A 115,343-nucleotide genomic window follows, 5' to 3' on the forward strand; every position below is an offset into this window, starting at 1 on the left:
TTCTTGCCGAAATATCCCAGTCAGCGCCCACACAAATTACTTGGTCAACTTTTTAAAGAGCGGGGCGTGTAGCCCTGTTGAGAGCGCGTATTCTACAGCGATCCTCAACCTTGTCAACCACTAATTTAGAACTTTTAAATCTCTCTAAACCTTGTAGTTGCGCACTTTTGAGCGATGCTGCGTTTCCGCTTTATCCCTCAGAAGTGGGGCGCATTCTACAGCCCACGCTGAAGCTGTAAAGCCTTTTTTTGCAATGTTTCGGTTTTCCGAAACAACTTGCTCACTAAGCAAACAATCACCTGATAAACGGCGCCAGATTTGCTCACATTTCACTCAAATCCATGACTGTTAGCGAATTAAAAACTGCATGTTCAACGAATCAACTTGCTACCGAACCGGTCACCCACCCAATTATATAAAGCCGATATACAAAAAAGGGCGGCGCCGCAGCACCACCCTTTTTGAAAATCCGGACAAACAGCCTGAACTTACGCTTTCTCCGCCTCCTTTGGCGCCCTCATTTTTCTGAACAAGGCACGCAGCGGACCAGACGTGGCGTAGGCAAGGAAACCAGCAAAGAGCACCGTCCCCGGATCGAGTGCGATTACAACAAAGACCAGAACCACAACAAGAATCGCCGCAAACGGCACTTTGCCACGGAGATCGAGATCCTTAAAGCTTCTATATAGAACGTTGCTCACCATCAAAACGCCAGTGCCAGCCACAACCAACACCGTCATCAGGGTAAGCCAACCCTCCCGTTCGAAACCACTGAAGCACCACACCAATCCTGCCACAACAGCTGCCGCTGCCGGGCTCGGAAGGCCGACGAAGTACTTTTTATCTACAGAACCTATTTGGGTATTGAATCGGGCAAGCCTCAGCGCCGCGCCCGCAAGATAGATGAACGTGATAGCCCAGCCGAATTTCCCAAGCCCGTTAAGCGACCAGAAAAAAGCAACCAGCCCCGGCGCAACGCCGAACGCCACCATATCAGCAAGACTGTCATACTCCTCACCGAACTTGCTCTGGGTATTTGTCATCCGTGCAACGCGACCATCCAGACCATCGAGGATCATCGAGACGAAAATTGCGATAGCCGCTTTCTCGAACATACCGTTGGCAGCCGAAACCATCGCAAAGAAACCCGAAAACAATGATGCGGTTGTCAGCAAGTTCGGCAGAAGATAGATTCCCTTGCGGCGCACGCGAGCACCTTCAACAACCTCTTCTTCCACTACCTCGCCTTTTGCGAGCTCTTCCTCGTGCGACAATTGCGACTCGTCAGCATCTTTGTTTGAACTATTAGAAGTCATTCCATCCGTACCTCAGAAACATGCATGTGGCAGTATAGCCGATAATCCACCCTGCCCGAGAATTCGGCGGGTTGCACATTTTTCATTTTCCAAACGCAAAGCGCGGCCCCTGGAGGCCGCGCTTTGGCTAAACTAACTTAATATTAGTTCTTGTCTTTATCTACAATCTTGTTCGCAGCAATCCACGGCATCATGGAGCGAAGCTTTTCGCCCACCTGCTCGATCGGGTGCGCAGCGTTCTGACGACGACGTGCTGTCATGGACGGGTAGTTTGCCGCACCTTCCTGAATAAACATCTTCGCGTACTCGCCACTCTGGATGCGTTTCAGTGCATTGCGCATTGCGGCACGCGATTCGTCATTGATCACCTCAGGCCCGGTAACATACTCACCGTATTCCGCATTATTGGAGATCGAATAGTTCATGTTCGCGATACCACCCTCGTACATGAGGTCAACGATCAGCTTAAGCTCGTGCAAACACTCAAAGTAGGCCATCTCTGGCGCATAGCCAGCGTCAGTCAGTGTTTCGAATGCCGCTTTGACCAGCTCAACCGTGCCGCCACAAAGAACCGCTTGCTCACCGAACAGATCTGTTTCGGTTTCATCCTTGAAGGTTGTTTCGATGATACCGGTACGACCACCACCAATTGCACTGGCGTAGGACAGTGCAATGTTCTTCGCATTACCTGATGCATCCTGGTGAACTGCAACAAGATCAGGAATACCGCCGCCACGGGTAAATTCGGTACGCACGGTATGGCCTGGCGCCTTGGGTGCAATCATGACTACGTCCAGGTCTTTGCGAGCAACGATCTGGTTGTAATGAACAGCGAAGCCATGGGCAAACGCAAGAACAGCACCTTTTTTGAGGTTCGGCTCAATTTCATTCTCGTAGATGACCTTCTGGTTTTCGTCTGGCGCCAGCAGCATCACAACATCAGCTTCTTTTGCAGCCTCTACAACACTTTTAACGGTCAGTCCTGCGCCCTGTGCTTTTGCCGCTGAAGACGAACCTTCACGCAGAGCAACAACAACATCGACACCCGATTCTTTCAGGTTGTTGGCATGTGCGTGCCCCTGGGAGCCGTAGCCGACAATGGCGACCTTCTTGCTCTGGATGATAGAAAGATCGCAATCTTTGTCGTAATAAACCTGCATAACATTCCCCTGTTTCTTTTCGGCCACTCGCGGCCGCGATTCAATTAATGATGTTTTTTCAGAGACTCAAAACTTTTTCGCCACGGGCGATACCGGATACACCTGAACGAACGACTTCCAGAACGCCAGTAGAACCTACGGCCTGAATGAAGGCATCCAGCTTGTCGCTATCGCCAGTCAACTGAACGGTATAAATGGTGCTGGTGACGTCGACGATCTGCCCACGAAAGATGTCCACAGTGCGCTTGATTTCGGCGCGCTGAGAGCCACTTGCCTTGAGCTTGATCAGCATCAGCTCACGCTCAATGTGAGAACCTTCAGTAAGATCGACGAGCTTGACCACTTCAATCAGCTTGTTGAGCTGCTTGGTGATCTGCTCGATGACCCGGTCCGAGCCTGTCGTGGTGACCGTCAGTCGCGACAAGGTATCGTCTTCAGTCGGTGCAACCGTGAGCGTTTCAATGTTGTAATTGCGCTGGGAGAACAGTCCAACCACTCTCGACAACGCACCCGGCTCGTTTTCAAGCAATACAGAAATGATACGACGCATGATGATCAAACCCTCTCCGTCTTGCTCAACCACATATCCTTCATTGAGCCACGCGCTACCTGCATCGGGTAAACGTGCTCGGAAGGGTCGACATAAATATCCAGGAAAACCAACTTGTCCTTCATGGCAAAAGCTTCTTTCAGCTTCGGCTCAAGGTCTTCCTTCTTATCTATGCGGATACCCACGTGCCCATAGGCTTCTGCCAGCTTAATAAAATCAGGCAGGGATCCCATATAGGACTGAGAGTGGCGGGATTCGTAGTTCATATCCTGCCATTGCTTGACCATACCCAGCGCCTGATTATTCAGGTTAACGATCTTGACCGGCAAGTCGTACTGCTTGCAGGTCGACAATTCCTGAATATTCATCTGGATACTGCCTTCACCGGTGACGCAAACAACATCGCTATCCGGATAGTTGAGCTTGACCCCCATGGCAGCCGGCAGACCAAACCCCATCGTGCCGAGGCCACCGGAGTTGATCCAGCGGTTTGGCTTGTCGAACTTGTAATACTGCGCTGCAAACATCTGGTGCTGGCCGACGTCCGAAGTCACATAGGCATCGCCCTTGGTGATACGCCAGATGGCCTCGATCACTTCCTGCGGCTTGATGTAGGTATCACTGGTTTCATAACGCATGCCATGAAACGCGCGCCATTCATCCAGCTGCTTCCACCAGGCTTTTAGCGCCTCGGGATCCGGCTTTTCCTTGCTCTCTTTGACCAGAGAAATCATTTCCTTCAGTACCGCATCGACAGGACCGACGATCGGCACGTCTGCTTCAATGGTCTTGGAAATAGAGGCGGGGTCGATATCAATGTGAACGATACGCGCGCCGGGACAGAACTTCTCGGTCGCGTTGGTCACACGGTCATCAAAGCGGGCGCCGACGGCAAGCACCAGATCCGAATGGTGCATGGCCATGTTCGACTCATAGGTGCCGTGCATACCCAGCCAACCCAGTGACTGCTTATCGGATGCAGGAAAGCCCCCAATACCCATCAGCGTGTTGGTGACCGGATAACCGAGCATATGCGCCAACTCAGTCAGCTGCTTTGACGCCTTGCCGAGCACCACACCGCCACCGGCGTAGATGATCGGCCGCTTGGCAGCCATCAGCATCTCGACCGATTTACGGATCTGACCAGCGTGCCCCCTGATAGCCGGGTTGTAGGAACGCAGCTTCACTTTTTTCGGGAAGGCGTACTCGTAACGCTCGTTCGGCGTTGTCATATCTTTGGGAATATCCACCACAACCGGCCCGGGACGCCCGGTGGCTGCGATGTAATACGCCTTGCGAATGACTTCCGGTATTTCCGAGGGGTGACGCACGGACATGTTGTGCTTCACCACGGGGCGGGAAACACCAATCATATCCGTTTCCTGGAATGCATCTTCACCAATCAGTGTTGATGCAACCTGGCCGCACAGGATGACCATTGGAATGGAATCCATGAACGCCGTCGCAATACCGGTGATGGTATTGGTTGCACCCGGGCCGGAAGTGACCAGCACGGTGCCCGGTATCCCGGAGGCACGCGCGTAGCCATCCGCCATGTGAACGGCGGCCTGCTCGTGACGCACGAGAATATGTTTTACCTTGTCCTGCCTGAACAGGGCATCATAAATATGCAGTGCTGCGCCACCCGGATAACCATAGATGTACTCGACTCCTTCATCTTGCAAGGAACGAATCAGCATGTCTGCGCCAGACAATAACTCCACTATCTCTACCCTCTTTATAGAGTGAATGTGCCGGACATAAGCCGGTTGCCTGGGGATCCGGTACAGCGCTTCTTTTGGAAGTCGGACCGGATAATCCGCCACACTTGATGACGCAGAGGTTGTCTCTTGGCCAACCGAACCTCCTGAGGGTGCCGGAGGACGGCCAATCAACGGGCTCAAAGAGCCCATGTCGCGCGGAATGCGCGAAACGTTCAGTGTGGTATTCAACGGGGATACTGCACGGGATTGCCTGCCGTATTAACCCCTGTGTTCAGGCAATCGCCAATTGTGACAGCGGGAACCGCGCTGTCAATAGGTGCTGGCGTGTCCTGAGGCATGTCTGGCAACACGCCGGATGCACAATAAAACAAAACAGGCGTTAGCCACCGCACATTTTTCCACTAACATTGAGCATGTTGCGCTTGTACATGGCAAAATCAGATCTTTGGAAAGCGCCTGTTTATAAACTGTAAAATCAAAGGCCAGCAGAATAATAACCTGATAACCCGCTCTGGCAGATCTTACTGACAAGAGTCGTTACGATATGAGCCGTACTGATATGAAAGTTTTAGGATGGGTATTTGTCGCCTTGATGTCCGCCGCTACGCTGCAAGTGAACGCTGCGACTGTCTACAAGTGGACCGACGAGAAAGGGGTGATACATTTCGGTGACAAACAACCGGTAGGTCAGAAAAGCGAAAGCGTCGATGTTCGCTCGGGCACTTCCCGCAGCAATTCAAATGACGACCGCCCTTCTCCTCAGGAACAACTGAAAAACCTTGAAGCCAATCAGGAGAAGTCAGAGGAAGCAGCTGCTGTCACACGCAAAGAAGAAGCAGCGCAAAAGCAACGCGCCAAAAACTGCGAGATCGCAAAAAAGAATCTTGAGACGATGACCAACAATGCCCGGATCAAGGTTGAGGAAAACGGCGAGCAGCGATACCTGACGCCCCAGGAAATCGAAGAGAAGCGCAACGAATTTAATGCGATAGTGGAGAAGGACTGCGCAGAACAGAAGTAAGCAGATCCCACCAGAACAATGTTGCCAGTAACGCAAAAGGGACCTGAACGGGTCCCTTTTTTATACCACTTACCTTAAACGCGCAGTGCGCCTTTTATCCCTTGGTGAACACAAGGGTACCGTCATCGACATCCCCCCTGATCCGGTCGCCCGATGCAAACTCACCCTGCAACAATTGCTGCGCCAGAGGGTTCTCGATCAGACGCTGGATAGCGCGTTTGAGCGGCCGGGCTCCATAGACCGGGTCGTAGCCCACTTCGCCTAGCAAGGCCATCGCCGCGTCGCTCAGTTCCAAGGCAATATCCTGCTCTTTCAAACGTTTGCCAAGAGAACCGATCTGAACGCTGGCGATCCCCTGTATCTGATCTTTTGCCAAGGGGTGGAACACCACCACTTCATCGACACGGTTAATAAACTCCGGCCTGAAGTGAGTACCCACTACCTCCATAACAGCCGTTTTCATGGCCTCATACTCATCCTTACCCGCCATGGTCTGGATGACATCGGAGCCAAGGTTGGATGTCATAACAATCACGGTGTTGCGAAAATCGACCGTGCGCCCCTGACCATCAGTCAGTCGACCGTCATCCAACACCTGCAACAAAATATTGAAAACATCAGGATGCGCTTTCTCTATTTCGTCCAGTAGCAGCACCGAGTAGGGGTGCCGACGAACGGCTTCTGTGAGATAACCGCCCTCCTCGTACCCCACGTAGCCCGGAGGCGCGCCAATCAGACGGGCCACCGAATGCTTCTCCATAAATTCCGACATGTCGATGCGGACCATTGCCTCTTCGGTATCGAAAAGGAACGATGCCAACGCCTTACAGAGTTCGGTTTTACCTACGCCGGTCGGCCCAAGAAACAGAAACGACCCGTTTGGTCGGTTCGGATCGGCCAATCCGGCACGGGAACGGCGCACCGCATTGGCAACCGCCTCGACCGCTTCATTCTGGCCGATGACACGCTGATGCAACGCATCTTCCATGCGCAACAACTTGTCTCGCTCACCCTCAAGCATTTTGGAAACCGGGATCCCTGTCCACTTCGATACCGTTTCCGCGATTTCCTCTTCGGTGACGCGATTACGCAGCAGCGTCATCTCCATCATTTCGGCCTGGCTGGCCATATCCAACTGGCGCTCCAGCTCAGGAATGCGGCCGTACTGGAGCTCTGACATTTTGCCGAGATCACCTGAGCGACGTGCATTTTCCAGATCGATCCTGGCCTGCTCCAACTGACTCTTGATCTTCTGGGATCCATGTAGCGCCGCTTTCTCGGTATTCCAGATTTCTTCCAGATCCGCAAACTCGCGCTCAACACCATTGATAACCGTCTTGAGCTCATCCAGACGCTTGCGGGACGGTTCGTCAGTTTCCTTTTTCAGCGCCTCGCGTTCGATTTTCAGTTGAATCAGACGGCGCTCGAGGCGGTCCAGCGCTTCTGGCTTGGAATCCATCTCCATCCGGATCTGACTGGCCGCTTCATCGATCAGATCGATAGCCTTGTCGGGGAGTTGCCGGTCGGCGATATAGCGATGTGACAGTTTGGCCGCAGCAATAATGGCGCCGTCGGTCACCTCTACCCCGTGATGCACTTCATAACGCTCTTTCAGCCCTCGCAGAATCGCGATGGTGTCTTCTTCACCCGGCTCGGTCACCAGCACCTTCTGAAAACGGCGTTCAAGGGCAGCATCTTTCTCGATATAGGTCCGGTATTCGTCAAGCGTGGTGGCGCCTACGCAATGCAACTCCCCCCGCGCCAACGCGGGTTTGAGCATGTTGCCAGCATCCATTGAGCCTTCGGCCTTGCCTGCGCCAACCATGGTGTGCAATTCGTCGATAAACAGAATGATCTGCCCTTCCTGCTTGGACAGCTCATTGAGCACCGCCTTGAGCCTCTCTTCAAACTCACCACGGAATTTCGCGCCTGCAATCAGTGAGCCCATATCCAGCGACAGCACCTTTTTGCTTTTCAGCCCATCAGGCACTTCACCATCAACGATACGTTGCGCCAGCCCCTCAACAATGGCGGTTTTACCCACACCAGGCTCACCAATCAGTACCGGGTTGTTCTTGCGACGGCGCTGCAAAACCTGAATAGTCCTGCGTATCTCGTCATCCCTGCCGATTACAGGATCGAGTTTGCCTGCCTCTGCCCGCTCAGTCAGATCGATCGTGTATTTCGACAGCGCCTGACGGTTCTCTTCTGCCGAGGGGTCGTTCACACTTTCCCCACCTCTTGCGTCATCAATGGCCTTTTCCAGCGCTTTTCGATCAAGGTTATGCTCTCGCAAAACCCGTCCCAACGTTCCCCGGTCCTCCAGCGCCGCCAGCAGCACCAGCTCACTGGAAATAAACTGATCTTTGCGCTGCTGCGCCAGCTTGTCTGCGATATTGAAGAGGCGACCGAGATCATTGGACATCGCCACATCACCTGCAGAGCCCTGCACTTCTGGCAGGTTTTCAATTTCACGACTAATGGCCTGCCTGATTCGGGCTGGATCGGCGCCGGCCTGCTTCAGCAGCGGGACCAATGCACCGCCCTGCTGATCGAGCATGGCCTGCATCAGGTGCACAGGTTCTATAAAATTGCTGTCCTTGCCGACCGCGATTGATTGGGCATCAGACAGAGCCGTCTGCAAGCGGCTGGTTAACTTGTCAATTCGCATATTGAATCCTCGATTCCAGGTCTGCGCGCCGGAAAGGAAATACCCGATAACCCGGGAACATCGGCGCTTTGCTATGACAATAGATGTAGGGCCATGCAGACGGAGTTCAAGCGCATCGCCGAAAATTTGATCAACAAAAGATGAAGGAAACTGGCCGGCAATTACCCAAGCCAGATCAGGCTGGCCATGCGACCGGTCTGGCCGTCACGGCGGTAGGAATAGAATCGTTGTCTGTCCGAGTAGGTGCACTCGCCGCCGCCGTAGACTCCGGCGATACCCGCCGCGCTCAGCCGCATCCGGGCAAGTTGGTAAAGATCGGCAAAATAATGGTCGGGGTTCAGGGAGGACGCCACAAAAGCGGCATCAAGCCCGGGATCAATGTCAACAAACGCCTGCCGCACTTCAGGCCCCACCTCAAATGCAGCGGGGCCGATTGCAGGCCCCAACCAGGCGATGACGTCCTGTGAATTCGCGAACTGGGCGAGCGTCTGCTCCAGCACGCCACCAGCAAGCCCCCGCCAGCCCGCATGGGCTGCCGCAACCTGCTCGCCTGACAGGTCCGAGAACAGAACCGGCAGACAATCAGCAGTCAGAATACTGCATACGCTGCCTGCTTGCCGGGTAACACTGGCATCTGCCGTGATGCCCGATTGCCCGGGCAACGACGCCACGTCACATCCATGAACCTGCGATACCCAGCCGAATGCACGTGCCGGCAACGCCAGGGCTTCAGCCAGCAAGGCGCGGTTGGCACTGACAGCCGAATCGGCATCACCGACATGATCACCCAGATTGAAACTGTCATAAGGTGCAACGCTGCTGCCACCTGATCGGGTGGTGATCGCCGTTCTGACCCGCGGGTGAGCGGGCCATTCAGCCTGCAGCAGAGGCAGCATCACTGTGCGTCCATTTCCTGTGCGTGGTGACGCAGAGCGAGAATCAGATGCTGAAGGTCTTCTGGCATCGGGGCCTCCCAACTCATCTCTTCGCCGGTTGCCGGGTGCGTCAGCGTCAGACGTCGGGCGTGCAGAGCCTGACGATGGAACTGGCGCAACTCCTCCTTCAGTTCGGGTGTACAACCTGGCGGTAAACGCATACGACCACCATAAACCGGGTCGCCCACAAGTGCGTGACGGATATGCGTCATATGGACGCGAATCTGGTGAGTCCGTCCACTTTCAAGGGTGCACCGCACGTGCGTGTGGGCGGGGAAACGCTCGACCAGGCGATAGTGCGTAACAGCCGGCTTACCGTCGGATGTCACTGCCATTTTCTTGCGCTGATTGGGGTGGCGACCGATTTTCTCATCGACTACTCCGCCGCCGGTGATCGTTCCCTGGATGACCGCGTCGTATTCCCGCCCCATCGTGCGGGTCTGAAGTTGATCTACGAGGGAGGTGTGGGCAATCAAACTGCGGGCGACGACCATCAAACCGGTCGTATCCTTATCCAACCGATGGACAATCCCTCCGCGCGGCAGGTTCTCGACTTCAGGCGCGTGGTGCAGCATGGCGTTGACCAGTGTGCCCGCGGCATGGCCGGCTGCCGGGTGCACAACCAGTCCCGCCGGTTTATTGATCACCATGATGTGGTCATCTTCATAAACGATATCGAGTGAGATCGGCTCAGCTGTCCACTCGATCTGGACTTCAGGCTCGGCATCGACGGCGATACGATCTCCCAGCATGACTTTGTCACGCGGCTTTCGCTGCTCACCGTTGACCGTCAGGTTGCCCTGCTTGATCCAGTTCTGGATACGGGAGCGCGAATGCTCAGGCATGAGCTCGGCAGCAGCCTGATCCAGACGCCGGTCGCTTAGCCCTGCGGGCACTTCAAATTCACCGTGAATACGGTCTTCCGCTGTCATTCGTTCCCCTGAATTTTACGTAATGCATGAATGAGACCTGCACAATACACGACTAGGTCGTTACAATGACCATCGCTCAGTCATTATACGGGATTCAGGCATGAGATCAGTGTTTCACTTACTGCTGCTATCAGCATTATTCGTTGTGGCCGGCTGCGCCTCAAAACCCGAGGAAGTGCTTTCCGAAGAAGCCTACTACGAGCAGGCTCACAGCGCGATGGAGTCCGGCAATTTCAATGAGGCCGAAACCAACCTTGAAGCGCTGGAAACCTATTATCCGTTTGGTCGCTACGCGGAACAGGCCCAACTCGATCTGATCTACTCCCGCTACCAGAACCTTGATCTGGAAGGCGCACGGGCGGCGGCTGATCGTTTTCTGCGACTGAACCCCCAAAGCGAACACGCCGATTACGCCATGTATATGCGCGGCATCGCTTCCTACAATCTGGATATCAGTCTTGCGAGCAAGTTCTTCCCGATTGATACCACCGAGCGCGACCCGGGCGAACAGCGCCAGGCCTTCCGGGACTTTTCCGCGCTACTCGATCGCTACCCCGCCAGCGAGTATGCTCCCGACGCCCGCCAGAGAATGATCGCCATCCGCAACCGGCTTGCGGCGCTGGAACTGCACGCAGCCCGCTATTACATCAAGCGCCAGGCCTATGCTGCAGCCAACAACCGTGCCCGCCATGTGGTTGAGAACTTCCCCAACACCCCAGCGGTGGAAGAGGCGCTGATTATTCTGGCGGATACCTACAAATTTCTGGACCTGAACAAGGCCGCAAACGATGCTATTGCATTGCTGGCAATCAACTACCCGCAAAGTAAAGCCTTCGACGACAACATGAAGTACGTGCCAAGCTCGATCAAACGGGAAGAGCGCTCCATAAAAAGCGTTATTACCTTCGGCCTGATGGGGGACGAGTAACGCCCCCTCGCCCCTGCCAACGGCACTCCTGACTGGAAGCCGGGATTTATTTCCCTGGCTTCCAGCCATTCGTGATCGGATAACGACGATCCTTGCCAAAGCCCCGCTCTGAGATTCTTACACCTATCGGTGCCTGACGACGCTTGTATTCATTAATGTCCACCAGGCGAACAACCCGCTCGACATCTTCACGGACAAACCCTTCAGCGATAATCGCCTCAACGCTTAAATCGCGCTCGATATAAGCATGCAGGATCTGATCCAGCACATCGTATCCCGGCAGGCTGTCTTCATCTTTCTGATCTGGTGCCAGCTCAGCCGAGGGTGGTCGTGTAATAACCCGCTCCGGAATCACCTCCGAACGCGTGTTGCGGTGCCATGCAAGACGAAACACCAACGTTTTAGGGACATCTTTAAGCACATCAAAGCCACCCGCCATGTCGCCATACAGCGTTGAATAGCCCACCGACATCTCACTTTTGTTACCTGTCGTCAGCACCAACGAACCGAACTTGTTCGACAGTGACATGAGCAACACGCCGCGAAGCCTGGCCTGCAGATTCTCTTCGGTCGTATTAGGTTGCGTGCCTTTAAATGGCGCGCTGAGTGTTTCCATAAATGCTTCGTACATGGGCTCGATCGAGAATACGTCATATTGCACGCCCATGGCTTTGGCCTGCGCAGCGGCGTCCTCAATGCTCATTTCAGCGGTATAGCGAAACGGCATCATCACAGCGCGCACCCGGTCAGGGCCCAGCGCATCGGCCGCTACCGCAAGCGTGACGGCCGAATCGATACCACCGGACAGCCCCAGCACCACGGATTTAAATCCGTTTTTATTAACATAATCGCGCACCCCCAACACCAGGGCATCGTACACATTCTGTTCCAGCGAAGGCTCAGAAATAGCGGGTTGAGGTACCGGCTGGCAATGTTCATCGGCCAGAAACTCGACCGGGAAAAGCCCCTCGGCAAATTGCGGCACTTCAACAGAAAGGGCCCCGGACCGATCGAACACCATCGAACCGCCATCAAACACCAATTCGTCCTGCCCGCCAACGAGATTGACGTAGACGATGCTCACCTGATTATCCCGGGCACGCCGTTCCAGAAGCGCTTTCCTCCGCCCCTGCTTGCCGCTGTCATACGGCGATGCATTAAGATTGAGCACAAGTTTCGCCCCGGCCTGTGCGGCCTGCTCGACCGGACCGTCATTCCAGATGTCCTCACAGACCGTCAAGCCTACCGGCACGCCTTGAATCATGACCACGCAAGGTTCTTTACCCTCGGCAAAGTAACGTTTTTCGTCAAACACCTGGAAGTTTGGCAAATGCTGTTTGCAGTATGTGGCCAGTACCTTGCCTGCCTCGATCACAACGGCCGCGTTATACAACAGGCCCTGCTTGCGCACTGGCGCACCCACTACCAATGTTGCCGGAAGATGGGCGCTGGCGAGCAGATTGAACGCATCCTCCAGTCGCGCATCAAGACTGGGGCGAAGCAATAAATCTTCCGGCGGATAGCCGGTAAGGCACAGCTCCGGAAAAACAACGATATCAGCGCCCTGATCGGCAATCGCCTTTTTCGCGGCTGCCAGTACGCGCTCGGCATTACCCGGAAGATCGCCCACCATAAAATCGATTTGCGCCATGGTGATCGTCAGCCGCTTTTGCGACGTCGGGTCGATCTGATCCTGCATTATTTCACTCCCCTGTCCTGGCCCGGGTCTGCGAACGGGCCGTCATTCTCACGATGCAACGCGCAAATGGTCGCGCTCTGACCTGTCCAATTGCGGGCTCAAACCGCTATTATACCTACCACAGCAGTACAACGCCCGACCGTCTCCGGGCATTGGCTTCCTACTTTCGGACGGATATGAGCATTTCATGACCACCGACAGCGTTAACCGTACCAGTCCCGACAACCTCGACGACCTGCAGAGCCCCCGGGCCCGCCTTTTCAGGATCTATAACTATTATCGGGTCGTCATCAGCCTGATTCTTACTGCGTTGCTATTTGTTGATCCCGAAACACTCGACAACAAATTCCGGATGACCGAAGCCTACGAGGTCACCACACTATCCTATCTGGGGATCAATCTGTTTCTGGCGCTGGTCATGATGGCCGGCGCCAAGCCTAACCAGCGGCATATCACGCTGTCGATACTGATCGACATCATCGTGCTTCACAGCTTGCTGATTTCGAGCGTGGGTATGACAGGCGGCCTGGCAAATCTGGTCATCGTCTCCGTTGCGGCCGGCAACATTCTCACACCCAGCCGCATGGGCCTGTTTTACGCGGCGCTGGCCGCGATTGGCTCATTAGGCGTGTCCATATGGTCGGTACTGACGTTAAACGCAGATGCCGATGAGATTGTCCGCGCCGGTTCTCTCGGAATTCTCTATTTCGCGGCTGCCTTTATTCTGCAGAGCGTTACGCGCCGCATGCTGCACAGCGAAGAGCTCGCCACATCACGCGCACGCAGCCTGCTGGAGTTGGAGCAGATCAACCAACAGATTATCCAGCGGATGCGCACCGGTATTGTCGTCACCGACCGATTCGGCGACGTCAGACTTGGCAACGCCGCGGCCCATGAACTGCTGTTTGGCGAGCGGGATCAGGCATCCGCCATGCAGCAACTCCCCCCTCAACTCCGCCAGCGCCTTGATCAATGGATAGAGCGGCCCGGCATGCGAACTGAGCCTTTTCAGGCCAAGCCGGTCGCCCCAATGCTGCAGGCCAACTTCACGCGTTTGCATCAGGAGCGCGGCGATCAGATCCTGATTTTCATTGAGGACATGAGCAAGGTAACGCTGCAGGCGCAGCAGATGAAACTGGCGTCACTGGGCCGGTTAACGGCTGGCATAGCACACGAGATCCGAAACCCCCTGGGCGCTATCAGCCACGCCGCGCAACTGCTGAATGAATCGACGACCTATGATGCAGGTGATCGCAAGATGGTCGACATCATCCAACGTCACTCCCAGCGCGTGAACAGTATCATCGAAAACGTTCTCGACCTGTCCCGCCGCCGCCCTGCCGATAGTCAGTTAGTGGACGCCGGCTACTGGCTAAAAGAATTTGTCGAAGACTACGGACAGAGCGCCGAGCACCGCCCTGACAACGAGCGACCGCAGATTTCACTGGAGATAGCCGAGCAACAGGCACCCGCCCGGTTCGATACCAGCCAGATGGCTCAGGTACTTGTGAACCTCTGCGACAACGGCTTACGCTACAGCCTTGCGCAGACCGGCAAGGCGACACTGACATTACGGGTAGGAACCAGCGCTGACGGAGAACGCTGCTTTATTGATGTACAGGATCAGGGCACTGGCATTTCAGATGACCAGCAGGAGCACATATTTGAGCCGTTCTACACCACCGATCAAAGTGGAACCGGCCTTGGCCTTTACCTCGCCCGCGAGCTTTGCGAAGCCAATCAGGCTCATCTGTCACTGCTGGAAAACGACGAACCCGGTTGCTGTTTTCGAATCACATTTGCACACCACGGGCGCCTGATCTGATGCCCGACACCACAACAAGGACGAAACACCACACCATGAACACTCCAACAGCGCTCATTATCGACGATGAACCGGATATTCGGGAATTGCTCGAAATAACGCTGACGCGCATGGGCATTTCAGTGACCACCGCGGCGGACATTACATCGGCCAAAGCCCATCTCAAGGCGCAGCCTCCCCAGCTTTGCCTGACCGACATGAACCTGCCCGATGGTAACGGGATTGATCTGGTGCAGTGGATTCAACAGACCTGCCCGCAAACCCCGGTCGCCGTTATTACCGCTTACGGCAGCATGGACACCGCCATTGAAGCACTCAAGGCTGGTGCGTTTGACTTCGTTTCCAAACCCGTCGAACTCCCTCGTCTGCGGGAGCTCATACAAAGTGCTCTGAAACTGTCAGAGCCGGCCAGCCCTGACGACTCAGACGACCACCAGGGCCTGCTGCTTGGGGAATCAGAAGGTATTCGGCGACTGCGAGGCCAAACCCGAAAGTTAGCCCGGAGCCAGGCGCCGGTTTTCATCAGTGGCGAATCAGGCAGTGGTAAGGAACTGGTCGCCCGAATGATCCACATGCAAGGCCCACGCAAAGACGGACCATTCATTGCCGTAAACTGCGGTGCAATTCCCACGGAATTGATGGAAAGCGAGTTTTTTGGTCATCGCAAGGGGAGCTTTACGGGCGCAACCGATAATAAACCAGGCCTGTTTCGGGATGCTGATGGCGGTACCTTGTTTCTGGATGAAGTCGCCGACCTGCCGCTGGCAATGCAGGTCAAGCTGCTTCGCGCTATTCAGGAAAAAGCAGTGAGACCGGTTGGCGACTCCAAGGAAACGCCGGTCGATATTCGCATCCTCAGTGCCACCCATCGGGACCTGCCACAACTGGTGCAGGAAAACAGTTTTCGTCAGGACCTGTTTTATCGAATCAACGTCATAGAGCTTGCAGTACCACCGCTGCGGGAACGCCAGGACGATATTGCCTTGCTGGCCAACCACATCCTCAGGCGACTGGCAAAAGACTACGAATGCGAACCCGCCCGGCTAACACCTGCCGCAGCCGATGTCCTGCGATCACACCCATTCCCCGGCAATGTGAGGGAGCTTGAGAACATCCTGGAACGCGCGTTCACGCTATGCGACCTGGATGACATCGATGCTCATGACCTTCACCTGGGCACCATGCCATCGGATACGCCCCGACCGGCCAACAGCGATAACAGCTCGGTTCTGCCGAACGCGCCCGCACTACCAGACGATGGCGAAGTGGATCTGGAAAACTATCTCGAAAACATCGAACGACAGGCGATTGAAAAGGCGCTGGAGACAACTCGCTGGAACAAAACGGCCGCTGCAAAAAAGCTGGGGATCAGCTTTCGGGCGTTAAGGTACAAGTTGAAGAAGTTGGGGATGGAGTAAGCAAATACTCACGAAAAGCGTATGGAAAAGCTTATGGTTTGAAGAGCTATAGCAGTCTAGGGTGTGATCGGCAAACATAATGCTGGGAAGCAATAGCTCCCCCCTGCAGATACCCTCACATCTAATTACAAGGTGATTTCAAGGATGAAATCAACACCAAGGCATTCGGGCTTTACACTTGCAGAACTAATCATCACGCTTCTCATCGTTTCCATTCTGATTTTTATCGCAACGCCTTCGGTATCGGCATTGATAGATGATGCTCAACGCAAATCAGCGGTTCATGACATCCTTAACGTTATGGCTACGGCCCGACAGCAAGCGATCATGTCCCAGCAAATATTGACGCTTTGCCCTATCAATTCGTCAAATACCTGCGGCAAAGATTGGAACAGCAATCTATCCCTTTTCGTCGACCCGGACAATCAACGAAAACTAACACCCACCACCCGGATCGTCCGCACTCTTCCACCCCCAGAGACTGGCTCTTTGAGAGTCCGATCTCTATCGAAAAGCTATTTTCAGTATAGACCGAACGGACGGATACTCAGTGATCTCGGAAATATCACGTGGTGCCCCGACTCCAATGACGAACGGAAAGCTGCCCATTTGATTATTAGCCGCGGTGGGCGCATACGAATCGCCGGGGATGCCGATTCTGACGGCATCCCCGAAGGAGCAAATGGCGCAAACATAATCTGCCAGTGAACAACAGACAAGCGCCTCAACTCGTTTACCAGCAGTTTGCAGGGGTCCGCGCGCCCGCCTGGTTAACCGTTAAGGTTCCACATGCGTCATTTGCCTGATCCCCAGTGGGTACAGCCTGCAAAACATACGCTGCCTGAGTTGTCGAACCGTTTACAAGGCTCAGGTTATAGAAAGCCGTACCGCTTTGTGGCGATTGGGTAAACGGCAAAGCGGGCGGGTTCCCCCCATTCAGGTAGGAAAAGTTAGCCGAATACTGGCGCTCCATCCACTGAGCAATCTCCATCAACTCTGCCTGAGCAGTAGCACGCCGAGTCTCCCTGACATTATTCAGATATGACGGATATGCAATTGCAGCAATTATTCCAATGATAGCGACAACTATCATTAGCTCCATTAAAGAGAAGCCTTTGTTATTTCTCACTTCGCTCATTACTCCTGAGTCGTAGTTCTTATAGCGTTGTCACTTCCAATAGGTAAACAACACCTGTTTTATCATCACGCTCCGCAACGAAAGACTTCAGATGCTGCCCCTGCCGAAGGATGCTCAATGCCGCTGCGCCAGAAACTGACTGACCATTAATTTTCAGATCCATCGCAGGAACCATCTCCTGATCATTTATTACGATAGTGCCCTCAGCGGCGTGCACGTAATGGATTTCGCCCTGTCGGTCCTGCTCATCAGGGGATACCCCTGACAGATCTTGAGCCGAAACCAAAGGTACCCAGAACAAAAGTGTGAAAACCACAGCAACGTTCACAAGCGCTCTCATTGTCTTTACTCCGGTCAAGGTAACTATTATTGCAGGACTCATTCCACCAACTCGTGCCACCCGCGGCGGCCAGCGCCAGGCGCGGCTCCGCTCATCGGCGGAATTTCCTTTATATCGACTGTTCCAGCGCCACCACCGCCACCGCCACCTGACGTGAACCGGTAATTACCCAATATAGTCGACTGATTGGTCAACCCGTCTGTCTGGTAGCCACTAACCGATGTCGAAAAGTCCAGAAAAGCTTTGTCAGTAGGTGTTTTCCCGTCGAGACCAAAGGCCATTATCCAACCGCTCCCGCCTCCGGTGCAGGGGTTTTGATCAGGAATAATCGAATTGAGATAAACATAATCCCCTCTCAATTGCGGACTCACTACAGCGCGTTCGCCGGCGGTTGGGAAATTGGCATACCAGCCCTTAACACTGCTGAAATCGATCGCATCACCATTCGAGTAACGAACGTTATTGGTAACACCCTCAACGGTAAGTGTGCCCTCTGTGAGAGTTCGCTGAACGAGGTTCGCCAACACAATACCGGCGCCTCCTCTATCCCATATGCCGTATACGCTTTGCGTCGACGTATCTGTTACATCTGCCGTTTCAAAGTACTGCCCGGTACCGAAGTAAACGAGCAAATTAGGTTCATTTCCGGCCCGGGGCATCTCTTTGTTGGCGGCAACGACGGGAGCCGCTGTAATTGCTTGTCCCGATGCAGCAGAGAAAAGTGGCACAGGTGTGGAGCCCGTTTTATAGGTCGCTCCCCAGGCTCCAGCAGCGTCCACCGATGCAACCCAAACGTTTCCGTCCAAATCACCGGCATAAATTCTGTCCGTTATATAATCACCAGTGGTGTCCAAAGCCGTAAGCGGCGAGAGACCATCTCCTCCAGTTTCAAATTCGATATACCTGACGTCCCCGGCGTCCCAGCTGCCATCCATGCCGCCTTCAATGTCAAGCATGAAGAATCCGCTCGATGCAGTATCCGCGTTGTAGCCGTTGGATAAGAACGCAGTCCAACGCACATCAGTAGTTCCCCAACGGGCCTTGGAAATAATCGGCGCCTGCGTTACATAGCCGAGACGACTATCATCAGCCTCAGAAAACTCCCAGAGTGCAATGGATTGCGCATTTGCGTCAGAGAAATTGGCAGGTGAAGTCACATCCAGCGCAAATATACCCTTCGCTCCGGCCCGGCCTCCACCGACAATGATTGTGCGCCAATCAGGATCCAACGTAAGCGCTCCATTAGCTTGCTTACCTTTAGTAAAGATATCTTGTTGACGCATCTCCAAATCAACATAGAAACGGTGTTGGTAATCAGGATCAGCAAGGAAATGCAGCCCGGCATTTTGGTCCGTTGAATAGACAAACTCGGGAATGTATGCCAACACCTCATTTCCACCGGAATCAAGCGCATTGAAGCCGTGAACCATACCGTCATTGGATCCAGAGTAAACAACAGGAGTCCTGGATTTTTTGGCGGTCACAAAGTCAGAAAACCGCTTTGAATCTGTACCAAAAGGAGCTGCGTCCGGCCAAACCGCTCGAGGCGCGCCCACAAACTCCGGCGAGGAATTAACGATTGACCCAAGCCGACTGGTGCGCTTGCGGAAATTAACACCATCTTCCAGCGATCGATCACCGCGGATAAAGCCAAGACGTTGCTGTGCAACAGCATTAGTTGCGCCGCCATACTTCAGGTCATTCTTTGCAGGTGTAGAGAGATTGGCCCATTGAAAAGTGGTGCCTACGTTATTAGCCATAGTAAGAATAGTCCGCGGAGACGTCGTCAAATCCCGGCTATCCAGCAACTGCTTCGCTGACCAGCCATCGCCAGCGGCAATGGCATCATCAAAGTTCGGCACAACAGGTGAATCAGTTCCACCCAGCTTTGCTGCCTTTATATCACCGGTCCAACCGTTGGGGTCAAACTGTGCAGAAAATATCAGCCCACCTTGCTGAAAAGAGGACACGTCAAATTCAACTGCTGTGGAAGAACCCGCTTCTGCCACGATCAAATCGACTGTTTTCTTCAACTCAGTCGCAAAAGTATTCGAGTCCGAGGCACTAAAGAACCCCCCCCGACCATTAACTGCCGCGTGGAGCATGTCGTTAATTTTATCTTCATTGTTTGAACCGCCCCACCAATTAATAGCACTTTCACTCGCAATTGCATTAAATGCGGAAACCGGATCAACAGTACCGCTAACCCCTAACCCTACAGTGTACGAAACCATATGCTGCCAGAAGGCAGGATTTTTATCCGAGGTCGGCACATAATTATCTATGCCAGTCTGCAGATCACGATTCCAGTAATACATTGCCACGTCGGCCAGCGTATAACTATTGCGGTTATCTTTAAACGGATCTTTAGCGACATATTGATATGTCTTTCCATCGGGGCCGTTAATATTAGGTCCCGAGTTATCGTCAGCTTTATAAACATTCCCGCTGGGATTACTACCACCATAGTATCCATCAGACATCAGTATTGTATAAGACAGCCTGCATTCGCGCGTCGGATTTGTCGAACTGACATTTGTACCCGGGTTGTCTGACCAAGCCCGAGCACTACCTTCATAATACTTTCCCGCCCCTTCCAAAGCTCGCCTCAAAGGTGTACCACCGCTAGCCGGTGCATCATAGAGCCAATCCAGAAAATCCTCCCGCCTGGCGCTCGTATACTCCCTGACGCCCTCTTGGACCCCACGCACTCCACTTGCACCATCTATATTATTGGTACTGCCTCCATCGTAATTAATGCGCCCCCAGCCCAAACGGAAGTTTGGCGGAAGGTCATAAAAAGCCTCACTAATCCCTGCTCTCGCCGCTTTGATACGGGTATTATAAAATGAATACCAATTTGCAAAGTTCTGTTTTTCCTCATCACTTCCTAAAGTTAAAAAAACCACAGTGTAGCAAGCGTCATTCTTTGGATTTGAATCGCAAACAGGTGTTGAATTAAATTGAGTGTAAAACGCGGGATTGGTGAAATTAACCAGTGGCGTACGATAACTTAGTGTCAAATCTTCTTTAGGTGAATTACTGCTATAACCGTCCCTTGGTGCGTCAGTAAAAGAGGAATTTGGATATCGACCCGTTCCATCCTTCTTATAAGGTGGCAAATAATCAACATCCGGATTGTAATAAACTTTATTCACTTCATTTGAGTAATACCAAAGCTCATTAGTCTGAGTCCAGTGATGATTACCTATATCATCTGGCATGTATTCACGCGCCATAGAGCCCGAATCATCCAGCATAAACATAAGATTCGGCGACACGGAACTACCGATAAACAGAGGCTTTTGTGCAAAATCCGGTCTGGCCGAATAGCCGGCAGCTGGAAGCAACAAAAGCGTAGTAAGACAGCTATAAACAAAACCACGTCGGGTAAATAAAATCCCCATATCAAGCTCCTCCGCCTAGTCCGCCAGGCTGAAATACATAAAATCCTTCGATTAGTCGACGGCTCTGACCTGAAGGGCCTCTTGCCTCAACCACAATTCGCGCATAATCAAACTCTGTTGGTCCACTGCCGCCGTATTGCCCCATATCGCGGGGAAGCTGGCCTTCTGCATCCAGCGTTACAGTGCCTTTATATTCAATGAAATAACGGGGGACGATACCGTTAACAGCTGAAGCATCAGCAACGCTGACATTGTCACCATTCGTATCCTTGGTCCAAGTCACCGCGTCAGACGGAATGGGTGCGTCACCAGTCTGATAAAACCCCTTGGTGGATCCGAAATCACTAAGATCGGACATGCCATCGAGAATCGCCTCGACCTCTCCCATTGCAGTCTCTGCAACTTCTAATGCCAGCACGCCATCACGTTGTGCCGAGGCCATACGCTCCTGCATGATGGACCCCTGCATCCCGGAAACAGCTAGTAGCGTCAACACCAGGAGAATAACCAGGGACATCAGTAGAGCTGCGCCCCTTTGCCGGATTCCTATTTGCATAAATCCCCCTGATTAAATGCGATTACGCAAAGTAGTTGTGAAGGTGTAAACCCTATAAAAGCGGCGGTCTGGCGCAGTGTCCAAATTGGCCGGATCCGTGCAGTCCCGCCACCCCGGAAAACAATAGGTTTGCTGGGCATCCACGCTATCGGCTTGCCCGGCACGCACAAGGATGCTGACCTGTGCAGCAATCACATTGCTCCAGGTGACAACCGCCCCCGGCTCACGCCAATTTTGAACTCCTGAATCGAAGGTTCCATTGCCCTCACCAAGCCGAAGCTGCATATCGATAACTCCCTCAACGAGCTCCAAATCTGTACCTGTACTGTCTCTCAGAAACAATGCCGGTTCACCACTCGTCCCAGTGCCTATAAAAAACACCTCGTTATACGGCTGCACCACATGAGCTCCTGCCGAGTAAACAACACTGAAGCACGGATTTCCTGCAGTGCATGAAGGCGGGCTATTCAACGAAAAATCGTTACCAAATCCTGTCCCGGATTGAGGGGCCGCTGTAACCGTAAAATCCGTACTGGCACCGCCAACCGCAGAAACTCCGGTAACCTGGAAGATATCTGCGTTCGCGCAGTCACTGATCATGGCGACATCACCAGCCTGCATCCCACCATCATCGGATATATTGAAAGTCGTGCTGTTGGTGCTAGCGGAGGTAACTGTAATTGTTGTGCCAAAATTACGGGCACCGGTAACCATCAAATGGTCCGTAGTCGCCAGTGCCGTCGCCGGCCTGACAGCTGCATCCGCTCTTATACCCGGGTACTCTTCCATCCCGACTGGCGAGTTCTCCGATGCAGCATTATTGATACCAAATTCGTGCAAATATGTTTGAAAGCCGGCATTGCTGGCATCCAGGTTGTTTTTAATCCCGATAATGGGCATGCAACCGAAATACCCTGCATTGCGCAGTGCTCTGGAAAGAATATCTGACGCAATTCGACCGGCCTCTTGAGAGCGAGAGCTCACCTCATTGGAGCGAAACGTTTGGCTATTTGACGAAAAAATTTGTACCAAACCTGCAATCAATATCGAGCCAAGCAGCAAAGCGATCATAATCTCGATGATCGACAACCCTTTTTGTCGCGTACTGTCCAGCATCCGTTGGGCCGCCATATTAAAGCCTCGCATTCATCGTCAGAGTTTGGGTTGAGGAGTTATTCGCAGCGAACGGATCTCTTTCGGTCCATTGAACCTGTATCGTGGCGATATCATTATTTATATTCACCGACAACGAACTCCCCCCCCCCAACTGGCGACTCATTTCATTCTCAAAAGCGGTGAGATCTGCACTATCCAGCGCAGAACCACCGTTTGCCCTAACACGCTCAGCCATGTTCTGAGCGACGAGCGTTGCCTGGCTCCTGAGATCAGCGTTCGATGTCTGCTGAAGTGACAACAACTGAACTCCGGCAACACCGAGTAGCCCGATTGCGAGTACCAACAAAGCAACAAGAACTTCTATCATGGTGAACCCCCTCTGGGCGTCACCGTTGCTACGAATAAAAGGATGTGCATTCATCGCGCTATATCTCATGGGCATACCACATTGTCCGATCTCACTTGACCGCCAGCAGATACGAAGATATCAATTCCATTGCTTCCCGAAGCGCCACAAACCCTAAAATGGAACCGGCCGGCGCCAGCACTGTTGGATTGGGTAGTTAAACCATTCGGCCTGAATACGGGGGGATTTGATGAGGAATTATTTAACGGATTGAGCGTTACCGCCACATTCCCGGACGCTGCCTCTGACTGGCGCAATACAGCCCCGCCGACAACAGCCGCAACCAGGCCGTTACTATAACTACCATTTACGGGACCCACACTAACACTGGACCCTGTCCTCAGCGCTTCGGTTCTGGCTGTCGTAACTACGCCAATAATACTGTTCCCAAGTGATGTAATGCGGTTGCTTTCTATTAGCCTGCCAGTAGACGGCAGGGCAATCATTGCGATGACTGCAAGCAACGCAAGAACCACAAGGAGTTCAATAAGCGTAAATCCACGATATTTTTTATAAGACGACATAACTTAATTCCGCAATAGCCTTTAAGCAGAATATTCATGAGTTATAAAACAATCTACACAAAAACGATAAGCGGGAGTTCTAGGGGGACAAACGGCATCGCGAAGGAAGGGACGCTTGATACAGGAGACGTTAAAGCCTCCGGCACGATATATAAGCTATCGAAATCTAACGACTTTCAGTTTCTCAACTCACCTCAACAACATCAATGCGCAATTCTTTAGGCATGGAAAACACAATATTCTCTTCACGCCCGGCAATTTCTTCAGGCGCATCGCAGCCCAGCTCTCTAAGGCGCGAGATGACGTCGTTCACCAGTACTTCCGGAGCTGATGCGCCGGCGGTGACGCCTATTGCGCTCTTACCTTCAAGCCATTGCGCATTGATCTGCGCAGCCTCGTCGATAAGGTGTGCCGGGGTGCCCATGCGCTCTGCCAGCTCGCGCAGTCGGTTGGAATTGGAGCTGTTCGGTGAGCCCACCACCAGCATCAAGTCGCAGTCACCGGCCAGCTGCTTGACGGCATCCTGACGGTTCTGGGTGGCGTAGCAGATGTCATCCTTGCGCGGCCCCTGGATTTGTGGAAAGCGGGCCCGCAGCGCATCGATCACGCGGGCGGTGTCGTCCATGGACAGCGTGGTCTGGGTAACATAGGCCAGCCGGGAAGGATCACTGACAACCAGTTCTTCGACGTCGCTCTCGTCTTCAACCAGATAGATTTCTCCACCGGTAGAGCGATCATACTGGCCCATGGTGCCTTCAACTTCAGGGTGCCCCTGATGCCCTATAAGCACACATTCATGGCCATCCCGGCTATAGCGCATCACTTCCATATGCACTTTCGTAACCAGCGGACAGGTGGCATCAAATACTTTGAGACCCCGGCGGGCCGCTTCATTCTGCACTGCCTGCGACACGCCGTGGGCACTGAAGATCACCAGTTGGTCGTCTGGCACTTCGTCCAGCTCATCTACAAAAACAGCCCCACGATCCCGCAGATTGCTCACCACAAACTTGTTATGCACAACCTCGTGACGGACATAAATCGGCGCACCGAATACGTCCAGTGCGCGGTTGACGATCTCAATGGCGCGATCTACACCGGCACAAAAGCCGCGGGGATTAGCGAGACGAATCTGCATGACAAGTCCTGTATTCGATCAGTGGGCAGCGAGCGCCGGTTCAACGCTCAGAATTTCAACCTTGAACATCAGTGTACGCCCGGCAAGCGGGTGATTAAAATCCACCTCAACCTGATCTCCGGACACTGACGCAACCACGCCTGGCAACTCACCCTGCCGCGCATCGGCAAAGGAGATCATCACTCCGGGTTCGAGCACCATGTCAGCGCCAAACTCAGAGCGCTTGAACATCTGCAGGTTGCTGGGATTATGCTGGCCAAAGGCCTTTTCGGGCGGCACTTCAAATTCGTTTTTTTCTCCGGCTTTCATGCCGAACAGGCACGACTCAAAACTTTCGGGCAGGTTACCATCGCCGATTTCCAGAGTGGCCGGCGACTTGTCAAACGTCGAGTCAATTGTGCTGCCGTCTGTCAGCCTCAATTCAAAGTGCAGGCTGACCCGCGTACCTTGTTCTATAGCCTGTTCGCTCATGTCGCGATGACCTCTGTTGGACGTAATACTTTCAGGACTGCGCCGTTTCCGACGGTTTCCTGAACATGTCGACCACCATCATGATGGCGCCAATCGTGATGGCGGTATCAGCAAGGTTGAACGCTGGGAAATGGTAGCTATTCCAGTAAAAGTGCAAAAAATCCACTACATACCCATGCACCACCCGATCATAGACATTACCAATGGCGCCACCCAGAATCAGTGCAATGGCCACAGCCATCCAGGTTTCATTAGCCTTCAGCGTAGCCAGCCAACGCACCAGCACTACGCTGACCACGGCTGCAAGCCCAACGAAGAACCAGCGCTGCCAGCCCGCTTCGCCTGCCAGAAAGCTGAATGCCGCGCCGGTGTTGTGCAGCAAGGTAAAGTTGAAGAACGACAACACCGGCACCGGCTCACCATACGTCAGAATAGCGGTAAACCAGGCCTTGGTACCCAGGTCGACAACAATTACGCCCAGCGCCAACCACAACCAACGCAACTGGCCGCGTCGCTTCTGCCCGGCAGGATTCAGTTCTGCGGCCATCAAGCGAACGCCCTCGCCTCTCCGCCACCGTCGATATTCTCGATGCAACGACCACAGAGCAGCGGATGCGCCTCGTGGCGCCCCACATCGCTGCGGTGATGCCAGCAACGATCACACTTGGCGTTTTCCGTCACTTTGACACCCACCCGCAGGCCTTCATAGGCACTCGTCTCGGCATCATCGCCAGCGGCCGAAATTGAAGCGACACGCGCTTCGGAGGTAATGAGTACGAAACGCAATTCGTTGCCGAGTGATTCCAGATCAGCCTTGAGGTCACTGTCGCAGAATAGGGTGACTTCGGCACTCAGAGAGCCTTTGATATCGCCGCGATTACGGGCTTCTTCCAGGCACTTGTTTACTGCTTCCTTAACGCCGTAGATTCTGCTCCAGAACTCACGCCCCATCAGCGCATCGTCCGCCATGGGTTCAAGGCCGGTGTACCAATCTTCAAGGAATACGCTTTCACCACGCTCACCCGGTAGATGCTGCCAGATTTCATCAGCGGTAAAGCTCAGGATTGGCGCGATCCAACGCACCAGTGCTTCGGCGACATGATAGAGCGCGGTCTGACAGGAGCGACGCGCCAGGCTGTCAGCCGGCGTGGTGTACTGACGGTCCTTGATGATATCGAGATAGAAGCCACCCAGTGTCGCTTCACAGACGTGATAGAGCTTCTGGTAAACCTTGAGGAACGCGTAATTCTCGTAATCCTCATTCAATGACGCTTGCACGACCAGCGCCTGATCCACCATCCAGCGATCCAGCGCCAGCATGTCTTCGGGCGCCACCAGGTGCTCCGCCGGATCGAACCCATTGAGGTTGCTCAACAGGAACCGCGCAGTGTTGCGGATACGGCGATAGCCGTCAGCAGTCTGACGCAGGATATCCTTGGATACCGTCATCTCACCGCTGTAATCGGTAGCCGCGACCCACAGACGCAGAATATCGGCACCAAGTTCGTTCATCACCTCTTGTGGCGCAATCACATTGCCCAGTGATTTGGACATTTTGCGACCCTTGCCATCAACTGTGAAACCGTGGGTCAGCACCTGCTTGTAAGGCGCAACGCCATTGATGGCAATTGATGTCTTGAGCGATGACTGGAACCAGCCCCGATGCTGGTCAGAGCCTTCAAGATATAGATCCGCAGGGAACTGTCCCAGCTCTTCGCGCTTGCGCAGCACAGAGGCGTGGGTCACGCCGGAGTCAAACCAGACGTCAAGAGTATCGGTCACCTTGTCGTATTGATCAGCCTCACTGCCCAGCAACTCTGCAGGTTCCAGGTCAAACCAGGCATCAATGCCGCCTTTCTCCACCCGCTTGGCCACAGATTCGATCAGGCTGGACGTGCCGGGATGCAGCTCCTGGGTTTCCTTGTGAATAAACAGTGTGATCGGCACACCCCAGGTACGCTGACGCGAGATACACCAGTCCGGTGACTGCTCAAGCATCGCCTCGATTCGGTTCTGACCCCATGCCGGTACCCAACGGACGCCCTTGATGGCCTCCAGTGCGTCGGCTTTCAGACCCTTGACGTCCATGCTGATAAACCACTGCGGCGTCGCACGGTAGATCAGTGGCGTCTTGGTCCGCCAGCAGTGGGGATAGCTGTGCTGGAATTTCTCGCTGTGAACCAGTTTGCCTTCCCGGGTCAAGGCCTCACAGATCGGATCATCGGTCTTGTAAACATGAATGCCGGCAAACTCGCCCGCCGCACTGGTATAGGTGCCATCCGCCTGCACCATGTTCAGCGTGCCGATGCCGTAGGCACGCCCTACCACGAAATCTTCCATACCATGATCGGGTGCAGTATGGACTGCGCCAGTACCGGCATCGGTTGACACGTGATCACCCAGGATCAACGGCACTTGCTTGTCGTAAAGCGGGTGTTGCAGCTGCGTGTGTTCGAGCACTTGCCCCCGACACGTTCCCAGCACCGTGTAGTCAGACACGCCCCAGCGCACCATGGTCGGCTCAACCAGGTCCGTTGCCAGAATTATCCGCTCGACGCCGGCTCCAACATCTGCCTGAACCAGCGAGTAATCGAACTCGGCGTTAATCGATACCGCCTGATTGGCCGGGATCGTCCAGGGCGTCGTGGTCCAGATCACAACAGAAACAGGACCTTCACCGCCCGGGTTGGCGAACAGGTCCAGTGCGGCACCCTGATCAACCACCGTAAATCGAACATCGATCTGGGTTGAGGTTTTGTCCTGATACTCGACTTCTGCTTCCGCCAGCGCAGACTGACCGACCACGCTCCAGTAAACCGGCTTGAAACCGCGCACGAGGTGGCCATTTTCAACGATCTGACCCAGCGCCCGGATGATGTCGGCCTCAACCTGAGGATCCATTGTCAGGTAAGGCTTGTCCCATGAACCCATGATGCCCAGACGGATAAAGTCAGCCTTCTGACCCTCGATCTGTTTCGCAGCGTAATCCCGGCAGGCCTGACGGAAGGTTTTATAATCGACCTTCACGCCGGCTTTGCCGATTTCCTGCTCTACCTTGTGCTCAATCGGCAGGCCATGACAGTCCCAACCAGGCACATAAGGTGCATCAAATCCCATAAAGCTGCGGGATTTGACGATCATATCCTTGAGGATTTTGTTCACCGCGTGACCGATGTGAATGCTGCCGTTGGCATACGGAGGCCCATCGTGAAGAATAAAGCGATCACGCCCCTCACGACTCTGGCGTAATTTGCCGTAGAGGTCAGAGTCCTGCCAGTGCTTGAGCATGTCAGGCTCACGCTTGGCGAGATTGCCGCGCATCGGAAAACCGGTTTCCGGCAGGTTCAGGGTGTGCTTGTAATCGCTCATAGTGCTCTGTCGGTCAGTAGTGAATCTTGAAATAGGGTTTAGAGCCTGGCAACGATGCCCGGTATTACGAGTCGTGCCAGGTCAATGCGCCGCAAGCCATGCCTGCGCATCGGCGAAATCCTGTTTAATCTGGGCCTGAAGCGCGTCGATTGAATCGAACTTCACTTCATCTCGCAAAGGGTGGCGAAATTCGACCCGTATCCGCTGGCCGTACAGTGTGCCAGCAAAGTCAAAAAGGTGCACTTCCAGTGACGGCCGGCGACCGTCAACGGTAGGTCTGAGACCGATATTGGCGACAGCATCACATGTTCGCCCATCTTCCAGCGTCACGGCCACGACAAAAACACCACGTGGCGGCGCCAGATGTTTGAGATTGATATTCGCTGTCGGCGCACCCAGTTGCCGCCCCAGCTGTCGGCCATATACCACTCGACCCGATATTGCATACCGGCGCCCCAGCAGCCCTTCGGCATCATCCAGCCTGCCCGCCGCCAAGGAATTCCGCACCCGCGTGCTGCTGACCCGCTCTGCGCCCACTGTGACGGTCAGGGTCTTTTCTACCGTAAATCCCGCATCAGGACCTACCTGTTTCAACAACTCGAAATCACCGGCCCGATCACAGCCGAAGCGGAAATCATCGCCAATGACCAGATGACGCGCCTGCAAGCCCTTCACCAGAATATCGTCAATAAACCCCATACCCGAGTACTGGCGGAACTGCTCGTCAAACCGGATGCACAATACGATATCCACACCCTGTGCCAGCAAAGCCTCGAATTTCTGCCGGAAACCGGTCAGGCGCGGCGGCGCATCTGCTTCCTGAAAAAACTCGCGGGGCTGAGGTTCAAAAATCATGACCACGCTGGGCAAACCCCGAGCTATCGCCTGCTCGCGCACCTGATCGATAATCGTCTGGTGACCACGATGTACGCCGTCAAAATTACCGATCGTCACCACGCATCCATCACGCAGCGGCGAGTCCGCTCGTGCAGAAAGTAAACGAAGGTTTGAGAGGCCTCGAATGAGCCGCATTAACAGCATACCTTTGCGGGGTGTGGACGATGTTGGCGATAAAACCAGCGATTATAAACGATCTGCGGCAGCGCGATAAGGTGCTGCCATGACAGGATGGGCAAACCGCCCGAAGGCGAGCCTTTCCCGGTTAATTCAGACGAAAATGGCGCAACCGGATACCCGAGGCCACCAACATCACAAAGTAAACAGCGACACCGGACGCAACTAGAACAGTCATCTCCTGTGTGCGCTGGAGGCCCGTCATGGTGAACCACGCGTCAACTGGCGATTTAAGCCAGATAATAATGGCGACGAGCGCGCCGTTTGCAACGCCCAACTGCAACAAAAACCGAAGCCAGTGCTTCTGACGACGCCAGGCGCCTTCCTTCTTTAGTCCTCGCCAAAGCAGCATTGCGTTCAGCCAGGCTGACAATGACGTGGCCAGCGCAAGCCCCGCGTGAGCCAATGGAAAAATCAGCGCAAGATTAAACGCCATATTGGCCACCATCGCGATAATCCCGATGCGCACCGGCGTGCGGGTGTCCTGGCGGGCAAAAAAACCGGGCGCCAACACCTTGATCAACATGAACGCCAACAGACCGGCAGAATAGGCTCGCAAGCTTTGAGCCGACATGATCACATCTCGCTCCACAACTTCCCCGTAGTGGAACAGCGTTGCAATCAACGGTTCAGCCAGCAACGCCAGCGCAATCGCTGCCGGCGCACCTATAAGCAAGATAGCCCGAATCGCCCAGTCTACGGTTTTGGCGAAATGCTCAGGCGACTCCGCCGCATGCTTGCGAGAAAGGTTGGGCAATATAACCGTCCCGATCGCCACACCGAATACACCCAGCGGCAACTCGGAAAGCCGGTCAGAGTAATAAAGCCAGGACACACTACCGGTTTGCAGGAAAGACGCCAGCACCGTGTCTAACAGGAGATTGATCTGGCTGACCGATACACCGAACAGCGCAGGCATCATCAGCCGCAGCACCCGACGCACGCCCTCATGCTGATAGTCGACCCGGGGCCTGGGCAACAACCCCAACCGCATCAGGAACGGCAACTGGAAAAACAACTGGAGCGCACCGGCGATCAACACCCCCCAGGCCAGCGCCATAATCGGCTCCTGCATCATCGGGGAAAGGAAAATGGCGGCCGCGATCATCGCCAGATTCAGCAACACAGGCGTGAACGCCGGTATGGCAAAACGGTCGTAACTGTTCAGTATTGCACCAGCGAAGGCCGTCAGCGAAATAAGCAAAAGATAGGGAAAGGTGATCCGCAGCATATCCGTTGCCATCGCAAACTTTTCGGCATCATCGGTAAAGCCCGGAGCAAACACCGTGGTAATGGCAGGAGCGCCGAGAATGGCGATCAGCGTGATACCCAGTAACACCAGTCCCAGTGTGCCCGCCACCGCATTCACCAAACGGCGAACATCGGACAACGACTCAGTGGTCCGGTAGGACGACAGCACCGGCACAAATGCCTGTGAAAACGCACCTTCGGCAAACAGCCGGCGCAGAAAGTTGGGAATCTTGAATGCCACGAAAAAGGCGTCAGCGCCGGCTCCGGCACCAAAATACCGTGCAATCACCATATCCCTGATCAGCCCGAGAACGCGGGAAAGCATGGTCATCACACCAACCACGCCAGATGAACGCAATAAACCCGAGACTTTAGGTACCTTTTTGCCGGGTTCGTGCGAAGGGTGTTCGGTGGCCATTCAAAGACGTCCCTGTGACAGACATTTGCTAAAGTGGGTAGACCAAGTGACTGGTGGCGCCCCGAGAAACAGCGCCGCGTCGGTTAACATTCTACAACCACGCCATGAAATCCGGGCGGAAGTCTACCACACAGGGGAATTGTGCCGGGAAGCAGCCAGTGTATGGAGCTTCCGCACTTGACATCACCGGTGTTAGGCGGCATGATTCCGCGTCATTTATTTCGAGGCGCTGACTGTCTGCGCGCCGGCGATTTTTCAGAAACAAATTTCAGGAGTTATACGGTGGCAAACTCTCCCCAGGCCCGTAAGCGCGCCCGTCAAAACGAGAAAAACCGCAAGCACAACGCTAGCCTGCGCTCAATGACCCGCACTTACATCAAAAAAGTTAACAGCAAGATCGAAGCTGGCAACTATGAAGAAGCTCAAGCTGCTTTTGTGACGACTCAGCCTGTCCTCGACAGCATGGTCAACAAAGGTATCTACGAGAAGAACAAGGTTGCTCGCCTGAAGAGCCGCATGGCTACCAAAATCAAGGCACTGAAAAGCGCCTGATATTTTGCACCCATGTTTGCATAAAAAAACCGGCTTCTAGCCGGTTTTTTTATGTTTCTGATCCAAGAACACCCGAAAAAGTTGCGATCAGACAATAACCAGATTATCACGATGAATCATTTCTTCATCTGATACATAACCCAGCACTTCCGCAATACGATCGCTCGATCGGCCGGCTATCTGACGTGCCTCGTCTGCGTCGTAATTTACCAGCCCACGCGCCACCTCGCGCCCGCCTTCATCTACGCAGGACACCATTTCACCTCGTCGAAAAACCCCGACAACAGACCGTACGCCCACCGGCAAGAGACTGCGCCCTCCACGACAAAGCACCTTGACAGCACCTTCATCCAGAGTCAGCTGCCCGCGGGTCTTCAAATGACTGGCGAGCCACTGCTTACGAGCCGCTATTCGACCTTGCTCGGGCAACAAAAGCGTTCCGACTGATTCTCCATCCCGAAGCCGCGACACCACATCCTCAATGCGACCACCAACGATGACAGTAAAGGCACCCGACCGCGCAGCAAGACGTGCAGCACGCACCTTGGTCTGCATACCACCACGCCCGAGAGCACCAGCGCCTCCGCCCGCCATTTCATCCAGAGTCGGATCGCTTGCATACCGCGAATCGACCAACCGGGCATCCGAGAATTTGCGGGGATCGCGATCAAACAATCCTTCCTGATCGGTCAGAATCACCAGACCGTCCGCCTCGACCAGATTGGCCACCAAGGCACCCAGCGTATCGTTGTCACCAAACCGTATTTCATCGGTTACGACCGTATCGTTCTCATTAACGATAGGCACGACACCCAGATCCAGGAGGGTTCTCAGCGTACTGCGCGCATTCAGATAGCGCTTGCGATCGGATAAATCATCGTGGGTGAGCAAAATCTGCGCGGAATGAATACCGTGCCGCTTGAACTGCGCCTCCCAGGTTTGCACCAACCCCATTTGCCCAACCGCGGCCGCGGCCTGAAGCTCATGCAAATGCTGTGGACGCACTGACCAGCCAAGCCGACTCATCCCCTCTGCCACGGAGCCCGAAGAGACCAGCACCACTTCGACGCCAGCCCGGATCAGGTCAGTCAGCTGGTCAACCCAGCCAGCCAGAGCCGTTACATCAAGCCCTTTGCCATCATTGGTCAGCAGCGCGCTGCCAATCTTTACCACCAGGCGGCGGGCGCCTTGCATTCGTTGACGTTCAGACATCATCACCTAACTACCTGACTCCTTGAACACAAATCCGCCGACAGTTAATCGCTTAACGCGAACAACCCGCATCACTCCGGCGCGTAGACTACCTCGACATCATAATCATCGTCGTCGTCATCAAGATCACTGTCATCCAGTCGGGCAGCACGTCGCGCCTGACGAAGGGCCTCAATTTGCGCCCTGGACTCCTCGTCCATTTTCCGGCGCAGAGCTGCTTCCCGCTCGGCCACTTCGGCGTTCTCAGCTTCTTCCTCGGCGCGTTGCTCGATCCAGCGCATTACCGCCTGCGACAGGGCCTTAGTACCCTCACCGCTCAACGCAGAGACCTGGAAAACAGGGCCTTCCCAGCCCAGCTCATCCACAATGCCCTGGCAGACAGCATCACGCTCGTCTTCCGGCAACATATCCAGCTTGTTGAACACCAGCCAGCGCTCACGCCCTGCCAGGGTTTCACTGAACTTGGTCAGCTCACCGGCGATAGCGCGCACATTGTCAGCAGGCGAGGACTCATCGACCGGCGCAACATCAACCAGATGCAGCAGTAACCGGGTCCGGACCAGATGCTTCAGGAAGCGAATCCCCAGACCCGCACCCTCGGCAGCGCCTTCAATCAAGCCGGGAATATCTGCCACCACAAAACTCTGATGCGCCTGCACACTCACCACACCGAGATTCGGAACCAGCGTGGTAAACGGATAATTGGCGACCTTCGGGCGAGCAGCAGAAACCGAGCGGATAAATGTTGATTTGCCGGCATTGGGCAAACCCAGCAACCCTACATCCGCCAACACTTTCAATTCCAATCCGAGATTGCGAATTTCACCGGGCGTCCCTTTGGTCGTCTGACGGGGCGCACGATTGACTGATGACTTGAAGCGGGTGTTACCAAGCCCATGAAAACCGCCCTGCGCGACCTTCAGGCGATCACCCGCGCGGGTAAGATCGCCCAGCACCTCGTTGGTATCCACATCCAGAACAGTGGTTCCGACGGGTACTTGCAGCACCAGATCCTCACCTTTAACGCCAGAGCAGTTGCGACCGCGACCACCCTCACCGGTTTGTGCCTTGTACGAGCGCTGAAAACGATAGTCGACCAGCGTGTTGAGCGAGTTGTCAGCCTCAAGAAAAACGGAGCCACCGTCTCCGCCATCACCGCCGTCCGGGCCACCTCTGGGAACATACTTTTCACGCCGGAAACTCAGGCAGCCGTGGCCACCGTTACCTGCCTGCACGCGAATGGTAGCTTCATCTACGAACTTCATAGTTCTGCCTGCCCGGGATCTGGTGCCCGCTTATTGAAAAAGAATAAATCAAAAGAATAGACCGCTATACGAAAAAGCCCCGCAGGCTCTTGATGAGGCTGCGGGGCTTTCAGGAACTGCAGTGTCTGCAACGCGCCCCTTACTGGGCCGGGGTGATCGTCACAAACTTGCGGTTCTCAGGGCCTCGGGTCACGAAAGACACAACGCCGTCTGCCTTGGCAAACAGTGTGTGGTCACGACCCAGACCTACATTACTACCAGCGTGGAAACGGGTGCCACGCTGACGAACGATGATGCTGCCCGCTGATACGGTCTCGCCACCGAAGCGCTTCACACCAAGTCGTTTCGACTCGGAATCGCGACCGTTACGGGTACTACCTGCTGCTTTTTTATGAGCCATGACTAGCCTCCTCTGTTACAGGGTTACGAGAGCCTCAGCCCTTGATGCCCGTGATCTTGACTTCAGTAAACCACTGACGGTGGCCCTGACGCTTCATGGAATGCTTCCGACGACGGAACTTGATGATCTGGATCTTGTCACCACGACCGTGACGCACAACTTCTGCAGTCACAGCAGCACCAGCAACAACCGGATCACCAACTTTAACGTCATCACCATTCGCAACCAGCAGTACACGGTCAAACTCGACAGTACCGCCAGTTTCAACTTCAATTTTTTCCAGCTTCAGGGTTTCGCCTTCCACTACACGGTGCTGCTTACCACCGCTTACGATCACTGCGTACATGCTAATCTCCGCTTTAATAACAGGCCTCGCGCATAATCGCGGACCAGTTTTCTACCCATCCCTGCTCTTTAATCCACCTGGTTCTAAGGGAAGCGCTCTGGCAACCCTAGATAGCAGGGAGCGCAGGTTGGGATGAGTTAGGGCGCGCAATTGTACGAAAACAGCACTGGTTTAGCAAGGTCGCGGGGTGTTAATTCTTTAGCTGTCCCAGTGAGTGAATACCACCATTACCGGGCAGACCACAACATGATGGAGAGCCTGCTTTGCGATCCGCCCAAAAAACGTTATATGAGCCTAAGTTGACACACCTACACGCAATACCTAGCATTGCCGCGTCCTACCAAAAATCACCGGATCAGCCGCATGACAGCGCAGCGCATCTATAACACCGTCGCGGACGACTTCACCCGCGTCAATGAACTGATTACCCGTCGTCTTTCGTCCGACGTGCCTCTGGTCGAAAAAATCGCCCAGTACATCGTTGACAGCGGAGGCAAACGACTGCGGCCATTGCTGGTTTTGCTCACCTCTCGTGCGCTCGGCTATCAGGGTGACGACCACCTTAAACTCGCCGCCGTAATCGAGTTTCTGCATACCGCTACCCTGCTGCACGACGATGTTGTGGATACATCTGACCTGCGCCGCGGCAAAACCACCGCCAACGCCCGTTGGGGCAACGCGCCCAGCGTTCTGGTCGGCGACTTCCTCTATTCCCGCGCCTTTCAGATGATGGTCGAGCTCGACCGGATGCCGGTAATGGATGTGCTTTCCAACGCGACGGCGGTTATCGCCGAAGGCGAAGTCCTGCAGCTGATGAACATGAAGAATCCGGATGTTCCGGAAAGTCAGTATATGACCGTCATCCACAACAAGACGGCCATGCTGTTCGAGGCAGCCTCTCACGCCGGTGCACTGCTGGCCGACGCAAACCCGGACGATGTCAGCAGGCTTCAGGCATACGGAAAACATCTGGGGCTGGCATTCCAGCTGGTTGACGATGTACTCGATTACCGGGGTGACGCGGACACCATGGGCAAGAATGTTGGCGATGATCTGGCGGAAGGAAAACCAACCCTGCCACTGATCTTCGCAATGGCAAACGCCGGAGAAGACGACCGACAGCTTATCCGCAACGCGATCCGCAAAGGCGGACTGGATCATCTCGAGAGCATCCTTGCGATCGTCGAGCGATCCGGCGCCCTGGACTACACCGTTGAGCGCGCCCGCCAGGAAGCGGCTAAAGCGCGACAGTGCGTTGAATCACTTCCGGAATCAGATCATAAAACCGCACTGGTCTTGCTGACTGAAGTCGCCGTTGCCCGCACAGCCTGACACAGCTGATGTTCTGCCTGCTGCAACAGCAGGCAGAACGCCATCACACCGATAGCTGCCCCTGCCCGATCTGCTCCCGATGATGCGGAGCATCAAAATCAAGCGCCGGCCCGACTGGAACAATCTGCGTTGGATTAACCGTCCGCTGACTGACGTAGTAATGTCGCTTGATCTGACCGATATCCACTGTGCCGGCAACCCCGGGCACCTGATACAGCTCCCTGAGATAGCCCGACAGATGCGGAAAATCGGCCAAACGCTGACGATTACACTTGAAGTGCGAGTAGTAGACGGCATCGAAGCGGATCAATGTGGTAAACAGTCGCCAATCCGCTTCGGTCAGCTCACTGCTGATCAGATAGCGCGATTGCGACAGCCGCTGATCAAGCCAGTCCAGCGATTCGAACAATTCCCCGTAGGCCTTTTCATAGGCATCCTGAGCGGTGGCGAAACCTGCTTTGTATACGCCGTTATTGACGGTGTTATAGACCCGGTCGTTGACCGCATCAATATCCGCCCGCAATTGCTCCGGATAGAAATCCAGACCTGAATCCACGCCCTCCAGATCATCGAAAGCACTATTGAACATTCGGATGATCTCGGCAGACTCGTTGCTGACGATCACACCCTGCTCTTTGTCCCACAGCAGCGGCACCGTCACCCGGCCGGTATAGTCCGCCGTATCTGTGGTGTAGACCTCATGCAGATACCGCTTACCGTTTATATTGTCAGAGTGAGCGGCATTGTCCGGGCGAAATTCCCAGCCATTCTCCAGCATGTCCGGATGCACCACTGATACACTGATGTGCGCCTCCAACCCCTTGAGCACACGAAATATTAGCGTCCGGTGCGCCCAGGGACAGGCCATGGACACATACAGATGATAGCGTCCGGAAACAGCCGGGAAACTTTTGGAGCTTTGCGGACCGGGACTGCCATCCGGCGTCACCCAGTGCCGGAATCCTGCCTGCTCACGCTCGAACTTGCCGCCGGACTTACTGGTGTCGTACCACTTATCCTGCCAAACACCATCCACTAACAATCCCATAACGCCTCCTCAATTCGCTGATTCACCTGCAGCACCACTGCAAGCCGGAACAATCCAGGGCCGAACTGGCCAATGAATCCAGACTACGACTACACTAAGTAGCATTCAAACGCCTAATTCTGTCCAAATTCCTCAGATAAACTGAACATGCATAACGCCATTACCATTGACGCGCTTAAAGTACTGGATGCGATTGACCGAAAAGGGAGCTTTGCCGGCGCTGCAAACGCGCTTTTCCGGGTTCCTTCGGCTATCAGCTATACCGTTCAGAAACTCGAAGACGACCTCAAGGTCGAAATCTTTGACCGATCAGGACATCGTGCTGTTCTCACACCTGCCGGACGCTATCTGCTCGACCAGGGCCGAAATCTGCTCGACGCCACCGACGCCCTGGCCCATGCTACCCGGCAAGTCGCTCAAGGGTGGGAAACACGGTTGAAAATCGCCCTGAACACCTTGCTGCCAGCAGAATCACTGTTCCCCGCAATCCGTCAGTTTCAGAGCCTGAATATCCCGGTTGAAATCCAGTTGGTTGAAGAGGTGTTTGCCGGCGCCTGGGATGCGTTACAAAGCCGAAGAGTTGATCTCGTTTTTGGCGCAGATAACATCAGCCGCCCTGCCGGGCCGTTCACCACAACCTCCATTGGCGAAGTGCCGTTCATTTACGCCGTTGCCCCTGACCACCCTCTGGCACAAATCGAAGGCACGGTCGATGAGGACGTCATAGCCCGCTATCCCGCCGTGGTTGCTGCCGACAGCTCACGCACGCTTCAACCCTGGTCAGCCGGGATATTTTCTCGCCAACGCACACTGACCGTATCCAATATCGACCAGAAGATCAGCGCCCAGGTGGCGGGCCTCGGCGTGGGCTGGCTTCCCGAGGCCCGCGTTCGGGAACACATTGAGACCGGGCGACTGGTGGAAATCGAGATCAATTCATCACGCCAGCCCGTTATCCTGAACCTTGCCCGTCACCAGGATGATCAGGGTAAAGCACTGATGTGGTTCTGGGATACACTCAGTCAACCCGGCCAATTTGGTCGCTGGGTCAATCCACTCAACTCGCCGGCGTGACGTCAATCTGGCCTGAAAAAGCCCCATCTTGCGCTCGACGTAGCGCATTCGGCAGCGCAAAATAGCCTGCCATGTCGTCATAACAGGGAGTGATTCATGCGGCAGTTGTCCGAGCTGGACGCCTCGTTTCTGTATCTGGAATCCGATACTGCACCGATGCACATCGGCGGCATTTATATTTTTGACGGTGAGGGGCGAGAAGCGCCGCTGCCGTTCAGCACATTCGTCTCCTACCTGCGAAGCCGGCTGCATGTCGTGCCTTTATTCCGGGAAAAACTCCGCGAAGTGCCTTTGCGCCTGGGTCATCCCTACTGGATTGATGACGCGGATTTCAGCATTGAGCGCCACCTGGCCTACGTCAAAATGGGCGAGCGGAACGACGAGTCGAGCCTGATGGCACTGGCATCCCGCATCATGCAGGAGCCCCTGAAACGGGATCGCCCTTTGTGGCACATCACTTTTGTTGATGGCCTTCGCTCACCCGGAAAAAAAGCCGGCGATCCCGATGACGCCCTGGGTTTTGCCTTGATAGTGCGCCTGCATCACGCAGCCATAGACGCCTTCAGTGGCGAAGAAATCATGGGCAAACTACTGGAGTACAGCCCGACACCTGATCCGATAAAGCCGCCCCAGCCCTGGCATCCTCGCCCCGCCCCTTCCGACGAGCGAGCGCTAATGCAAGTCGGTGCTAATTTCATTCGCAAGCCGTTCAGAATGGCCTCAGTTGCCGCAACGGCAATTGAAGCGACAACACTGGGCATGATCCAGAAACAAATGCGCAAACTGCCACTGCCGTTTCCGCTATTCTCCGCGCCACACAGCCCGTTTAACCGCCAGATCACCGCCAACAGGAAGATACTCGGGAGCACTCTGCCACTCTCCCGCCTGAAAGCAGTCAAGGCGAGTCTCGGTGATGTCACACTGAACGACGTGGTGCTTGGTTTATGCGCTGAGGTATTGCGCCGCTATATGGAAGAACACGGCGCTGATCTGGAGCGGCCACTGGTTGCCATGACACCGGTGTCAGTCCGCTCCAAGAGTTTGCGGCGCCCCACTGGTAACCAGATGTCCGCCATGCTGCTCAACCTGGCGACCGATGAACCTGACCCGGCCCGACGCATTCGGTTAATCCACTGGAATGCAGTGGCATCCGAGCCCTACCAGGAAGCCATTGCGGCGGATCGCCTCACCGAAATGGTGCCGTCAACGATGCTGGCACTGTCAGCGCGACTGTACAGCGAGCTCCAACTCGCTCAGCGTTATCAACCGGTGTTCAATGTTCCGATCACCAACGTGCCTGGCCCACAGGTTCCGCTTTATCTGCAAGGCACTCGCCTGGCGCGCCAGTACAACACGGCGCCTTTATTCGACAGCATGGGCCTGGTCATCGTTGCGGTGAGTTATGAAGGTCGGCTGACCCTTAACTTTTCGATTTGCCCGGATGTAGTCCCCGATGGCGAGCGGCTGACAGCGTTGCTTGAACCCTGCCTGCTCGACATCGAAAAAGCCGCTGCAACCCTGCCGGCAGAGTCTGCGCCGGAACAAAGCAGTAACAACCGTAACCCAACGCTGGTTAATGAGGCGCTAAATCTGGCAGAAGCTATGGTCCAGAAATCACTGCGGCGGTTCAGAAAACAGGAGAGGTCGGGTGGCGGCAGATAGCCGCCACCCGGAAAGAGGCTAGCCGGCTTTACTCGAAAGCCCAGCGCAAAAAGTTTTTCTTGTCTTCGGCAGACGCCCTTTCCCACAGCACTTTGAGCCCTTCAAGCGTCGGCAATCCATTCTCGACCGGCGCTGCAGGCGCAGATGTTGCTGTAGTAGAGGAGGTTGAAGCAGGCTTTGACGCAGTCGCCGCAGCCGCTCCACCGGCTGCGGCAGCACCTGCCGTCGCTGGTGCCGAACTCAGTGTCGGAAGTTGCGGGCGCTGAGCAACATAAGGCTTGGCAACAGCAACCTGCCGCTTCTGCTCGTCAATGACTTTTGCCTCAAAATGGGCAACCTGCTGCTCCGCTTCCCGCTTGTTCTTGGGCTCCGCCACTGCAAAAGTGTACTCTTCGCCAGCTTTCACATTGATGACCACTTGCTGCGGTTCGGTCTTGACGACGTGAACCTTGGACTCGCCATTGTCCACCACCGTCTTTTTGGCCCAAATTGTTTGATGGGTAAAGACAACCGTGTTTTCTCCTGGCAGCAGTTCATAATCGAGGGCCAGATCTTCCATCAGATAGCGGCTCATTTCCTTGCCGTTTACCGAGCTCACATTGATATTGGCCGGCGCATGGAGAATGCCGATCTGATCGGAGTCAGCAGAGGGGCCATCCCAAGTCTGCACATTTTTCAACCCACCACTGCAGCCAGCCAACCCCAGCACAACCAGTGCCAGCATCAATACTTTGGAATACCCCTTTACTCTCAGCCCGCAATCACCTGACGACATGAAAACCTCTCGTATTCGTGGCAGTGGCCGGCAGCCACCCTTTAGATGTGTGAATGACTCCGCATTCTGACGACTGCTTTTATCAAGCGCAAGCTAGCCAGCGGCCTCATATCAAGGTTCACCGTTCACTCCCGTCAACTATTCGTCAATTCGCTAAGGTTTTAATTGAAATCGGTGAAATTTGAATTAAATTTGACAGAACGGCATGACAATTTACTTCCCCGAAGTCAAACCATACCTGCGGGGCAGGAGAAAGCGTATGGATACCCAGATCAGAAGCGGTGAATCAGGCCCAATCCCCTTTCGCAGCAGTCGTTTTTTTTGTGTCGGCGGAAAGTGGTACTTCACCACCCGTGAAGGTTTTGACAGCGGCCCCTTTGCCTCAAGAGAAAGAGCCGACATAGGCCTGCGGCGCTTTTTGCACGTAGCCAGCATGATTCCGATGAGCGCGGCTATGCATTAAACGCTCGGCGACTACCAGACGTTATCTCACTCGGGAAGGTCACTGGCGAAATGATCGAACCCGGCAAACGCGGATGCGCCTGCAACAGGGCCGTTCTCAACGGCTATGCCTTTGCCGGTACACGTCTCTCCGATGATCGTTACGCCATCCGGCAGCGTTTCGTGAATGGTCCCCCATGTTTGCGGCTCAATCGTGAAACAAAGCTCGTAGTCATCTCCACCTGTTAACCCATAGCTGACCGCCCTGTCTGCGGCAACACGCTTGAGCGCCCCGGACAAGGGCAGCTTCGCTGCATCCAGCTTGGCACCGCACCCCGACATCGCCAACACATGCCCGAGATCTGCAAGGAGCCCGTCCGAGATATCAATCATGGCAGTTACGTGGCGCCTCAGTTTCTGACCCAATGCCACGCGGGGAATCGGCCGGTGATATCGCTGAAGGACTGATTGCACATCCGTCGATGGGTCGGCGGCATCGAGCCAGTCCAGCGCAGCCCGCGCCTCACCGAGTGCGCCCGAGACCCCGATAAGCTGGCCCGGTGCGGCACCACTTCGGCGCACACCTTCGCCTTCAGGCACGATGCCATGAACCTGTACAGTTAACGTCAGCGGTCCACGCGTGGTGTCGCCCCCTGCCAGAGCAATACCCAAAACGCGAGCAGCATCACCCAACCCTCGCCCGAAAGCACGAAGCCAGCTGTTGTCAGTTGATGGCAGCGAGATCGCCAGGGTAAAACATACCGGAGACGCTCCCATTGCGGCGAGATCGCTGACGGCAGCAGCCAGTGCGCGGTAAGCCAGATAATCGGGAGCATAATGCGGAGGGAAATGAACACCCTCAACCAGAGTGTCCACTGAAAAAACCAGCTGATGGCCTGCGGGAATCGACTGTATTGCACAGTCATCCCCGGGGCCCAAAATAACATCCGGATGCTGAAATGCTTGAGCGGCCGGCTCGAAAACCTGACGAATCAGCTCAAACTCGCGCATCGGCCGGTCACCCATCACACTACCGCGGGCGGGTTTCAGCGAGGCGCAGGCGGCGGCTTAACTTGTCCAGCACGCTGTTAACGAACTTATGACCTTCAGTTCCACCAAACCGTTTCGCCAGCTCGATCCCTTCATTGATCACGACCCGGTAAGGCACGTCCATGCGATGCTTGAGCTCATAGGCACCAATCCGGACAATCGCCAACTCGATGGTATCCACCTCTCCCAGCGGGCGATCCAGAAACGGCTCGATCTGTTTATCGAGGTCCGCCTGCTCACGATGAACACCGCGCAACAGATCCCGGAAATAAGCCGAATCAGTGCGTGACATGTCATTATCCACCATGAACTCGGCTTCAATGTCCGTCACCGACGACTTGGAATAGTGGCGATGGTAGAGCGCCTGCATCGCGAGTATGCGCGCTCGCCTGCGTTCGCCAGCCTTGGGTGCCGATGGCTTGCCCTCAGCTGGCGCCTGGTCCTGATCGGTCATCATTCACCTATCTTCTTGAAGAGGCTGACCATTTCCAGCGCGGTAACGGCGGCTTCGGCCCCTTTGTTTCCGGCCTTGGTGCCCGAACGCTCGATCGCCTGCTCAATTGAATCCACAGTCAGCACACCGAAGGCAACTGGCACGTCAGTTTCAAGGCTCACCGCGCCCAGACCACTGGCTGCTTCGCCCGCAACGTACTCAAAGTGCGGGGTTCCGCCGCGAATAACGGCACCCAAAGCAATAATCGCATCATAGTGTCCGGTTTCAGCAACACGCTTGACCGCCAGCGGCATTTCATAGGCACCGGGCACACGCACCACGGTGATGTTCGCATCTTCGATTCCGTAACGACGCAGGGTATCAATCGCGCCACTCACCAGGCTTTCGACCACAAATGCGTTAAAGCGACCAACAACCAGCGCGTAGGAGCCGCCGCATTGTGTGAAATCGCCTTCGAGAGTTTTAATATCGGCCATGCCAGACTCCTGTGTCGGACCCCGCGATAACGCGGAGCCCTGGTTAAATTAGGGGTTGTAGGGAAGGTATTCGACAACTTCCAGATCAAAACCGGAAATGGCCGAGAATTTGATAGGCGCGCTCAGCAACCGCATCTGGCTAACCCCCAGATCCCGCAGAATCTGTGAGCCTGTCCCTACCGTAAAGTACACACCCGAACTTCCTTTGGTCGCCGGCTGCAAACCTTCATCAAAAAATTCGTGAATTCTGTCTTCAAGATTGTAGCTGTCTTCAGCACTGTTCAGGAGGACGACAACACCGCGCCCCACCTCAGCGACTTTCTCAAGTGCACGATGCAGCGGCCAGCTGTGAGAGCCGCTGCGTCTGGCTCCCAATAGATCCCGCATGGTATCGGTTATGTGCACTCGCACCAGGACAGGCTCACCTCCTTTGACATCACCCATCGTGAGCGTCAGGTGCGTACGCCCCTGAATGGTGTCCCGATAGGTCCGCAGTTGGAAAATGCCGTATTCGGTATCCAGATCATACTCTTCGACACACTCGATCGTGCGCTCGTGCAGCGTACGGTAGTGAATCAGGTCAGCGATGGTTCCGATCTTCAGATCATGCTCTTCGGCAAACGCTTCGAGGTCAGGCCGACGCGCCATGGTGCCGTCTTCGTTCATGATTTCGCAGATCACCCCGGCAGGCTCGGCGCCTGCAAGCGCCGCGAGATCACAGGACGCCTCGGTATGACCGGCACGACTCAATACGCCGCCGGGATCGCTCATCAACGGGAAGATATGCCCCGGCTGCACAATGTCCGATGCTTTGGCGCCTTTCGCGACTGCGGCCTGGACCGTGCGCGCTCTGTCAGCTGCTGAAATACCGGTGGTCACCCCTTCACGTGCCTCGATAGACAAGGTGAACTTGGTACCAAACCCAGAAGCGTTCTGGTGCACCATTAGCGGCAGAGCCAACTGTTCGCAGCGCTGACGGGTCATTGGCATGCAGATCAGACCACGACCAAAACGTGCCATGAAGTTAATGGCCTCTGCCGTGCAGAATTCGGCGGCCATAACCAGATCGCCCTCATTCTCGCGATCCTCATCATCCATCAGGATCACCATTTTGCCCTGACGAATATCTTCAATAATCTCTTCAATACTGTTCAGTGCCATAGAACGTTGCACCCTTTGGTAAATTGGCCGGCAGTTAAGCTGCCTGGCCCGCATTCATCTCCGATTATTGCGGAGTGAGAATCAAACGCTGATCCTTCCCAATCTGGCGGCGATCCGTGACCTGCCATCGTTTACTATCTGCCATGCGATCGATCGCCAGCATGACTGTCGGCATACCGCGGCTGCCGAGAAAAACCGGCGCCTGATACAACCAGAATTCATCCACTTTACCCGCAGCAACGAAAGCGCCAGCGAGCGTGGGGCCGGCTTCAACCAGCACCTCATTAATATCAGCGGCGGCCAGCATACCCAAAACGGCATCAAGACAGAGCGCGCCGTCCGTCAATGGCACGCTGCGGACATCGCCTCCCGCATCACGTAGATGCTGAGCTGCTTCTGAATCCAGCTGCTTCGGCTCACAGACAACCCACACCTTACCCGTTGCCAGTATTTTAGCGGCGGGCGGCGTTCTCAGCTGTCGATCCAGCACAACTCGCAGGGGCTGCTGGCGAGGCAAAGTTGCGGCACCCGGCGACCCCATCTGTTCGGGCCTTACGGTCAGGGACGGATCATCTGCCAAAACCGTACCAACGCCAGTTACTATCGCGGCGCTCCTGGCTCTCAGCCGCTGCACATCCGAACGCGCTTCAGCACCGGTCACCCACTGACTCTCACCCGATGCCATTGCCGTGCGGCCATCCAGGCTGGCCGCGACTTTCACCCTCACAAAAGGCTGCCCATCGCGCATTCGCCGAAAGAACCCCGGGTTGAGCTTTTCCGCTTCACCGGCCAGCACATTGTCAGTGACGTCAATACCGGCATCGCGCAATCGCTGTAGTCCACGACCGGCCACCTCGGGGTTGGGGTCTGTCATGGCGACCACAACCCGGGCAACTCCCGCCTGCACCAATGCATCGGCGCAAGGGGGGGTACGACCGAAGTGACTACAGGGCTCCAACGTCACGTAGGCAGTAGCGCCGGCAGCCTGGGCTCCGGCCTTTGCCAGCGCGTTGACTTCCGCGTGCCCCTCCCCGGCATATTGATGCCAGCCTTCGGCGATTATCTCGCCGTTTTGGGCAATCACGCAGCCGACTCGAGGGTTGGGATGCGTCGAATAGCGCCCCCGCCAAGCCAGCTCAATGGCTTTAGCCATCATCCGGATATCCAGAGCTGCCTGCGCTTCCTCAAATGCCACGCCGACCAACCTCAGCCCTTGGGCTTGTCGGGCGCAGCCAGCGCATTCGCGACGTCAACGGGGTCAGCTTTGTCCCCCATGTGCACACTCAGGCGCTCAATCTCTTCCTTGAATTCGTTAATATCCTGGAAACTGCGATAAACCGAAGCGAACCGAACGTAGGCGACCTTATCGAGTTGACGCAACTCGATCATTACCTCCTCACCCAGCTCCATAGATTTAATTTCCCGCTCGCCCTTTGCACGAAGCCGGAACTTGATCCGGTTCAGCGACGCTTCTATTTCCTCGATGCTTACCGGCCGCTTTTCCAGTGCTTTCATAATGCCTGATCGCAGCTTCTCTTCGTCGAACGGCTGACGCGTGCCATCCTGTTTGACGACTCTGGGCATCACCAGTTCAGCAGATTCGAAGGTCGTAAAACGCTCTTTGCAGGACAGACATTCACGGCGACGGCGCACCTGATCGCCCTCGGCAACCAGTCTTGAGTCGATAACCTTGGTATCCGCTTCACCGCAAAAAGGACAGTGCATCTTGAAAGCTCCGGGAGAACGGGTGCCGGGCACCCGTCTGTTCTGGCTAAGTCCGCATCAATTATTCCTGCCGACACAATAACTGTCGGCGGGAAGGATCAGGAGGTCGCGTAAACCGGGAAGCGAGCGCACAGCTCTTTGACTTGCTCACGCACCCGGGTGTTGAGCTCTTCGTTTTCCAGGTCGTCCAGAATGTCACACATCCAGGTCGCCAGATCGCGACACTCGGACTCACCGAAACCACGCGTTGTGACAGCAGGCGTGCCAACACGCAGGCCAGAGGTTACGAAAGGTGAGCGCGGGTCATTCGGAACCGCGTTCTTGTTGACCGTAATATGGGCTTTACCCAGTGCAGCGTCCGCATCTTTGCCGGTGATGTCCTGCTTGATCAGGCTGACGAGGAACAAGTGGTTCTCCGTGCCACCGGAGACTACGTCGTAGCCCCGCTCAACAAAAACACCAGCCATGGCCTTGGCGTTCTTGACGACCTGCTGCTGATAAGCGCGGAACTCATCGCTCATGGCCTCTTTGAAACAAATAGCCTTGCCAGCAATGACGTGCATCAGTGGGCCGCCCTGGCCGCCCGGGAATACGGCAGAATTCAGCTTCTTCTGAATATCTTCGTCCGCACAGGCGAGAATAAGGCCGCCGCGTGGACCGCGCAGGGTTTTATGGGTTGTGGTGGTCACCACGTGGGCATGAGGCATCGGGTCAGGATAAACACCTGCCGCCACCAAGCCTGCAACGTGTGCCATATCGACAAACAGGTAGGCACCCACTTTGTCGGCAATCTCGCGGAAGCGCGCGAAATCAAGATACTGTGAGTACGCCGAGAAGCCAGCCACAATCATCTTGGGCTTGTGCTCAACTGCCAGACGCTCGACATCGTCGTAGTCGATCAGTCCGGTTTCAGGATTGAGACCATACTGAACTGCGTTATAGATTTTGCCGGAGAAACTGACCGAGGCACCATGAGTCAGGTGGCCACCGTGGGCCAGGCTCATACCCAGCACCGTATCGCCGGGCTTGACTAGCGCCATGTAAACCGCGCTATTCGCCTGTGAACCGGAGTGCGGCTGAACGTTGGCATAAGCGGCGCCAAACAGTTCTTTCGCGCGGTCAATTGCCAGTGCTTCGACCACATCAACGTGCTCACAGCCACCGTAGTAGCGCTTGCCGGGATAGCCTTCCGCATATTTGTTGGTCAGCACAGAACCCTGTGCTTCCATGACTCGCGGGCTGGTGTAGTTTTCGGACGCAATCAGCTCAATATGAGCTTCCTGACGCTCGCTTTCGGCCTGGATGGCGTTCCAGACATCATCGTCATAGCCTGCAATTTTCATTTCGCGAGTAAACATGGATGCGCTGCCCCTGTAGTGGCTAAACAGTGTCAAATGAAGGGCCGGTATTCTAGCTTAAAACAGCGGCAAAAATCATCTTTTAAGCCGCATCGTAGGGGTTTATCGCAGCAATGCCTCCGGCCGGCAGCCAATTGCCAAAGCCCCCCTGTTTCGCTACCGTAAGAAACCCTCAGAATATGACCATTTTCGGCGCTGCCCTCTTTACTCATAGCAACGCCGTACGTCCCGAACCCAGTGAGGGTATTGCAAACCGTCGCGCGCAATGGCCAGACATGTCGAGTACACGCGGAAAGGCGCTATTTACTCATCGTAAATAAGCGTTTCAAGCGGACCGCCAGCGGTGCACGGCCAAGCACAGCCGTTTTGCAACAGCCTCCATCAACAAGGATACCGCCTGACCATGGCCCAATACGTCTATACCATGAACCGCGTTGGCAAAGTGGTACCGCCAAAACGCGAAATCCTCAAAGACATTTCCCTGAGCTTCTATCCTGGCGCCAAAATCGGCGTGCTTGGCCTGAATGGTTCCGGTAAATCATCATTGTTGCGCATCATGGCGGGCATTGACGAAGATTATCTGGGCGAAGCCCGCCCCCAACCCGGCATTAACATTGGCTATCTGCCGCAGGAACCAGAACTGGACGAAAGCAAAACCGTGCGAGAGATCGTCGAAGAGTCGGTCGCGGCTGTACACGACGCCCTGGCCGAGCTGGATCAGGTTTACGCAGCCTACGCCGAGCCGGATGCCGATTTTGATGCACTGGCCAAAAAGCAGGGTGAGCTTGAAGCCCTGATTCAGGCCACCGACGGCCACGATATCGAGCGCAAGCTGGAAGTCGCTGCTGACGCGCTGCGCCTGCCGGCCTGGGATGCTAACGTAACAACCCTGTCGGGTGGTGAGCGCCGCCGTGTGGCGCTGTGCCGCCTGCTTCTGTCCAGCCCTGACATGCTGCTGCTTGACGAGCCGACGAACCACCTGGACGCCGAATCCGTCGCCTGGCTGGAGCGCTTCCTGCACGACTACAGCGGCACGGTGGTCGCCATCACCCACGACCGCTATTTCCTCGACAATGTCGCCGGCTGGATTCTCGAACTGGACCGTGGCCAGGGCATCCCCCACGAAGGCAATTACAGCCAGTGGCTGGAAGCGAAAGAGCAACGTCTGGCGGTGGAAGCCAAACAGGAAGTGGCTCGCCAGAAATCGATCAAACAAGAGCTTGAGTGGGTTCGCAGCAATGCAAAGGGGCGTCAGTCCAAGAGCAAGTCACGCCTGGCCCGCTTTGAAGAACTGAGTTCGCAGGATTTCCAGAAGCGGAACGAAACCAACGAGCTCTACATTCCGCCCGGGCCGCGTCTCGGCGATAAGGTCATTGAAGTTGATGGCGTGAGCAAGAGCTTCGACGGCATACTGCTATACGAAAACCTGTCATTCAATGTCCCGCCGGGGTCCATTGTCGGCATTATCGGGGGGAACGGTGCCGGTAAATCTACCCTGTTCAGAATGATGGCCGGCAAGGACGAACCCGATACCGGCACAATCTCCATCGGCGAATCCGTCAAGCTGGCCTACGTGGATCAGATGCGGGATCTGGATGGCGACAAAACAGTATGGGAAGAGCTCAGTGACGGGCTCGACATCATGCAGGTTGGCAACTACCAGACCCCCTCTCGCGCCTATGTTGGTCGCTTCAACTTCAAGGGTAGCGATCAGCAAAAGCGGGTCGGCGATCTTTCCGGCGGTGAACGCAACCGACTGCACCTGGCTAAACTACTGAAAGAAGGCGGCAACGTGCTGCTGCTGGATGAGCCCACCAACGATCTGGACGTTGAAACCCTGCGTGCACTGGAAGATGCCATTCTGAACTTCCCCGGTTGTGCGATGGTCATTTCGCACGACCGCTGGTTCCTTGACCGGGTTGCGACTCATATCCTCGCGTTTGAAGGTGACAGTGAAGTCGTGTTCTTTGAAGGCAACTTCAGCGAATACGACGAAGACCATAAAAAACGCAAAGGCGACTCCGCAATGGTGCCCCAGCGTATGAAGTACAAGAAACTGGCGTAGTCTTCTGCCTTCGGGCAGCAACCAATACCGCCGGCCTCGAATTCCGAAGCCGGCGCAACCCTCTTTCTTTTTCCTACCGGGCGAACCATGGCAAAAACCAAAACGGCTTATGTCTGCACAGAATGTGGCGCCGACTACGCCAAGTGGCAGGGCCAGTGCACGGCGTGCTCCGCATGGAACACCATCAGCGAGATGCGCGGTGTTAGCGCGAACAGCAGCGGAGGAAACCAGCGCGGCTCGCGCTTTGAGGGATTTGCCGGCAGCCTTTCCGGCGTTCAATCGTTGGATTCCATCAGTTTGTCCGAGCAATCGCGAATCAGTTCGGGCATGCGTGAACTGGATCGGGTGTTGGGTGGCGGGCTGGTCGAAGGTTCGGCCATCCTGATGGGCGGACATCCAGGTGCGGGCAAAAGTACGCTCCTGCTGCAAACGGTCTGCAACCTTGCCCAGCAACTTCCCGCGCTCTATGTCACCGGCGAAGAATCACTGCAACAGGTTGCTCTTCGGGCCCAGCGTCTTGGCGTGCCAACCAAAGACCTCAAGATGCTCTCAGAAACCAGCGTCGAGCGCATTATCCAGATCGCAGAGGTCGAAAAGCCCCGCATTCTGGTGGTCGACAGTATCCAGGTCATGCACATCAGCGATGTCGAATCGGCGCCTGGCAGCGTATCCCAGGTACGCGAAAGCGCGGCTTACCTTACGCGGTTTGCCAAGCAGACCGGAACGATTCTGTTCCTCGTCGGTCACGTGACCAAAGACGGCAGCCTGGCAGGTCCCAAGGTGCTTGAGCACATGATCGATTGTTCAATTTTGCTGGAAGGCTCGAGCGACAGTCGCTACCGCACCTTGCGAGGCATCAAGAACCGCTTTGGCGCCGTCAACGAGCTCGGCGTGTTCGCAATGCTTGAACAGGGACTTAAAGAGGTCAAAAACCCCAGCGCCATCTTCCTTAACAGAGGTGACGAAGCGGCGCCCGGCAGCGTGGTAATGGTTGTCTGGGAAGGCACGCGACCGATGCTGGTCGAGATTCAGGCGCTGGTAGATGTTGCTCAGGGCAGCTACCCACGACGGGTTGCGGTGGGGCTCGATCAAAACCGCCTGGCGATGTTACTGGCAGTGCTACACCGTCACGGCAGCATGCACTGTGCCGATCAGGACGTTTTTATAAACGTGGTGGGCGGCGTCAAAGTCTACGAAACCAGTGCCGACCTGGCGCTACTCGCAGCAGTGGTGTCGTCGTTCCGGGATCGCACCCTGCCCCAGGATCTCGTGATATTCGGAGAAGTTGGCCTGTCCGGTGAAATTCGGCCGGTACCCAGCGGTCAGGAGAGAATCTACGAGGCAGCCAAACACGGCTTCACCCGGGCGCTGGTACCCAAAGCCAATGCTCCCAGAAAACCGGTTGAAGGCATGAAGGTGATTGCGGTATCGAAACTCAGCGAAGCGATTGACGCTCTGCTCGATCTGGGCGACTGATCTGACAGGCTATTGCTCGCCCAGAAAGCTCAATTCGCGGTTCAGCAAGGCCGGATCGCCAAGGTTCAATTCGACCAGACGCTTGAGGTGGGTGGCACTGTCGAGATCAATGTACTCGCACTTGAAGCCCAGATGATTGGGCTCGATATGGCAGAGGTTCACAGCCATCACAATGCCCGCGTCCAGCTCATTCAGGTGAATGGTAATTTCGAAGGGTTGGTTAAGGGGCACGCGCCAGCCCTCCGGCCGCCGCAACAGTACCCCTTTCATCGAGATATCGAGCACCTGGCTGTGCCAGGTTTCTTCGCCAGAGTGCAATTCGCAGGGCGCATCGAACAAAATCCGATGGAAGCGTCTTCGATTATCTGCTTTCGAGTGGTCTGCCATAACCTGAATCCCTGCCTGTTCTGAACGCCGGTATCGGCTCAATATAGCGCGCGATACTGGTGGTCACCACTCGGAAATCAAATAAACCCTGTCACTGCAACCCAGATTATCCCTTGTGATAAGCGCCGCTAAGTTCAACCACAGCTTCAATGAAGGCACCGGCATTGGCCGGGTCTACCTCTGGCGTAATGCCATGCCCGAGATTGAAAATGTGGCCGGGGCCGGAGCCATACCGTGACAGGATATAGGCGACTTCTTCACGAATGCGTTCAGGTGGCGCATACAGCATTGTCGGGTCCATATTGCCCTGCAAGGCAACGCGGTCGCCTACCCGTGCGCGGGCGTTGCCAATGTCCGTCGTCCAGTCCAGGCCCAGCGCATCAGCGCCGGTTTCAGCCATGGACTCCAGCCACTGACCGCCGTTTTTCGTGAACAGCACCACCGGCACTCGGCGGCCGTCATGCTCACGAATCAAACCATCGACGATTTTCTTCATATAAGCCAGAGAGAACTCGGCATAGGCCCACGAGGACAGTGCGCCACCCCAGGTATCGAAAATCTGGATCGCCTGGGCACCCGCCTTTATCTGCCCGTTAAGATAGCCCGTAACCGCGGTTGCGAGCTTGTCGAGCAAGGCATGCATCACCTGTGGCTCGGTGTACATCAGCCGCTTGGCTTCCCTGAAGTCTTTGGAAGATCCGCCCTCGACCATGTACGTAGCCAGCGTCCAGGGACTGCCCGAGAAGCCGATCAACGGTACTCGTCCACCCAGAGCGCCGCGTATGGTGGAGACTGCCGCCATCACGTAATCGAGATCGACCTCCGCGTCGAGAGCGGGCAATGCCGCCACATCTGCCGCTGAGCGTACCGTGTGCCTGAACTTCGGCCCCTCACCGGTCTCGAAATACAACCCGAGCCCCATTGCGTCCGGGATGGTGAGAATGTCCGAAAACAGAATCGCCGCATCCAGAGGGTAGCGCTCCAACGGCTGCAGCGTGACTTCACATGCCAACGGCGTGTTCTTGCAAAGGCTCAGGAAGTCGCCGGCCTTTTCCCGGGTGGCCCGGTATTCCGGCAGATAACGGCCTGCCTGGCGCATCATCCATACTGGTGTACGGTCAACGGGCTGGCGCATCAGTGCGCGCAGAAGGCGGTCATTCTTCAGTTCGGACATACCACTCTCTTTGTCAGCCGTCACAGGCGCAGAGTGCGCCGGCAACGTAGCAGTTCATGTTCTGGATCACGCGAGGCGCGAGTCAGACATCCAGATAATCCAGTATACCTTCAGCAGCCTGACGGCCTTCCCAGATAGCAGTTACGACCAGATCCGAACCACGGACCATGTCGCCACCGGCAAAAATTTTGGGATTAGACGTCTGGAACTGGAATTCGCTCTCTTCCGGGGCGGTCACCCGGCCAGAATCATCGATCGCCACATTCAGCGGCTGAAACCAGTCAGCAGGGCTTGGACGGAAACCGAAAGCCACCAGCACCGCATCAGCAGGAATGACTTCTTCGCTGCCTGGCACCACTTCCGGACGACGACGTCCGTTGTTGTCAGGTTCACCCAGACGGGTCTGAACTACTTTTACACCCTCAACCCGGTCTTCGCCGATAATGGCGATAGGCTGACGGTTGAACATGAACTTCACGCCCTCTTCCTTGGCGTTAGCCACTTCCCGGCGAGAACCGGGCATGTTGGCTTCGTCACGGCGATAGGCGCAAGTGACACTCGCCGCCTGCTGACGGATTGCAGTCCGGTTGCAATCCATCGCGGTATCGCCGCCACCCAGGACGACAACGCGCTTGTCTTTCATGTCGATGAAGCTGGCTTCGTCGGTTTCAAAACCAAGACGCCGGTCGACGTTCGAAATCAGATACGGCAAGGCATCATGAACACCACCAAGCTCTTCGCCAGGGAAGCCACCCTTCATGTATGTGTAGGTCCCCATGCCCATGAACACAGCATCATAGTCATCAATGATGTCTTCAAGCAGCACGTCTTTGCCCACTTCAGTTGCCAGGCGGAATTCAACACCCATGGATTCGAAGATTTCACGACGCCGGGCCATGACCGTCTTTTCCAGCTTGAACTCGGGAATCCCGAAGGTCAGCAGGCCACCGATTTCAGGGTAGCGATCGAATACGACCGGCTTAACCCCGTTACGTGCCAGGATATCAGCGCATCCCAGACCAGCAGGACCGGCACCAATTACAGCCACTTTTTTATCTGTCCACTTGACGTGAGACACATCAGGACGCCAGCCCAGCGCGAAAGCGGTATCCGTAATGTATTTCTCAACAGAACCGATGGTGACTGCACCAAAACCGTCATTCAGCGTACAGGCGCCTTCACACAGACGATCCTGCGGACAGACCCGACCGCAGACTTCCGGCAGTGAGTTCGTTTGATGGCACAGCTCCGCTGCTTCCAGCAGATTGCCTTCCGACACCAGCTTCAGCCAGTTCGGAATATAGTTGTGTACCGGGCACTTCCATTCACAGTACGGGTTACCGCAATGCAGGCAGCGATGTGCCTGACTCGCCGCATCATCCTGCTTGAACGGATGGTAAATTTCACCGAACTCCTTCTTGCGCTTCCGCGCAGGCACCTTCTTCGGATCAACCCGCCCCACTTCGATAAACTGGAAATCGTTATTTAATCTCTCTTTCATCACGCGACTCTCAATTATTCAATTTCGATGCACTTGCAACGCCTGTGCGCCCCACAACCTGAGCTATTTACTCAGGAGAGCCCGTTATTCCGGGCGCCCGCGGGTGCTTGCCAGCAGTGAGCGAAGATTTGCAGCCTTCGGTTTCACCAGCCAGAAGCGGCCAAGGTAGTCATCGAAATTATCAAGCAGGTGTTCAGCCCACTCGCTCTGAGTTTCTGCAACGTGCTCTCGAATAACACCGCGCAGATGATTCCGGTACGGCTCCATATCTTCACTGGAGATACGCTGAATTTCGACCAACTCGTGGTTGTACTTGTCGACAAACGTGTTCTTCTGATCCAGCACATAAGCAAAGCCACCGGTCATACCGGCACCAAAGTTATGACCTGTCGTGCCAAGAACAGTGACCAGTCCACCGGTCATGTACTCACAACAGTGATCACCAACACCCTCGACAACAGCGTGGGCGCCAGAGTTACGAACACCAAAACGCTCACCGGCAGTACCTGCAGCAAACAGCTTGCCGCCGGTTGCACCGTAAAGACAGGTGTTGCCGATAATCGAGGTTTCCTGGGTCTTGAATGTGCTCTGGCGCGGTGGACGTACCACCAGCTTGCCGCCGGTCATGCCTTTGCCGACATAGTCATTGGCATCACCTTCAAGAATCAGGTTGAGACCACCGACGTTCCAGACACCGAAGCTCTGGCCGGCCGTTCCGGTCAGCTCCAATGTGATCGGCGCTCCAGCCATCCCCTGATTGCCATGCAACTGGGCGATTTCACCGGAAATCCGGGCACCGATGGAGCGATCACAGTTCGTGACCCGATAGGACCAGGTGCCGCCCACTTTGCCAGTGACAGCATCCATAACGTCACCCACCATTTGTTCGGCCAGCGAGCCTTGGTCAAATGGCTTGTTGCGCTCAACCTGACAGGTATGAGGTTTGTCTGCCGGAATCAGATCATTGCCAAGGATCGGGCTCAGATCCAGCTTGCTTTGCCGCGCCGTATCGCCGGGCAGACGCTCCAGCAGATCGGTACGACCAACCAGCTCTTCGAGTGAACGAACACCAAGCTTGGCCATCCATTCCCGGGTCTCTGCCGCAACAAAACGGAAGAAGTTCATCGCCATTTCAACAGTGCCGTTGAAATGCTCATCCCGCAGGCGCTCGTTCTGGGTTGCAACACCTGTAGCGCAGTTATTCAAATGACAGATTCGAAGATATTTGCAGCCCAGCGCGACCATCGGTGTGGTACCAAAGCCAAAGCTCTCAGCACCCAGGATCGCGGCCTTCACCACATCCAGACCTGTCTTCAGGCCACCGTCTGTCTGCAGACGGATCTTGCCACGCAGGTCGTTCGAACGCAGTGCTTGCTGGGTTTCACTCAGCCCCAGCTCCCACGGAGAGCCGGCATACCGGATCGATGTCAACGGACTTGCAGCCGTGCCACCGTCATAACCGGAGACGGTAATCAGGTCGGCATAGGCCTTCGCGACACCCGCCGCAATCGTGCCGACACCTGGCTCTGATACCAGCTTCACCGACACCAGCGCTTTGGGGTTGACCTGCTTGAGGTCGAAGATCAGCTGAGCAAGATCTTCAATCGAATAGATATCGTGGTGCGGCGGTGGCGAAATCAGGGTTACGCCCGGCACTGAATATCGCAGGCGGGCGATCAGTTCATTTACCTTGCCGCCCGGTAGCTGACCACCTTCACCGGGCTTGGCGCCCTGAGCCACCTTGATCTGCATAACGTCAGCGCTGCGCAGATATTCAGCGGTAACACCAAACCGGCCGGACGCCACCTGCTTGATCTTGGAGCGACGATCAGTCCCGTAACGAGCCGAATCTTCACCGCCCTCACCCGAATTGGACCGGCCACCCAGAGTATTCATGGCGACGGCCAGTGCCTCATGCGCCTCCGGCGACAGCGCACCCAGCGACATAGCCGCCGAGTCGAACCGTGGGAATATCGCTTCAACCGGCTCAACATCATTGATATCGATTGCCTTGATACCGGCTTTGAAGGTCAACAAATCACGCAGTGTGGCGACAGGCCGTTCATTCACCAACGCCGCATATTCGCGATACACACCATATTCACCGGAGGAGACCGCTTGCTGCAGTGTATTCACCACATCGGGATTGAAGGCGTGATATTCCTGGCCGTGGACATACTTGAGTAGCCCGCCCTGGGAGATCGGCTTGCGCTTTTTCCAGGCAACACCAGCAAGCAATTCCTGATCTTGCTGGAAATCATGGAAACCGGCGCCTTTTATGCGGCTTGGCACACCCCGGAAGCAGAGATCAACGACCTCTTCGTCCAGACCAATGGCTTCAAAAAGCTGCGCACCACGATAGGAGGCGATCGTTGAAATCCCCATCTTGGACAGGATTTTCAGCAGCCCCTTATTGATACCCTTGCGGTAGTTATTCTTCGCTTCAATCGGATCCATCATGACTTCGCCGGTGCGAATCAGATCATTCAGGATCTGGTATGACAGGTAGGGATAAACCGCCGTCGCACCAAAGCCGAACAGCACCGCAAACTGGTGCGAATCCCGGGCCCAACCGGTTTCGACAATCAGGTTGGAATCACAGCGCAGACCAATCTCGCTCAAGTGATGGTGAACAGCCGCTGTCGCCATCAGCGCATTGATCGGCAATTCGCCCTGCACCAGATCTTTGTCCGTCAGGATCAGCAATACCTTGCCGTTACGTACCGCTTGCTCTGCCTCGGCACAAACCGCTTCAACGGCCTTCTTCAAGCCCAGTTCAGGACTGTAGCTCAGGCGGATACGGATCGCCTCGAAGCCCGGGCGATCATTATTTTCGATACGCAAAAACTTCGCGGGCGACAGAACCGGTGTTGAAAGGATAATCCGGTTGGCATGCTCCGGTGACTCTTCAAACACATTCCGTTCGGCGCCAATACAGGTTTCGAGCGACATGACGATCGATTCCCTCAGCGGGTCGATCGCCGGGTTGGTGACCTGCGCGAACTTCTGACGGAAATAGTCGGCGACGTGACGAACCCTGCTGGACAGAACAGCCATCGGGGTGTCGTCACCCATTGAGCCCACTGCTTCCTGGCCGTTTTCGGCCATAGGACGCAGTACCTGATCCCGCTCTTCAAACGACACATGGAACATCTTCTGATGAACTTGCAGTTCGTCGCTGTCCATCAGGCTGAATTCAGGCGTGTCCTGGTTCAGGGTTGCTTCAACGCGTAACGCGTTCTCGCGCAGCCAGCGTTTGTAGGGCTGACTGCTCTTGAGGCGGTCGTCAATGTCCTTGGTGTGCAGCACTTCGCCAGATTCAGTATCAATAGCCAGCATCTGGCCAGGCCCCACGCGGCCCTTGGCAACAACATCTTCCGGCTTGTAGCCGTAGGTGCCAATTTCGGATGCCAGTGTGATGAAATCATCTTTGGTGATAACCCAGCGAGCTGGACGCAAACCGTTCCGGTCCAACATACAAACCGCATAACGCCCGTCTGAAAGTACCAGACCAGCGGGACCATCCCACGGCTCCATGTGCATCGAGTTGTACTCGTAGAACGCACGCAACTCGGAATCCATGGTGTCGACATTCTGCCACGCCGGCGGAATCATCATTCGAACGGCGCGGAACAGATCAACACCACCTGCAAGCAGGATCTCCAGCATATTATCCATGCTGGATGAGTCTGAACCGGTCCGATTGACCAGGGGCTGCAGGGTTTGCAGATCCGGGAGTTCCGGGGACTTGAATTTGGAAGCACGGGCAATGGCCCAGTTGCGGTTACCTTCTACCGTATTGATCTCGCCGTTGTGGGCAAGGAAACGGAACGGCTGAGCCAGCGGCCACCGCGGCATGGTGTTGGTCGAAAAACGCTGGTGAAAAACACAGATCGCGGTGTGCAGGTCAGGATCGCCGAGATCCGTGTAGAAAGTCGGCAAATCGGCCGGCATCATCAGGCCTTTGTACGCCAGTGTCTTGTGCGACAGGCTACAGATATAGAATTCACTGTCTTCCGCCATATCTTTTTCTGTATGGCGACGACCGAGAAACATGCTGATGGCGAATTCGCGCTCACTCTTGCCGGCAGGCTCGACAAACACCTGCTCAATGCGCGGCAGGCAGTCCAGCGCCATGGGTCCAAGACAGCTGCTATCCGTTGGCACTTCACGCCAACCGACAACTTCAAGACCTTGCGCTACCAGGTTCTTTTCGAGTGTGGACCGGCCATGCGCTGCTTTTTGCTCGTCCTGATCCAGAAAAATCATGCCGATGCCGTAAAGCTCGCCCAGGGTTTTACCCAGGCTCTCCTTGGCTGCCTTGCGCAGAAACCCGTCAGGCTTCTGAAGCAACAAACCGCATCCGTCACCAGTCTTGCCGTCAGCTGCAATACCACCGCGGTGGGTCATGCAGGTGAGCGACTCGATGGCAGTTTGCAGCAACTTGTGGCTGACCTCGCCCTTCATGTGGGCTATCAGGCCAAATCCACAGTTGTCCCTGAACTCACTGGGATGATACAAACCTGTCATCATAAGCGTTCTCTCACATAAAAATTCTTTTCAATCAAAAGGATATGCAAAAATAATACACACACCGCCTTTTGACACTGAAAATGGGGGCTGGCTATTTTACATGCGCAGTAATACCTACTCAAATAATTGAGCATTTTTTAACGCATTTACGGAATAAAAACAGATGCCAACTGAGGTAAGAAAGAATAAAAACAGAGGTTAAGCGCTTAATGTCTCACTGGAAATCCAGCTAACCGCCACCCCTACAGCGCTCAAAAGCCACTAAATGCCCTGACCCAGGGCTCCTGCCTACCGAGTTTACCCGGGAGCGCTCCCAATTCACGATCAGCTTGCGCACGATCATCGAACTGTCCATAGAAGACAACATACCACGGTTTGCCCTTCCGTGTAGAGCGGGTATAGGTGAGTGCATCAACTTCCGGGTACTGATCCAGGAAGTTCAGCACCGTCTGCTCCTCATATCCAGCGATAAACTGGGCAGTCAGCCCTTTGCGCTTGCGGACCTGTGCAATCGGCAGAAACCGGTCCGGCCTGGCCGCACTGACGCCTTGCACCTGGGGAGCTTTGGGCTTTTTAGCTTTTTTCTCCGCCATCGCATCAGGAGCTGTCTCCACTGGCTTGATGGCGTCTTTCTTTGGAGCATCAGCAACACTTTCAGCGGAAGGCTTCGCTGTGGCCGGCTGAGGAGGCTCGGGCTTCGCATCTGTTTCAATCGGCGCGGTGGCCAGCTCAGCACTGTCGTCTGGGGCCGTGGAAGTATCCGGTACCGGCGCAGCCGGCTCTGCAACTTCCGAATCACTCACAACGCGCTCTACCGGGGCCTGGTTCGGCGAGACAGCTGGATCAGGACCAGATTCCGGAGCGATTGGTGCAGCCAAGCTCTCTTTCGCCGACTGGTCTTCCACAGCGGGACCCAGTCGAATCGTTTTGCGCTCTGGCACAACCACCGGTGAAGGATCGACCTGATTGGTCGCAACTGTCGAGTCGTATTGGCTCGACACGATAAACCATGATAATCCGAGCAGTATCAAACCACTTACCGGCCAGAGTAGACCGCGCATAACACCCTTCCCGGCCGCCTTTGCGGGAGCAGGTTGATGCCCCGCCATATCCAGCCAGACCGCCGGCGCTATACGCTTGAGCCGTCCGAAGCTCCCCTGACTCAGCTCATGCAACTGCTTCAGACGGGAAGATGACAGCAGCTGCGACGCATCCCCATTGGCCCGCTCTACTCTCGGCCTGAGATATTCCGCCAATTCTTCTCGCGTTAACGGTCGCAAATGCACCTGATGCACGCGCTCCTGATAAGCACCGCTATCACCGCTAAGCCCCAGCGACGCAACAAGCTTGTCCGAACCGGAAAACACAGGCACAGCACACTGACTGCAATCAGCTCCCCGATGGGCAGCCAGCAAAATATGGAGAACAGCTGACGGCATCTGGTCCGCGTCGTCAAAGAGCAGGACCAGTCGATTGCCTTTTCGAGTGGAGGTTTCACTCCAGCGGAAAAAGCCGAAGATAGCATCTCGCGCCGACTTGCCCGCACCTAGCCCTTGATGGGCGATACGAAGCAACAAGTCCGCGAGCGCCTGCTCACTGGTGACTTGAGAAACAGAAAAACGGTGAAAGCTCAGTTTTTCAGATTCACTTCGAACCAACTCCGCAAGCACACGGGTTTTGCCCGATCCTCGCTCGCCGGTCAGCAGCAGCATCAGATCGCCAAACGCAGCGAGATGACGAATCGTATCCAGGGCATATTGACGCTGGGCGCCGCCAAAGAAGGGCACATCCATCGAAAGAGGATCTTGCCCCAATCCGTAGCGCTCCTGCAGACGCGGGAAAAGACCACCAGCATCGCTGGCCAATACATCATCACTCGCCATTACGACCGTCCTTGCACGCCACGCCTAACACCCTCAACAACAGAAATGATCCAGCGTCTGCTGCAAATCAGCCTGCCGGAACGTATTGGATACAATTGCAGTTCCAACCGCCTCCAGCAGCACCAAATGCAAACTGCCATCAAGATTCTTCTTATCAACCGCCATCAACCGCAGAAAATCCTCTGCCGCCATCCCCTTCGGAGGGCTCAGAGGTAACGCGGCTTTCTCAATAACAGAGCGAATGCGAACCACGTCGCTGTCAGCAATCATACCGGCTCGTTGCGACAGATCGGCCGCCATCAGCATTCCGGCACCCACCGCCTGGCCGTGAAGCCAGCTGCCGTAGCCGGTATAGGTTTCGATTGCATGGCCAAACGTATGCCCCAGGTTCAGAATGGCGCGCAACCCACCTTCCCGTTCATCCACGGCCACCACTTCGGCCTTGCACAGGCAAGAACGGTATATGGCTTCGGCGAGCAACTCCGCGTCAAGCGCCATCAGGCCTGCAAGATTATCTTCGATCCATTCAAGGAACCCGGAATCGCGGATCAGGCCATATTTGATGACTTCAGCCAGACCCGCAGAAACCTCTTCGCTCGGCAGAGTTTTCAGGGTATCGGTATCGATCAGCACTACTTCGGGCTGATGAAACGCGCCAATCATGTTCTTGCCGAGCGGATGATTGATCCCGGTTTTACCGCCAACTGACGAATCGACCTGTGACAGCAGGGTCGTTGGAATCTGGATAAAAGCCACGCCTCGCTGGTAACTCGCCGCGGCAAAACCGGTCATGTCCCCCACCACACCGCCACCCAACGCGACCAGAGTAGTGCTGCGTGTATGCCGGCCTTCAAGCAATGCATCGAAAATAAGGTTCAGGGTTTGCCAGTTCTTATGTTGCTCGCCATCCGGCAACACAACAGAGTCGACCGCCTTGCCGGGAAAACATTTTGCTGCCTTATCCAGATATAACGGGCCAACAGCGTCATTCGTCACAATCAGCACCCGGTCCCCGGCCACGTAGGGCGTCAGATCCTCCTGCCCCAGCACACCAGCCCCAATCAATATGGGATAACTGCGGTCGCCCAGCTCAACGGACAGTCTGCGGGAAACTTCAGGCATGATTTTGACCTTCCTTCTTGATATGGCGCTTCTGACGAGGCGTTCTTGGCTGAATTCGGTTGACCAGCTGACGAACAACAAGGCGCGGGCTCTTCTTGTCAGTCATCATCACAATATCGGCGAGCTTGCTGTATAGCGGATCACGAAGGGAGAAGAGTTCACTCAGCACTGCCCGAGGATCATCCTGTTGAAGCAGTGGCCGATTGCGATCCCGACGCGTGCGCTCGTACTGCTGATCAACGGAGGTCTTCAGATAAATAACGGTCGCGGAGTGGCTCAGGTGTCGATGGTTTTCCTCGCGCATCACGGCGCCACCGCCCGTGGCAACGACCACGCCCTGCTCTCTGGATAGCTCTTCCAGAATGCTGGTTTCACGCGTCCGGAAACCCTCCTCACCTTCCACGTCAAATATCCAGGGGATATTGGCGCCGCACCGCTCTTCGATAAGTCGGTCCGAGTCGATGAAATGGTAACCCAGCTCGCGCGCGAGCATGCGCCCAATTGTACTCTTGCCTGCCCCCATGGGACCGACAATAACAATACGCTCTGGCAACGGCATAATGTCAGCTCAGTTCAATACAGGGCGCGAAGGATAGCACAGCGACGGATGTGCAGATAAGCGCCGGATTGGCCCCATCATACAACGAAAAAGGCCGCCTGGAACGGCGGCCTTTTCATTCAGCTCTCATGATCAGTCGATCAGTTCGCCTTTCAGGATCTTCGGCGTAATGAAGATCAGCAGTTCGCTACGCTCGTCGATCTTTGTGGTCTTTGTAAACAGACGCCCCAGGTAGGGAATATCGCCAAGGAATGGTGTCTTGGTTATGGTGGTCGCTGTTTCCGACTGGAAGATGCCACCGAGAACAACGGTTTCGCCGTTCTGCACCAGAACCTGAGTAGTCACTTCGTTGGTGTTAATACTTGGAACACCCGCAGTCTCCTGACCACGCGAGTCCTGATTGACGGTCAGGTCCATAATGATCTTGTCATCAGGCGTGATCTGCGGCGTCACCTCAAGCGACAGTGCCGCTTCCTTGAAGGATACTGAAGTCGCACCGCTCGATGAGGCTTCCTGGTACGGGATTTCTTCACCGGACTTGATCTTCGCCGTCTGGCGATCAGCGGTCACAACTTTTGGCTGGGCCACGATTTCAGCTTCGCCGTCACTTTCAAAAGCCGAAAGTTCAAGATCAACGAGGAAGTCGGTACCGATGTATCCCAGTGCAATCGACGAGCTGTTCGCACGCGTCACACCCAGATCCACGTTCAGGCCTGCCGGGAAACCAACACCGCTATTGTTGATAGACGTGACACTGCCCTGATCGCCACCCACAACAAAGTTGCCGTTGCCGCTGTTGACTTCATCACCGTATCCAAGACCCCACTGAACACCGAGCTCTTCCGCAAGATCTGTCTGTGCACGCACAATGCGGGCTTCGATCAGAACCTGACGTACAGGTACATCCCAGGTTGAAACCAAACGACGGATTTGCTCCAGCTTGTCCGAAGTCTCACGCACGCTGATGGTATTGGTGCGGGCATCGGAAGACACAAAACCGCGCGATGAAATCAGTTCTTCGTCCGCCTGAATCAGCGCCACGATGTCTGCTGCCTTGGCGTAGTTCACCTGAACGATATCCAGACGCACAGGTGCCAGCTCGGCAATCTGCTTCGATGTTTCAAGCTCAAGACGCTCACGGGCTGCAATTTCGTCAGCAGGCGCAACCAGGAGAACGTTACCAATCTGACGCTTGTCCAGACCTTTGGTTTTGAGAATCAGGTCAAGCGCCTGATCCCAAGGTACGTTCTGCAAACGCAGGGTAATGCTGCCGCTCACGGTATCACTGGCAACCAGGTTCAGGCCGGTGAAGTCCGCAATCAACTGAAGCACTGAGCGCACTTCGATATCCTGGAAGTTCAGGGACAGCTTGTCGCCGCTGTACGGGAATTTCTCTTCCTTGCGCTTGTCCGCTTCTTCTTTGGTCAGCGGCTCCACACTCACGGTGAACTCGCCACCAGCCTGATAAGCCAGGTAGTCGTAATCGCCTTTCGGGCGGATCTCGATAACGGCGTCGTCACCCTGCATAAAGGTATCAACACGGGTTACCGGCGTAGCGAAGTCCGTCACGTCAAGACGACGACGCAGCTCCTCAGGAACATTCGTGTCACCCAACACCAGACGGATGCGACCGCCACCTTCGGAAAGATCAACCGGCGTTTTCGGATCAGACAGGCTGACAATCACCCGGCCCTCTCCTTTTTCACCGCGTCGGAAATCAATATTCGACACGCCCTGACGCCCCATCGAACGTGAGGCTGGTGCGGCAACCGTCGCTGACACTGACGAACTGCTCGCCGCCTGGCCGTTTCCACTCTCACCACCGATGGTGACGATTACGGCATTGCCCTGAACGCTGGTTTCGTATGGCGCAAGCTCGACCAGATTAAAAATCAGGCGCGTTCGATCCTTGGTTTCGACAACAGTCATGCTCTTTGCATTACCGCTGCCGAGCGACAGAGCACGGCTTTCAAGCGCGCTCTGGGTATCACTCAGATCAATTGCAATCCGTGCCGGGCGCTCAATCGTGTAGCCCGTCGGGTTCGGCGGAGTGCCATCAAACATCAGTTTGATTTCCGTTCCATCGCTTGGAAGCGACGAGAAGGTCACGTCATTCAGGCTAACCGCATTTGCAAGCCCAGAGGCCATGCCGAGCACAGTCATGCCGATCGTTAGTGCGTATTTTCTCAACATCGTTAGCCTCGACCCCAAACTTTTTTGTTCGTACATTTTGCTGTAGTTATCCATACTGCCATTCCTTAGCCTTCGTCCAGTGACAGGGAGCGCGGACGCTCCACCCAGCCGCCCTGGCCATTAGGAACTATTTCCATCAGTTCTATGCGAGTCTCGTTTACGCCGACAACCCGGCCGTAATTCTGACCCATGTAGTTACCGGAGCGGACACGATGAATGCCACCGGTATTATCTTTAACCAGAGCAAAGAGACCGTTCCCGCCTTCCGCTTTCTTCAGCGTGCCGACCATGGTCAGCTCGGTAAGCTGGAAGTTTTCCAGAACCTCTTTCGGCCGATCCAGATTGGGCTCGACGTCACTCTGTGGCGCCTGATCCATCATCGTCAGCTGCACTTCTACCGGCGCCTCGAAAGGAGACCGGCGATCTGCTGCTGAGTATGTGAATGCTTCGTACGCCTTGAATTCCGGCAGCGGTTCGACAAATCCTCTCGGCTTTGCACGGGTCTCTGCCATGAACTGATCAAGATCAGCAAACCCGTTACCCTGGGAACACGCCGTCAGTAGGGACACCAGACAGACACTAACCCAGGCCTTTCCTGCATGCTTCATCGCCATGCTCACTCTCCAGCCCGGTAGCGGTAAGTACGTGCCAGGACCTGCATGTCCAGCAACTCCCCTTCACCACTGATTGGTTTAATCGTAAAGTCGTGCAGCGTCACAATTCGCGGCAGACCGGCAATGCTGCTGACGAAAGAGGCCAGCTCATGATAGGTGCCTCGAACGCGGATATTGATCGGCAGCTCGATATAGAAGTCACGCTTCTGCTCCGGCAGGAGCGAAACAACTTGTAGCTCAAGCCCGCTACCCAGTGCCGTGTTGGTGATGTCTTCCAGCAAGCCAGGCACTTCGGTGTCACTTGGCAATTGCTTCACCAACGCGCCGAAAGTCTCTTCCATTTCAGCCATCTGGCTCTTGAAAGTCGGAAGATTCGCCACCTTGTAGGCTTTCTCTTCGTATTGTTTGCGAAGATCCACTTCCTGACTCGCCACACGGTCGAGCTGCACATACTGATCCTTGATAAAGAACCAGTAGCCACCACCCAACACCAGGCCGAAAATAATCAGCATGACGATAATCTTGACCGGCATCGGCCAGATGCCGGCATTGTTGACATCAAGGTCATTGACGTCGAATTCGCTTAGACTTTTGAAGGAATCAGCCAGACTCATTTTTTCTCCTCCCCTTCGGGAGATGGCGTTTGCTGCTTCACGGACAACGTAAACTGACTGTATCCGGCGCGTGTGTTATCTGCGGCTGAAACGTTCGTCAGATTAGGGTTGGTAAACCAGTCCGAATCATCGAAGTGACGCATCAGGCTGGAGATCCGGCTATTGGATTCCGCCATGCCCACAATCGATACCTGCTCGCCCGCTTTTTTGAGATCGGTATAGAACAGGCCATCCGGCAACGTGCGCACCAGCTCATCAAACACCCGGACGATAACCGGACGCTTGCCCTGAAGATCCTGAATAACCTGCATCCGGGAAATCAGCTCGTCGCGCTTGCGACGCAGGTCTTCGATTTCCTTGATTTGGGCATCCAGCTCTTTCATTGCGCTTTGCACGTAAGCATTACGCGATTCCTGATAGCGAATTTCGCCGTCAAGATGAGATTTCCACAAGAAAGCCAGGCCGGCCGCCACAATCAGAGCGCCAACCAGCATGACTACAAACTGCTGCTGCTTCTCTGCACGCAGCTCCTCGCGCCATGGCCTGAGGTTGATATTTGCCATTAGTCGAAACTCCTCATCGCCAAACCACAAGCAATCATCAGCGACGGCGCATCATTGCTCAGTGCAGATGCATTCACCCGGGATCCCACCGCCATCTCGGCGAAGGGGTTAGCAACCAGCGTGGCTGTTCCGGTCTTCTCTTCAACCATTTCGGTCAGGGAAGGAATCGATGCGGTGCCGCCGGCAAGAATGACGTAGTCGACAGCGTTGTACTGACTGGCACCGAAGAAGAATTGCAGCGCGCGCGCAACTTGCTGAACCACCGCTTCACGGAAAGGTGCCAGCACTTCAACTTCGTAGTCATCAGGAAGGCCGCCCTGCTTTTTGGCAAGCCCGGCTTCTTCAAGCGACAGACCGTAGCGACGCTGAATCTCTTCAGTCAGTTGTTTGCCGCCAAAGATCTGCTCGCGGGTGTACACCGTCTTGCCTTCAGACAGAACGCTCAGCGTGGTCATGGTTGCGCCAACATCGACGATCGCCACCACAAGCTCTTCACCCTGGGAATCAAGCTGAGGCTCAAGCAGCGTAAACGCCCGTTCGAGAGCGTAGGCTTCAACGTCGACAACTTTCGTAGACAGGCCGGCGATAGACAGTGCGTCCTCGCGAATATCCACGTTTTCCTTCCGGCACGCAGCCAGCAGAACGTCGACCTGATCCGGATTAGTCTCGGAGGGCCCTTGCACTTCGAAATCGATGGCGACTTCATCAAGCGGGTAAGGAATGTACTGATCGGCCTCAAGGGCGATCTGATCTTCCATTTCAAATTCGTTGAGGCCACCATTCATCTGGATCAGCTTCGTAATAACGGCTGATCCGGAAACGGCAACCGCCGTGTGCTTGATGCTGGTTCGAGCTTTGCTCGCAACCTTTTTTAAAGCATCACCCACGGCTTCAACGTCCGTAATATTCTTTTCAACTACAGCATTGGCGGGCAGCGGCTCAACCGCATAACTTTCAACTTTATACCGATCACCCTGCCGGGATAGTTCCAGCAGCTTGACCGAACTAGAGCTGATGTCGACTCCCAGCACAGTACTGGATTTATTACCAAACAATCCGAACACGCGCTCACCCTATACCTGGTTAATTGCACCGGGCTATGTGTTTTTTATTTAAGAGAATTTGTTTTGCTTTGCGTCTACAATGCCTGTTCTTATTAGGAGAAAGGCAAGTGGGCATCAAAGATGCCTGATTCTTCTAAAGCAATTTCTCAAATGATAGACCTATATCCAACAGTTGTCAGAAAAAATGTCCCGAATGATTCGATTGACTCGCATAACGACCTGGTGCCTTTTAGCTGGTATTTCTCTTGGCGCCATGTTGCTCTCAAGTTTCTACCTGTATCTGCGCCCAGGATTACCTGCTGTTGACCAGTTGGTCGACATCCGGCTCCAGACGCCTCTTCGGGTCTATTCCAGCGACAACAGATTAATAGCAGAATTCGGTGAAAAGAGAAGGGCACCTATCACAATAGAACAGATCCCAACAATTCAGTTACATGCCTTCATGGCCGCTGAAGACGCGCGTTTCTACGAGCACAATGGGGTCGACTTCAAAGGCCTGCTGCGGGCTGCAGTCGAACTGGTCACTACCGGATCGATCCGTTCCGGGGGCAGTACCATCACAATGCAGGTTGCAAAAAACTACTTTTTGTCACGCGATCGTACATTTATTCGCAAGTTCAATGAGATACTGCTTGCCTTTCAGATTGAACGTGAACTACCCAAGTCACGGATCCTGGAACTGTACTTAAACAAGATATATCTCGGCAATCGCGCCTACGGCATTCAGGCGGCAGCTCAGGTCTACTATGGTAAGTCTGTCAATGACTTAACCCTGGCACAGATGGCCATGCTGGCCGGTTTGCCGAAGGCTCCCTCTGCTTACAACCCTCTCGCCAATCCCGAGCGTGCGCTGATTCGCCGAAACTGGATCCTGCAGCGCATGAACGAACTGGGGTTTGTCTCTGACGATGCCTACGAGCTGGCTTCCAAAGCACCGATTACCGCTTTCTTCCATGGCGCCGAAACAGAGCTCGAAGCAGACTATGTCGCGGAGATGGCCCGAACCGAAATGGTGCGTCGTTTCGGCGACGAGGCCTACACCGAGGGCTACAAGGTTTACCTGACGGTCGACAGCGAAAAACAGATCGCAGCCAACCGCGCGCTTAAATCCGGCCTCGAAGACTTTGATCGACGCCACGGCTTCCGCGGCCCGATCGCCCAGCTTGACGACGATCAGATGGAAACGGGCGACTTCGATAGCGCTCTGGCTAGCTTCAAGAGCTACGATCCCCTCTACCCTGCCGTGGTGACCGACGTAAAGGACGACGCTGTCAACGTCTATGTCAGCCGGCTGGGCGCAGCCACCATGTCGTTCGAATCCATGACCTGGGCCCGTCGCTACAAGACTCAGGACCTCACTGGCGGTAAACCGGCCAATCCGGGCGACGTGGTCAGCGTAGGTGACGTAATCTACGTCAAACCCATTCTCGAGGCGGCCCAGACAGATGCCGATACGGACGCCGGCACCGAGGCAGAGACCCTGCCGGAAGTTACCCTGTCGCAACTGCCGGAAATACAGGGCGCGCTGATTTCGCTTAACCCGCAATCCGGTGGCATTCTTGCGCTGACTGGTGGTTACAGCTTCCAGCAATCCAAGTACAACCGGGCGATGCAGGCACAGCGCCAGCCCGGCTCGAACTTCAAACCGTTCCTGTATCTGGCAGCACTCGAGAAAGGGAATACGGCTGCCACACTGATCAATGACGCTCCGATAGTGTTTGATGATTCAGATCTGGAAACCACCTGGCGCCCCCAAAACTCGAGCGGCCAGTTCTATGGCCCAACTCGCCTGCGCGAAGCCCTGTATCGGTCACGCAACCTGGTATCGATCAGGTTGCTGCGCTCGATTGGCATCGATTACACCATTGATTATCTCAACCAGCTGAAAATCGACACAACGGGCATGCCGCACAACCTGTCGCTGGCACTGGGAAGCGGCAACCTCACGCCGATGGAAGTGGCGCGCGGCTTTGCGGTGATCGCCAACGGCGGTCACGATGTCACGCCCTACCTTATCCAGAAAATCGAAGACAGCCGGGGCAACATCCTTTACGGAGCGCCCAGCGTTGTCTTCTGTGACGCGGATTGCGCCCGCATAACCGACAACACCCCGACCCCGGACGCTGGGTTCCCCGCCATCCGAACGGCACCAAAGCTGGCAGATGAGCGGGCGGTCTACATCATGCATTCGATACTCAGAGATGTGATCAAACGAGGCACCGGCAGACGGGCCCTGGCACTCAATCGCGAAGACGTGGGCGGCAAGACAGGTACAACCAATGAGCAGCGGGATGCGTGGTTCTCTGGCTTCAACTACAACATGGCAACTACCGCATGGGTGGGTTTCGATCAACCCAAACCTATGGGCCGGGGCGAGTATGGCGCAGTTGCGGCGCTCCCCGTGTGGCTGGAATATTCAAAAGAAGCCTTTAAAGATCAGCCACCCGCCTATATGCCGCGCCCCAACGGCATAGTCACCGTCAAGATTGATCCGGAAACTGGCCGGCGGGCAGCCCCTGGTAATCCAGATGCCACATTTGAACTGTTCCGGGAAGAGAATGTTCCGCCGATGGAAGAGCAGGAAAGCGAAACCCTCAGGTCACGCTCGGAAGATGGCACCAGCGAGAGTTTGCTACCCCAGGAGCTATTCTGAGCAGAGATAGCGCAAATACTCTCGGATGATATAACCGAAAGCCCCCGCAAGAGCCGGGGCTTTTTTTATGGCCGACCCTGAAGGCCTGCAGCGCGCAGCCCGGTCATCAATGCGGAACAGGGCTAGCGGTCATACAAGCGCACCCGATCCACCTCCAGCAAAACCAGTGGACGGGACGATGCGCCTGGCAGGTACCCGACCAGAACATAGGCTGAGCCCTTCTCAAACGCGCACTCACCATTGCCCTGATAAACCCTGTCAACATCCAATCGATCGAACGGCGGCTGATCCAGAGCGCTTGAAGCAAAATCCCCCAGCTGCAAACGCTCACACCCGACAAACCGCCCCAATGCCGAGGCACTTTCGAGCATGTCGCGGTAGGCCGCCTCACCACCAGCCAATGCCCGCGGCTGCATTATTGACTTTAATTCAGCCATCCCCCAACTTTTGGAAAGATCGTCCAGAATTCCGGAAAACATCGCCGAACGCTGCTGTTGGTCGTCATTGTCGGGTTTTTGATCGAGATCCGAAAACAACATCCAGGCCGCAACGGTCGCCAATGCAACCAGTGTTCCCGCAAAACGCTGCCAATGCTTCACACTTGCCCCTCTTGTGCTCGACTGTTCCAGTGGGCAGCGCCGACGAATATCAGCTGCAGGAAGCGGGTCGTGCGCGTGCGGATCTGGTTGATCTGGAATTCGTCGTCAGCGGATACACCCAGCAGATCCGTCAGGGTGAACGCCACGCTGCGAACCACCAGATCTGAAGTCAACTCGAGATCACTGTCACTGAGGTGATCGGCAAGGCGCATGCGCCGAAGGTCATTGGCGAGTTCACTGGCAAAGAACCGCATCTCGCTACGAATACCGTCCTGTACCGCGCGACTCTCTCCCGCCAGGCCCTGTGCCATGAAAAAGAAAAAGCTGCGATTCGCCTCCACATGACTGATGTAAATCGCCACGGACTCTTCTATCAGCTTATCTGCCTGGAGGACGTTAGCCCGGGCCTCACGCATCATCTTGCGCAGCACTAGCCCCAGCTGATCAACCAGCTGAAGCCCGAGATCATCCATATTGCGGAAGTGTCTGTAGAAGGACGTTGGCACCACACCCGCCTCCCGTGTGACCTCCCGAATCCCCAGACTGGCAAAGTGGCGCCCTCGCCCCACTAGCGCCAACGCCGCTGCCATCAACCTGTCTCGCGTTTCTCCCGGCTTGCGCCGCTGCTTATCTGCCATGAGCTCTTCTTTGTATTGGTGTCAGTGCCTGTGAATGCCGGCACCCGAACGAACAACAAGTGTACACAAATGCGAATTCTATCGGAAACAATACCTGTCATTTCGGGCCACAACACTCTGGCGCGCGCTAAAAAAGAGTAAATAAATACATGAAACAACAAAACATTTTTAATTAATTCAATCAATTATAAGAGCATTATTTTGTTTAAATCAGACAATTGACAGTCATTAGCACCAATGTGTACAGTCGTTCACATTAAGTGAACACTTGTACACAACACCTGCGCCAAGAACATCATATTGTCCGCAGCAAGTGCTCACCCCAAACCCACAGACGCCGGAGGCGTTTTATGCTGTCGACTATCGAAAAAAGCTCCCCGTTGCGTTGGCTCGGGAAACAACTGTTCAACCGGAATGACCCTGCCGGATTTTTTGATCCGCTGCTGACGATGATCAACCCGATGTGGGCGCAAGGCTTTGTAGCCGCTCGAATTGAGTCTGTCATTGACGAGACTCCCGATACCCGCACCTTCCTGCTTCAGCCTTCGTCGCGCTGGCATGGATTTCGGGCGGGGCAACACATCAACATCATCGTTGACTCTGACGGCGTGCGCCACCACCGCACCTTTACCGTTTCCAGCACGCCCGCCCAATGGCGAACGGATGGCACCATCACGCTGACGATAAAGCGAGCGCCGGGCGGTCGTATTACGAACTGGATGCACGATCACCTTCAAGCCGGCGCCACCATCGGTATCAGTGAGGCCTTCGGCGATTTCGACTTGCCGGCCGGCCCGTCACCCTTGCTTTACATCGCGGGCGGCAGCGGCATCACACCGGTACTCAGCCACCTGGCAACGCTTGCAGATAGCCCATACGCTGCTCCGGTGTCATTGCTCTATTACGTGCGCACCGAGGCTGACGTGATTGGTGCAGAAATACTGAATTCTCTCGCCGCCAACTGGCCGGCGCTGACCGTCAGCATCTTCCACACCGAAGTGGGTGACGAAAGCCAACACATAAACCCGTCTCACTTCAAAAACGTACCGGAGCTGAGTGAGCGGCAGGTTTACCTGTGCGGCCCCAAAGGCTTGATGGATCGGATAGATGAGTTACTAGCACCCTTTGGTCTTCGCGACGATCAGATCAACAAGACCTTCTTCAGCGCCCCCACATCGGTGCCGCTGGACACGCCGCTCGGTGGTGCCATCACCTTTACCCGTAGCAGCGTGAATGTTGAGTCCGACGGCGACGCACCGCTACTTGAAATTGCGGAAGCCGCAGATCTGACGCCGGCTTATGGCTGCCGCATGGGCATCTGCCATCAGTGCAGCTGCAAAAAGACCGAAGGCACCGTAATTAACCGACTCACCGGCAAAGCCTCGGGGCCGGGAGAAGAAACCATTCAGCTCTGTATTTCTGTGCCACAGGGTCCGGTCTCTATCGACATTTAACGACCGCTCACTATCGATAACACGCAAACGCTATGAGCTCGAAACAAGGGCCTCAAGCGCAGCTACCAGACAACATGGGCAACCGGTCATCCGCCGCGCGCCCGGAGGAACACGCTATGACTGCAAAACTGAACCAGCAACAACTCGACTCGCTTGCCGCAGACCTTGATGCCATTCGCGATTCCGTCCGCGCAGACCTGGGCGAGCGGGACGCAAAATACATTCGCCGCATTATTCGCCTTCACCGGGGGCTGGAAATTGGTGGCCGTGTAATGATGCCGTTCGGTTTCATACCGCCAGTGTTTGCAGCTGCCGTTGCTTCGTTGGGTCTCGCCAAGATCATCGAGAATATGGAAATCGGCCACAACGTAATGCACGGCCAGTACGACTGGATGAATGATCCGTCGCTGCAATCCCAGACCTACGAATGGGACACTGTGTGCACCAGCGAATCCTGGCGCCAGACTCACAACTACGAGCACCACACCTATACCAATGTGATCGGCAAGGATCGGGACTATGGCTATGCCCTGCTGCGCCTGAGTGATGACTCGAAGTGGCACCCTGGTCACTCCCTTCAGTTCATCAACTACATTCTGCTGACCGTGTTCTTCCAGTGGGGCGTGGGACTGCATGAACTGGAAAGCGAACGCATTCGTCGCAGGGAAATTGGCCTGACAGACAAGCGCGACTTTCTGAAAGGCTTCTTCCGCAAAGGCGGACGCCAGGCGTTCAAGGATTATGTTTTTTTCCCGCTGATCACTTTCCCGGTGGCTCCTATCGTGCTGGCAGGGAACATCTCGGCGAACCTGATTCGCAACCTGTGGACGTCGACCGTCATTTTCTGCGGTCACTTCACCGAAGATGCGGAAACCTTCAGCGAGGCGTCCATCGAGAACGAGAGTCGCGGCCACTGGTACTACCGGCAGCTACTGGGTTCCAGTAATTTTACTGGCAGCAAGTGGGTACATATTCTGAGCGGTCACCTGAGCCATCAGATTGAGCATCACGTGTTCCCTGATCTTCCGGCTCATCGATATCCCGAGATTGCACCGCAGGTGGAAGCGATCTGCCACAAGTACGGTCTCAACTACAATACCGGCAGCTTTGGCAGTCAGTATCGAACAGTACTCAAACGGATTGCCCACTTCTCGCTGCCAGACCGTCTGCGACTCAAGCTTGGTGGAATGACTACAAAGCAGGCGTAGCCGCCAGATCCGTCGATCAATGACTGGCCGACACCATGATGGCGCCGCTTATGCGTCGCCATCGCTCCCGCCAATGGAATATGCCGGGGGCTTCAATAAATCGTGATGCATCATCATGTTATTCCCGCATATTGCGCTAGACTGGAGCAGTAACAACACGATCCATCCTTGGCAATACAACAAAAAAACGCGAGGGACTCCGCATGAAACAAGGTGTCATCATCTGCACACTGGGGATTGGCCTTGCCGTCGGCGCTGGCGCCCTCTGGCTTGCCAACGCACTTCCGCACACCACGTCAACAGCGACATCCGTTCAGCAGGAAAAAGCATCCCAACCTACCCCCATGCCGGCGCAGAGCACGATCGCCGGTGTTTCAGATTCGAAAACAGGCGAGCCACTGACCCGCGAACAAATCGACCTATTGAATAACCCCAAAACCATTCAGCTCAGCCAGCGTCTTGAGTTTCAGCAACGCCTGAATGATTTTGTTGCCTCGGCAGAATCACTCGATCCGCAAGCAAGAAAGACCCAGGCCTCAGAGCTGGAAACAACATTGTCTGGCTATGAAAAAGCAGGGGAAGTCAGCGCCAATGAGGGGCTGATCGTGCGGGTCGCACTTGTAAAAGCAAGCACAGCTGATGCAGCAGAACAGCAGGACGCCATCGACCGCTTAATGGCGCAGTACGAGGCAGATGCCGAAAAAAAACAAGCCGCCTGGCGAGTCCAGCCAAAGCCGGAATTTGATGCCTACAAAGCCACAGAGACGCGCATCGTAAATGAAGTCATGGCGCTTGAGACCATTCCTGAAGACAAAAGCCGAAACGACTACCTGCGTGAACGCCTGATGGAAGCAAGAATTGAAGCCGAAAGGCAGAACAGAGAACCCTGAGCTCTCTGCCCTGCCATCCGGTAATCAGACCTTATGCCTACAGAACCTGCCCCAACAGCCAGTAAAACGCGTTGAATGGCTTGTTGTAGTCTGCCTGCTGGTCAGTTTCAGACGCCTGCATCACAGCCCCGCTGCCATTCAGCACATTGTCGATGAAGTCATCCATTTCCAGACCGGCTTCCTGAATATCCGAGTTGGCAAACTCGATAATGGTCGAACAGTGACTTTCGTTCACACCCCGGTACCAGGGCATGAAGTAGCCGAAGTTGTCGAGGTTGGATAACTGGCTCAACAGCCGGTCGGTATCCACATGCCAGCGATCATGCAGCAACTGTTCTTTGGCTGCTTCACTCGGTGCATTCTGGATATCGTCATAGAACCGTTCATAGGAATAGGCCGAGAAGTTCAGATCCTGCCAGAAATGGGTATGGCCCATCCTGTCTGAAGGTAAAGCGGTCGCCAGCGCAGTGTAGAGTGTGCCGAGATCGTTCAGGTCCAGCAGCGGCATGCCGGACTTCAGGTACGCCAGCGGGCCGGACGCTTCATCAAGCCCCCAGGCATCGCGAATCAGCGTCTGCAAGGGCACCGAAGGATACTGGGCGGGGTCACCATCCAGCGGCGCCTGGAATGCGGGGCCGGAGTCGTCGATCAGAAAACCCCGGGTCGGCGCTATATCCCGCCTCATGGGCTGATAGTTGGTCAGGCTACCAATACCACCTGCGCTGCACCCGGTGGCCAGCATTTGCTTGGGCCGTTGCAAATGATCCTTGACCCACGACACCACCGCGCGGTTGTTCCGCAGGCCATTGTGATGCCACACCAATGGCGGCGCATCGCCTGTCGGATCGTCATAAACCGCGACGCGGTCACCGGAATAGATGTCGCCCGTGCAATAGGGGATATAGACCATATTCCAGTTCTGGGTTTTCACCGAAGACAAGGGGTTGAGCCGCACCACAAACGGGCTGACCAGGCTGGCACTGGGGTTGGCAATATTCATGTAATCATCCGGAATACCATCCGGATTGCGCGCCCCGCGAATACCGGTCTGGCCCGAACAACTTTCATAATCCCAGCAGGCGCCGCCACCTTCCATATAGACAACCGTGTTGCTGGTGTTGGGCACGCGGTTGACGAAGAATTTGTACTCCGATCCGTTGCCACAGACAGCCCCGGTTTCGGCCGACAACTTCACAGTCTGCCATTCGTAGTACTTGCCCGGGCTAAAGCCATCATTGAAGCCCGCAGAGTTTGCCTGCAACGGATAGTCCCCCTGACGCTGGGCCTCCGTTACCGGATTGTCGGCCTTTGGAGGGCTGGTAAGATTCACCAGTGTCCGCCAAAAACCATAGTCTCCCAATTCCGCAAACGCTGCCCCCGACAACGACATACCCAGGGTCAGTATCAGCACTTTCATTGCGATGCTGTTTTTCACAGTCATCCCTCCCTCATTATTGTTATGGAGATCCACTTGTGAGGGCGTCGGAGTTAGCAGCTCCCTGCATCTCCAGCCCACGCTAAAACCTAGACGTGACACTGTGTTGCATCAATGGGAGAAATTAGACCGAATGACACTAAAAACAAGGCGGTTATAGCGCCGGCGGGAAAGTCTTTAAAAATGAACAGCCTCTCATCCGAGACGACTGAAACGGCATTCAATCCTTGGCCCGATATGCCTTGTCAGGGAGGGCCAACTTCGCAGGCCAGCACCAGCGCCCAAAATTCAGAGAAGTCATTTACCACAACATCCGGCTTGTGGGGATGGCGATGCGTACCCGGAAAGATGGTGTGCAACCAGGGCAAATCCCACTGGGCGCCGTTAAAGAAAACTGCCGTCATGCCTGCCCGTTTAGCCGCGATCATGTCGGTGGTGCTGTCACCGACATACCAGACGCTGGGGCCGACAGGATAATGGAGATTTTCGGCCGCAAGAATCAGTTGGTCCGGATGGGGCTTTCGCAATGGCGTGTCGTCACCGCAAACCTCAGTGTCAAACAGGTGTTGCCACCCAGAGCCTTCAACTGCTGCCAGCTCATGTTCAAAGAATTCACGGTCGCGGTTGGTGATCACGCCGACCTCAATCCCCAGATTGCGCAGGCCTGACAGCATCTGACTCACCTTCGGTTCGAAAGCCTTCACCGTGCCGTAGTGATTTCGGTAATGGCGGTTGAACGCGCTATGGGCAATCTGCTTGGCTGGCTCGTCTTCTCCGAACAGCACTTCAAAAATATCCGTTCGCGATATCTTGCGGTCAGCCTTCACTTTCGGGTGGAGCTGGGCAAACTCCCGGACGTACGCCACCAACCGTGCATCCTCCGGGGTTTTGCTGTCTTCCGGCATTACCATCCGGCTCATCAATCCCAGCGCATGAAATTCCGGCAGCATGTCGTCCACTGCGTGATACATCGCATCCAGCGTGTCCACCAGCGTGGCGTGCCAGTCGAACAGAATCACCTGCGGGCGAATCAGCTTGGCCACTGCAGGGTGCCAATCGGCTTCCTGGCGGGGTTCGGGAATTTCCGGCGGCGGGAAGGCCGTCGGACGCACCTCATCTACCCGAGCAGCAAAGGTATCAGCGGGAAAAGACGCAAGCGCATCCATCAGTGCTTCAAAACTGTCCAGAATCAGGTTTGGCCTGCTTTCCTTGCGGAACCAGCTCTCGATTCGGTGAAGCTCCCAGCCCGAGCCGTTATAAAACACCGGCGTCACGCCCGATGCGTTAGCGGTGACCATGTCGATATAGCTGTCGCCAACGTACCAGACCGCCGCATCGACGGGCACACCTACCGTTTGCGCAGCTCGCAGCAGCACTTCCGGGTCCGGCTTGTAATGAACCACATCATCGGCGCAAACCGTGCCGTCAAACAGATCCTGCCAGCGCCCCCCATCAACAATCGTCAGTTCCCGCTCAAGAAACTCCCGATTGCGGTTAGTGGCCACAACCAGTCGAATCCCCAGGGCGCGGCAGGCCTGCAGATACTCGTAGATACCATCCTGAAACGGCTTCACCTGCCCGAAGTACTTCCGGTAACAACGATTGTAGGCCTCATGGGCAATGGTTTTGGCCGCGGTATCCTGACCGAAAATGGCGTTAAAAATATCCGTGCGGGACACCCGCCGCTCCGCCAGAATCTGCGGATGAAGACGCCTGAAGATGCGGATGTAGCGAACCAGCCGGGCATCATCGGCGGTATTGCACTCAGCTTCGGGGAGCAGCCGTTCGACCAGCCCGAGATCCTCCAGCTGCGGCAGCATCTCTTCCATCGCGCTGAACATAGCGTCATGGGTGTCAACAAGGGTGCCGTGCCAATCGAACAACAGCGCAGCCGGCACCGGGAGCGAACTTTCAGAAGCCATCATTCGCACTCCTTCCTATGACCTGAAGCATGTAACTTACTGTGGCTTGTCCGCCGTTTTCACCTCGATCACCCGCCCGTTACGGAGCGTCACCACGCGGCGGAACTCAGTGCTACCAAAACCATAGAGCCACTCTTCAACCGGGTAGGTGGCCTGGACGGCGTTATCCCTCGGGCGGTGATCCGGAGGCGCATACCAGGTCACCCGCCTGGAAAGCGGTTCGCCGCACCGGGCCGCCACCTCGAACTCACTCAGACCTTCCCGTAACAAGCGAGGCTTGCAGGGGCCCGGTGCCCCGGGAGGAAAACCGTAGCCCATGGTGTCTTCACGGTGGAGCCGACCATCCCGAAATTCCAGGCGGCGGATAAAGCGCCCTGGACCCGGGTTGTAGTACCAGTGTTCGATCGTATTAATGATACCCAGTCCCGGAAGCACCGCCTGTGGATACTCCGCCACATAGTCCGGTTCACCGCAGCGTTCGCGGACCTCGACCGGCCAGTCACCCTCATCGACCAGCGACGTACCGCAACGAAAGGCAGCGCTCGCCTCAGCGGCCAGCAATATCAGACAGGCAAATACACCCAGCCTGAATCCCATTTAACGTCTCCAATTGCTGTGGTCTGACCGCAGTATCAAAACTTTGCGGGTGTGAGGCCTCGGACCTCTCGACGTCACTCTCCGTCTATCTACAGGAACAATGCGACCATTACCGGAATATAGATCAGCGCAAACAATGTACTTAACAGCGTAGTGCCTGCGGCCTGGCGTGGCGACTCATCCAGTAACGTGGCGATAACAACGGTATTGGCCGCGAGGGGCGTTACTGAAACAAGGAAAATCGCCCGATAAACCGCATCGTTATAGAACCCGAACCAGTGACTGTCGGCCCACCAGAACACCAGCGCCGATGCCGGCCAGACAACGAATTTCCCGAAGAATGCGATTGCAGTAAAGCGGATATTGCCCGCCAGCCCGCGAAAAGAAAGGATGCTCATGCCGATAATCATCATCCCGAAAATACTGTAGGCACCGCGCAGATTATCGAACAGAGGCGCAAAAATAGTCGGAATAACGACGCCACTCAGATTCAGCACTACCGCCAGCAAAAACGCATACAGCGCAGGCAATCGCGCAACCCGGATCAGGCATTCCCGGGCGGACGAACGCCCCCTCCCTGCCAGATAAAAACCCACGGAGTTTTCAAACAACGTCGTGCCGAGCATGCACACGATGTACAAACCCAAACCTTCCTGACCAAACAGCAACAGCGCAACCGGAATCCCGAAGTAGCCGGTGTTACCCGTTCCCACCGCCAGCGGAATAATGTTGGCGCTGCCATCATGGAGCCAGCGACGCGACACGGCTTGCAACAGCAGGCTGACCACCACGCAAAACAGGAACACCACAACCGGCAGCATCAACACTTCAATCGACAGCGGAGCGGCCATGACACCGGAAAAGATCACCGATGGGGTGACGATATACAGCATAATGCCGGCGATATGCCGGCCACTGGCCTCAAGGTAGCGACCGGCTATCCAGCCCAGCGCTACAGTGACATAAAGCGGTAACAACTTGGTAAACAGCGACAACACAACACTTATCAAGACGAGCGCAACCTGTGCAGGGGACAGACTGGATCACAGCCAGTCGACCGGGATTGGAATAGAATCCTGTAAACGATAGCGAACCCTGCCCCCAGCGACCAGTAGGAAAACAACGCATGCGTATTAACCTGGCCATAGCCATGTTTCTGCTTTGCTTGGTATCACTGAGCACATCCGCAGCCGAATCACTGCCCTCTGCCACGGCCATGTCTGACGCCACCGAGCAGTTCATGGCGACCGCTGCCTCCGGCGATATCAGCAGGGCTTACAAAGACCTCGCGCCCTATCTCGGCGTTCCCAGAGAAGCCTTCGATGCCTCGGCTGCCGAGGCGCACACCTACTTCAGAAAAGTGTTTGATCGTGCCGGCAAACCGGTGGGCAAAACACGGGTCGCCAGGGAGAAGATCGAAGACGACTTCTATCGGGAGGTCTGGCTGCAGAAATTCGCTGAAGCCGCTATCGCCTGGGAATTCACCTTCTATCAGGCAACACAGGGCTGGAAGTTGGTCGGAGTCAGCTACACAACCGATATTGAATCCCTGTATCGCCCCTATAGTCCCTGATAACGCCAGTAATCCCTAAAGCGCCCGGGCCGGCACTGACGCGAACCACTGAGCTGCGTTATAATGCGCCGTGACCGGGCTTTTGCAGAGTAATGGCACGATGTTGGCCGGGTGATTTCAGGTCACGTTTACAGGTATTTGCCGCACCAAATAATACCTGACTAATTTACTCTGATATTGTACAATCTTCCTCCAGAAGCCCCTCCAATAAGAATCTTCAGGGTTGTAACCGGGCCGTAAACTCAACGGCTACGGATGATTTACAACGCTCAAAAGCCAATCAGGGCAGCAACTTAGCCCGGGGCACAGCATCTACAGCGCTGGCATAACAGATTATCGCAGCGCCTTTATCAAACAGAGCCCGGCCACGGGCCTGCCCAAGAGAGAGACGGAGCAACGATCATGGCGAACACCGACAAGCAGGTGAACGAGCTGATCAAGCGGGAGTACGAACACGGGTTCGTCACCGATATCGAAGCCGACACCTTTGAGCCCGGCCTGAATGAAGATGTGATCCGGCGCCTATCAGCGATCAAGCAAGAGCCCGAGTTCATGCTCGAATGGCGCCTCAAAGCCTACCGTCGCTGGCTTGAAATGGAAGAGCCGGAGTGGGCGCATGTCGACTTTCCGAAAGTCGATTACCAGAATATCGCCTACTACTCTGCGCCCAAACGCAAAGAGGATATGCCCCAGAGTCTGGATGATGTTGATCCGGAATTGCTGCGTACCTATGAAAAGCTGGGCATCCCTCTGCATGAACGTGCCGCGCTCGCAGGCGTCGCAGTCGATGCTGTGTTCGATTCAGTATCGGTCGCCACCACATTCAAAGAGCCTCTCGCCAAGGCAGGTGTAATTTTCTGCCCGATTTCCGAAGCGGTTCATAAATATCCGGAACTGGTGAAGAAGTATCTCGGCAGCGTCGTGCCGGCCGGCGACAACTACTTTGCAGCATTGAATTCGGCAGTCTTCTCTGACGGCTCGTTCGTCTTTATTCCAAAGGGCGTTCGCTGCCCGATGGAGCTGTCCACTTACTTCCGGATCAATGCGGCCAACACCGGCCAGTTCGAACGTACCCTGATCATTGCTGAAGACAGCAGCTATGTCAGCTACCTCGAAGGCTGCACCGCCCCAATGCGGGACGAAAACCAGTTGCACGCAGCCGTCGTCGAGCTGGTGGCACTGGACGATGCCCAGATCAAATATTCCACCGTTCAGAACTGGTACCCCGGTGATGAAAACGGCAAGGGCGGCATCTACAACTTCGTCACCAAACGCGGTGCCTGCATCGGCAAAAACTCGAAGATTTCATGGACCCAGGTTGAAACCGGTTCAGCCATCACCTGGAAATACCCCAGCTGTGTCCTGCGGGGCGAAAACAGCGTGGGCGAGTTTTACTCGGTGGCACTGACCAACAATTACCAGCAGGCCGATACCGGCACCAAGATGATTCACCTGGGCAAAAACACGTCCAGCACAATTATCTCGAAGGGCATCTCCGCCGGCCGCAGCAGCAACGCCTATCGGGGGTTGGTCAAGTTCGGCCCCGGAGCAGAAGGCGCGCGTAACTTCACCCAGTGTGATTCCCTGTTGATTGGCGATCAGTGCGGCGCCCACACGTTCCCGTATATCGAGAGCAAGAACAAAGGCGCGATTGTTGAGCACGAAGCCACCACATCCAAGGTCAGCGACGAGCAAATGTTCCTCTGCCGCCAGCGCGGCATTGATCCGGAACAGGCGGTGTCCATGATAGTAAACGGCTTCTGTAAAGAGGTGTTCAAGGAACTGCCGATGGAGTTTGCGGTTGAAGCCGGCAAGCTGCTGGAAGTCAGCCTTGAAGGGTCGGTCGGCTAAAGCGGCACTGACCCCGTCATACAACATTCGTTGAACCAACGTACAGATCAAGACGAGAGAGAACGACATCCATGCTGAGCATTCGTAACCTGCACGCCTCCGTCGAAGGCAAGGAAATCCTCAAAGGCATCAACCTGGACATCAAACCGGGTGAAGTTCACGCCATTATGGGCCCCAATGGCTCGGGCAAAAGCACGCTGTCCGCCATTCTGGCTGGCAACGAAGCCTACGAGGTCACCGACGGTGAGGTGCTGCTGGATGGCAACAACCTGCTTGAACTGGCCACAGAAGAGCGTGCCCGTGAAGGCATTTTCCTCGCATTCCAGTACCCGGTCGAGATTCCGGGCGTCAGCAACATGCAATTCCTGCGCACTGCGGTCAACGCCATGCGCACCCATCGCGGCAAGGAAGAGCTGAGTGCTGTCGAGTTCATGAAGCTGGCGAAGGAAACCTCAAAGCAGGTCGATCTTGATCCGGAATTCCTGAAGCGCGGCGTCAACGAAGGCTTCTCCGGTGGCGAGAAAAAACGCAACGAAATCATGCAGGCGCTGATGCTTGAGCCGCGGATTGCGATTCTCGATGAAACCGATTCCGGCCTCGATATCGATGCATTGAAAGTCGTATCCGATGGCGTCAATGCTCTGCGCTCTCCTGAACGCGCCGTGTTGATGGTGACCCACTACCAGCGCCTGCTGAACCACATCGTGCCTGATTATGTTCACGTCCTGGCCGGCGGCAAGATCGTCAAATCAGGTGGACGGGAACTGGCGCTGGAACTGGAAGAGCGCGGTTATGGCTGGTTGGGCATCAAAGACGAAGTCGAGGCCAGCTAAGGTATGGTTATGACGAAAGCAGCCCCAACCCTGAACGCAGATTTCCTGGAAGCCGCTGGCAGCAACCTGCCATCGCCACTCCAGACTTTGCGGGCACAGCGCGGCAAGGCACTGGTTGATATGCCACTACCGACTCGCCGAACCGAAAACTGGAAATACTCCAGCCGGTACCTGCAGTTGTCAGACGCCATGGCATCGGCCCTCCCCTCTGGGCGCAAAGCAGGCCCGGCACTGGCATTCGATGGCTATCACGTGGTGATCCATAACGGTGTTGTCGTGCCGGAAGCCAGCGATTTCCCCGATATCGACGGTATCGAGATTCTGAGCTTTGCCGATCTTGATGATATCGCAGCCCAGCAATTGGCCGAGCGTCTTGATAACACGCTGGACAGCAACGCCGTCCAGATGTCACGGCTGAATACGGCGCGCTTTGAAGACGGTCTCTTTATCCGTCTGAAACCCAACGCCGTGATGGAAAAGCCTTTATTTGTCATCTGCGAAACTGATGCGCATGCCACCGGTTCGGTGTACCCGCGCATTTACGTCGAAGCGGGCACCAACAGCCAGATGACACTGGTTGAAGAATACATGTCCACCGGTACTGAGCCGGCACTGGTTAACACAGTCAGCGAGTTCAGTCTTGCCGACGGCGCGAATATCACCAGCGTGCGGCTGTCACTGGAAGGCACCAACACCCAGCATATCGGCGCAACCGGTGCTCGCTTGTTGGCTAACGCCCGCTTTGACAGCCACTGCGTGGGCTTCGGTGGCCCGCTGCGCCGGCATGACCTGCAGGTACGGCTGGAAGCGGCTGGTGCAGAATGCCGCCTGAACGGCGTCGCCGTGACTCAGGGCAAGCAACATTACGATAACCACACGACCATTGAGCATGTGGCGCCGCACTGCAACAGCGAAGAAACCTATCGCAATATTGCAGCAGACGAATCCCACGCCATTTTTAACGGCCGGATTCATATTCACAAGGATGCCCAGAAATCCAACGCCAACATGAGCAACAAGAACCTGTTGCTGTCCACTGGCGCGGAGATCGACACCAAACCCGAGCTGGAAATCTACGCTGACGATGTTAAGTGTGCCCACGGCGCAACCATCGGTCGGCTTGATGAATCAGCCCTGTTCTATCTGGTATCCCGGGGTATCGACCGGCGAGAAGCCAATACCCTGCTCAGCATGGCATTCATCAACGAACTGATTGCCCAGATTCCGGTCGAGGCCGTTCGGGAAACCGTGCAGGCACGACTGAATCAGTTTATCGAGCAGACCTTTAAAGGAGCCTGATTGACGATGACCGATCTCGCTGCGGGCAAAAAAGCACTCAACGTCGAGGCCATTCGCAAAGACTTCCCGATACTGTCCGAGACGGTCAACGGCAAGCCCTTGGTGTATCTCGACAACGGTGCGTCTGCCCAGAAACCGGTGCAGGTGCTTGATGCCATGGACCGTTACTACCGTCAGATGCATTCCAACGTGCACCGTGGCGCCCATACGCTGGGCGATCGCGCCACTGCGGCGTTCGAGGGTGCGCGCGACACTGTTCGCCAGTTTGTGAACGCCCGCAGCACCCGGGAAATCATCTGGACCCGCGGTACAACCGAAGCGATCAACCTGGTGGCTAACGGTCTGGCAGGTCAACTATCTGAAGGCGACGAGATTCTGGTCAGCCAGATGGAGCATCACGCCAATATCGTGCCCTGGCAGATGATTGCCGAACGCACCGGCGCTGTCATCCGCCCGATTCCGATTACGCCTGAGGGTGAACTGGATCTTGCAGCTTTCGACATCCTGCTCGGCGAAAAAACACGAGTGCTGGCGCTAACTCACGTATCCAACGCGCTGGGCACCATCAATCCGATCGAAAAACTGATCCGCAAGGCCCGCGACAAAGGCGTGATTACCGTCATTGACGGTGCTCAGGCGGTGCCGCATTTCAAGCCTGACGTGCAGGCACTCGGCTGCGATTTTTACGCTTTCTCCGGCCACAAGCTGTTTGGCCCCACAGGCATTGGCGTACTTTACGGCCGCGAGGAGCTACTGGAAGCCATGCCTCCCTATCAGGGCGGTGGCGAGATGATTGAGCGGGTGTCGTTCGAAAAGACCACCTGGAACACCCTGCCTTACAAATTTGAAGCCGGCACACCGGCCATCGCTGAAGCGGTGGGGCTTGGCGCGGCGATCAACTATCTCGAGAGCCTTGACCGCAAAGCCGTTGAAACGGCAGAACAGGCGCTGTTACAGCACGCCAACAAGCTGGTGGAAACCGTACCCGGCATGCAGGTCATCGGCACTGCCGCGAATAAAGTACCGGTGATGTCCTTTAAAATTGAGGGTTTGCACCCCAGTGATATAGGCACACTGCTGGATCAGCAAGGCATTGCCATTCGCACCGGCCATCACTGCGCCATGCCGCTGATGGATTTTTTCAGTGTGCCCGGTACAGCCAGGGCATCGTTCGCGTTTTACAATACGCTGGATGAAGTGGAGCAGCTGTTTGCCGCGCTCCAGAAAATTCAGCGCCTGTTTGCCGACTGAACCGGCGTTCAGGTATCAATCACCATACTGAAAGGGGGCGAATCAATGACGGCAGAAACCTTTACACCGAGCGTTGGCGTCACCATGACACCGGCAGCGGTCGACCACGTCCGCAAACAGTTGGCAAAGAAGCCGGATGCCCAGGGTATTCGTCTGGCCGTGCGCAAGAGCGGATGCTCTGGCTTTATGTACGAAACCGAGTGGGTCACCGAACAACTCGACGATGACGCGGTTTTCACTATCGACAACGTCGATGTCTACGTTGAGCGCAAACACCTGCCGGTAGTGAATGGCACGGAAATCGATTTCATCCGCGAAGGGCTGAATTCGATGTTCCACTTCCGTAACCCTAACGCGACGGCCGAGTGCGGTTGCGGCGAGAGCTTCTCAATTGCCTGAACCGCTTACAGCGTATTGAAGCGCAACGGGGATAGTCCGGGAACGAAGCAACACTGATTGAAAGGCGAGGCAGTCCGAACATGCAAGAACGCGAAGTTGTCCTGACCAAGCGCGAAGTAGAGGCACGCCTTGTGCCCTCCGGAACCGAGATCATGGTGCCGGCCGATACCTTTGTGACCATTACCCAGTCACTTGGCGGCACCTTCTCCGTCGCCGTCAATGGCAACCTCGCGCGCATTGAAGGCCACGACGCAGATGCCCTCGGCAAAACGCCGCCTGAAAGCAGCTTTGACACCCCGGAAGACGGGTCGGTCAACGACCATCAAGTATGGGAAGCCATGCGCAGCTGCTATGATCCGGAAATCCCGGTCAACGTGGTCGATCTTGGCCTCATCTACTCGTGCGAAGTCGTGCAAGGCACAGAAGAAGGCAATCAGGTTAATATCGTGATGACCCTGACAGCAGCCGGCTGCGGCATGGGGCCTGTGATCACCGAGGACGTCAGACGCAAGGTTGAGCACGTGCCTAACGTCGACAAGGTCAACGTGGAACTGACCTTTGATCCGCCGTGGAACAACGACATGCTCACTGACGAAGCCAAGCTCGAACTGGGCATGATGTAACGCGCCATTCATTCACTAACGAATTCTGAATCTGATATGATCGCTTCCCAGCAGTTTCTCGACAATCCGCTCGGCCAGAAAATCACGCTCGATGATGTAAACGATGCCTTTGAGTTCCTGGATGACTGGGAAGAGCGTTACGCCTATATCATCGACCTCGGCAAGCAGTTGCCGGCGTTTCCGGAAGAGCAGAAAATCGAAGACAATTACGTGCATGGCTGCCAGAGCCAGGTATGGCTGATCCACTATCAGGACGCGGATTCTGGCCGGCTGTTCCTGCTGATCGACAGCGATGCCATGATCGTTCGAGGCCTTGCCGCCATTATCCTGATCGCGCTGAACGCTCGTAAACCGAGGGAGTTGCTCACAGTCGATATAGACGAACTGTTCGAGAAGCTTGATCTTTTCCGCCACATCTCTCCTACCCGTGGCAATGGCCTGCGTTCAATGGTCGGCAAGATCCGTGAACTGGCCGCGCAGGAAGCCACCCAGTAGCTGAGACTTCCAGCGCGCACCCAACAAAAAGCCCGGATGATCAATCCGGGTTTTTTGGTTTCGGGGACCGGGGCATCCAGCCCTACCACATGATAGCAATATCATCCCGCTGCAAATTCAGCTGCCCACCTTCAGTCATAATCAGGCCATTACTGAAATCGGGATGAACATTATTAACGGTCATGGTGGCTTTGGCATCCCGTAGTTCCGGCGTCGCATCCGGGGCATCAAAGAAACGGAAACTGCGATACAACTGAAGCTCATCCCCAGGCCTTAACCCTGAAGTGGCGCCAGACGCCAGATAAACTGCCTGACCGTCAACCCGAGTGATCCGTGTAATGAACGGCTGGCAGGCAATCGCGCTCTGGATCGCCTGCCCCATCTTGTCCAGCGCTTCACCCACCGCTTGACCATAGCCTGACTGTCGGAAAGCCGCCGAGCCAAAACCCGTAACCTCCGTCGAATCCACATCCCATTCACCTGTTGCCGTGAATCGCTGCCGGTAAACCGGTGATCCGCTGAAGCCGTCATAAACCATCAGGTCGGCAACAAATTCCCGGTTGCGGTTGGTCATCCCCATGCTGCGCTTCATGCGATCGGTCACTGACGCCCCCCATGCGCGGGGATCCGACAGACTCAAATCGCGAATAACACCGGTCACCACAAACTGGGCATCAAGCTCTCGTGCCAGTTCGATGATATTGGTCAGGCTGTTATCAAAGCGCTGGCTGGTAGGTGCATTCAATGGCTCGGGAAACATCTGTAACCGCGAGGCACTCAGCACTTCCATGCCGCCATCTGCAACCACTCGCTGCCTGAGTTTTTCCGGCAAGACTTCGCCGGCATCGCCGATTTCACCCACACTGGTCTGCTCCGGGTGCAAAACCGGGAATCCCGTAATCGCCACACGCTTGCGCATGCGCGCTGCATCCCGCGCTTCGCAGTGTTGGGCGACAGACATGTCCGCCTCAATTGTCAGCCGGAGGATATTGCCGCGACGTTGCTCTTCGAGGATGCGAACCTGCTTTGCGCGCGCCCTTGACGCAACAGTCAGTCGCGAGTCAGTGAGTACACCATTTTCCATGGTGTCCTGACTGTTGATGGTCGCTTCATATTGCAGTGCCGCATCGCGCAACGCCGAGGTTCGCGCGTCATCTCGCGCCGCCTGAATATCGTCGCCGACGATAACTGCCTGACCTGTGCCCTGCACCCACTCAGCAGATGCTGTGCCAGCAAAGCACACACATATCCACACCAGACATCCGCCAAGCCAACGCTTTGCCACCGCCATCAATATCACTCCAGATAGTAAAGGGAATCGACATTCTTGCTTTGGATGTCGCCCTGGCTGTCGTTGGTTCGCGGCATCGGTATCGCACAGGCACTCCGCACGTCGGCATCATCATGCTTTGCCACACATTCACGGAACCGCGGCTCAAGCTTGAGCTCCATAACCGACTCAATCACCCCATCACTGTGCTCGTTAACCGCCACCAGTTTGGCGCCACGAATATAGCTATCGACATAGGTCCGGAACATATCGTTTCGAAGAACGAAATCATTCACCGTCGAGCTTCCGTAAATCACTGTGCCGTATACCCTTTCCGCCAGGTTACGATAGGCATCCAGTTTGGAAGCCCGCCGCGCGAGCAGTCGCTTGCGTGTATCCAGCCGGTCAGCGCTGGCGTTTTCATAAGTGCCAAAGCCACTGACGCGCACAACAATCGGTTCAGGCCTGTTTTCTCGGGCACTTTGCTGATCCTGACCGGAGCTTGCGCAGCCCGACAGGGCAAGAACAGAGGCCAGCAGGCCAATTCCCAGATACTTCATGATGAAAGTTCCCCGACAGTTTCGGTATGTCATCGTTGATTTTCACAGACCCATGAAAAAATCACGCCACAATACACAAGGCACTGATAGTTATTGCGATATTCCCATTCACCCCTTTTTATCGGCATCACCGGGCGGCAAAAACATACCGCCTTTGGTCCTGCCGCGGTGGCCGACAAATGTCATTGTTTTACAAACGATTAACAATGCCCCCACACAACGTAACTCCACGCCAGTAGTTGCCCGGGCGCCACTCCCCTATATTTTCCAACAGACAAAATCCTTGAGAAAACGTACGTTGAACTGGAGAAAGACTCTCATGCGACTATCCCGCCTCGCCCTGGCTGTCAGCCTCGGACTGGTCACCACACAAACCTTTGCCGGCCCTCAGGCCTTCACCACTGCCCGATCATTTGCCATGGGCGGCACCGGCGTGGCGGTTGCGCATCCTGCTTCGGCAAACACTTCCAACCCGGCGATGATGGCTGCTACGCATCACGAATGGGCTGACGACTTTGGCGTTATTTTCCCTTCAGTCAATGCCCGCTTCGCTGATGATGAGGAAGTGCTCGACCAGATTGACGCCATTCAAGACACCATAGACCGCATCAACGAAAGCGCGAGTAACAATAATATTCCAGGCGTGCAGCAAGGCGCGGGCGTGCTCGAGAGCCAGCTTCGAGAACTGAATCAGGATACAGCCCGGGCTGACGCAGGTCTGGGCTTCAGCATCGCACTGCCACTGGAGCATTTTTCAGTAGGTGTATTTGCCGACGCCTCTGTGCGCGCCACAACCCGGGGCAATGTCAGCGACAGCGACCTGCTGATTCTGGACCAGATTGAAAACGACGCCGTAACAGCCGGTACCGTCAATGATATTGGCGACCAGTTGACGTCAGACGGCACCATCATCGCCGCAGCCGTCGGTGAAGTCGGTATCAGTATCGCTCATGCATTTGAAGTAGCAGACAACCGCACCCTGTCAGTTGGCGTTTCCCCCAAGTACGTTCAGCTGCGCACGTTTGAATACCGACAGGATGTCAGCGACTTCGAAGATGATGACTTTGACGCGGACGAGTACCAGACCGACGATAGCGGCTTCAACGTTGACCTGGGTGCAGCCTACGCCTTCGGTAGCGAGCAGAACTGGACGGCGGGTCTGGCCGTGCGTAACCTGATCCCGATGGATCTGAAATCCAACAGCGGTCGAACCTTTGAGCTCGAGCCCACTGTAACGGCCGGTATCGCCCACCAGGGCAGCATGCACGTGCTGACCGCCGAAGTGGACCTGACCAAGAACAAAGCCTTCGGCTACGGCGACGACACTCAGTGGCTGGCGCTGGGCGCCGAGTTTGACGTCTTCCGCTATGTTCAGCTGCGCGGCGGTGTACGCCAGAACCTGGCCAGCAACGACAACAACGCGGGCATCGAAGAGACGACTCAGTTCACCTTCGGCTTGGGCGTGTCGCCATTTGGCGCACATCTGGAGTTAGCGGGACTTGTTAGCGATACTGAGATGGGCGCGGCGATAGAACTGGGCGCAGCGTTCTGACCAGACACTTGTAGATTCAAGGACGGCCATACCCTGCGAGGCATTCAACATGCTTGCATGGGTATGGTGCCATTAGCTCCGGATAGTCAACACCTGACAAAAACAAAATAATCAGGGTGTCCAATTGCTCAACGGTACGACGGTTAGCCAACACCAGAGCTGCATCCGCCCCTGGTGGCACAACATCATCGTTGGTGTCTTACTGACGCCAGTAAACGGTGTTGCCTTAATTTTACTGTCGTTGCTCACCCTGCCTGCGATTGCCGCTCAACCGATCGACCCCACCTCTGCGCAGCAACCACTGACTTTACAGACAGATATTCTGATCGAAAGCCAGCCGCTCACGCTGAAAGACATCATGCAGGTGCCGGAATCAGATTGGCAGCCTGCGCCGGAGGATATCAACCAGGGCTACGACAGCCGTGGCCACTGGTTCCGCATCCAGCTCGATAACAAATCAGGACAGAATCTCGACCGGCTACTTGAGATCGCCTATCCACTGCTCGACTTTATAGAGTTCTATGAAGTGAGCCGCGGACAGCTGATCCGCAAAATCATCACCGGCGACGAGTTGCCTTTCTCTGCTCGGCCTATCGCCAACACCAGCTTCGTCATTCCGCTGGCACTGGACGCGGCAAGTACTAAAACGGTTTATCTCAGGATCCAGACCCAGGGCACGCTGCTGGTGCCGCTGGCATTGTGGCAGGATACGGCATTTTGGGCCGCCAGCTCCCAACAAACTGTCTGGCGCAGTATGTTCTACGGTATTTTGCTGGTCATGGCCGCCTTCAACCTGTTTCTGTTCCTGTCGATCAGGGAGCGCGCCTATTTCTACTATGTCGTTGTAGTGCTCTCGATACTGGTGCTGATGATGTCGCTGCATGGTTTCAGCTTCCAGTATCTGTATCCCGCATGGCCCAGGATCAATGATCGCCTGCTGCTGTTTATTGTCCCCTTCAGCCAGTTGAGCCTGTGCCTGTTCGCGTCGGAATTTCTGATGCTCAAAAGGCGGCATATCTACTGGCACAGAGCAATGATGATTCTGGCCAGTTTGACAGCGGTAATGGCCATCACCAGCCTGTTTATGCCCTACGCGCTTTCAATCAGAGCGTCTGTCGCCCTGGCCTTACCCGTTTCGCTGGCGAATCTTGCTGCCGGCCTTACATTGCTTGCACAGGGCGAAAAAAATGCCCGTTTCTTCTCGGTCGCGTGGATGTCGCTACTTCTCGGCGTGCTGGCCACTGTACTCCACCAGTTCGGCCTGCTCCCCAGCGTGTTTATTGTCGAAAACGGCATACCGCTGGGCGCGTCGATACAGGCGCTGCTCTTCTCATTTGCTCTTGCCGATCGCTACAACCGCAGCAAGGAGGCCTACTTCCGCGCCAAGGAAAATCAGCTTGAAGCACTCAAGCGCCAGCAGGCAACCGAGGCGGCGCTTTACCGCGCCAGCAGTCACCACGAACTGACGGGCCTGCCCAACCGAGCGCTATTTGAAAGCATCATCAAATCCGACGCCCAACAGGACGAGAAGACAAAACTGAGCGCGTTGTTTCTGGTGCACCTATTGCACTTTGACGACGTCAACAAAACCCTTGGCCACGAGTACGCCGACCAACTCCTGACGCAGTGCGCCCGGCGCCTGAACACACTGGCCAACCAATGCGCCGGCATTGTGATACTCGAAGAAGCGCCTGAACCAAGTGCTATCGCCCATGTTGAGGGGGTAAGCTTTACCTTTATGCTCACCGGCGATACTCGCAAGGAGATTATTGAAGCCTCCCGACCTCTGACAGAAGGCCTCAGCAACCCGATCGAGTTTCTGGGGCTCACCCTTGAACAGCAGTTTGTCGTCGGCTGCAGCTTTGCCGAAGGCGACGACGTTGCGCCATCAAGTCTGTTGCGTGAAGCGTTCATCGCATTTGACCAGCATCATCACTTTCATGGGCAGATTGCGATCTACCACCCCGAGATGAATCCCTACAGCCCTCGCCGCCTGATGCTGATGACGGATTTGCGCGAAGCGCTGCGCACCGACAACCTGGCGCTGCATTTCCAGCCACAGATCCACCTGCAGTCGCGCCGGGTGGCCGGCTTCGAGGCCCTGATCCGCTGGCAGCATCCCGAACACGGCCTGGTGCCGCCTGATGAATTCATCCCGATGGCAGAGCAAACCGGGCTGATCAAACCCGTGACCCGCTGGGTCATTGTGCGGGCCTTGCAATTCTGCAAATCGCTGGATCAACTGGAGTGTGACGCCACGGTTTCCGTCAACATCTCGGCAATCAACCTGCGGGAACCTGATTTTTGCGCAGAAGTCTGTGAATTGCTGAACGCCAATCACGTCGCCGCTCAGCGGCTGGTGCTCGAGGTAACGGAAAGCGCCGCCATGGCTGATCCCGCGCACTCTCTGGCGGTGCTGAGCGCCCTCAGAAAAGCCCATGTACGATTGTCGATTGATGATTTTGGCACCGGGCATTCATCGCTATCTTACATTCGAAAGCTGCCGGTCAACGAAATCAAGATCGACCGCTCTTTCGTGACCGAAATGAGCCATAACCAGGGGGATGAAACCATCGTGCGCACAACCCTGAACATGTGCCACGACCTGGGCTACGAAGTGGTCGCAGAGGGAGTTGAAAACGCAGAAACCCAGACACTCCTGAGTGAGATGGGCTGTGATGTTATCCAGGGTTATCATATCGCCCGCCCCATGGCACCGGACGCTGCGCTGGCCTGGCTGGAAGCCACCGAATGGGCACGACGCCATCTTCCCGATTGAGCAGGGAGTTTGCGCGCCAACGCCTTCAACCGGATAATCCCTCCGGGGCCATCAAGAGCCTCTCATTTTTTGTTCGGGAGCTTACATGGAGATCTATCTGGTTGGCGGTGCAGTCCGCGACGCCCTGCTGGGACGCCCCGTAAAAGACCGGGACTGGGTGGTGGTCGGCGCGACACCGGACGACATGCTCGCCCGGGGGTTCCGTCAGGTCGGCGCCGATTTTCCGGTTTTTCTGCATCCGGACACTCAGGAAGAATATGCACTGGCTCGCACCGAACGCAAACAGGGCCATGGCTATCACGGCTTTGAAGTTCACAGCGCGCCGGATGTCACGCTGGAGGACGACCTGCTGCGGCGTGATCTTACGATCAACGCAATGGCCCAGGCGAGTGACGGCAACATTATTGATCCTTTCTCCGGTCAGCAGGATTTGGACAATCGCCTGCTCCGCCATGTATCGCCCGCCTTTGCCGAAGACCCCTTGCGCATTTTGAGAACTGCTCGATTCGCCGCCCGTTTTGCTTCACTTGACTTCAAGGTCGCCGACGAGACCCTTACCCTGATGCGAAAAATGGTGGACGACGGCGAAGTAGATTTTCTGGTGCCCGAAAGGGTCTGGACCGAAATGCAACGCGCAATGCAAGAAACAGCGCCCCGGGTGTTCTTCGACGTTCTACATCAATGTGGCGCCCTCAGCCCTCTGCTACCGGCACTCGCAGACGCCCTGACTGAGAACGACCAACCGTTGAAGGCACTGACGGCCGCCGCCCGACTCAGCCACAACACCGCTGTGCGTTACGCCGCTCTGACAGCCGGTCTCGGTGATTCGGAGGCCGTACGCGCCCTGTCCGATAAGCTGAAAGCGCCCAACGATTGCCGCGAGCTCGCCATGATCCTGGCAGCCCAGCGAGACGTCCTGCTGCATACCGAATCTCCGGGCGCAGAAGCTCTGCTTGGCCTGTTCAACCAATCCGATGCCTGGCGTCGCCCCGAACGCTTCGCCGAGCTGCAGGTCGCCGCCGAAGCATTGGCACAAGCCCTTGGCCGGAACATCGATACCGATCAGATAAAAACGGCACTTGGCGCCGCGCAAGCAGTAGACCCCAGGCAGTTGATGGCGGAGGGATACAAAGGACCGGAGTTGGGAAAAGCCATCCAACATGCACGACTTGACCATATAGGATCAGTAATCAATCCATCTTCACAAGGCATGCCTGAATGACACCATCTGACGCCGTCGCTCTGGTCACCGGTGCAGCCCAGCGTTTGGGCGCGGCCACAGCCGAGCACCTGCACACACGAGGTTTGCGGGTGATCATCCATTGCCGCAGCCATCGGGTCGAAGCAGACGCACTGGCAGCAAAACTCAATCTGCAACGCCCTGACTCGGCAACTGTAATGCAGGCTGACCTGACTGAACCTGACGCTATCAACCAACTGGCAATCAACGCCTGCGCCTACTGGCAGCGACTGGATGTGCTGGTCAACAACGCATCTGTTTTCTACCCGACTCCGACCGAATCCGCATCACTGGAGGACTGGGATGTCATCATGCACAGTAACCTGCGCGCCCCCTTTCTGCTCGGCCAGGCCTGTGTGCCCGCGCTGCGTCAGAGCAAAGGGTGCATCATCAACCTGATCGACATTTATGCCGAGCGCCCGCTGGCCGACCACCCGCTTTACTGCGCCAGCAAAGCGGGATTGGCGATGTTGACCCGCTCCTGGGCGCGTGATCTCGGGCCTGACATCAGGGCCAACGGCGTGTCCCCTGGCGCTATTATGTGGCCGGAACAGGATGACGCCGTAACCCTGGACTATCAGGACCGCATTGTGAATGCCACCTCGCTCAAGCGCACCGGCAACGCGCAGGATATCGCCGGCGCGATTGGATACCTCGCGTGCGATGCGCCCTATGTCACCGGTCAGATTCTGGCAGTCGATGGCGGCCGCAGCCTCAACATATAGGATCAATGCCCGCATGGGCGCAGGGAGCTGATCCGGCCGCAAACCCGCAAATTCAGATACAATGTCCATACACTTATAACAGGAGTAACGCTGATGCGTGACGTCGTCATCGCGGCAGCCCGCCGCACCCCCGTAGGCGCCTTTGGTGGCAGCTTGTCCAGCTTGCGAGCCGATCAACTCGGCTCTGCCGTGATCAAAGCGTTAATCGAAGAAACGGGCATTACCGGCGACCAGGTCGACGAAGTCATCATGGGACAGGTTCTCACTGCAGGCTGCGGCCAGAACCCTGCGCGCCAGGCCAGCATTAATGCCGGCCTGCCAACGAGCGTGCCAGCCATCACCATCAACAAGGTCTGCGGTTCCGGCCTCAAAGCCGTGCACATGGCGGTTCAGGCCATTCGTTGCGGCGATGCCGAGCTGATTATTGCCGGCGGTCAGGAAAGCATGAGCCAGTCTCCTCATGTATTGCCTAACAGCCGCAACGGTCAGCGCATGGGCGACTGGAAAATGGTCGACACCATGGTGAATGATGGTCTGTGGGATGCGTTCAACGACTACCACATGGGTATTACAGCCGAGAATATCGTCGAGAAGTACGACATTTCCCGCGAGGAGCAGGACAACTTTGCCGCCAGCTCACAGCAAAAGGCTGTGGCCGCAATGGAAGCCGGCTACTTTGACAGCCAGTTGGTGCCACTGAGCATTCCCCAACGCAAGGGCGATCCGGTTGTTGTAGACAAGGACGAATGCCCCCGTGCCGGCGTGACCGGTGACAGCCTGGGCAAGTTGCGCCCGGCCTTCAAAAAGGACGGCAGCGTCACTGCCGGCAACGCTTCCTCGCTTAATGACGGTGCCGCAGCGGTTATCGTCTGCAGCGCAGAGAAAGCACAGGCACTCGGCTTGACGGTTCTGGCGACCATTCGCAGCCACGCCAATGCCGGTGTTGATCCAACGATTATGGGGACAGGTCCAATTCCCGCCAGCAGCCGCTGTCTCGACCGGGCAGGCTGGACCGTTGACGACCTGGATCTGATTGAAGCCAACGAAGCTTTTGCCGCCCAGGCCATTTCGGTCAACCGGGAACTCGGCTGGGATACCAATAAAGTCAACGTCAACGGTGGTGCAATTGCGCTGGGCCATCCGATCGGCGCATCCGGCTGCCGCATCCTGGTGACCCTGCTGCACGAAATGCAACGCCGGGACGCCCATAAAGGGCTGGCGACATTGTGCATCGGTGGCGGCATGGGCGTGGCTCTGGCCGTAGAACGCTAAGCCCCAACACTGAAAAGCGACCTTACCCGTATTGCAGGGTAAGGTCGCTTTTTGATACCAGACGCAAGACTCAACCCGCCGGCTCTACGCCTGGTGCCACACCTGTTCATATAAATCGACAATTTCTGCCTCGCTGGGGACTCGGGGGTTATTCCCCGGAGAACCAGACGCCAGCGCCTGCTGAGCCATCAATCCCTGTAGCGACACATACTTTTCCCGCTCAATCCCGAAATCCGCCATGCTCGGCACCTGCAGCTCGCGGTTGATTGCCTGCAGCTCGTCCAGCAAACGCTCATTGGCGAGGGTATCCGAATCTTTTGGCGTGGCTATCCCCATAGTGCGGGCGCACTGCGCATAGCGGGCCGGAGCACCGGGCAGGGAAAAGCGAGTGATTGCCGGCAACAACATCGCATTACTGAGGCCATGAGGCACATGAAAGTGCGCGCCAATTGGACGGCTCATACCGTGGACCAGCGCGACCGAGGCATTGGAGAAGGCGATCCCGGCGAGCGTCGAACCCAGCATCATCGCTTCTCGCGCCTCCCGATCATCCGGATTGTGGTAGACCCGGCGAAGGTTGGGCGCCAGCAGCGCAATTGCCGAAAGCGCCTGCTGGTCACTAAAAGGGCTCGCCTTCTGGCTGACATACGCCTCAATGCCATGAGTCAGCGCATCAATCCCGGTATCTGCCGTCACTCGAGGGGGCGCCGTAAGCGTCAACTCAAAATCGATAATTGCCGCCAAGGGCATAAAGGCCAGGCCCATACAGAGCATCTTTTCGTCAGATTCTGCATCAGTAATGATCGTAAACCGGGTCGCCTCTGAACCCGTGCCCGCGGTTGTCGGAATAGCGATCACCGGCAAGCCGGCTTCGGTGACGTCACGCGGTACTTTATAGTCGGCCATGCGGCCGCCATGTTTGCCGAGTACACCGATCGCCTTGGCACTATCGATCGCGCTGCCGCCGCCCAACGCCACAATCGAATCAAAACTGCCATCTTTGAGCTGCTGAACTGCCGGCAAAAGAGAAAGTTCCGAAGGCTCCGGTTCCGTTTCGGCAAACACGCCACAACTCATCCCCGCGCTACCGAGCACATCATCCAGCAGCTCAACATGCCCAAGGGAGACCATCATCTGGTCTGTGACAATCAACGGATGCCGGCACCCGAGCGTTTCCAGCACAGCCGGCAATCGTCTGATGGCGCCGGCTCCGGTTTCCAACATGCGTGGCAATACAATTCTGTGCGTCATACTCCAGCCCTCCTGATGACAGTTGCGCCGCTTGCATGGAAGCGGGCCAGTGCTCTTTTCCATCAATGTCGCGTAAGTCAGGCAACCCGCAATCAGAATCAACGTGATGCGCGACGCACTTCCAGCGCGGACATCACACGGCTAACTGTCTGCCGACTGAACGTCAGGACAAAAATAGAGGTAACAGCAATAACACGTGGCGGGATGACAGGAAAGGAAGGTATAAAGCAGCGCGTTTGAGTCGCTTCAAAAGCCGCTTGAAACTTAAAAACCAGTAAAAAAATCGCATAGCTCAACAGATCATATCACTCAAAGGCAGCACATAAACTTAGACCATGCGATAATGCGCGCGAACATACGGAGAGTGTCTATATGAAATTATGCATACCTAAAGAATGTCATCCCAATGAACACCGGGTCGCAGCGACCCCGGCGTCCGTTGGAAAGCTGATAAAACTGGGCCATAGCGTTGCTATCGAAACTGGCGCCGGTTTGTCTGCAAGCTACACCGATCAGGCGTATATCAACGCCGGCGCCGAGGTTATCGAGGATCCTCGCGAGCTGTGGACCAACGCCGAATTCATCCTCAAGGTCAGGGCGCCGGAATACAACGACGCCCTCGGCGAAGACGAAGCCAATCTGATCAAGGATGGCGCGCACCTGCTGAGCTTTCTCTGGCCTGCGCAAAATCCCGAGTTACTCAAAAAGCTCGCTGACAAGAATGTCACGGCGCTTGCGATTGATGCCCTGCCCCGCATCAGCCGCGCGCAGAAGATGGACGCACTCAGCGCCATGGGTAACATTGCCGGCTATCGGGCCGTGGTTGAAGCAGCGAACAATTTCGGACGCTTTTTTACCGGCCAGGTAACCGCTGCAGGTAAGGTACCGCCCGCCAAGGTCATGGTGATTGGTGCAGGTGTTGCCGGACTGGCAGCCATCGGCGCCGCCCGCAGCATGGGCGCCATCGTGCGTGCTTTCGACACCCGCCTTGAAGTGCGCGAGCAGGTTGAAAGTATGGGTGCAGACTTCCTCACCCTGGAATTTGAGGAAGACGGCAGCGGCACCGGCGGCTACGCCAAGCAGATGAGTCCCGAGTTCATCGAAGCCGAAATGAAGCTGTTTGCTGAGCAGGCCGAAGAGGTGGATATCATCATCACGACGGCCCTGATCCCTGGCAAACCAGCACCGCGGCTGATCAGTGCCGAAATGGTGCGCAGCATGAAGCCCGGCAGTGTCATTGTCGATCTGGCCGCCGAGAAAGGCGGTAACTGCGAGCTCAGCGAGCCGGACAAGGTTGTGATCGACAATGGCGTCAGCATCATCGGCCATACCGATCTGCCAAGCCGCATGCCAAGCGTTTCCAGTGACCTTTACGCCACCAACCTGTTCCAGGTACTGGCCGAACTGACACCGGAAAAAGACGGCGTCATCAAGGTTAATATGGAAGATACGGTTCTTCGCGGCGTCACCGTCACACACGACGGCGATGTGAGCTGGCCACCACCGCAGCCCGAAAAACCAGCAGCGGATCCAGCCAAAGCTCAAGCGGCGCAAGCAACCGCGCCTGCGCCAGAAAAGAAGAAGCCGCTGCTGGGCAGCAAGTTCTGGAAAGGCTTTACTCTGGTGGCGACTATCGCCGCCCTGTATGGCATTGGCGCCCATGCGCCGGAAAGCTTCCTGTCACACTTCACCGTGTTCGTACTGGCCTGCTTTATCGGCTGGCAAGTCGTCTGGAACGTCACCGCTTCATTGCACACACCACTAATGAGCGTAACCAACGCCATCAGCGGGATCATTGTTATTGGCGCAATTCTGCACCTGGCTCAGGCTCAGAACATCATTATCGGCATCATGGCATTCGTCGCCGTGCTGCTTGCCAGTATCAATGTGGGGGGTGGCTTCTGGGTCACACATCGCATGCTTAAAATGTTCAGGAAATAAGGGAAGCGACGATGTCTCAAGGACTAATCAGCGTGGCCTACGTGGTCGCGAGCATACTTTTTATTCTCAGCCTGCGCGGCCTGAGCCACCAGGAAACCGCACGCCGCGGCAATCTTTACGGCGTAATCGGTATCTTCATTGCTGTGGCCGCCACCCTGGCCGGCACCCTCAATGACAGCTGGCTGATCACTGCCGCTGCGATAGCCACGGGCGCGGCAATCGGCATTTTCATTGCCAACAAAGTTGAAATGACGCAAATGCCACAGCTGGTGGCACTGCTGCACAGCTTTGTCGGACTCGCCGCCGTTCTGGTGGGCTATGCGGGTTACGTTGAACCGCTGGTCAACAAAATTGGCGCCGAGCACACCATCAAACTGGTCGAGATCTTTGTCGGCATCTTTGTTGGTGCGGTGACGTTTACCGGTTCACTGGTTGCCTGCGGCAAACTTGATGGCCGGATCGACAGCAAAGCGCTGACCCTGCCGGGTCGCCACCTGATGAACATCATCATCCTGATCGCCTGTGTGGGGCTGGGCGCCTGGTTCCTGGCAACCGACAGCACTGCAACCGGCCTGATGGCATTGACCATTATGACGGCGTTGGCAGCATTGCTGGGCATCCACCTGATCATGGCGATTGGCGGCGCAGACATGCCGGTTGTCGTCTCCATGCTCAACAGTTACTCCGGGTGGGCAGCAGCCTCTATCGGTTTCATGCTCGGCAATGACCTGCTGATCGTAACCGGCGCACTGGTCGGTAGTAGCGGTGCGATTCTGAGCTACATCATGTGCAAAGCCATGAACCGCTCATTCGTAAGCGTTATTCTGGGTGGCTTCGGGCAGACCAGCAGCAGCCAGACTGTCGCTGGCGGTGAAGATCAAACTGTTCAGGAAATCGCGATTGACGAGCTGTGCGAAGAGCTCTGGAATGCTGATTCGGTGGTTATTGCCCCGGGTTACGGCATGGCAGTTGCCCAGGCACAGAATGCGATTGGCGAAATCATCCAGCGTCTGCGCAAGCACGGCGTCAACGTACGCTTCGCCATCCACCCTGTCGCAGGTCGCCTGCCGGGACACATGAACGTACTGCTGGCTGAAGCCCACGTGCCGTACGACATCGTGCTCGAGATGGACGAGATCAACGACGACTTCCCGGAAACCGACGTTGTGCTGGTAATCGGCGCCAACGACACGGTCAACCCGAGCGCGGCCGAAGATCCCAACAGCCCGATTGCCGGCATGCCGGTACTGGAAGTCTGGAAAGCCCGGCGCGTTGTGGTCATGAAGCGCGGTATGTCAGCCGGCTACTCCGGCGTTGAGAACCCGCTGTTCCTGAAAGAGAACACACACATGCTGTTCGGTGACGCTAAAGAAAGCGCCGACCGTATCCTCAGCAACCTGCCTCAGTAAGCATCAACGCCGGAGTCTGAGCCCTGCCTCAAGCAGGTCATCAGGCTCCGGCTTGATCATCCCGCCTTTGAATAACCTGTCTTTTTACCCTGTTGCGCAGCACGCATTTCCCGGCAAGGGATCAAGCCCCGCCCTGAAATCCGTTCTGGCGCCAGGCTTCATAGCAAACCACTGAAACCGCATTCGACAGATTAAGACTCCGCGATGTCTGGCACATCGGCAGCCTCAGCTTGTCTGCGATAGCGGCGCCGTCAAGAATCGCCTGCGGCAGACCCGCCGTCTCGCTACCAAAAAGCAGCATATCGCCTTCCTGATACTCAACATCTGAATATTGCGCAGAGGCCTTGGTAGAAAACGCGAAGATCCGCCGGTCGTGATGGACTTCCAGAAACGCCTCGAAGTCCGGATAGCGCGAAACGTTGGCCAGATCATGGTAATCGAGGCCGGCACGTCTCAGCTTTTTCTCCTCAAAATCAAACCCAAGCGGCTCGATCAGATGAAGCCGAAAGCCGGTGTTGGCCGCCAGACGAATAATATTACCGGTATTGGGCGCAATCTGCGGCTCATGCAATACGATATCGAACATGGTCAATCGCCTCGTCAGGCCTTACGGGAACAATGATGTAGTGGCAGGAATTCGAAAAGAAGGGAAAAACAGGGCTCGCAAGGCAAGACATAAAATAAGGCCGGAACCCGATAACAATCAGACTCCGGCCTCACGATCAGCAACCGTGATCAGTGCTTCTGCTCTTCAGCAGCCTGACCTGCCGCTTCGTCCTGCTGGCGCTTCAGCGCCTGGGCGTAGATGGCATCAAAGTTAACCGGTGCCAGCATCAGCGATGGGTAGCTGCCCTTGTTGACGATACCGTCAATGGATTCACGTGCATAAGGGAACAGGATCGTCGGGCAGTATGCGCCCAGCATCTGACCCAACTGAGGGCCTTCGATGCCCTTGATCATGAATACACCGCCCTGCTGAATTTCAACGATGTACGCAACCTTGTCTTCAATTTTCGCGGTAATGGTCAGCGACAGCACCACTTCGTACTGGGCATCGCCAATTTTCTTGTGCGAGGTATTGAGGTCCAGATTGACCTGTGGCTGCCACTGCTCTTGAAACACTGCCGGAGAGTTCGGTGACTCAAAGGACAGGTCCTTGATGTAAATGCGCTGGAGCGCGAACTGGGGCTGGTTTTCGTTCTCGCTGCCTGCTGCCTGCTGATTTTCAGCCATCTTTAATCCTTCCGATTCTTAACTGAGAGAGCACCTCGCCGGCGCCCGATTTCGATTATTGTTAATAGAGGCTACTTCCGACTGGGAAATATACCTGTTGCCGCTCCTACTGGATGTGAAACAGTGCGCCAACTCACGGTTGAATTCAACCAATGCGCCCCACCAAACGTGCCCGGGCTCACTTTTTCTTCAGTGGCAGGCTGCTGGCTTTCCATTCCGCTATACCGCCGGCCAACCGGCTCACATCAGCGTAGCCTTCGGCATTCAGCTGCTTAACAGCAACCGCAGAATGCTGGCCAGCCTTGTCAGCCACGATAATCTGCTTGCCTTCGTGCTTCTTGAGTTCACTCAGCCGCTCTTTAATTGACGCCAGCGGAATATGAATGGAGCCGACAATGTGACCTTCCGAGAACTCCTTGCGCTCCCGCACGTCCACTACAACGGCCTGATCACGGTTCAGCAGACCGATCGCCGCTTGTGGCGTTACCTTCTTGCCCCCACGACGGGTTTCCAGCAACGCCATCGCCGCCAGCAGTGCCGCAAAGATCGACACCAGAATGTAATGATTTACTACAAATTCCAAAAACTGTTCCATTGAGACAACCTGCCAAGGACCGCAAAAGATAGTGGCAGGATTATACACACCCGCAGCACCCTACAGAAGGAAAGCAGACGGCGATGGCACAGGACATTACCGGACCGTTGCAGACATCCGCCGTACATAGCCTGCAATGCCTAAAGCGGGTAGAATCTTCGTACTTTTTGATATTTCAATTCATTACCGGATGAAGCAATGACCGCGACCCGCAAAACGACTGCCCTGATTATTCTCGACGGCTGGGGCCATCGCGCACCCTCTGACGACAATGCCATCAGTAACGCTGAAACGCCTTTCTGGGACCAGATCTGGCAGAACCAGCCCAGCACACTGATCAACACCTCCGGGATGTTTGTCGGTTTGCCGGATGGGCAGATGGGCAACTCGGAAGTGGGGCATATGAATCTGGGCGCCGGTCGGATCGTCTATCAAAGCCTGACCCGTATCGACAAAGACATCAGCGACGGTGCCTTCGCCGAAAACAAGGTCCTGACTGATGCGGTAGACAAGGCCATTGCGAATGACAAAGCGGTGCACCTAATGGGCCTGCTGTCGCCAGGCGGCGTGCATGCTCACGAAGATCACATCATCGCAGCGGCTGAAATGGCAAAGGCCCGAGGCGCAAAGGCGGTGTATGTTCACGGCTTCCTGGACGGCCGCGATATGCCGCCACGCAGTGCCGAGGCGTCTCTGCGTAAAACGGATGAGCGCCTGAAAGAACTCGGCGTCGGTCGGGTGGCCAGCATGATCGGCCGTTATTTTGCGATGGACCGCGACAACCGGTGGGACCGGGTTGAAGCCGCCTACAACCTGCTCACTGCAGGAGAAGCAGAGTTTACCAGCGAGAACCCGGTAGAAGCGCTGCATGAGGCATACGATCGCGGGGAGAACGACGAGTTCGTCAAAGCGACGCTGATCAAGCCTCGTGGCGCTGCAGACGCCACTATCCAGGATGGCGACGCCGTAATCTTCATGAACTTCCGCGCCGACCGCGCTCGGGAAATCACCCGCGCCTTCGTCAGTGACGATTTTGATGGCTTCACGAGAAAAAAACGGCCAGCACTGGCCGAATTTGTCATGTTGACCGAATACGCAGCCGACATCGACACCGCCTGTGCCTACCCACCCGCAACCCTGGTGAACAGCATTGGCGAATACATGGAAAAGCTGGGCAAGACCCAGTTGCGGATAGCTGAAACAGAAAAATACGCCCACGTGACATTTTTCTTCAGCGGTGGCCGTGAAACACCATTTGAAGGCGAAGAGCGTGTGCTGGTGCCCTCACCGCAAGTAGCGACCTACGATCTGCAACCTGAGATGAGCGCGCCGGAAGTGACCGACAAGCTCTGCGCAGCCATTCGCAGCGGCGATTTTGATCTGGTCGTCGTCAATTATGCCAACGGCGACATGGTTGGCCACACCGGCAACTACGACGCTGCGGTCAAAGCTGCACAGTGCCTGGACGATTGCCTGCAGAAAATTGCCGCCGCACTGGAAGATGTCGACGGTCAGGCGCTGGTAACTGCTGATCACGGCAACTGCGAACAGATGACTGACCCCTCCTCAGGTCAGGTGCATACCGCTCACACGACAGGTCCGGTGCCTTTGGTTTATCTTGGCAGTGGATCTCTGAGCCTGAAAGAAGACGGCGCCCTGAGCGACGTTGCGCCTTCGCTGCTCTCACTGATGCAACTGGAACAGCCCGCCGAAATGACAGGTCACAGCTTGATCCAGTTCAGCTAAGGCTCCGGGAGCAGTAGGTGCCGACCCTGATGACGGCCAGACATTACCTCAAGCAGCCAGCCCGCCCACGGCGAGTAATCGCTCGCCGCAATGGCCTGGCCGGATTGCTGCTGGCCGTTGTCGCAAGCGTGTTGGCATGCAGCCCTGCTATCGCCGAAGATACCGTATCTCCCTCCCAGATCCGCGCCCTGAAAGAAGAGATCGCAGGCATTGACGACTGGCTGAAAGACGCCGAAAAAGATGAAGGCCAGCTGGAACAGACCCTGGCCAGGGCAGAACGCGATATCAGCCGTCTCAAGAAAGAGCGGCGGGCGCTACAGAAAAAGACCGCCGAACAAGAGGCCGAGCTGGACGAACTGAATAACAAGATGCAGCAACTGCAGGACACACTGCATGCCCAGCGTGAGGCACTCAGCGCCCAGATCCGCACCGCCTGGATGGAAGGCGACGCGCCGGCCATCAAGGTCCTGCTTAACGAGATTGACCCGCAAAAACTTGCCCGACTGATGACCTACCACGAATACATCAGTCGCTACTCGCTCGAGCAACTTGCAGCTTTCAACAGAACACTCAAGGCACTTCAATCCACACGTGAGCAAGTCACCAAGGCGCAACTCGATCTGGCGCAGACAGCTGCATCCCTGGCCGACCGCCAGAGCGCGCTGGAAAAACAACACAAGGCGCGGGAACGCACGCTGGCATTGCTCAAGTCGGATATCAGCAAAAAGCGCTCACGGCGCGACAGCCTCATTGCAGACAGGAAGCGGCTGGAGAAGCTCCTGAAGGAAGTTGAAGCGGCCATTGCCGATATCCCGACCCCGAAAGAGTCTCAGCCTTTCAGCACATTACGCGCTAAACTCCCCTGGCCGACCCGTGGTAAGGTGATTATCGGCTTCGGAGAAAACCTGCATGGCGGCCGGCTCAAGCACAACGGCCTGCTGATTTCGACCAGTGCCGAGGCGGAGATCAAAGCCGTTCATTACGGGCGCGTTGTGTTCTCCAACTGGCTGCGCGGCTTCGGCTTGCTCACCATCATTGATCATGGCGGTGGCTATATGAGCCTTTACGGTCGCAACTCAAGCCTGCTGAAAAGCCCGGGCGACTGGGTAAAAGCAGGCGAACCCATCGCCATCGCAGGCGATAGCGGACAAGGATCAGGTTCACAGCTCTATTTCGAGATCCGCTCCAAGGGCAAGCCGCAAAATCCATTGAAATGGCTCGGAAAACGCTGACAACTCGGGCGCTGCCCTCCATACTACAATTCAAATAAAGTATCGCGAGAGTACAGGGAAACTGCATGAAACTGGCCAGACGTTCTGCTTCTTTAGCTTTCTGCTCGATTATCGGGCTATCAGCCACTTGCCTGTTGTCGGCCCCCGTGGCATTCGCTCAGGAAAGCGCAAGCGAAACGGTTATAAAGGGTACAGCGAACGGCAAAGACATCACCGTCCGCTTACCTGACCCCGAAAAGCAGCTTCCACTCGACGAGCTGCGAAAGTTTACCGAGGTGTTTGGCCGGATCCGTGAAGCCTACGTCGAAGAGGTTGATGACACGACCCTGCTCGAGAGCGCGATCAAAGGCATGCTATCAGGCCTCGACCCCCACTCGGCCTACCTCGAACCGCAGGCATTTGAAGAGCTGGAAGAAAGTACCAGCGGTGAATTCGGCGGATTGGGCATTGAAGTCGGCATGGAAGATGGTTTTATCAAAGTCATTTCCCCTATCGACGACACTCCCGCCCAGAAAGCAGGTGTGCAAGCCGGTGACATGATCATCAAACTGGGCGATCAGCCGGTCAAGGGCATGGACCTGGAAGAAGCCATCAACCTTATGCGCGGCAAACCCGGCAGCGTGCTGAAGCTCACCATCGTCCGCGACTCCCAGAGCGCACCGATTGAGATTGATGTAGAGCGAGACATTATCAAGGTGGCCAGCGTCAAATCACGACTACTGGAACCCGGCTACGCCTATATCCGCCTGACCCAGTTCCAGGCCGAAACCGGCCGCGAGTTTGTGCGCTCCATCGGCAAACTGGAAAAAGAAAACGGCGGCATTCTGGACGGCATTATTGTTGACCTGCGCAACAACCCCGGTGGCGTTCTGCAGGCAGCTGTCGAAGCGGCAGACGCGCTGCTGGATGAAGGCCTGATCGTCTACACCGAAGGCCGGATCCAAAGCTCCAAGCTGCGCTTCAGCGCCCAGCCCGGTGATGAAAGCCATGGCGCCCCTGTGGTCGTGCTGATCAATGGCGGCTCGGCCTCCGCATCTGAAATCCTCGCTGGCGCGCTGCAGGATCATAGCCGCGCCGTGATCATGGGTACCAAATCGTTCGGCAAAGGCTCTGTTCAGACGGTGGTGCCGCTGGACGAAACCCACGCGATCAAGCTCACCACCGCCCGCTACTTCACACCCAGCGGTCGCTCAATCCAGGCCAAAGGGATTCGTCCGGATATCGACGTCAAACAGGCGCGCCTGACCGAAGTCGACAACACGCCGTTCTTTACCGAAGCCGACCTTAGCGGCCACCTCGAAAACGACGAGGAAGACGGCACTGCATTGCCACCCGCAGCACGGGATGAGCTGGTCGCACGGGATTTCCAGTTAAGGTCCGGCCTGAACCTGCTCAAAGGCATGGCAATCATGGCCAACAAGAAGGTAGTAACTGAGTGATTGAAGTGGTTCGACGCCTGTCCCGGCTGAGCCTATTGCTGGCCGGGTTATCGGGCACCGTCATAATCCCGGCTCACGCCCAGAGCCAACCGGGAGAAACACCGCCACCCACCATCGCCATTATCATTGATGACGTGGGGCATGACCGATACGAGGGCGAACGGCTGATCGCCCTTGATCAGCCGATCACGCTGGCCTTCCTGCCCTATCGCCGCTACACCAGCACACTGGCGGAAGCAGCCCACGCGCGCGGCAAGGAAATCATGCTGCACGCACCCATGGCCAACACCCACAATTATGATCTGGGGCCCGGCGGACTTGATCCGTCAATGGACCAAGCCGCAACCACCCGGACCCTGCGCCGGGCGCTGCAATCAATCCCGTACGTTCGCGGTGTGAACAACCACATGGGCAGCCTGCTGACGCAGCGGCGAGCCAACATGGACTGGGTGATGTCGGAGCTGGTTCAGTATCCGCTGTACTTTGTTGACAGCCGCACCATCGCCTCAACTGTTGCCGCAGCCAGTGCTCGCGATCATCAGGTGCCCAACCTCAGCCGTGACATATTCCTCGACAACGACCAGACCGAAGCCAGTATCGACAAGCAATTCAAGCTGCTGATAGCAGCGGCCCGTCGTAACGGCACGGCTATCGCCATTGGTCACCCGCACAAGGCCACCGTTGATTATCTCGAAAAGCACCTGCCACTGCTGGATGAACAGGGTATCGCGGTCGCGACAGTGAGTGGCCTCTGGGCCATGCGCAACTACAATCGGCCAATGTTCGCCAGCGGCGATAAACGCCCTGTCAGATCATCACTGGCGAAAGGCGAGAACATAAAACCTGTAGTGCAATCTAAAGCACAAAAAAAACCGGACAGCTAAACACTGTCCGGTTTTTTGGTATCTGGCACTTCTCTCTGCCCTTAGATACGAACCTCGATTCCCTGCGCCTGCATGAAGGCTTTGGCTTCCGGAATCGTGTGCTGGCCAAAGTGGAATATCGAAGCCGCCAGCACGGCATCAGCACCACCTTCTGTTACGCCATCTGCCAGGTGCTGGAGCTCGCCCACACCACCCGAAGCAATGACCGGCACAGATACCGCATCACTGACTGCGCGGGTCAGACCATTATCGAACCCGATTTTGGTGCCGTCACGGTCCATGCTGGTTAGCAGCAGCTCGCCGGCGCCCAAAGCTGTCATTTTTTTAGCCCACTCAACAGCGTCCAGGCCTGTCGGCTTACGACCGCCATGGGTGAAAATTTCCCAGCGCGGTGGCTCGCCTTCCCCGCTGACCCGTTTGGCATCAATGGCCACTACAATGCACTGACTCCCGAAACGCTCGGCGGCCTCGCGCACGAACTCCGGATTAAACACGGCTGCAGTATTGATGCTGACCTTATCCGCACCCGCATTCAGCAGCTTGCGAATATCGTCCACGGTGCGCACACCGCCGCCCACTGTCAGCGGGATAAAGACCTGGCTGGCCATCCGCTCAACGGTTTCATAGGTCGTATCACGGCTTTCATGACTCGCGGTGATATCGAGAAAGGTGATCTCGTCTGCACCCTGCTCGTTATATTTGCGCGCCACTTCCACCGGATCACCGGCATCGCGGATATCAACAAAGTTGACGCCTTTGACAACGCGGCCTTTATCAACATCAAGACAGGGAATGATACGTTTGGCGAGCGCCATAATTACTTCTCCTGCTGGTCACACCAGGCCTGGGCTTCCGCAACATCCAGCGTGCCTTCGTAAATCGCGCGACCGGTAATGGCACCGAGAATGCCGCGATGTGCGACTGCGGATAGTCCCTTGATGTCATCCATATTGGTCACGCCGCCGGATGCGATCACCGGAATTCCACATGCCTCAGCCAGTGCTGCCGTCTGTTCAACATTCACACCCTGCATCATGCCGTCACGGGCGATGTCGGTGTAGACGATGGAATCAACACCATCGTTGGCGAACTTGCGGGCCAGATCGGTGGCCATGACTTCAGATACTTCAGCCCAGCCATCGGTAGCGACGCGGCCATCTTTGGCATCCAGACCCACGATGATATGACCCGGGAACTCACGGCACATCTGCGTTACAAATTCAGGCTCTTTAACTGCCTTGGTACCAATGATGACCCACTGCACGCCGGCCTTCAGATAGGCTTCAATTGTCTCCGCCGAGCGAATACCGCCGCCGATCTGAATCGGCAGGTCCGGAAAGCGACTGGCGATCGCATTGACGATGCCACCGTTAACCGGCTCGCCAGCAAACGCGCCGTTCAGATCCACCAGATGCAGCCGACGGGCGCCGGCATCAACCCAGCGCGCCGCCACATCAACAGGATCGTCAGAGAACACGGTGGAGTCATCCATCCGGCCCTGGCGCAGGCGTACACACTTTCCGTCTTTCAGATCAATGGCGGGGATAATCAGCATGAGATCGTTTAATCCACTAGTCAGTCAATTCACACAGGAGTCGGACAGGTGCTCAGCGCCCCGACCACTCCACAAAGTTTTTCAGCAGTTGCAGGCCGGCACGGTGGCTTTTTTCCGGGTGGAACTGCACAGCAAACACATTGTCGCGCGCAACAGCCGCAGCCAGATCCACACCGTAACGGGCACGCCCTGCGATATCAGGATTACCTGCCGCCTCAGCGTAATAGCTGTGCACAAAATAGAAGCGATCACCGTCGGGAATACCCTGCCAAAGCGGATGGTCGATGGTCTGCCAGACCTGATTCCACCCCATATGAGGGACTTTCAGGCGCTCGCCGTCGTCACCCTTGAGATCCGTGCCAAAAAAACGCACCTGCGAAGGAAACAGGCCGATACCATCGACGCCGTTATTCTCTTCGCTGCGAGCCATCAGGCCCTGCATACCGACACAGATGCCCAGCAACGGGCGATCCTGAGCGACTTCACGCACCAGCTCGTCGACACCCTGGCGACGGATTTCGGCCATGCAGTCACGCATCGCGCCTACACCCGGCAGAATCACCCGGTCAGCAGCCCGTATCACGGCGTGATCCGAGGTCACATGCACCTTCATATCCGGCGCCACATGCTCAACTGCCTTGCTTGCCGAATGGAGGTTACCCATACCGTAATCGATAATGGCAACAGACTTCATAGTCAGGATAACTCCGGAGAGGAATCGCCAGGGCGATCAGCTCGCCCTGGCGGGTATGACTGGACACTCCCGGTCAGAGGGAGCCTTTGGTAGAGGCGATAACACCGGCCATGCGATCATCATGTTCAATCGCCATACGAAGCGCGCGGCCAAACGCCTTGAACACCGTTTCAATCTGGTGGTGGGTGTTTTTGCCCTTCAGATTATCGATGTGCAAGGTCACCATGGAATGGTTTACAAAGCCGTGGAAAAACTCTTCAAACAGATCCACGTCAAAACCACCAACAGAACCGCGAGTGTAAGGCACGTTCATGCTCAACCCGGGACGGCCTGACAGATCAATCACTACCCGAGACAAGGCTTCGTCGAGCGGCACGTAAGCATGGCCGTACCGACGAATCCCCTTCTTGTCGCCCACCGCTTTGGTAAACGCCTGCCCCAGAGTGATACCGATATCTTCAACCGTGTGGTGATCGTCGATGTGCAAATCGCCTTTTGAGACGATATCCAGATCAATCAGACCGTGACGCGCGATCTGGTCCATCATGTGTTCCAGAAAGGGCACGCCGGTATCAAAACGGGATTCACCGGTACCATCCAGATTCACGGAAACCGTAATCTGGGTTTCAAGGGTATTACGTTCTACCCGCGCCTTACGTTCGGCCATGGGGTCTCCAGGTTCATTAATCGACAGATCGCCGGGAATTCGGCAGCGCAGAGTATACCGTTTTCAGGCAACTTTCTCACCGCTATGCGCCAAAATTACCCTTACAGCCCGAAGGCCTCAGAACGCCTTCTTCAGGTTATTCATATAGGTGTCCACTAACCCATTGAATTCGTGCTTCACCACCGGGCTGATGGCAAGCTTCAAAAGGCTCGGCAGCGGTAGCGTCAATTCAGCTTTGGTCTTGAAGCTCGCATGCGTCAGATCATCACCTTTTGCCGTTAGCGTCCAGGAGCCACGCACGACACCGTTACCCTCACCCTTCACCGGCTCCCAGGTAATAACACCGGTCTCTTTGTCTGCTGCATACTGGCTGGCGTAGACTGACTGGATCGAGTGTTTGTCGACCCCGATTTTCTCCATCTCCCAGCGGTACACGTTGTTGCCCAGATCCACCAGCTTGTCCACCTTCGGAAAATGATCAGCTGAACGCGGCACGTCCGCCAGCAACTCAAAGACCTCGTCGTAGCTGCCAGGGATATCAATTTCACGGCTCAGATCAATTGCTATTGTTATCGCCACCCGTTACTCCTTCTGTAACCTGTGCTTTTCATTGTTATTACTTTCGACGCGGAACATTAACTGAACGTCATACCCGGTCAACGTTTATTTTGTAATCTACAGTTTACAGGGCAAAGGGCGAAAATGACCATTTTGCCGTGCTATTGCGTAGACACTGAAAAACCGGAAGCCGATCAGAAGCCATAAAACATGCAGGTACCTGGCCCGACATCGTCACAATCCGGGTAGCCGCTTCCAACACCTGTCGCGTATCCTTGGACATCACCGAGGGCTGTTTTAAAACCGTTTCAACTTTGCCGTAAGGACACAGCTGATATGAAAGCACTTCGTTATGTGTTGATTGCCATCGCCGGAATAGTCGTACTTCTAGTGGCCGCAGTGGTCGTCGCAACAATGGTGCTGGACCCGAACGACTACAAACCCCAAATCGAGAAAGTGGTCGAGAAAAACACCAACCTCGACCTGATACTGGCCGGGGATATTGACTGGTCGCTGATTCCCATTGGGCTGGAACTGAATGACGTCGAGGCCAAGCTCGACGGTGAGCAATTTGTCAGCCTCAAACAACTCGTCGCGCAGGTCGATTTCTGGTCACTGATTGCAATGGCCCCGGCTGTCGATACGTTTATTCTGGATGGTCTCGACGCGCGCATGGTCAAGAACAAAGACGGCCAGGGCAACTGGCAGCGTGTCATGCCCGAGCCCACTGAAACGCCGGAAGAGGCAGACACCGCAGCAGCACAAGACGAACCGGCGGAACCTGAGACAGCAGAAACATCGGGCGACAGCGCACCTCTGAAATTCAACGTTGAGGAAGTGCGCATCAATAATGCAAAAGTGCACTATATCGATGAAAGCACCGGCCAGGATGTAACCCTCGAAGACTTCAGCGTCACCGCCAACGACATCACGCTGGGCCAGTTCTTCCCGCTGGAAATGGGGTTCCGGTTCGCAACCAACAAGCCCGACTTTGAAGTCATCGGCAAAATCAACGCCCGCCTTATGGCGAACGAAGCACTCAAGCAGTTCGAGATCCAGGATCTCGACAGCAGCTTCGAAATGAATGGCGAACCGCTGAATGGCAAAACAATCACAACCGGGCTGACAGGGAACATCACAGCTGACCTTGAAAACGAAACCGCCTCTCTTAAAGACTTTGCTCTGGCGGTTGCCGACCTGACCCTGAAAGCCAACCTGGACGTCACCGGCTTTGGCGAAAGCCCGAAGCTGGCCGGTGATCTCAAGCTTGAAGAGTTCTCGATTCGCAAGCTTCTGGCCGAGCTGGGCCAGGCCGATATCAATACCAGTGATCCCGACGTGCTCGAGAAAGCTTCCTTTTCCACAGATATTGGTGGTGATAGTGGCAAGGTTCAGCTCGACAACCTCAAGCTCGTTCTTGATGACACCACATTCAACGGCTCATTCGGGCTGGGACTGGAAAACACCGCCATCGCCCTGAACCTCCAGGGTGACAAAATCAACGTAGACCGCTACCTGCCGCCCAAAGACGAGTCTGCCGCTGCCGGCGATTCCTCTGACCAGCCGGCAGAGTCAGGCAGCGATGGCGCCGGCAAAACCGCGGCACCCGCGGACGAAAGTGATTTGTTGCCACTTGAAACACTGCGCGGACTGGCACTGGACATCAACCTGGGGCTGGAGGAGTTGATCGCAAGCAACCTGACAATCTCCGATATCAAATCGAAGATCACCGCCAACAATGGCCTCATCAAGGTTCAGCAGTTCGGTGGCAACCTCTACGAAGGTGATTTCAACGTGACCGCCACGCTGGATGCGCGCAAAGATAACCCGACCTGGAAAATCAGCGAACGGGCCAACAACATCCAGACACTTCCCCTGCTGACCGATCTGGCTGAAGTGACCCTGCTATCGGGTGGCGCCAACCTGACGGCGGACATCACCACCCAGGGTAACCGGATGTCCACCCTGCGCAACAACGCAAAGGGTGATATCAACTTCAAGCTGGCAGAGGGCTCGTTCAACAAAATGAACCTGACCCGCATGGCCTGCACCGGCATCGCGTTCGCCAATGGTGAAAGCCTTGGCACTGACGGCTGGGGCACCACCACACCGTTCAACGACATGCACGGCACACTGAAAATTGACGGCAACACCATCAACAATACCGACCTGACTGCAGCGCTTGCCGGCATGGAGCTCAAAGGTGACGGCACCGTCGATCTCAAGAGCAGCAACCTCGACTACGAAATCGGCCTGCGGGTGGTTGGCGAACTCCACCGCGACAAAGCTTGCCGCGTCACAGAATATGTTGAGGGCGTAGTGATTCCAGTCGAATGTCGCGGCGATATCAGCGGTGAACCTGCCAAGCTTTGCTCTTTTGACGGATCACGCTTCCGCGACACACTCAAGGGCATGGCATCCAATGCCGCCAAACAGAAAGCAAAAGACGAAGCCAACAAGGCGATTGATGACAAGGTTGGCAAGGAACTGGAAAAGCACGTCGACAAAGAAACCAGCGACAAAGTAAAAGATGCGCTGAAAGGATTGTTCAAATAATGCCCGACAGCGTCGCCGGATCGCTGCTCGCCTGGTACGACCAGCATGGCCGTAAAAATCTGCCGTGGCATGAAAACAGGACACCCTATCGGGTATGGGTGTCCGAAATCATGCTGCAGCAGACTCAGGTCAACACCGTTATCCCCTACTATGAAGCATTCATGCAGCGCTTTCCTGATGTGGAAGCGCTGGCATCAGCACCAGTAGATGAAGTGCTTCAGCACTGGTCCGGCCTCGGCTATTACGCCCGTGCCCGCAACCTGCAGAAAGCCGCCATCGCGGTGATGGAAGAGCATGGCGGAGAATTCCCCGATAACCAGGCAGCGCTCGAGGCCCTCACCGGCATCGGCCGCTCAACCGCAGCAGCGATTCTGGCTCAGGCTCACGGCATCCGCGCCACCATCCTTGACGGCAACGTCAAGCGGGTATTGGCACGCTACCACGCAGTGAGAGGCTGGCCGGGGCGCCCCAAAGTCATGAATGCACTCTGGGCTCATGCTGAAAAACACACTCCGGATGCGAGAGTGCGCGACTACACCCAGGCCATCATGGATCTGGGTGCAATGGTCTGCACCCGTCGTCGGCCCGATTGCGCAGACTGCCCGATCAACGATGGCTGCGAGGCATTGGCACAAGGCATCGTCGATCAGTTGCCCGAATCAAAACCCCGGAAAATCATGCCTGAAAAAGAAACCTGGCTGCTACTCATCGAAGACGACATTGGCAACCTGCTAATGGAGCGCCGACCACCCAGCGGCATCTGGGGTGGCCTGTGGAGCCTGCCAGAGATGGACACTGCCATCACACTGGACGAGCTACCGGAAATCGCGAGCCGCGAGCTGGGCATTCAGTGTGAAGACCCGGAACCCCTGGCGGGTTTCCGACACACATTCAGCCACTATCACCTGCATATTCACCCGGTGCGCTTGCGCCTGACCGGCCAGCCGGCCATTGCCGACAGCGAGCGCCTGCACTGGCATCCACGTAGCACAGCACCAT

At 55.7% G+C, this 115,343-nt stretch carries 100 protein-coding genes (1 of these 100 running past the window's edge); 37 read left to right on the forward strand and 63 right to left on the reverse strand.

The window, feature by feature from the left end; all coding sequences use genetic code 11:
- Positions 1–488 precede the first annotated feature (488 nt).
- The 4 genes from pssA to ACUN9X_RS17075 all read right to left on the reverse strand — a co-directional run bounded on the left by pssA (position 489) and on the right by ACUN9X_RS17075 (position 4,750).
- Positions 489–1,316: a CDP-diacylglycerol--serine O-phosphatidyltransferase gene (pssA, locus tag ACUN9X_RS17060; RefSeq protein ID WP_260037986.1), complete on the reverse strand. Its 828-nt coding sequence runs from the start codon at positions 1,314–1,316 to the stop codon at positions 489–491.
- A 143-nt stretch (positions 1,317–1,459) separates the two neighbouring features.
- Positions 1,460–2,476, reverse strand: a complete 1,017-nt coding sequence (gene ilvC, locus ACUN9X_RS17065; RefSeq protein WP_445473860.1) for a ketol-acid reductoisomerase — start codon at positions 2,474–2,476, stop codon at positions 1,460–1,462.
- 58 nt (positions 2,477–2,534) lie between these two features.
- A complete protein-coding gene (gene ilvN / locus ACUN9X_RS17070) occupies positions 2,535–3,026 on the reverse strand; it encodes an acetolactate synthase small subunit (RefSeq protein ID WP_260037988.1) in 492 nt (163 codons plus the stop codon).
- 5 nt (positions 3,027–3,031) lie between these two features.
- The gene (locus tag ACUN9X_RS17075; protein ID WP_260037989.1) at positions 3,032–4,750 is read right to left on the reverse strand and encodes an acetolactate synthase 3 large subunit; all 1,719 of its coding nucleotides are present in this window, start codon (positions 4,748–4,750) and stop codon (positions 3,032–3,034) included.
- A gap of 544 nt (positions 4,751–5,294) precedes the next feature.
- Between ACUN9X_RS17075 and ACUN9X_RS17080 the strand changes: the two genes are divergently transcribed.
- Complete coding sequence (locus ACUN9X_RS17080) at positions 5,295–5,771, forward strand: DUF4124 domain-containing protein (RefSeq protein ID WP_260037990.1); 477 nt, start codon at positions 5,295–5,297, stop codon at positions 5,769–5,771.
- Between the two features lie 94 nt (positions 5,772–5,865).
- Here ACUN9X_RS17080 and clpB read toward each other — a convergent pair whose 3' ends face one another.
- From clpB to rluD, 3 genes are all read right to left on the reverse strand, one after another.
- Positions 5,866–8,442 (reverse strand): ATP-dependent chaperone ClpB, encoded by a 2,577-nt coding sequence (gene clpB / locus ACUN9X_RS17085; RefSeq protein WP_445473861.1) that lies wholly within the window; start codon positions 8,440–8,442, stop codon positions 5,866–5,868.
- Between the two features lie 161 nt (positions 8,443–8,603).
- Positions 8,604–9,338, reverse strand: a complete 735-nt coding sequence (gene pgeF / locus ACUN9X_RS17090) for a peptidoglycan editing factor PgeF (RefSeq protein WP_445473911.1) — start codon at positions 9,336–9,338, stop codon at positions 8,604–8,606.
- Complete coding sequence (gene rluD, locus ACUN9X_RS17095; RefSeq protein ID WP_260037992.1) at positions 9,338–10,309, reverse strand: 23S rRNA pseudouridine(1911/1915/1917) synthase RluD; 972 nt, start codon at positions 10,307–10,309, stop codon at positions 9,338–9,340. The genes pgeF and rluD overlap by 1 nt, the downstream gene beginning before the upstream one ends.
- Positions 10,310–10,409: 100 nt before the next feature.
- Here rluD and ACUN9X_RS17100 point away from each other — a divergent pair, with 100 nt between their 5' ends.
- Positions 10,410–11,237: an outer membrane protein assembly factor BamD gene (locus ACUN9X_RS17100; RefSeq protein ID WP_260037993.1), complete on the forward strand. Its 828-nt coding sequence runs from the start codon at positions 10,410–10,412 to the stop codon at positions 11,235–11,237.
- 46 nt (positions 11,238–11,283) lie between these two features.
- On the opposite strand, the gene ACUN9X_RS17105 is transcribed toward ACUN9X_RS17100, so the two are convergent.
- Positions 11,284–12,936 carry an NAD+ synthase gene (locus ACUN9X_RS17105; RefSeq protein WP_445473862.1) on the reverse strand — a complete coding sequence of 551 codons (1,653 nt, stop codon included), beginning with the start codon at positions 12,934–12,936 and terminating at the stop codon, positions 11,284–11,286.
- 187 nt (positions 12,937–13,123) lie between these two features.
- Between ACUN9X_RS17105 and ACUN9X_RS17110 the strand changes: the two genes are divergently transcribed.
- From ACUN9X_RS17110 to ACUN9X_RS17120, 3 genes are all read left to right on the forward strand, one after another.
- Positions 13,124–14,761, forward strand: a complete 1,638-nt coding sequence (locus ACUN9X_RS17110) for a sensor histidine kinase (protein ID WP_260037995.1) — start codon at positions 13,124–13,126, stop codon at positions 14,759–14,761.
- A 35-nt stretch (positions 14,762–14,796) separates the two neighbouring features.
- Entirely contained in the window at positions 14,797–16,179 is a 1,383-nt protein-coding gene (locus tag ACUN9X_RS17115; protein ID WP_260037996.1) for a sigma-54-dependent transcriptional regulator, read from the forward strand.
- Positions 16,180–16,323: 144 nt separating this feature from the next.
- On the forward strand, positions 16,324–16,887 hold the full coding sequence (locus tag ACUN9X_RS17120) for a GspH/FimT family pseudopilin (protein WP_260037997.1): 564 nt from the start codon (positions 16,324–16,326) through the stop codon (positions 16,885–16,887).
- 25 nt (positions 16,888–16,912) lie between these two features.
- Here ACUN9X_RS17120 and ACUN9X_RS17125 read toward each other — a convergent pair whose 3' ends face one another.
- From ACUN9X_RS17125 to murJ, 13 genes are all read right to left on the reverse strand, one after another.
- Entirely contained in the window at positions 16,913–17,317 is a 405-nt protein-coding gene (locus ACUN9X_RS17125; protein ID WP_445473863.1) for a type IV pilin protein, read from the reverse strand.
- 19 nt (positions 17,318–17,336) lie between these two features.
- Entirely contained in the window at positions 17,337–17,645 is a 309-nt protein-coding gene (locus ACUN9X_RS17130) for a hypothetical protein (protein WP_260037999.1), read from the reverse strand.
- Positions 17,646–17,695: 50 nt separating this feature from the next.
- Positions 17,696–21,064 carry a pilus assembly protein gene (locus ACUN9X_RS17135; RefSeq protein ID WP_260038000.1) on the reverse strand — a complete coding sequence of 1,123 codons (3,369 nt, stop codon included), beginning with the start codon at positions 21,062–21,064 and terminating at the stop codon, positions 17,696–17,698.
- Between the two features lies 1 nt (position 21,065).
- Entirely contained in the window at positions 21,066–21,620 is a 555-nt protein-coding gene (locus tag ACUN9X_RS17140) for a pilus assembly PilX family protein (RefSeq protein WP_445473864.1), read from the reverse strand.
- A 12-nt stretch (positions 21,621–21,632) separates the two neighbouring features.
- A complete protein-coding gene (locus ACUN9X_RS17145; protein WP_445473865.1) occupies positions 21,633–22,751 on the reverse strand; it encodes a PilW family protein in 1,119 nt (372 codons plus the stop codon).
- A gap of 1 nt (position 22,752) precedes the next feature.
- Positions 22,753–23,178 (reverse strand): type IV pilus modification protein PilV, encoded by a 426-nt coding sequence (gene pilV, locus ACUN9X_RS17150; RefSeq protein WP_347710204.1) that lies wholly within the window; start codon positions 23,176–23,178, stop codon positions 22,753–22,755.
- Positions 23,169–23,666, reverse strand: a complete 498-nt coding sequence (locus ACUN9X_RS17155) for a GspH/FimT family pseudopilin (protein WP_445473866.1) — start codon at positions 23,664–23,666, stop codon at positions 23,169–23,171. The genes pilV and ACUN9X_RS17155 overlap by 10 nt, the downstream gene beginning before the upstream one ends.
- Before the next feature lie 184 nt (positions 23,667–23,850).
- Positions 23,851–24,804 carry a 4-hydroxy-3-methylbut-2-enyl diphosphate reductase gene (ispH, locus tag ACUN9X_RS17160; protein WP_260038005.1) on the reverse strand — a complete coding sequence of 318 codons (954 nt, stop codon included), beginning with the start codon at positions 24,802–24,804 and terminating at the stop codon, positions 23,851–23,853.
- A gap of 18 nt (positions 24,805–24,822) precedes the next feature.
- A complete protein-coding gene (gene fkpB / locus ACUN9X_RS17165) occupies positions 24,823–25,275 on the reverse strand; it encodes an FKBP-type peptidyl-prolyl cis-trans isomerase (RefSeq protein WP_260038006.1) in 453 nt (150 codons plus the stop codon).
- A gap of 31 nt (positions 25,276–25,306) precedes the next feature.
- On the reverse strand, positions 25,307–25,822 hold the full coding sequence (lspA, locus tag ACUN9X_RS17170; RefSeq protein ID WP_260038007.1) for a signal peptidase II: 516 nt from the start codon (positions 25,820–25,822) through the stop codon (positions 25,307–25,309).
- Complete coding sequence (gene ileS, locus ACUN9X_RS17175) at positions 25,822–28,644, reverse strand: isoleucine--tRNA ligase (protein WP_445473867.1); 2,823 nt, start codon at positions 28,642–28,644, stop codon at positions 25,822–25,824. The genes lspA and ileS overlap by 1 nt, the downstream gene beginning before the upstream one ends.
- A gap of 81 nt (positions 28,645–28,725) precedes the next feature.
- Entirely contained in the window at positions 28,726–29,676 is a 951-nt protein-coding gene (gene ribF, locus ACUN9X_RS17180) for a bifunctional riboflavin kinase/FAD synthetase (protein WP_445473868.1), read from the reverse strand.
- Positions 29,677–29,806: 130 nt separating this feature from the next.
- The gene (gene murJ / locus ACUN9X_RS17185; protein WP_445473869.1) at positions 29,807–31,387 is read right to left on the reverse strand and encodes a murein biosynthesis integral membrane protein MurJ; all 1,581 of its coding nucleotides are present in this window, start codon (positions 31,385–31,387) and stop codon (positions 29,807–29,809) included.
- 282 nt (positions 31,388–31,669) lie between these two features.
- Between murJ and rpsT the strand changes: the two genes are divergently transcribed.
- Positions 31,670–31,939: a 30S ribosomal protein S20 gene (rpsT, locus tag ACUN9X_RS17190; protein WP_260038011.1), complete on the forward strand. Its 270-nt coding sequence runs from the start codon at positions 31,670–31,672 to the stop codon at positions 31,937–31,939.
- Positions 31,940–32,026: 87 nt separating this feature from the next.
- Here rpsT and proB read toward each other — a convergent pair whose 3' ends face one another.
- From proB to rplU, 4 genes are all read right to left on the reverse strand, one after another.
- Positions 32,027–33,151 (reverse strand): glutamate 5-kinase, encoded by a 1,125-nt coding sequence (gene proB, locus ACUN9X_RS17195; RefSeq protein WP_260038236.1) that lies wholly within the window; start codon positions 33,149–33,151, stop codon positions 32,027–32,029.
- Between the two features lie 71 nt (positions 33,152–33,222).
- The gene (gene cgtA, locus ACUN9X_RS17200) at positions 33,223–34,416 is read right to left on the reverse strand and encodes an Obg family GTPase CgtA (RefSeq protein WP_260038012.1); all 1,194 of its coding nucleotides are present in this window, start codon (positions 34,414–34,416) and stop codon (positions 33,223–33,225) included.
- A gap of 139 nt (positions 34,417–34,555) precedes the next feature.
- Entirely contained in the window at positions 34,556–34,816 is a 261-nt protein-coding gene (gene rpmA / locus ACUN9X_RS17205) for a 50S ribosomal protein L27 (RefSeq protein WP_260038013.1), read from the reverse strand.
- Positions 34,817–34,850: 34 nt separating this feature from the next.
- Positions 34,851–35,162 (reverse strand): 50S ribosomal protein L21, encoded by a 312-nt coding sequence (gene rplU / locus ACUN9X_RS17210; RefSeq protein ID WP_260038014.1) that lies wholly within the window; start codon positions 35,160–35,162, stop codon positions 34,851–34,853.
- Positions 35,163–35,525: 363 nt separating this feature from the next.
- On the opposite strand from rplU, the gene ispB reads away from it, so the two are divergent.
- A complete protein-coding gene (gene ispB, locus ACUN9X_RS17215) occupies positions 35,526–36,494 on the forward strand; it encodes an octaprenyl diphosphate synthase (protein WP_260038015.1) in 969 nt (322 codons plus the stop codon).
- Between the two features lie 43 nt (positions 36,495–36,537).
- On the opposite strand, the gene ACUN9X_RS17220 is transcribed toward ispB, so the two are convergent.
- On the reverse strand, positions 36,538–37,542 hold the full coding sequence (locus tag ACUN9X_RS17220; protein ID WP_260038016.1) for a glutathione S-transferase family protein: 1,005 nt from the start codon (positions 37,540–37,542) through the stop codon (positions 36,538–36,540).
- Positions 37,543–37,689: 147 nt separating this feature from the next.
- Here ACUN9X_RS17220 and ACUN9X_RS17225 point away from each other — a divergent pair, with 147 nt between their 5' ends.
- A complete protein-coding gene (locus tag ACUN9X_RS17225; RefSeq protein ID WP_260038017.1) occupies positions 37,690–38,616 on the forward strand; it encodes a LysR substrate-binding domain-containing protein in 927 nt (308 codons plus the stop codon).
- A gap of 96 nt (positions 38,617–38,712) precedes the next feature.
- Positions 38,713–40,278: a WS/DGAT/MGAT family O-acyltransferase gene (locus tag ACUN9X_RS17230; RefSeq protein ID WP_260038018.1), complete on the forward strand. Its 1,566-nt coding sequence runs from the start codon at positions 38,713–38,715 to the stop codon at positions 40,276–40,278.
- A 28-nt stretch (positions 40,279–40,306) separates the two neighbouring features.
- Here ACUN9X_RS17230 and ACUN9X_RS17235 read toward each other — a convergent pair whose 3' ends face one another.
- Positions 40,307–41,053: a DUF2057 domain-containing protein gene (locus ACUN9X_RS17235; RefSeq protein ID WP_260038019.1), complete on the reverse strand. Its 747-nt coding sequence runs from the start codon at positions 41,051–41,053 to the stop codon at positions 40,307–40,309.
- A gap of 259 nt (positions 41,054–41,312) precedes the next feature.
- On the opposite strand from ACUN9X_RS17235, the gene ACUN9X_RS17240 reads away from it, so the two are divergent.
- Entirely contained in the window at positions 41,313–41,516 is a 204-nt protein-coding gene (locus ACUN9X_RS17240; RefSeq protein WP_260038020.1) for a DUF6316 family protein, read from the forward strand.
- 26 nt (positions 41,517–41,542) lie between these two features.
- On the opposite strand, the gene thiL is transcribed toward ACUN9X_RS17240, so the two are convergent.
- The 7 genes from thiL to glyA all read right to left on the reverse strand — a co-directional run bounded on the left by thiL (position 41,543) and on the right by glyA (position 47,718).
- Positions 41,543–42,520, reverse strand: coding sequence for a thiamine-phosphate kinase (gene thiL, locus ACUN9X_RS17245; RefSeq protein WP_347710205.1), 978 nt, complete (start codon positions 42,518–42,520; stop codon positions 41,543–41,545).
- A gap of 4 nt (positions 42,521–42,524) precedes the next feature.
- Positions 42,525–42,998: a transcription antitermination factor NusB gene (nusB, locus tag ACUN9X_RS17250; RefSeq protein WP_445473912.1), complete on the reverse strand. Its 474-nt coding sequence runs from the start codon at positions 42,996–42,998 to the stop codon at positions 42,525–42,527.
- Entirely contained in the window at positions 42,998–43,474 is a 477-nt protein-coding gene (gene ribH / locus ACUN9X_RS17255) for a 6,7-dimethyl-8-ribityllumazine synthase (RefSeq protein WP_260038021.1), read from the reverse strand. Before ribH ends, nusB begins: the two co-directional genes overlap by 1 nt.
- Before the next feature lie 48 nt (positions 43,475–43,522).
- Positions 43,523–44,635: a bifunctional 3,4-dihydroxy-2-butanone-4-phosphate synthase/GTP cyclohydrolase II gene (gene ribBA, locus ACUN9X_RS17260; RefSeq protein WP_260038022.1), complete on the reverse strand. Its 1,113-nt coding sequence runs from the start codon at positions 44,633–44,635 to the stop codon at positions 43,523–43,525.
- Positions 44,636–44,699: 64 nt separating this feature from the next.
- Positions 44,700–45,791 (reverse strand): bifunctional diaminohydroxyphosphoribosylaminopyrimidine deaminase/5-amino-6-(5-phosphoribosylamino)uracil reductase RibD, encoded by a 1,092-nt coding sequence (gene ribD / locus ACUN9X_RS17265; protein WP_260038240.1) that lies wholly within the window; start codon positions 45,789–45,791, stop codon positions 44,700–44,702.
- A 50-nt stretch (positions 45,792–45,841) separates the two neighbouring features.
- Positions 45,842–46,360, reverse strand: a complete 519-nt coding sequence (gene nrdR, locus ACUN9X_RS17270) for a transcriptional regulator NrdR (protein WP_260038023.1) — start codon at positions 46,358–46,360, stop codon at positions 45,842–45,844.
- A gap of 98 nt (positions 46,361–46,458) precedes the next feature.
- Positions 46,459–47,718: a serine hydroxymethyltransferase gene (gene glyA, locus ACUN9X_RS17275; RefSeq protein ID WP_260038024.1), complete on the reverse strand. Its 1,260-nt coding sequence runs from the start codon at positions 47,716–47,718 to the stop codon at positions 46,459–46,461.
- A gap of 403 nt (positions 47,719–48,121) precedes the next feature.
- Between glyA and ettA the strand changes: the two genes are divergently transcribed.
- Together ettA and radA are read left to right on the forward strand one after the other, a co-directional pair.
- A complete protein-coding gene (gene ettA, locus ACUN9X_RS17280; RefSeq protein WP_445473870.1) occupies positions 48,122–49,783 on the forward strand; it encodes an energy-dependent translational throttle protein EttA in 1,662 nt (553 codons plus the stop codon).
- A gap of 87 nt (positions 49,784–49,870) precedes the next feature.
- Entirely contained in the window at positions 49,871–51,259 is a 1,389-nt protein-coding gene (radA, locus tag ACUN9X_RS17285) for a DNA repair protein RadA (protein WP_260038027.1), read from the forward strand.
- A 9-nt stretch (positions 51,260–51,268) separates the two neighbouring features.
- On the opposite strand, the gene ACUN9X_RS17290 is transcribed toward radA, so the two are convergent.
- From ACUN9X_RS17290 to ACUN9X_RS17345, 12 genes are all read right to left on the reverse strand, one after another.
- Positions 51,269–51,646, reverse strand: a complete 378-nt coding sequence (locus ACUN9X_RS17290) for a PilZ domain-containing protein (protein ID WP_260038028.1) — start codon at positions 51,644–51,646, stop codon at positions 51,269–51,271.
- A 106-nt stretch (positions 51,647–51,752) separates the two neighbouring features.
- Entirely contained in the window at positions 51,753–52,820 is a 1,068-nt protein-coding gene (hemE, locus tag ACUN9X_RS17295; RefSeq protein WP_260038029.1) for a uroporphyrinogen decarboxylase, read from the reverse strand.
- An 82-nt stretch (positions 52,821–52,902) separates the two neighbouring features.
- Positions 52,903–54,321 carry an FAD-dependent oxidoreductase gene (locus tag ACUN9X_RS17300; protein WP_279307122.1) on the reverse strand — a complete coding sequence of 473 codons (1,419 nt, stop codon included), beginning with the start codon at positions 54,319–54,321 and terminating at the stop codon, positions 52,903–52,905.
- A gap of 84 nt (positions 54,322–54,405) precedes the next feature.
- Positions 54,406–58,854: a glutamate synthase large subunit gene (gene gltB, locus ACUN9X_RS17305; protein ID WP_260038030.1), complete on the reverse strand. Its 4,449-nt coding sequence runs from the start codon at positions 58,852–58,854 to the stop codon at positions 54,406–54,408.
- A 251-nt stretch (positions 58,855–59,105) separates the two neighbouring features.
- On the reverse strand, positions 59,106–60,737 hold the full coding sequence (locus ACUN9X_RS17310; RefSeq protein ID WP_260038031.1) for an AAA family ATPase: 1,632 nt from the start codon (positions 60,735–60,737) through the stop codon (positions 59,106–59,108).
- 33 nt (positions 60,738–60,770) lie between these two features.
- Entirely contained in the window at positions 60,771–61,859 is a 1,089-nt protein-coding gene (gene aroB, locus ACUN9X_RS17315) for a 3-dehydroquinate synthase (RefSeq protein ID WP_260038032.1), read from the reverse strand.
- Positions 61,852–62,418, reverse strand: coding sequence for a shikimate kinase AroK (gene aroK, locus ACUN9X_RS17320; protein ID WP_260038033.1), 567 nt, complete (start codon positions 62,416–62,418; stop codon positions 61,852–61,854). Before aroK ends, aroB begins: the two co-directional genes overlap by 8 nt.
- A gap of 132 nt (positions 62,419–62,550) precedes the next feature.
- On the reverse strand, positions 62,551–64,611 hold the full coding sequence (gene pilQ / locus ACUN9X_RS17325) for a type IV pilus secretin PilQ (RefSeq protein WP_445473913.1): 2,061 nt from the start codon (positions 64,609–64,611) through the stop codon (positions 62,551–62,553).
- A gap of 65 nt (positions 64,612–64,676) precedes the next feature.
- A complete protein-coding gene (locus tag ACUN9X_RS17330; protein WP_260038034.1) occupies positions 64,677–65,225 on the reverse strand; it encodes a pilus assembly protein PilP in 549 nt (182 codons plus the stop codon).
- 2 nt (positions 65,226–65,227) lie between these two features.
- Positions 65,228–65,839 carry a type IV pilus inner membrane component PilO gene (locus tag ACUN9X_RS17335; RefSeq protein ID WP_260038035.1) on the reverse strand — a complete coding sequence of 204 codons (612 nt, stop codon included), beginning with the start codon at positions 65,837–65,839 and terminating at the stop codon, positions 65,228–65,230.
- On the reverse strand, positions 65,836–66,402 hold the full coding sequence (locus ACUN9X_RS17340) for a PilN domain-containing protein (RefSeq protein ID WP_260038036.1): 567 nt from the start codon (positions 66,400–66,402) through the stop codon (positions 65,836–65,838). The genes ACUN9X_RS17335 and ACUN9X_RS17340 overlap by 4 nt, the downstream gene beginning before the upstream one ends.
- A complete protein-coding gene (locus tag ACUN9X_RS17345) occupies positions 66,402–67,466 on the reverse strand; it encodes a pilus assembly protein PilM (RefSeq protein WP_260038038.1) in 1,065 nt (354 codons plus the stop codon). Before ACUN9X_RS17345 ends, ACUN9X_RS17340 begins: the two co-directional genes overlap by 1 nt.
- 184 nt (positions 67,467–67,650) lie before the next feature.
- Here ACUN9X_RS17345 and ACUN9X_RS17350 point away from each other — a divergent pair, with 184 nt between their 5' ends.
- The gene (locus ACUN9X_RS17350) at positions 67,651–70,119 is read left to right on the forward strand and encodes a penicillin-binding protein 1A (RefSeq protein WP_445473871.1); all 2,469 of its coding nucleotides are present in this window, start codon (positions 67,651–67,653) and stop codon (positions 70,117–70,119) included.
- 122 nt (positions 70,120–70,241) lie between these two features.
- Here ACUN9X_RS17350 and ACUN9X_RS17355 read toward each other — a convergent pair whose 3' ends face one another.
- Both ACUN9X_RS17355 and ACUN9X_RS17360 read right to left on the reverse strand, forming a co-directional pair.
- On the reverse strand, positions 70,242–70,718 hold the full coding sequence (locus ACUN9X_RS17355; protein ID WP_260038040.1) for a hypothetical protein: 477 nt from the start codon (positions 70,716–70,718) through the stop codon (positions 70,242–70,244).
- Positions 70,715–71,356, reverse strand: coding sequence for a TetR family transcriptional regulator (locus ACUN9X_RS17360; RefSeq protein WP_260038041.1), 642 nt, complete (start codon positions 71,354–71,356; stop codon positions 70,715–70,717). Before ACUN9X_RS17360 ends, ACUN9X_RS17355 begins: the two co-directional genes overlap by 4 nt.
- Positions 71,357–71,706: 350 nt before the next feature.
- Between ACUN9X_RS17360 and ACUN9X_RS17365 the strand changes: the two genes are divergently transcribed.
- The 3 genes from ACUN9X_RS17365 (at position 71,707) to ACUN9X_RS17375 (ending at position 74,908) form a co-directional block, all read left to right on the forward strand.
- Positions 71,707–72,810, forward strand: coding sequence for a ferredoxin reductase (locus ACUN9X_RS17365; RefSeq protein WP_445473872.1), 1,104 nt, complete (start codon positions 71,707–71,709; stop codon positions 72,808–72,810).
- A 116-nt stretch (positions 72,811–72,926) separates the two neighbouring features.
- Positions 72,927–74,018, forward strand: a complete 1,092-nt coding sequence (locus ACUN9X_RS17370; RefSeq protein ID WP_445473873.1) for a fatty acid desaturase family protein — start codon at positions 72,927–72,929, stop codon at positions 74,016–74,018.
- A 203-nt stretch (positions 74,019–74,221) separates the two neighbouring features.
- Positions 74,222–74,908 (forward strand): hypothetical protein, encoded by a 687-nt coding sequence (locus ACUN9X_RS17375; RefSeq protein WP_445473874.1) that lies wholly within the window; start codon positions 74,222–74,224, stop codon positions 74,906–74,908.
- Between the two features lie 37 nt (positions 74,909–74,945).
- Here ACUN9X_RS17375 and ACUN9X_RS17380 read toward each other — a convergent pair whose 3' ends face one another.
- The 4 genes from ACUN9X_RS17380 to ACUN9X_RS17395 form a co-directional block, all read right to left on the reverse strand.
- Positions 74,946–76,349: a pectin acetylesterase-family hydrolase gene (locus ACUN9X_RS17380; RefSeq protein ID WP_445473875.1), complete on the reverse strand. Its 1,404-nt coding sequence runs from the start codon at positions 76,347–76,349 to the stop codon at positions 74,946–74,948.
- A 239-nt stretch (positions 76,350–76,588) separates the two neighbouring features.
- Entirely contained in the window at positions 76,589–78,268 is a 1,680-nt protein-coding gene (locus ACUN9X_RS17385; RefSeq protein ID WP_260038048.1) for an HAD family hydrolase, read from the reverse strand.
- A 33-nt stretch (positions 78,269–78,301) separates the two neighbouring features.
- A complete protein-coding gene (locus tag ACUN9X_RS17390; protein WP_260038049.1) occupies positions 78,302–78,862 on the reverse strand; it encodes a DUF2845 domain-containing protein in 561 nt (186 codons plus the stop codon).
- 89 nt (positions 78,863–78,951) lie between these two features.
- Entirely contained in the window at positions 78,952–79,869 is a 918-nt protein-coding gene (locus tag ACUN9X_RS17395) for an AEC family transporter (protein WP_260038244.1), read from the reverse strand.
- 119 nt (positions 79,870–79,988) lie between these two features.
- On the opposite strand from ACUN9X_RS17395, the gene ACUN9X_RS17400 reads away from it, so the two are divergent.
- The 8 genes from ACUN9X_RS17400 (at position 79,989) to ACUN9X_RS17435 (ending at position 87,186) form a co-directional block, all read left to right on the forward strand.
- Entirely contained in the window at positions 79,989–80,435 is a 447-nt protein-coding gene (locus ACUN9X_RS17400; RefSeq protein ID WP_260038050.1) for a hypothetical protein, read from the forward strand.
- A 402-nt stretch (positions 80,436–80,837) separates the two neighbouring features.
- Entirely contained in the window at positions 80,838–82,286 is a 1,449-nt protein-coding gene (gene sufB, locus ACUN9X_RS17405) for a Fe-S cluster assembly protein SufB (protein ID WP_260038051.1), read from the forward strand.
- A 71-nt stretch (positions 82,287–82,357) separates the two neighbouring features.
- On the forward strand, positions 82,358–83,119 hold the full coding sequence (gene sufC, locus ACUN9X_RS17410) for a Fe-S cluster assembly ATPase SufC (RefSeq protein WP_260038052.1): 762 nt from the start codon (positions 82,358–82,360) through the stop codon (positions 83,117–83,119).
- A gap of 9 nt (positions 83,120–83,128) precedes the next feature.
- Positions 83,129–84,418: a Fe-S cluster assembly protein SufD gene (gene sufD, locus ACUN9X_RS17415; protein ID WP_445473876.1), complete on the forward strand. Its 1,290-nt coding sequence runs from the start codon at positions 83,129–83,131 to the stop codon at positions 84,416–84,418.
- A gap of 6 nt (positions 84,419–84,424) precedes the next feature.
- Positions 84,425–85,669, forward strand: coding sequence for an aminotransferase class V-fold PLP-dependent enzyme (locus ACUN9X_RS17420; RefSeq protein ID WP_445473877.1), 1,245 nt, complete (start codon positions 84,425–84,427; stop codon positions 85,667–85,669).
- 45 nt (positions 85,670–85,714) lie between these two features.
- Positions 85,715–86,068: a HesB/IscA family protein gene (locus ACUN9X_RS17425; RefSeq protein WP_260038055.1), complete on the forward strand. Its 354-nt coding sequence runs from the start codon at positions 85,715–85,717 to the stop codon at positions 86,066–86,068.
- Between the two features lie 80 nt (positions 86,069–86,148).
- On the forward strand, positions 86,149–86,691 hold the full coding sequence (sufT, locus tag ACUN9X_RS17430; RefSeq protein WP_260038056.1) for a putative Fe-S cluster assembly protein SufT: 543 nt from the start codon (positions 86,149–86,151) through the stop codon (positions 86,689–86,691).
- Positions 86,692–86,727: 36 nt separating this feature from the next.
- Positions 86,728–87,186: a SufE family protein gene (locus ACUN9X_RS17435; protein WP_445473878.1), complete on the forward strand. Its 459-nt coding sequence runs from the start codon at positions 86,728–86,730 to the stop codon at positions 87,184–87,186.
- An 82-nt stretch (positions 87,187–87,268) separates the two neighbouring features.
- On the opposite strand, the gene ACUN9X_RS17440 is transcribed toward ACUN9X_RS17435, so the two are convergent.
- Entirely contained in the window at positions 87,269–88,477 is a 1,209-nt protein-coding gene (locus tag ACUN9X_RS17440; RefSeq protein ID WP_445473879.1) for a flagellar assembly protein T N-terminal domain-containing protein, read from the reverse strand.
- A gap of 5 nt (positions 88,478–88,482) precedes the next feature.
- Entirely contained in the window at positions 88,483–89,016 is a 534-nt protein-coding gene (locus tag ACUN9X_RS17445) for an LPP20 family lipoprotein (protein WP_445473880.1), read from the reverse strand.
- 319 nt (positions 89,017–89,335) lie between these two features.
- Between ACUN9X_RS17445 and traF the strand changes: the two genes are divergently transcribed.
- From traF to ACUN9X_RS17470, 5 genes are all read left to right on the forward strand, one after another.
- On the forward strand, positions 89,336–90,568 hold the full coding sequence (traF, locus tag ACUN9X_RS17450) for a conjugal transfer protein TraF (protein WP_445473881.1): 1,233 nt from the start codon (positions 89,336–89,338) through the stop codon (positions 90,566–90,568).
- Positions 90,569–90,692: 124 nt separating this feature from the next.
- Complete coding sequence (locus ACUN9X_RS17455; protein WP_445473882.1) at positions 90,693–93,347, forward strand: EAL domain-containing protein; 2,655 nt, start codon at positions 90,693–90,695, stop codon at positions 93,345–93,347.
- Positions 93,348–93,432: 85 nt separating this feature from the next.
- On the forward strand, positions 93,433–94,569 hold the full coding sequence (locus ACUN9X_RS17460; protein ID WP_445473883.1) for a multifunctional CCA tRNA nucleotidyl transferase/2'3'-cyclic phosphodiesterase/2'nucleotidase/phosphatase: 1,137 nt from the start codon (positions 93,433–93,435) through the stop codon (positions 94,567–94,569).
- On the forward strand, positions 94,566–95,312 hold the full coding sequence (locus tag ACUN9X_RS17465) for a pteridine reductase (protein WP_445473884.1): 747 nt from the start codon (positions 94,566–94,568) through the stop codon (positions 95,310–95,312). Before ACUN9X_RS17460 ends, ACUN9X_RS17465 begins: the two co-directional genes overlap by 4 nt.
- A 93-nt stretch (positions 95,313–95,405) precedes the next feature.
- Complete coding sequence (locus ACUN9X_RS17470) at positions 95,406–96,584, forward strand: acetyl-CoA C-acetyltransferase (protein ID WP_260038064.1); 1,179 nt, start codon at positions 95,406–95,408, stop codon at positions 96,582–96,584.
- 84 nt (positions 96,585–96,668) lie between these two features.
- On the opposite strand, the gene ACUN9X_RS17475 is transcribed toward ACUN9X_RS17470, so the two are convergent.
- Positions 96,669–97,835 carry an iron-containing alcohol dehydrogenase gene (locus tag ACUN9X_RS17475; RefSeq protein WP_445473885.1) on the reverse strand — a complete coding sequence of 389 codons (1,167 nt, stop codon included), beginning with the start codon at positions 97,833–97,835 and terminating at the stop codon, positions 96,669–96,671.
- Between the two features lie 372 nt (positions 97,836–98,207).
- Between ACUN9X_RS17475 and ACUN9X_RS17480 the strand changes: the two genes are divergently transcribed.
- Positions 98,208–99,776, forward strand: a complete 1,569-nt coding sequence (locus ACUN9X_RS17480; RefSeq protein ID WP_260038068.1) for a Re/Si-specific NAD(P)(+) transhydrogenase subunit alpha — start codon at positions 98,208–98,210, stop codon at positions 99,774–99,776.
- An 11-nt stretch (positions 99,777–99,787) separates the two neighbouring features.
- A complete protein-coding gene (gene pntB, locus ACUN9X_RS17485) occupies positions 99,788–101,185 on the forward strand; it encodes a Re/Si-specific NAD(P)(+) transhydrogenase subunit beta (protein WP_260038069.1) in 1,398 nt (465 codons plus the stop codon).
- Between the two features lie 121 nt (positions 101,186–101,306).
- On the opposite strand, the gene ACUN9X_RS17490 is transcribed toward pntB, so the two are convergent.
- The 3 genes from ACUN9X_RS17490 to ACUN9X_RS17500 all read right to left on the reverse strand — a co-directional run bounded on the left by ACUN9X_RS17490 (position 101,307) and on the right by ACUN9X_RS17500 (position 103,013).
- Positions 101,307–101,771: a tRNA (cytidine(34)-2'-O)-methyltransferase gene (locus ACUN9X_RS17490; RefSeq protein WP_445473886.1), complete on the reverse strand. Its 465-nt coding sequence runs from the start codon at positions 101,769–101,771 to the stop codon at positions 101,307–101,309.
- A 149-nt stretch (positions 101,772–101,920) separates the two neighbouring features.
- Positions 101,921–102,418 carry a protein-export chaperone SecB gene (gene secB / locus ACUN9X_RS17495; RefSeq protein WP_260038071.1) on the reverse strand — a complete coding sequence of 166 codons (498 nt, stop codon included), beginning with the start codon at positions 102,416–102,418 and terminating at the stop codon, positions 101,921–101,923.
- A gap of 178 nt (positions 102,419–102,596) precedes the next feature.
- Positions 102,597–103,013, reverse strand: a complete 417-nt coding sequence (locus ACUN9X_RS17500) for a rhodanese-like domain-containing protein (RefSeq protein ID WP_260038072.1) — start codon at positions 103,011–103,013, stop codon at positions 102,597–102,599.
- Positions 103,014–103,211: 198 nt separating this feature from the next.
- On the opposite strand from ACUN9X_RS17500, the gene gpmI reads away from it, so the two are divergent.
- The 4 genes from gpmI (at position 103,212) to ACUN9X_RS17520 (ending at position 108,314) form a co-directional block, all read left to right on the forward strand.
- The gene (gpmI, locus tag ACUN9X_RS17505; RefSeq protein WP_445473887.1) at positions 103,212–104,759 is read left to right on the forward strand and encodes a 2,3-bisphosphoglycerate-independent phosphoglycerate mutase; all 1,548 of its coding nucleotides are present in this window, start codon (positions 103,212–103,214) and stop codon (positions 104,757–104,759) included.
- A 29-nt stretch (positions 104,760–104,788) separates the two neighbouring features.
- Complete coding sequence (locus tag ACUN9X_RS17510; RefSeq protein WP_445473888.1) at positions 104,789–105,991, forward strand: murein hydrolase activator EnvC family protein; 1,203 nt, start codon at positions 104,789–104,791, stop codon at positions 105,989–105,991.
- Between the two features lie 65 nt (positions 105,992–106,056).
- The gene (locus ACUN9X_RS17515; protein WP_445473889.1) at positions 106,057–107,430 is read left to right on the forward strand and encodes a S41 family peptidase; all 1,374 of its coding nucleotides are present in this window, start codon (positions 106,057–106,059) and stop codon (positions 107,428–107,430) included.
- A 62-nt stretch (positions 107,431–107,492) separates the two neighbouring features.
- On the forward strand, positions 107,493–108,314 hold the full coding sequence (locus tag ACUN9X_RS17520) for a divergent polysaccharide deacetylase family protein (protein WP_445473914.1): 822 nt from the start codon (positions 107,493–107,495) through the stop codon (positions 108,312–108,314).
- Between the two features lie 41 nt (positions 108,315–108,355).
- Here ACUN9X_RS17520 and hisF read toward each other — a convergent pair whose 3' ends face one another.
- The 5 genes from hisF to ACUN9X_RS17545 all read right to left on the reverse strand — a co-directional run bounded on the left by hisF (position 108,356) and on the right by ACUN9X_RS17545 (position 111,809).
- The gene (hisF, locus tag ACUN9X_RS17525) at positions 108,356–109,129 is read right to left on the reverse strand and encodes an imidazole glycerol phosphate synthase subunit HisF (protein WP_260038077.1); all 774 of its coding nucleotides are present in this window, start codon (positions 109,127–109,129) and stop codon (positions 108,356–108,358) included.
- A gap of 2 nt (positions 109,130–109,131) precedes the next feature.
- Complete coding sequence (gene hisA, locus ACUN9X_RS17530) at positions 109,132–109,869, reverse strand: 1-(5-phosphoribosyl)-5-[(5-phosphoribosylamino)methylideneamino]imidazole-4-carboxamide isomerase (RefSeq protein WP_260038079.1); 738 nt, start codon at positions 109,867–109,869, stop codon at positions 109,132–109,134.
- Between the two features lie 52 nt (positions 109,870–109,921).
- On the reverse strand, positions 109,922–110,563 hold the full coding sequence (hisH, locus tag ACUN9X_RS17535) for an imidazole glycerol phosphate synthase subunit HisH (RefSeq protein WP_260038080.1): 642 nt from the start codon (positions 110,561–110,563) through the stop codon (positions 109,922–109,924).
- A gap of 73 nt (positions 110,564–110,636) precedes the next feature.
- Positions 110,637–111,230, reverse strand: coding sequence for an imidazoleglycerol-phosphate dehydratase HisB (gene hisB, locus ACUN9X_RS17540; protein ID WP_260038081.1), 594 nt, complete (start codon positions 111,228–111,230; stop codon positions 110,637–110,639).
- Positions 111,231–111,347: 117 nt separating this feature from the next.
- Positions 111,348–111,809 (reverse strand): SRPBCC family protein, encoded by a 462-nt coding sequence (locus tag ACUN9X_RS17545; protein ID WP_260038082.1) that lies wholly within the window; start codon positions 111,807–111,809, stop codon positions 111,348–111,350.
- 315 nt (positions 111,810–112,124) lie between these two features.
- Between ACUN9X_RS17545 and ACUN9X_RS17550 the strand changes: the two genes are divergently transcribed.
- Together ACUN9X_RS17550 and mutY are read left to right on the forward strand one after the other, a co-directional pair.
- Complete coding sequence (locus tag ACUN9X_RS17550; RefSeq protein ID WP_445473890.1) at positions 112,125–114,344, forward strand: AsmA family protein; 2,220 nt, start codon at positions 112,125–112,127, stop codon at positions 114,342–114,344.
- Positions 114,344–115,343: the 5' portion of an A/G-specific adenine glycosylase gene (mutY, locus tag ACUN9X_RS17555; protein ID WP_445473891.1), read on the forward strand. It continues 65 nt past the right edge of the window; 1,000 of the gene's 1,065 nt are visible here — the first part of the coding sequence; its start codon is at positions 114,344–114,346; its stop codon lies beyond the right edge, outside the window. Before ACUN9X_RS17550 ends, mutY begins: the two co-directional genes overlap by 1 nt.

This window comes from Marinobacter sp. V032, from assembly GCF_052645435.1.

Excerpts from the sequence above, each read along its gene's own strand:
- nusB (WP_445473912.1), bottom strand. The coding sequence starts at position 42,998 with ATGACCGATCAGGACCAGGCGCCAGCTGAGGGCAAGCCATCGGCACCC.
- rpmA (WP_260038013.1), bottom strand. The coding sequence starts at position 34,816 with ATGGCTCATAAAAAAGCAGCAGGTAGTACCCGTAACGGTCGCGATTCC.
- ilvC (WP_445473860.1), bottom strand. The coding sequence starts at position 2,476 with ATGCAGGTTTATTACGACAAAGATTGCGATCTTTCTATCATCCAGAGC.
- secB (WP_260038071.1), bottom strand. The coding sequence starts at position 102,418 with ATGGCTGAAAATCAGCAGGCAGCAGGCAGCGAGAACGAAAACCAGCCC.
- aroK (WP_260038033.1), bottom strand. The coding sequence starts at position 62,418 with ATGCCGTTGCCAGAGCGTATTGTTATTGTCGGTCCCATGGGGGCAGGC.
- ACUN9X_RS17460 (WP_445473883.1), top strand. The coding sequence starts at position 93,433 with ATGGAGATCTATCTGGTTGGCGGTGCAGTCCGCGACGCCCTGCTGGGA.
- ACUN9X_RS17100 (WP_260037993.1), top strand. The coding sequence starts at position 10,410 with ATGAGATCAGTGTTTCACTTACTGCTGCTATCAGCATTATTCGTTGTG.
- ACUN9X_RS17335 (WP_260038035.1), bottom strand. The coding sequence starts at position 65,839 with ATGAGTCTGGCTGATTCCTTCAAAAGTCTAAGCGAATTCGACGTCAAT.
- hisA (WP_260038079.1), bottom strand. The coding sequence starts at position 109,869 with ATGCTGATTATCCCCGCCATTGATCTGAAAGACGGAAAGTGTGTACGC.
- ACUN9X_RS17440 (WP_445473879.1), bottom strand. The coding sequence starts at position 88,477 with ATGGCGGTGGCAAAGCGTTGGCTTGGCGGATGTCTGGTGTGGATATGT.
- ACUN9X_RS17235 (WP_260038019.1), bottom strand. The coding sequence starts at position 41,053 with ATGTCGTCAGGTGATTGCGGGCTGAGAGTAAAGGGGTATTCCAAAGTA.
- gltB (WP_260038030.1), bottom strand. The coding sequence starts at position 58,854 with ATGATGACAGGTTTGTATCATCCCAGTGAGTTCAGGGACAACTGTGGA.
- sufC (WP_260038052.1), top strand. The coding sequence starts at position 82,358 with ATGCTGAGCATTCGTAACCTGCACGCCTCCGTCGAAGGCAAGGAAATC.
- ACUN9X_RS17470 (WP_260038064.1), top strand. The coding sequence starts at position 95,406 with ATGCGTGACGTCGTCATCGCGGCAGCCCGCCGCACCCCCGTAGGCGCC.
- ACUN9X_RS17080 (WP_260037990.1), top strand. The coding sequence starts at position 5,295 with ATGAGCCGTACTGATATGAAAGTTTTAGGATGGGTATTTGTCGCCTTG.
- ACUN9X_RS17115 (WP_260037996.1), top strand. The coding sequence starts at position 14,797 with ATGAACACTCCAACAGCGCTCATTATCGACGATGAACCGGATATTCGG.
- ACUN9X_RS17475 (WP_445473885.1), bottom strand. The coding sequence starts at position 97,835 with ATGACGCACAGAATTGTATTGCCACGCATGTTGGAAACCGGAGCCGGC.
- ribF (WP_445473868.1), bottom strand. The coding sequence starts at position 29,676 with ATGCGGCTCATTCGAGGCCTCTCAAACCTTCGTTTACTTTCTGCACGA.
- ACUN9X_RS17145 (WP_445473865.1), bottom strand. The coding sequence starts at position 22,751 with ATGGCGGCCCAACGGATGCTGGACAGTACGCGACAAAAAGGGTTGTCG.
- ribBA (WP_260038022.1), bottom strand. The coding sequence starts at position 44,635 with ATGGCACTGAACAGTATTGAAGAGATTATTGAAGATATTCGTCAGGGC.
- ribH (WP_260038021.1), bottom strand. The coding sequence starts at position 43,474 with ATGGCCGATATTAAAACTCTCGAAGGCGATTTCACACAATGCGGCGGC.
- ettA (WP_445473870.1), top strand. The coding sequence starts at position 48,122 with ATGGCCCAATACGTCTATACCATGAACCGCGTTGGCAAAGTGGTACCG.
- pssA (WP_260037986.1), bottom strand. The coding sequence starts at position 1,316 with ATGACTTCTAATAGTTCAAACAAAGATGCTGACGAGTCGCAATTGTCG.
- nrdR (WP_260038023.1), bottom strand. The coding sequence starts at position 46,360 with ATGCACTGTCCTTTTTGCGGTGAAGCGGATACCAAGGTTATCGACTCA.
- pntB (WP_260038069.1), top strand. The coding sequence starts at position 99,788 with ATGTCTCAAGGACTAATCAGCGTGGCCTACGTGGTCGCGAGCATACTT.
- ACUN9X_RS17140 (WP_445473864.1), bottom strand. The coding sequence starts at position 21,620 with ATGCAAATAGGAATCCGGCAAAGGGGCGCAGCTCTACTGATGTCCCTG.
- ACUN9X_RS17500 (WP_260038072.1), bottom strand. The coding sequence starts at position 103,013 with ATGGAACAGTTTTTGGAATTTGTAGTAAATCATTACATTCTGGTGTCG.
- ACUN9X_RS17120 (WP_260037997.1), top strand. The coding sequence starts at position 16,324 with ATGAAATCAACACCAAGGCATTCGGGCTTTACACTTGCAGAACTAATC.
- ACUN9X_RS17510 (WP_445473888.1), top strand. The coding sequence starts at position 104,789 with ATGACGGCCAGACATTACCTCAAGCAGCCAGCCCGCCCACGGCGAGTA.
- rplU (WP_260038014.1), bottom strand. The coding sequence starts at position 35,162 with ATGTACGCAGTGATCGTAAGCGGTGGTAAGCAGCACCGTGTAGTGGAA.
- murJ (WP_445473869.1), bottom strand. The coding sequence starts at position 31,387 with ATGGCCACCGAACACCCTTCGCACGAACCCGGCAAAAAGGTACCTAAA.
- ilvN (WP_260037988.1), bottom strand. The coding sequence starts at position 3,026 with ATGCGTCGTATCATTTCTGTATTGCTTGAAAACGAGCCGGGTGCGTTG.
- ACUN9X_RS17380 (WP_445473875.1), bottom strand. The coding sequence starts at position 76,349 with ATGACTGTGAAAAACAGCATCGCAATGAAAGTGCTGATACTGACCCTG.
- sufD (WP_445473876.1), top strand. The coding sequence starts at position 83,129 with ATGACGAAAGCAGCCCCAACCCTGAACGCAGATTTCCTGGAAGCCGCT.
- ACUN9X_RS17435 (WP_445473878.1), top strand. The coding sequence starts at position 86,728 with ATGATCGCTTCCCAGCAGTTTCTCGACAATCCGCTCGGCCAGAAAATC.
- rluD (WP_260037992.1), bottom strand. The coding sequence starts at position 10,309 with ATGACAGCGGAAGACCGTATTCACGGTGAATTTGAAGTGCCCGCAGGG.
- hisF (WP_260038077.1), bottom strand. The coding sequence starts at position 109,129 with ATGGCGCTCGCCAAACGTATCATTCCCTGTCTTGATGTTGATAAAGGC.
- ACUN9X_RS17290 (WP_260038028.1), bottom strand. The coding sequence starts at position 51,646 with ATGGCAGACCACTCGAAAGCAGATAATCGAAGACGCTTCCATCGGATT.
- ACUN9X_RS17155 (WP_445473866.1), bottom strand. The coding sequence starts at position 23,666 with ATGTCGTCTTATAAAAAATATCGTGGATTTACGCTTATTGAACTCCTT.
- hemE (WP_260038029.1), bottom strand. The coding sequence starts at position 52,820 with ATGTCCGAACTGAAGAATGACCGCCTTCTGCGCGCACTGATGCGCCAG.
- ACUN9X_RS17420 (WP_445473877.1), top strand. The coding sequence starts at position 84,425 with ATGACCGATCTCGCTGCGGGCAAAAAAGCACTCAACGTCGAGGCCATT.
- ribD (WP_260038240.1), bottom strand. The coding sequence starts at position 45,791 with ATGATGGCTAAAGCCATTGAGCTGGCTTGGCGGGGGCGCTATTCGACG.
- thiL (WP_347710205.1), bottom strand. The coding sequence starts at position 42,520 with ATGGGTGACCGGCCGATGCGCGAGTTTGAGCTGATTCGTCAGGTTTTC.
- ACUN9X_RS17240 (WP_260038020.1), top strand. The coding sequence starts at position 41,313 with ATGGATACCCAGATCAGAAGCGGTGAATCAGGCCCAATCCCCTTTCGC.
- lspA (WP_260038007.1), bottom strand. The coding sequence starts at position 25,822 with ATGGCCGCAGAACTGAATCCTGCCGGGCAGAAGCGACGCGGCCAGTTG.
- ACUN9X_RS17135 (WP_260038000.1), bottom strand. The coding sequence starts at position 21,064 with ATGGGGATTTTATTTACCCGACGTGGTTTTGTTTATAGCTGTCTTACT.
- ACUN9X_RS17385 (WP_260038048.1), bottom strand. The coding sequence starts at position 78,268 with ATGATGGCTTCTGAAAGTTCGCTCCCGGTGCCGGCTGCGCTGTTGTTC.
- ACUN9X_RS17230 (WP_260038018.1), top strand. The coding sequence starts at position 38,713 with ATGCGGCAGTTGTCCGAGCTGGACGCCTCGTTTCTGTATCTGGAATCC.
- ACUN9X_RS17360 (WP_260038041.1), bottom strand. The coding sequence starts at position 71,356 with ATGGCAGATAAGCAGCGGCGCAAGCCGGGAGAAACGCGAGACAGGTTG.
- traF (WP_445473881.1), top strand. The coding sequence starts at position 89,336 with ATGCGACTATCCCGCCTCGCCCTGGCTGTCAGCCTCGGACTGGTCACC.
- ACUN9X_RS17515 (WP_445473889.1), top strand. The coding sequence starts at position 106,057 with ATGAAACTGGCCAGACGTTCTGCTTCTTTAGCTTTCTGCTCGATTATC.
- ACUN9X_RS17350 (WP_445473871.1), top strand. The coding sequence starts at position 67,651 with ATGTCCCGAATGATTCGATTGACTCGCATAACGACCTGGTGCCTTTTA.
- aroB (WP_260038032.1), bottom strand. The coding sequence starts at position 61,859 with ATGCCTGAAGTTTCCCGCAGACTGTCCGTTGAGCTGGGCGACCGCAGT.
- sufT (WP_260038056.1), top strand. The coding sequence starts at position 86,149 with ATGCAAGAACGCGAAGTTGTCCTGACCAAGCGCGAAGTAGAGGCACGC.
- pgeF (WP_445473911.1), bottom strand. The coding sequence starts at position 9,338 with ATGCTGCCTCTGCTGCAGGCTGAATGGCCCGCTCACCCGCGGGTCAGA.
- ACUN9X_RS17340 (WP_260038036.1), bottom strand. The coding sequence starts at position 66,402 with ATGGCAAATATCAACCTCAGGCCATGGCGCGAGGAGCTGCGTGCAGAG.
- ACUN9X_RS17365 (WP_445473872.1), top strand. The coding sequence starts at position 71,707 with ATGCTGTCGACTATCGAAAAAAGCTCCCCGTTGCGTTGGCTCGGGAAA.
- ACUN9X_RS17220 (WP_260038016.1), bottom strand. The coding sequence starts at position 37,542 with ATGGGATTGTTAGTGGATGGTGTTTGGCAGGATAAGTGGTACGACACC.
- ACUN9X_RS17445 (WP_445473880.1), bottom strand. The coding sequence starts at position 89,016 with ATGAAGTATCTGGGAATTGGCCTGCTGGCCTCTGTTCTTGCCCTGTCG.
- ACUN9X_RS17490 (WP_445473886.1), bottom strand. The coding sequence starts at position 101,771 with ATGTTCGATATCGTATTGCATGAGCCGCAGATTGCGCCCAATACCGGT.
- clpB (WP_445473861.1), bottom strand. The coding sequence starts at position 8,442 with ATGCGAATTGACAAGTTAACCAGCCGCTTGCAGACGGCTCTGTCTGAT.
- ispB (WP_260038015.1), top strand. The coding sequence starts at position 35,526 with ATGACAGCGCAGCGCATCTATAACACCGTCGCGGACGACTTCACCCGC.
- radA (WP_260038027.1), top strand. The coding sequence starts at position 49,871 with ATGGCAAAAACCAAAACGGCTTATGTCTGCACAGAATGTGGCGCCGAC.
- proB (WP_260038236.1), bottom strand. The coding sequence starts at position 33,151 with ATGTCTGAACGTCAACGAATGCAAGGCGCCCGCCGCCTGGTGGTAAAG.
- ACUN9X_RS17400 (WP_260038050.1), top strand. The coding sequence starts at position 79,989 with ATGCGTATTAACCTGGCCATAGCCATGTTTCTGCTTTGCTTGGTATCA.
- ileS (WP_445473867.1), bottom strand. The coding sequence starts at position 28,644 with ATGAGCGATTACAAGCACACCCTGAACCTGCCGGAAACCGGTTTTCCG.
- pilV (WP_347710204.1), bottom strand. The coding sequence starts at position 23,178 with ATGCCCATGAGATATAGCGCGATGAATGCACATCCTTTTATTCGTAGC.
- pilQ (WP_445473913.1), bottom strand. The coding sequence starts at position 64,611 with ATGTTGAGAAAATACGCACTAACGATCGGCATGACTGTGCTCGGCATG.
- ispH (WP_260038005.1), bottom strand. The coding sequence starts at position 24,804 with ATGCAGATTCGTCTCGCTAATCCCCGCGGCTTTTGTGCCGGTGTAGAT.
- ACUN9X_RS17225 (WP_260038017.1), top strand. The coding sequence starts at position 37,690 with ATGCATAACGCCATTACCATTGACGCGCTTAAAGTACTGGATGCGATT.
- ACUN9X_RS17105 (WP_445473862.1), bottom strand. The coding sequence starts at position 12,936 with ATGCAGGATCAGATCGACCCGACGTCGCAAAAGCGGCTGACGATCACC.
- ACUN9X_RS17110 (WP_260037995.1), top strand. The coding sequence starts at position 13,124 with ATGACCACCGACAGCGTTAACCGTACCAGTCCCGACAACCTCGACGAC.
- hisB (WP_260038081.1), bottom strand. The coding sequence starts at position 111,230 with ATGGCCGAACGTAAGGCGCGGGTAGAACGTAATACCCTTGAAACCCAG.
- ACUN9X_RS17480 (WP_260038068.1), top strand. The coding sequence starts at position 98,208 with ATGAAATTATGCATACCTAAAGAATGTCATCCCAATGAACACCGGGTC.
- sufB (WP_260038051.1), top strand. The coding sequence starts at position 80,838 with ATGGCGAACACCGACAAGCAGGTGAACGAGCTGATCAAGCGGGAGTAC.
- ACUN9X_RS17390 (WP_260038049.1), bottom strand. The coding sequence starts at position 78,862 with ATGGGATTCAGGCTGGGTGTATTTGCCTGTCTGATATTGCTGGCCGCT.
- glyA (WP_260038024.1), bottom strand. The coding sequence starts at position 47,718 with ATGTTTACTCGCGAAATGAAAATTGCAGGCTATGACGATGATGTCTGG.
- ACUN9X_RS17550 (WP_445473890.1), top strand. The coding sequence starts at position 112,125 with ATGAAAGCACTTCGTTATGTGTTGATTGCCATCGCCGGAATAGTCGTA.
- ACUN9X_RS17330 (WP_260038034.1), bottom strand. The coding sequence starts at position 65,225 with ATGGCGATGAAGCATGCAGGAAAGGCCTGGGTTAGTGTCTGTCTGGTG.
- gpmI (WP_445473887.1), top strand. The coding sequence starts at position 103,212 with ATGACCGCGACCCGCAAAACGACTGCCCTGATTATTCTCGACGGCTGG.
- hisH (WP_260038080.1), bottom strand. The coding sequence starts at position 110,563 with ATGAAGTCTGTTGCCATTATCGATTACGGTATGGGTAACCTCCATTCG.
- ACUN9X_RS17300 (WP_279307122.1), bottom strand. The coding sequence starts at position 54,321 with ATGAAAGAGAGATTAAATAACGATTTCCAGTTTATCGAAGTGGGGCGG.
- cgtA (WP_260038012.1), bottom strand. The coding sequence starts at position 34,416 with ATGAAGTTCGTAGATGAAGCTACCATTCGCGTGCAGGCAGGTAACGGT.
- ACUN9X_RS17425 (WP_260038055.1), top strand. The coding sequence starts at position 85,715 with ATGACGGCAGAAACCTTTACACCGAGCGTTGGCGTCACCATGACACCG.
- ACUN9X_RS17370 (WP_445473873.1), top strand. The coding sequence starts at position 72,927 with ATGACTGCAAAACTGAACCAGCAACAACTCGACTCGCTTGCCGCAGAC.
- ACUN9X_RS17465 (WP_445473884.1), top strand. The coding sequence starts at position 94,566 with ATGACACCATCTGACGCCGTCGCTCTGGTCACCGGTGCAGCCCAGCGT.
- ACUN9X_RS17125 (WP_445473863.1), bottom strand. The coding sequence starts at position 17,317 with ATGAGCGAAGTGAGAAATAACAAAGGCTTCTCTTTAATGGAGCTAATG.
- ACUN9X_RS17375 (WP_445473874.1), top strand. The coding sequence starts at position 74,222 with ATGAAACAAGGTGTCATCATCTGCACACTGGGGATTGGCCTTGCCGTC.
- ACUN9X_RS17310 (WP_260038031.1), bottom strand. The coding sequence starts at position 60,737 with ATGGCGAGTGATGATGTATTGGCCAGCGATGCTGGTGGTCTTTTCCCG.
- fkpB (WP_260038006.1), bottom strand. The coding sequence starts at position 25,275 with ATGAGCGAACAGGCTATAGAACAAGGTACGCGGGTCAGCCTGCACTTT.